The sequence below is a fragment of the Actinomadura sp. NPDC048021 genome, assembly GCF_040653135.1.
Taxonomy (GTDB): domain Bacteria; phylum Actinomycetota; class Actinomycetes; order Streptosporangiales; family Streptosporangiaceae; genus Spirillospora; species Spirillospora verrucosospora.
This window is the reverse complement of the sequence record NZ_JBEZJQ010000028.1, coordinates 1-95,780: the sequence shown is the minus strand read 5'-3', so window position 1 is coordinate 95,780 and position 95,780 is coordinate 1. Positions and strand designations below refer to the sequence as shown.

The 95,780-nt window shown below is 73.7% G+C and carries 93 protein-coding genes; 29 read left to right on the top strand and 64 right to left on the bottom strand.

The window, feature by feature from the left end; all coding sequences use genetic code 11:
• Window positions 1–73: 73 nt before the first annotated feature.
• The 18 genes from AB0C87_RS34860 to pgsA all read right to left on the bottom strand — a co-directional run bounded on the left by AB0C87_RS34860 (window position 74) and on the right by pgsA (window position 18,401).
• Window positions 74–2,557: a bifunctional (p)ppGpp synthetase/guanosine-3',5'-bis(diphosphate) 3'-pyrophosphohydrolase gene (locus tag AB0C87_RS34860; protein ID WP_360581355.1), complete on the bottom strand. Its 2,484-nt coding sequence runs from the start codon at window positions 2,555–2,557 to the stop codon at window positions 74–76.
• Between the two features lie 104 nt (window positions 2,558–2,661).
• Window positions 2,662–3,186 (bottom strand): adenine phosphoribosyltransferase, encoded by a 525-nt coding sequence (locus AB0C87_RS34855; protein ID WP_345179054.1) that lies wholly within the window; start codon window positions 3,184–3,186, stop codon window positions 2,662–2,664.
• 12 nt (window positions 3,187–3,198) lie between these two features.
• Window positions 3,199–4,371, bottom strand: a complete 1,173-nt coding sequence (gene secF, locus AB0C87_RS34850; protein ID WP_345179055.1) for a protein translocase subunit SecF — start codon at window positions 4,369–4,371, stop codon at window positions 3,199–3,201.
• Window positions 4,372–4,373: 2 nt separating this feature from the next.
• Window positions 4,374–6,101 (bottom strand): protein translocase subunit SecD, encoded by a 1,728-nt coding sequence (gene secD, locus AB0C87_RS34845; protein ID WP_345179058.1) that lies wholly within the window; start codon window positions 6,099–6,101, stop codon window positions 4,374–4,376.
• A 110-nt stretch (window positions 6,102–6,211) separates the two neighbouring features.
• Complete coding sequence (yajC, locus tag AB0C87_RS34840) at window positions 6,212–6,718, bottom strand: preprotein translocase subunit YajC (RefSeq protein ID WP_345179059.1); 507 nt, start codon at window positions 6,716–6,718, stop codon at window positions 6,212–6,214.
• 178 nt (window positions 6,719–6,896) lie between these two features.
• Window positions 6,897–7,970, bottom strand: coding sequence for a Holliday junction branch migration DNA helicase RuvB (ruvB, locus tag AB0C87_RS34835; RefSeq protein WP_345179060.1), 1,074 nt, complete (start codon window positions 7,968–7,970; stop codon window positions 6,897–6,899).
• A gap of 29 nt (window positions 7,971–7,999) precedes the next feature.
• Window positions 8,000–8,608: a Holliday junction branch migration protein RuvA gene (gene ruvA, locus AB0C87_RS34830; RefSeq protein WP_353834139.1), complete on the bottom strand. Its 609-nt coding sequence runs from the start codon at window positions 8,606–8,608 to the stop codon at window positions 8,000–8,002.
• A complete protein-coding gene (ruvC, locus tag AB0C87_RS34825) occupies window positions 8,605–9,180 on the bottom strand; it encodes a crossover junction endodeoxyribonuclease RuvC (RefSeq protein WP_345179216.1) in 576 nt (191 codons plus the stop codon). The genes ruvA and ruvC overlap by 4 nt, the downstream gene beginning before the upstream one ends.
• A gap of 55 nt (window positions 9,181–9,235) precedes the next feature.
• Window positions 9,236–10,387, bottom strand: a complete 1,152-nt coding sequence (locus tag AB0C87_RS34820; protein ID WP_345179063.1) for a GNAT family N-acetyltransferase — start codon at window positions 10,385–10,387, stop codon at window positions 9,236–9,238.
• 83 nt (window positions 10,388–10,470) lie between these two features.
• Window positions 10,471–11,226, bottom strand: a complete 756-nt coding sequence (locus AB0C87_RS34815; RefSeq protein ID WP_185024089.1) for a YebC/PmpR family DNA-binding transcriptional regulator — start codon at window positions 11,224–11,226, stop codon at window positions 10,471–10,473.
• 3 nt (window positions 11,227–11,229) lie between these two features.
• On the bottom strand, window positions 11,230–11,847 hold the full coding sequence (pdxT, locus tag AB0C87_RS34810; protein ID WP_360581354.1) for a pyridoxal 5'-phosphate synthase glutaminase subunit PdxT: 618 nt from the start codon (window positions 11,845–11,847) through the stop codon (window positions 11,230–11,232).
• A 265-nt stretch (window positions 11,848–12,112) separates the two neighbouring features.
• A complete protein-coding gene (locus AB0C87_RS34805; RefSeq protein WP_345179066.1) occupies window positions 12,113–12,727 on the bottom strand; it encodes a hypothetical protein in 615 nt (204 codons plus the stop codon).
• A 141-nt stretch (window positions 12,728–12,868) separates the two neighbouring features.
• Complete coding sequence (gene pdxS / locus AB0C87_RS34800; protein ID WP_345179069.1) at window positions 12,869–13,792, bottom strand: pyridoxal 5'-phosphate synthase lyase subunit PdxS; 924 nt, start codon at window positions 13,790–13,792, stop codon at window positions 12,869–12,871.
• Between the two features lie 134 nt (window positions 13,793–13,926).
• Window positions 13,927–14,967, bottom strand: a complete 1,041-nt coding sequence (locus AB0C87_RS34795) for a DUF3048 domain-containing protein (protein WP_360581353.1) — start codon at window positions 14,965–14,967, stop codon at window positions 13,927–13,929.
• Between the two features lie 124 nt (window positions 14,968–15,091).
• Window positions 15,092–15,634: a hypothetical protein gene (locus tag AB0C87_RS34790; protein WP_345179071.1), complete on the bottom strand. Its 543-nt coding sequence runs from the start codon at window positions 15,632–15,634 to the stop codon at window positions 15,092–15,094.
• Between the two features lie 7 nt (window positions 15,635–15,641).
• Window positions 15,642–16,805 carry a glycosyltransferase family 4 protein gene (locus tag AB0C87_RS34785; RefSeq protein WP_345179075.1) on the bottom strand — a complete coding sequence of 388 codons (1,164 nt, stop codon included), beginning with the start codon at window positions 16,803–16,805 and terminating at the stop codon, window positions 15,642–15,644.
• 10 nt (window positions 16,806–16,815) lie between these two features.
• Window positions 16,816–17,742: a phosphatidylinositol mannoside acyltransferase gene (locus AB0C87_RS34780; protein ID WP_360581352.1), complete on the bottom strand. Its 927-nt coding sequence runs from the start codon at window positions 17,740–17,742 to the stop codon at window positions 16,816–16,818.
• Window positions 17,739–18,401 carry a phosphatidylinositol phosphate synthase gene (gene pgsA / locus AB0C87_RS34775; RefSeq protein ID WP_345179078.1) on the bottom strand — a complete coding sequence of 221 codons (663 nt, stop codon included), beginning with the start codon at window positions 18,399–18,401 and terminating at the stop codon, window positions 17,739–17,741. Before pgsA ends, AB0C87_RS34780 begins: the two co-directional genes overlap by 4 nt.
• A 353-nt stretch (window positions 18,402–18,754) precedes the next feature.
• Here pgsA and AB0C87_RS34770 point away from each other — a divergent pair, with 353 nt between their 5' ends.
• Together AB0C87_RS34770 and AB0C87_RS34765 are read left to right on the top strand one after the other, a co-directional pair.
• The gene (locus AB0C87_RS34770) at window positions 18,755–20,920 is read left to right on the top strand and encodes an elongation factor G-like protein EF-G2 (protein ID WP_360581351.1); all 2,166 of its coding nucleotides are present in this window, start codon (window positions 18,755–18,757) and stop codon (window positions 20,918–20,920) included.
• A 190-nt stretch (window positions 20,921–21,110) separates the two neighbouring features.
• Window positions 21,111–21,968 (top strand): polysaccharide deacetylase family protein, encoded by an 858-nt coding sequence (locus AB0C87_RS34765; protein WP_345179081.1) that lies wholly within the window; start codon window positions 21,111–21,113, stop codon window positions 21,966–21,968.
• 27 nt (window positions 21,969–21,995) lie between these two features.
• Here the strand turns inward: AB0C87_RS34765 and AB0C87_RS34760 are convergent, their stop codons facing one another.
• A complete protein-coding gene (locus AB0C87_RS34760) occupies window positions 21,996–22,487 on the bottom strand; it encodes an HIT domain-containing protein (RefSeq protein ID WP_345179218.1) in 492 nt (163 codons plus the stop codon).
• Between the two features lie 323 nt (window positions 22,488–22,810).
• Here AB0C87_RS34760 and AB0C87_RS34755 point away from each other — a divergent pair, with 323 nt between their 5' ends.
• Window positions 22,811–23,497 (top strand): Asp23/Gls24 family envelope stress response protein, encoded by a 687-nt coding sequence (locus tag AB0C87_RS34755; protein ID WP_360581350.1) that lies wholly within the window; start codon window positions 22,811–22,813, stop codon window positions 23,495–23,497.
• On the opposite strand, the gene AB0C87_RS34750 is transcribed toward AB0C87_RS34755, so the two are convergent.
• The 5 genes from AB0C87_RS34750 to AB0C87_RS34730 all read right to left on the bottom strand — a co-directional run bounded on the left by AB0C87_RS34750 (window position 23,479) and on the right by AB0C87_RS34730 (window position 29,110).
• Window positions 23,479–24,084 carry a hypothetical protein gene (locus tag AB0C87_RS34750; RefSeq protein ID WP_360581349.1) on the bottom strand — a complete coding sequence of 202 codons (606 nt, stop codon included), beginning with the start codon at window positions 24,082–24,084 and terminating at the stop codon, window positions 23,479–23,481. The two genes, AB0C87_RS34755 and AB0C87_RS34750, sit on opposite strands and share 19 nt — an antisense overlap.
• Before the next feature lie 47 nt (window positions 24,085–24,131).
• Window positions 24,132–26,117: a threonine--tRNA ligase gene (gene thrS / locus AB0C87_RS34745; protein WP_345179084.1), complete on the bottom strand. Its 1,986-nt coding sequence runs from the start codon at window positions 26,115–26,117 to the stop codon at window positions 24,132–24,134.
• Between the two features lie 283 nt (window positions 26,118–26,400).
• Entirely contained in the window at window positions 26,401–27,864 is a 1,464-nt protein-coding gene (locus tag AB0C87_RS34740) for a sugar porter family MFS transporter (protein ID WP_353834144.1), read from the bottom strand.
• Window positions 27,865–27,912: 48 nt separating this feature from the next.
• Window positions 27,913–28,545, bottom strand: coding sequence for a methyltransferase domain-containing protein (locus AB0C87_RS34735; RefSeq protein ID WP_353834145.1), 633 nt, complete (start codon window positions 28,543–28,545; stop codon window positions 27,913–27,915).
• Window positions 28,546–28,606: 61 nt separating this feature from the next.
• The gene (locus AB0C87_RS34730; RefSeq protein WP_345179088.1) at window positions 28,607–29,110 is read right to left on the bottom strand and encodes a cysteine dioxygenase family protein; all 504 of its coding nucleotides are present in this window, start codon (window positions 29,108–29,110) and stop codon (window positions 28,607–28,609) included.
• 297 nt (window positions 29,111–29,407) lie between these two features.
• Between AB0C87_RS34730 and AB0C87_RS34725 the strand changes: the two genes are divergently transcribed.
• Window positions 29,408–30,661, top strand: coding sequence for a sensor histidine kinase (locus tag AB0C87_RS34725; protein WP_345179089.1), 1,254 nt, complete (start codon window positions 29,408–29,410; stop codon window positions 30,659–30,661).
• A 39-nt stretch (window positions 30,662–30,700) separates the two neighbouring features.
• Complete coding sequence (locus AB0C87_RS34720) at window positions 30,701–31,375, top strand: response regulator transcription factor (protein WP_179834470.1); 675 nt, start codon at window positions 30,701–30,703, stop codon at window positions 31,373–31,375.
• Window positions 31,376–31,388: 13 nt separating this feature from the next.
• Here the strand turns inward: AB0C87_RS34720 and AB0C87_RS34715 are convergent, their stop codons facing one another.
• Window positions 31,389–32,345 (bottom strand): NADPH:quinone oxidoreductase family protein, encoded by a 957-nt coding sequence (locus tag AB0C87_RS34715; protein WP_345179090.1) that lies wholly within the window; start codon window positions 32,343–32,345, stop codon window positions 31,389–31,391.
• 26 nt (window positions 32,346–32,371) lie between these two features.
• Complete coding sequence (locus AB0C87_RS34710; protein WP_345179092.1) at window positions 32,372–33,118, bottom strand: SDR family NAD(P)-dependent oxidoreductase; 747 nt, start codon at window positions 33,116–33,118, stop codon at window positions 32,372–32,374.
• A gap of 46 nt (window positions 33,119–33,164) precedes the next feature.
• On the opposite strand from AB0C87_RS34710, the gene AB0C87_RS34705 reads away from it, so the two are divergent.
• Both AB0C87_RS34705 and AB0C87_RS34700 read left to right on the top strand, forming a co-directional pair.
• Window positions 33,165–34,388: an acyl-CoA dehydrogenase family protein gene (locus AB0C87_RS34705; RefSeq protein WP_345179093.1), complete on the top strand. Its 1,224-nt coding sequence runs from the start codon at window positions 33,165–33,167 to the stop codon at window positions 34,386–34,388.
• The gene (locus AB0C87_RS34700; RefSeq protein ID WP_345179095.1) at window positions 34,385–35,050 is read left to right on the top strand and encodes a helix-turn-helix domain-containing protein; all 666 of its coding nucleotides are present in this window, start codon (window positions 34,385–34,387) and stop codon (window positions 35,048–35,050) included. The genes AB0C87_RS34705 and AB0C87_RS34700 overlap by 4 nt, the downstream gene beginning before the upstream one ends.
• Window positions 35,051–35,081: 31 nt before the next feature.
• On the opposite strand, the gene AB0C87_RS34695 is transcribed toward AB0C87_RS34700, so the two are convergent.
• A complete protein-coding gene (locus AB0C87_RS34695) occupies window positions 35,082–36,101 on the bottom strand; it encodes an ROK family transcriptional regulator (RefSeq protein ID WP_360581348.1) in 1,020 nt (339 codons plus the stop codon).
• 76 nt (window positions 36,102–36,177) lie between these two features.
• On the opposite strand from AB0C87_RS34695, the gene AB0C87_RS34690 reads away from it, so the two are divergent.
• Window positions 36,178–37,365, top strand: a complete 1,188-nt coding sequence (locus AB0C87_RS34690) for an MFS transporter (RefSeq protein WP_345179099.1) — start codon at window positions 36,178–36,180, stop codon at window positions 37,363–37,365.
• Window positions 37,366–37,444: 79 nt separating this feature from the next.
• Here AB0C87_RS34690 and AB0C87_RS34685 read toward each other — a convergent pair whose 3' ends face one another.
• The 8 genes from AB0C87_RS34685 to AB0C87_RS34650 form a co-directional block, all read right to left on the bottom strand.
• Window positions 37,445–37,648 (bottom strand): cold-shock protein, encoded by a 204-nt coding sequence (locus AB0C87_RS34685; protein ID WP_067639228.1) that lies wholly within the window; start codon window positions 37,646–37,648, stop codon window positions 37,445–37,447.
• A 193-nt stretch (window positions 37,649–37,841) separates the two neighbouring features.
• Window positions 37,842–39,092: a kynureninase gene (gene kynU / locus AB0C87_RS34680; RefSeq protein WP_360581347.1), complete on the bottom strand. Its 1,251-nt coding sequence runs from the start codon at window positions 39,090–39,092 to the stop codon at window positions 37,842–37,844.
• Entirely contained in the window at window positions 39,089–40,135 is a 1,047-nt protein-coding gene (locus AB0C87_RS34675) for an amidohydrolase family protein (protein ID WP_345179101.1), read from the bottom strand. Before AB0C87_RS34675 ends, kynU begins: the two co-directional genes overlap by 4 nt.
• Window positions 40,128–40,700: a 3-hydroxyanthranilate 3,4-dioxygenase gene (locus AB0C87_RS34670; protein WP_360581346.1), complete on the bottom strand. Its 573-nt coding sequence runs from the start codon at window positions 40,698–40,700 to the stop codon at window positions 40,128–40,130. Before AB0C87_RS34670 ends, AB0C87_RS34675 begins: the two co-directional genes overlap by 8 nt.
• Window positions 40,697–41,140 carry a RidA family protein gene (locus AB0C87_RS34665; RefSeq protein WP_179848452.1) on the bottom strand — a complete coding sequence of 148 codons (444 nt, stop codon included), beginning with the start codon at window positions 41,138–41,140 and terminating at the stop codon, window positions 40,697–40,699. The genes AB0C87_RS34670 and AB0C87_RS34665 overlap by 4 nt, the downstream gene beginning before the upstream one ends.
• Window positions 41,140–41,883, bottom strand: a complete 744-nt coding sequence (locus AB0C87_RS34660; protein WP_360581345.1) for a fumarylacetoacetate hydrolase family protein — start codon at window positions 41,881–41,883, stop codon at window positions 41,140–41,142. Before AB0C87_RS34660 ends, AB0C87_RS34665 begins: the two co-directional genes overlap by 1 nt.
• Complete coding sequence (locus tag AB0C87_RS34655; protein ID WP_345179108.1) at window positions 41,883–42,668, bottom strand: fumarylacetoacetate hydrolase family protein; 786 nt, start codon at window positions 42,666–42,668, stop codon at window positions 41,883–41,885. Before AB0C87_RS34655 ends, AB0C87_RS34660 begins: the two co-directional genes overlap by 1 nt.
• Before the next feature lie 11 nt (window positions 42,669–42,679).
• On the bottom strand, window positions 42,680–44,116 hold the full coding sequence (locus AB0C87_RS34650) for a 2-hydroxymuconic semialdehyde dehydrogenase (protein WP_360581344.1): 1,437 nt from the start codon (window positions 44,114–44,116) through the stop codon (window positions 42,680–42,682).
• A gap of 211 nt (window positions 44,117–44,327) precedes the next feature.
• On the opposite strand from AB0C87_RS34650, the gene AB0C87_RS34645 reads away from it, so the two are divergent.
• The 5 genes from AB0C87_RS34645 to AB0C87_RS34625 all read left to right on the top strand — a co-directional run bounded on the left by AB0C87_RS34645 (window position 44,328) and on the right by AB0C87_RS34625 (window position 48,885).
• The gene (locus tag AB0C87_RS34645; RefSeq protein ID WP_345179112.1) at window positions 44,328–44,615 is read left to right on the top strand and encodes a hypothetical protein; all 288 of its coding nucleotides are present in this window, start codon (window positions 44,328–44,330) and stop codon (window positions 44,613–44,615) included.
• A 112-nt stretch (window positions 44,616–44,727) separates the two neighbouring features.
• Window positions 44,728–45,048, top strand: a complete 321-nt coding sequence (locus AB0C87_RS34640) for a hypothetical protein (protein ID WP_345179113.1) — start codon at window positions 44,728–44,730, stop codon at window positions 45,046–45,048.
• Complete coding sequence (locus AB0C87_RS34635) at window positions 45,039–46,076, top strand: MvdC/MvdD family ATP grasp protein (protein ID WP_360581343.1); 1,038 nt, start codon at window positions 45,039–45,041, stop codon at window positions 46,074–46,076. Before AB0C87_RS34640 ends, AB0C87_RS34635 begins: the two co-directional genes overlap by 10 nt.
• The gene (locus tag AB0C87_RS34630) at window positions 46,076–47,911 is read left to right on the top strand and encodes an ABC transporter ATP-binding protein (protein ID WP_360581342.1); all 1,836 of its coding nucleotides are present in this window, start codon (window positions 46,076–46,078) and stop codon (window positions 47,909–47,911) included. Before AB0C87_RS34635 ends, AB0C87_RS34630 begins: the two co-directional genes overlap by 1 nt.
• A gap of 44 nt (window positions 47,912–47,955) precedes the next feature.
• Complete coding sequence (locus tag AB0C87_RS34625) at window positions 47,956–48,885, top strand: LysR substrate-binding domain-containing protein (protein ID WP_345179119.1); 930 nt, start codon at window positions 47,956–47,958, stop codon at window positions 48,883–48,885.
• On the opposite strand, the gene AB0C87_RS34620 is transcribed toward AB0C87_RS34625, so the two are convergent.
• The 6 genes from AB0C87_RS34620 to AB0C87_RS34595 form a co-directional block, all read right to left on the bottom strand.
• A complete protein-coding gene (locus AB0C87_RS34620) occupies window positions 48,886–49,755 on the bottom strand; it encodes an alpha/beta hydrolase (protein ID WP_360581341.1) in 870 nt (289 codons plus the stop codon).
• Window positions 49,756–49,888: 133 nt separating this feature from the next.
• Complete coding sequence (locus AB0C87_RS34615) at window positions 49,889–50,641, bottom strand: ATP-binding cassette domain-containing protein (RefSeq protein WP_353835132.1); 753 nt, start codon at window positions 50,639–50,641, stop codon at window positions 49,889–49,891.
• 38 nt (window positions 50,642–50,679) lie between these two features.
• On the bottom strand, window positions 50,680–51,612 hold the full coding sequence (locus AB0C87_RS34610) for an amino acid ABC transporter permease (RefSeq protein WP_345179221.1): 933 nt from the start codon (window positions 51,610–51,612) through the stop codon (window positions 50,680–50,682).
• A gap of 12 nt (window positions 51,613–51,624) precedes the next feature.
• Entirely contained in the window at window positions 51,625–52,566 is a 942-nt protein-coding gene (locus tag AB0C87_RS34605; protein WP_360581340.1) for an ABC transporter substrate-binding protein, read from the bottom strand.
• Window positions 52,563–53,372, bottom strand: coding sequence for a deaminated glutathione amidase (locus AB0C87_RS34600; protein WP_360581339.1), 810 nt, complete (start codon window positions 53,370–53,372; stop codon window positions 52,563–52,565). Before AB0C87_RS34600 ends, AB0C87_RS34605 begins: the two co-directional genes overlap by 4 nt.
• Window positions 53,369–54,307, bottom strand: a complete 939-nt coding sequence (locus tag AB0C87_RS34595) for a hypothetical protein (RefSeq protein ID WP_353835129.1) — start codon at window positions 54,305–54,307, stop codon at window positions 53,369–53,371. Before AB0C87_RS34595 ends, AB0C87_RS34600 begins: the two co-directional genes overlap by 4 nt.
• Window positions 54,308–54,437: 130 nt before the next feature.
• Between AB0C87_RS34595 and AB0C87_RS34590 the strand changes: the two genes are divergently transcribed.
• Window positions 54,438–55,772: an aminotransferase class I/II-fold pyridoxal phosphate-dependent enzyme gene (locus AB0C87_RS34590; RefSeq protein ID WP_345179127.1), complete on the top strand. Its 1,335-nt coding sequence runs from the start codon at window positions 54,438–54,440 to the stop codon at window positions 55,770–55,772.
• Here AB0C87_RS34590 and AB0C87_RS34585 read toward each other — a convergent pair.
• From AB0C87_RS34585 to AB0C87_RS34575, 3 genes are read right to left on the bottom strand one after another with little or no spacing between them, the layout of a single operon-like run.
• Window positions 55,769–56,212 (bottom strand): NUDIX domain-containing protein, encoded by a 444-nt coding sequence (locus tag AB0C87_RS34585; protein WP_353835127.1) that lies wholly within the window; start codon window positions 56,210–56,212, stop codon window positions 55,769–55,771. The two genes, AB0C87_RS34590 and AB0C87_RS34585, sit on opposite strands and share 4 nt — an antisense overlap.
• Complete coding sequence (locus tag AB0C87_RS34580) at window positions 56,209–56,847, bottom strand: response regulator transcription factor (RefSeq protein WP_345179131.1); 639 nt, start codon at window positions 56,845–56,847, stop codon at window positions 56,209–56,211. The genes AB0C87_RS34585 and AB0C87_RS34580 overlap by 4 nt, the downstream gene beginning before the upstream one ends.
• Window positions 56,835–58,055 (bottom strand): sensor domain-containing protein, encoded by a 1,221-nt coding sequence (locus AB0C87_RS34575; protein ID WP_345179133.1) that lies wholly within the window; start codon window positions 58,053–58,055, stop codon window positions 56,835–56,837. The genes AB0C87_RS34580 and AB0C87_RS34575 overlap by 13 nt, the downstream gene beginning before the upstream one ends.
• 173 nt (window positions 58,056–58,228) lie before the next feature.
• Here AB0C87_RS34575 and AB0C87_RS34570 point away from each other — a divergent pair, with 173 nt between their 5' ends.
• The 5 genes from AB0C87_RS34570 to AB0C87_RS34550 all read left to right on the top strand — a co-directional run bounded on the left by AB0C87_RS34570 (window position 58,229) and on the right by AB0C87_RS34550 (window position 63,698).
• Window positions 58,229–58,960: an ABC transporter ATP-binding protein gene (locus AB0C87_RS34570; RefSeq protein ID WP_345179135.1), complete on the top strand. Its 732-nt coding sequence runs from the start codon at window positions 58,229–58,231 to the stop codon at window positions 58,958–58,960.
• Window positions 58,957–61,398 carry an ABC transporter permease gene (locus AB0C87_RS34565; RefSeq protein WP_360581338.1) on the top strand — a complete coding sequence of 814 codons (2,442 nt, stop codon included), beginning with the start codon at window positions 58,957–58,959 and terminating at the stop codon, window positions 61,396–61,398. The genes AB0C87_RS34570 and AB0C87_RS34565 overlap by 4 nt, the downstream gene beginning before the upstream one ends.
• Window positions 61,399–61,409: 11 nt before the next feature.
• Window positions 61,410–61,580, top strand: a complete 171-nt coding sequence (locus AB0C87_RS34560) for a hypothetical protein (RefSeq protein WP_345179141.1) — start codon at window positions 61,410–61,412, stop codon at window positions 61,578–61,580.
• Window positions 61,581–61,690: 110 nt separating this feature from the next.
• A complete protein-coding gene (locus AB0C87_RS34555; protein WP_345179142.1) occupies window positions 61,691–62,530 on the top strand; it encodes a DUF4253 domain-containing protein in 840 nt (279 codons plus the stop codon).
• 28 nt (window positions 62,531–62,558) lie between these two features.
• Window positions 62,559–63,698, top strand: coding sequence for a hypothetical protein (locus AB0C87_RS34550; RefSeq protein WP_360581337.1), 1,140 nt, complete (start codon window positions 62,559–62,561; stop codon window positions 63,696–63,698).
• Between the two features lie 7 nt (window positions 63,699–63,705).
• Here the strand turns inward: AB0C87_RS34550 and AB0C87_RS34545 are convergent, their stop codons facing one another.
• The 7 genes from AB0C87_RS34545 to AB0C87_RS34515 form a co-directional block, all read right to left on the bottom strand.
• Window positions 63,706–65,706, bottom strand: coding sequence for an ATP-binding SpoIIE family protein phosphatase (locus tag AB0C87_RS34545; RefSeq protein WP_360581336.1), 2,001 nt, complete (start codon window positions 65,704–65,706; stop codon window positions 63,706–63,708).
• 174 nt (window positions 65,707–65,880) lie between these two features.
• Window positions 65,881–66,741 (bottom strand): fused MFS/spermidine synthase, encoded by an 861-nt coding sequence (locus tag AB0C87_RS34540; RefSeq protein ID WP_360581335.1) that lies wholly within the window; start codon window positions 66,739–66,741, stop codon window positions 65,881–65,883.
• 42 nt (window positions 66,742–66,783) lie between these two features.
• Window positions 66,784–67,812: a dipeptide ABC transporter ATP-binding protein gene (locus tag AB0C87_RS34535; RefSeq protein ID WP_360581334.1), complete on the bottom strand. Its 1,029-nt coding sequence runs from the start codon at window positions 67,810–67,812 to the stop codon at window positions 66,784–66,786.
• Window positions 67,796–68,830 (bottom strand): ABC transporter ATP-binding protein, encoded by a 1,035-nt coding sequence (locus AB0C87_RS34530; RefSeq protein ID WP_345179154.1) that lies wholly within the window; start codon window positions 68,828–68,830, stop codon window positions 67,796–67,798. The genes AB0C87_RS34535 and AB0C87_RS34530 overlap by 17 nt, the downstream gene beginning before the upstream one ends.
• Before the next feature lie 8 nt (window positions 68,831–68,838).
• Window positions 68,839–69,795, bottom strand: a complete 957-nt coding sequence (locus AB0C87_RS34525) for an ABC transporter permease subunit (RefSeq protein ID WP_353835255.1) — start codon at window positions 69,793–69,795, stop codon at window positions 68,839–68,841.
• Window positions 69,796–69,802: 7 nt separating this feature from the next.
• Window positions 69,803–70,729, bottom strand: a complete 927-nt coding sequence (locus AB0C87_RS34520) for an ABC transporter permease (protein WP_345179157.1) — start codon at window positions 70,727–70,729, stop codon at window positions 69,803–69,805.
• Window positions 70,730–70,735: 6 nt separating this feature from the next.
• Entirely contained in the window at window positions 70,736–72,319 is a 1,584-nt protein-coding gene (locus AB0C87_RS34515; RefSeq protein WP_360581333.1) for an ABC transporter substrate-binding protein, read from the bottom strand.
• A 205-nt stretch (window positions 72,320–72,524) separates the two neighbouring features.
• Between AB0C87_RS34515 and AB0C87_RS34510 the strand changes: the two genes are divergently transcribed.
• The gene (locus AB0C87_RS34510) at window positions 72,525–73,928 is read left to right on the top strand and encodes a M20/M25/M40 family metallo-hydrolase (RefSeq protein WP_360581332.1); all 1,404 of its coding nucleotides are present in this window, start codon (window positions 72,525–72,527) and stop codon (window positions 73,926–73,928) included.
• A 57-nt stretch (window positions 73,929–73,985) separates the two neighbouring features.
• Here AB0C87_RS34510 and AB0C87_RS34505 read toward each other — a convergent pair whose 3' ends face one another.
• The 3 genes from AB0C87_RS34505 to AB0C87_RS34495 form a co-directional block, all read right to left on the bottom strand.
• Window positions 73,986–74,762 (bottom strand): ABC transporter permease, encoded by a 777-nt coding sequence (locus tag AB0C87_RS34505; RefSeq protein ID WP_360581331.1) that lies wholly within the window; start codon window positions 74,760–74,762, stop codon window positions 73,986–73,988.
• Window positions 74,759–75,751, bottom strand: coding sequence for an ATP-binding cassette domain-containing protein (locus AB0C87_RS34500; protein ID WP_360581330.1), 993 nt, complete (start codon window positions 75,749–75,751; stop codon window positions 74,759–74,761). Before AB0C87_RS34500 ends, AB0C87_RS34505 begins: the two co-directional genes overlap by 4 nt.
• A 151-nt stretch (window positions 75,752–75,902) precedes the next feature.
• Window positions 75,903–76,547, bottom strand: a complete 645-nt coding sequence (locus tag AB0C87_RS34495) for a PadR family transcriptional regulator (protein ID WP_345179167.1) — start codon at window positions 76,545–76,547, stop codon at window positions 75,903–75,905.
• A 102-nt stretch (window positions 76,548–76,649) separates the two neighbouring features.
• On the opposite strand from AB0C87_RS34495, the gene AB0C87_RS34490 reads away from it, so the two are divergent.
• The 3 genes from AB0C87_RS34490 to AB0C87_RS34480 all read left to right on the top strand — a co-directional run bounded on the left by AB0C87_RS34490 (window position 76,650) and on the right by AB0C87_RS34480 (window position 79,416).
• A complete protein-coding gene (locus AB0C87_RS34490) occupies window positions 76,650–77,606 on the top strand; it encodes a hypothetical protein (RefSeq protein ID WP_360581329.1) in 957 nt (318 codons plus the stop codon).
• A gap of 63 nt (window positions 77,607–77,669) precedes the next feature.
• A complete protein-coding gene (locus tag AB0C87_RS34485) occupies window positions 77,670–78,707 on the top strand; it encodes an MBL fold metallo-hydrolase (protein ID WP_360581328.1) in 1,038 nt (345 codons plus the stop codon).
• Window positions 78,708–78,777: 70 nt separating this feature from the next.
• Window positions 78,778–79,416, top strand: coding sequence for a pyridoxamine 5'-phosphate oxidase family protein (locus tag AB0C87_RS34480; protein ID WP_345179174.1), 639 nt, complete (start codon window positions 78,778–78,780; stop codon window positions 79,414–79,416).
• Window positions 79,417–79,491: 75 nt separating this feature from the next.
• Here AB0C87_RS34480 and AB0C87_RS34475 read toward each other — a convergent pair whose 3' ends face one another.
• Window positions 79,492–79,680 (bottom strand): DUF5302 domain-containing protein, encoded by a 189-nt coding sequence (locus tag AB0C87_RS34475; protein WP_345179176.1) that lies wholly within the window; start codon window positions 79,678–79,680, stop codon window positions 79,492–79,494.
• A gap of 142 nt (window positions 79,681–79,822) precedes the next feature.
• On the opposite strand from AB0C87_RS34475, the gene AB0C87_RS34470 reads away from it, so the two are divergent.
• Window positions 79,823–81,223, top strand: a complete 1,401-nt coding sequence (locus tag AB0C87_RS34470; RefSeq protein ID WP_360581327.1) for a cytochrome P450 — start codon at window positions 79,823–79,825, stop codon at window positions 81,221–81,223.
• A 30-nt stretch (window positions 81,224–81,253) separates the two neighbouring features.
• Here AB0C87_RS34470 and AB0C87_RS34465 read toward each other — a convergent pair whose 3' ends face one another.
• Window positions 81,254–81,613 carry a hypothetical protein gene (locus AB0C87_RS34465; protein ID WP_345179179.1) on the bottom strand — a complete coding sequence of 120 codons (360 nt, stop codon included), beginning with the start codon at window positions 81,611–81,613 and terminating at the stop codon, window positions 81,254–81,256.
• A 97-nt stretch (window positions 81,614–81,710) separates the two neighbouring features.
• On the opposite strand from AB0C87_RS34465, the gene AB0C87_RS34460 reads away from it, so the two are divergent.
• Window positions 81,711–82,118, top strand: coding sequence for a DUF2795 domain-containing protein (locus AB0C87_RS34460; protein ID WP_345179180.1), 408 nt, complete (start codon window positions 81,711–81,713; stop codon window positions 82,116–82,118).
• Window positions 82,119–82,133: 15 nt separating this feature from the next.
• Here the strand turns inward: AB0C87_RS34460 and AB0C87_RS34455 are convergent, their stop codons facing one another.
• The 4 genes from AB0C87_RS34455 to AB0C87_RS34440 all read right to left on the bottom strand — a co-directional run bounded on the left by AB0C87_RS34455 (window position 82,134) and on the right by AB0C87_RS34440 (window position 87,499).
• Entirely contained in the window at window positions 82,134–83,648 is a 1,515-nt protein-coding gene (locus AB0C87_RS34455; protein ID WP_360581326.1) for an FAD-dependent monooxygenase, read from the bottom strand.
• A 105-nt stretch (window positions 83,649–83,753) separates the two neighbouring features.
• A complete protein-coding gene (locus AB0C87_RS34450) occupies window positions 83,754–85,355 on the bottom strand; it encodes an acyl--CoA ligase family protein (protein ID WP_345179184.1) in 1,602 nt (533 codons plus the stop codon).
• Window positions 85,356–85,431: 76 nt separating this feature from the next.
• Complete coding sequence (locus tag AB0C87_RS34445; RefSeq protein WP_345179185.1) at window positions 85,432–86,295, bottom strand: hypothetical protein; 864 nt, start codon at window positions 86,293–86,295, stop codon at window positions 85,432–85,434.
• Window positions 86,296–86,344: 49 nt separating this feature from the next.
• Window positions 86,345–87,499 (bottom strand): cytochrome P450, encoded by a 1,155-nt coding sequence (locus tag AB0C87_RS34440; protein ID WP_360581325.1) that lies wholly within the window; start codon window positions 87,497–87,499, stop codon window positions 86,345–86,347.
• Window positions 87,500–87,577: 78 nt separating this feature from the next.
• Here AB0C87_RS34440 and AB0C87_RS34435 point away from each other — a divergent pair, with 78 nt between their 5' ends.
• Window positions 87,578–88,120 (top strand): hypothetical protein, encoded by a 543-nt coding sequence (locus AB0C87_RS34435; RefSeq protein ID WP_360581324.1) that lies wholly within the window; start codon window positions 87,578–87,580, stop codon window positions 88,118–88,120.
• Here the strand turns inward: AB0C87_RS34435 and murA are convergent.
• The 4 genes from murA to AB0C87_RS34415 all read right to left on the bottom strand — a co-directional run bounded on the left by murA (window position 88,117) and on the right by AB0C87_RS34415 (window position 91,962).
• Window positions 88,117–89,418, bottom strand: a complete 1,302-nt coding sequence (murA, locus tag AB0C87_RS34430) for a UDP-N-acetylglucosamine 1-carboxyvinyltransferase (protein WP_345179191.1) — start codon at window positions 89,416–89,418, stop codon at window positions 88,117–88,119. The two genes, AB0C87_RS34435 and murA, sit on opposite strands and share 4 nt — an antisense overlap.
• A gap of 84 nt (window positions 89,419–89,502) precedes the next feature.
• Entirely contained in the window at window positions 89,503–90,126 is a 624-nt protein-coding gene (locus AB0C87_RS34425; protein WP_353835496.1) for a LysE family transporter, read from the bottom strand.
• Window positions 90,127–90,180: 54 nt separating this feature from the next.
• Window positions 90,181–91,206 carry a M4 family metallopeptidase gene (locus AB0C87_RS34420; protein ID WP_353835497.1) on the bottom strand — a complete coding sequence of 342 codons (1,026 nt, stop codon included), beginning with the start codon at window positions 91,204–91,206 and terminating at the stop codon, window positions 90,181–90,183.
• A 162-nt stretch (window positions 91,207–91,368) separates the two neighbouring features.
• Window positions 91,369–91,962, bottom strand: coding sequence for a TetR/AcrR family transcriptional regulator (locus AB0C87_RS34415; RefSeq protein ID WP_360581323.1), 594 nt, complete (start codon window positions 91,960–91,962; stop codon window positions 91,369–91,371).
• Between the two features lie 63 nt (window positions 91,963–92,025).
• Here AB0C87_RS34415 and AB0C87_RS34410 point away from each other — a divergent pair, with 63 nt between their 5' ends.
• The 3 genes from AB0C87_RS34410 (at window position 92,026) to AB0C87_RS34400 (ending at window position 95,269) form a co-directional block, all read left to right on the top strand.
• Entirely contained in the window at window positions 92,026–93,258 is a 1,233-nt protein-coding gene (locus AB0C87_RS34410) for an MFS transporter (protein WP_360581322.1), read from the top strand.
• 232 nt (window positions 93,259–93,490) lie between these two features.
• On the top strand, window positions 93,491–94,747 hold the full coding sequence (locus AB0C87_RS34405; RefSeq protein ID WP_360581321.1) for a cytochrome P450: 1,257 nt from the start codon (window positions 93,491–93,493) through the stop codon (window positions 94,745–94,747).
• A gap of 15 nt (window positions 94,748–94,762) precedes the next feature.
• Window positions 94,763–95,269, top strand: coding sequence for a tetratricopeptide repeat protein (locus tag AB0C87_RS34400; protein ID WP_360581320.1), 507 nt, complete (start codon window positions 94,763–94,765; stop codon window positions 95,267–95,269).
• Window positions 95,270–95,780: the final 511 nt, after the last annotated feature.

Sequence of the window (95,780 nt, the reverse complement as noted above, 5' to 3'; positions counted from 1 at the left end):
CGTCCCCCGCCGATACCGCCCCCCCCCGCCAACGGGCGGCCGCGTCCGCGGCCGCCCTTTCGCGTGCGTGCTCCTACTTGGTGGCACCGCTGGTCACCCGGTAGACGTCGTAGACGCCGTCGATGGAGCGGACGGCCTTCAGGACGTGGCCGAGGTGCTTCGGGTCGCCCATCTCGAAGGTGAACCGGCTGACGGCGACGCGGTCGCGGGTCGTGGTGACCGACGCCGACAGGATGTTGACGTGCTGGTCGGACAGGACGCGGGTCACGTCCGACAGCAGGCGGGGGCGGTCGAGCGCCTCCACCTGGATCGCGACGAGGAAGACCGAGTCCTCGCCCGGGGACCACTTGACGTCGATCAGGCGGTCCGGCTGCGACCTCAGGCTCTCGACGTTGGCGCAGTCGGAGCGGTGGACGGAGACGCCGTGGCCGCGGGTCACGAAACCGACGATGTCGTCGCCGGGGACCGGGGTGCAGCAGCGCGACAGCCGGATCCACACGTCCGGGTCGTCGGCGACGACGACGCCCGGGTCGCCGGCGGGGCGGCTGCGCTTGCGGCGCGTCGGCAGCGCGATCTCGGCGAGGTCCTCCTCAGCGCTCTCCACACCGCCGAGGGCGTCCACGAGGCGCTGCACGACGTGCTGCGCGGAGACCTGGCTCTCGCCCACGGCCGCGTACAGGGACGACACGTCCGGGTAGCGCATGTCCCGGGCGAGGGCGAGGAGGGCCTCGCCGGACATCATCCGCTGGAGCGGCATGTTCTGCTTGCGCATGGCGCGGGCGATGGCGTCCTTGCCGGACTCGATCGCGGTGTCGCGGCGCTCCTTGGAGAACCAGTGCTTGATCTTGTTGCGGGCGCGGGCGCTCTTGACGAAGCCGAGCCAGTCGCGGCTCGGGCCCGCGTCCGGCGACTTGGAGGTGAAGACCTCGACGGTGTCGCCGTTGTCGAGGGTCGATTCGAGGGGGACGAGGCGGCCGTTGACGCGGGCGCCGATACATCGGTGCCCGACCTCGGTGTGGATCGCGTAGGCGAAGTCGACGGGGGTGGCGCCCTGCGGCAGCGCGATCACGTCGCCCTTCGGCGTGAACACGAACACCTCGGAGACCGACAGGTCGAAGCGCAGCGACTCCAGGAACTCGGCCGGGTCGGCGGTCTCCTTCTGCCAGTCGAGGAGCTGGCGCAGCCACTGCATGTCGCCGGCCTTGCGGCCGCCGACCGTCTCCTCCTTGTACTTCCAGTGCGCGGCGACGCCGTACTCGGCGCGGCGGTGCATGCCCCAGGTGCGGATCTGCAGCTCGACGGGCTTGCCCTCCGGGCCGATCACCGTCGTGTGCAGCGACTGGTACATGTTGAACTTCGGCATCGCGATGTAGTCCTTGAACCGGCCGGGGACCGGGTTCCACCGCGCGTGGATCGAGCCGAGGGCGGCGTAGCAGTCGCGGACGCTGTCGACGAGGACCCGGATGCCGACCAGGTCGTAGATGTCGTCGAAGCTGACGTCCCGCGCGATCATCTTCTGGTAGATCGAGTAGTAGTGCTTGGGCCGGCCGGTCACGGTGGCCTTGATCCGGGCCTCGCGCAGGTCGGTGGAGACGTTCTCGATCACTTCCTGCAGGTAGACGTCGCGGCGCGGGGCGCGCTCGGACACCAGGCGGGCGATCTCGTCGAACCGCTTGGGGTACAGCGTGGCGAACGCGAGGTCCTCCAGCTCCCACTTCAGCGTGTTCATCCCGAGGCGGTGCGCGAGCGGCGCGAACACCTCCAGGGTCTCGCGGGCCTTCTTCTCCTGCTTGTGCCGCGGCATGTAGCGCAGCGTGCGCATGTTGTGCAGCCGGTCGCCGAGCTTGATCACCAGGACGCGGATGTCGCGGGACATCGCCACGACCATCTTGCGGACGGTCTCGGCCTCCGCGGCCTCCCCGTACTTGACCTTGTCGAGCTTGGTGACCCCGTCGACCAGGGCGGCGATCTCGTCGCCGAACTCGGCGCTCAGCTGGTCGAGGGTGTAGGGGGTGTCCTCGACGGTGTCGTGCAGCAGCGCGGCGCAGAGCGTCTCGGTGTTCATGCCGAGCTCGGCGAGGATCGTGGCGACCGCGAGCGGATGGGTGATGTACGGGTCACCGCTCTTGCGCTTCTGGTGCCGGTGGTAGTGCGCGGCCACGTCGTAGGCGCGCTCGATGAGCCGGAGGTCCGCCTTCGGATGCGTGTTGCGGACCGTCTTGATCAGTGGTTCCAGTACCGGGTTCATAGCGGGACCGCGCTGGGCGCCCAACCTGGCGAGCCTGCGGCGCACCCGGGCGGCGGACGGCGGAATCGTGGCCTGCGTGGGCCTGGACGGGACGGCGGCCCCGGACGCGTCATCGTCGTCCGGGGCGGCGCCAGGGCCTGGAGCTGGGGGAACATCGGATCCCGACGAGGGCTGGGCGGGCGGGGCGGACGCGGGCGTCCGCGCGGCGGGCTCGTCGGGCTCGGGCGGCCGGACGTCGGGCGGTGGGGGCGCGCGCCGTTCCTCGGCGGCGGTGTTCACCGCGTCGGTCGATACCACCTCACCTGGCACCCAGCCTCCCTAGTCCACCCGGGCACTGCACCGCGCGTTCCGTGCGGGCCGCGCCCGTTCCCGCCGGACCCTGATGGCGTCAGTGTATCCGGCCCTATTTCGTACTAGACCGTAACCAGGGAATGAACGTCCAGATTCCCCAGCTTGTCGCGTCCGTGCAGGAACGACAGCTCAAGGAGGACCGACAGCCCGACGACTTCTCCGCCGCCCCGCCGGACGAGTTCGGCGGCGGCCCTGGCCGTGCCCCCGGTGGCCAGGACGTCGTCGACGATCAGTACCCGGTCACCGGGTTCGAAGGCGTCGAGATGGATCTCGATCGTCTCGCTCCCGTACTCGAGATCATAAGTCTCCGCGTCCGTCGCCGAGGGCAGTTTCCCCTTCTTGCGCACCGGGACGAAGCCCGCCCCGAAGTGGTAGGCGACGGGGGCGGCGAGGATGAACCCGCGGGCCTCGATACCGACGATCTTGTCGATGGTGCCGCGGCCGTGGTGGTTCACCACGGCGTCGACCACCCCGGCGAACGCCACGTGGTCGGCCAGCAGCGGGGTGATGTCCTTGAACATCACCCCCTGCTTGGGATAGTCGGGGATGTCGCGGATCCGCTCCTGGATCAGCTTGCCGAGGTCCACTCCGTCCCCGCCCTACTTGCCGCCGCGGCGCTGCTGCCGCGACCCGCGCTTCGGCTGCTGCCGCGACCCGCTCTGCACGACCTTCCGCACGGTGACCGTGCTGCGGATGTCGGGCGTGTCCTGCCGGTCGTCCTCACCGGCGTCGGCGGCGTCGTCGGAGAGGTCGTCCTCCGTCGCGGCGGAGGCGCCGGCCCCGGCCTTGACCCTGGCCTTCGACGACCGCTTCGAGCTCTGCTCGCGCCGGGCGATGTTCTGCCGGATCTGCTTGTACTTCGGCTCGCGCTCCTTGAACTGGACGAGCAGCGGCGTCGCCACGCAGATCGAGGAGTACGTGCCGACGATCATTCCCACGAACAGGGCGAGCGACAGGTCCTTCAGCGTGCCGGCGCCGAACAGGGTCGTCCCGATGAACAGGATCGCGCCGACGGGCAGGATCGCCACCAGGGAGGTGTTCAGCGAGCGGACCAGGGTGCTGCTGAGCGCCTGGTTGGCCGCCTCGCTGTAGGTCGTCCGGGAGGTCGGGCCGAGCGGCTTGGTGACCTCCTTGATCATGTCGAAGACGACGACCGCGTCGTACAGCGAGTAACCGAGGATCGTCAGGAAGCCGAGCAGCGTGGCCGGGGTCACCTCGAAGCCGGACCAGGCGTAGATGCCCGCCGTGATCACCAGGTCGTGGACGAGCGCCACCACCGCGGCCACGGCCATCCGCCACTCGAACGCCACCGACAGGTAGGCGATGATCAAGACCATGAAGACCAGCAGCGCCTGCCAGGCCTTCTTCTGGATCTCACCGCCCCACGAGGCGCCGACGACCTGCGTGCTGACCTTGTCGGCGGGGACGGTCAGCTCCTTGGAGACGCTCGTCTTGACCTCGGTGACCTGGTCGGAGGACAGGCTCTCGGTCGTGACCCGCCAGTCGCCGCCCGCCTTCTGCACGATCACCTGGTGGGGGCCGCCGTCGGCGACGGCGCCGCGCACCTGCTCGATCGAGGCGCTCGGCGCCTTGAAGGTGAAGACGGAGCCGCCCTTGAACTCCACGCCGAAGTTCAGGCCCTGCACCAGCAGGCCCGCGATCGACAGCGCCAGCAGCAGCCCGGAGATCGTGTACCAGATCTTCGGCCGGCCGACGATGTCCGCGCTGATCTCGCCCCGGTAGATCCGGGAGATGGCCGCACGCGTTCCCATGCTCAGGCCTCCTGGCTCGTCGTGCGGGCGGCTGGGGCGGAGGTGTCCTGCGCCTTGTGCAGGCGCCTCGGATCGAGTCCGGACATCGGATGCCCGCGTCCGAAGAAGTTCGTGCGCGCCAGCAGCGCGACCATCGGCTTGGTGAAGAAGAACACCACGATGACGTCGATGAGCGTCGTGAGGCCCATCGCGAACGCGAACCCGGCCACGCCGCCGACCGCGAGGAAGTACAGCACCAGGGCCGCGAGGAAGGTGACGGCGTCGGCGACGAGGATGGTGCGCCGCGCCCGCTTCCAGGCGTTCTCCACCGACGAGCGCAGCTTGCGCCCCGCCCTCAGCTCGTCCCTCAGCCGCTCGAAGTAGACGATGAACGAGTCGGCGGTGATGCCGATGGAGACGATCAGGCCGATGATGTGCGGCAGGGAGAGCCGGAAGCCCATCCCCTCACCGAGGATCACCACCGCCTCGTAGGTGATGGCCGACGCCACGACCAGGCTGGTCACGGCCACCAGGCCGAGGCCCCGGTAGTAGAACAGGCAGTAGAGCACCACCAGGCCGAGCCCGATCGCGCCGGCGACCAGCCCGCCGGTCAGCTGGTCGGAGCCCAGCGTGGACGACACCTCGTCGATGGAGCTCTGCTTGAACTCCAGCGGCAGCGCCCCGTACTTGAGCACGTTGGCGAGGTCGGTGGCGTACTGCTGGTTGAAGCTGTCGGGCGGACCGTCGATGCTGGCGGTGCCGCCGGTGATGGCGCCCTCGCGGATGCTGGGCGCGGACACGACCTGGCCGTCCAGCACGATCGCGACCTGCGCCTGCGGCGAGGACGGGTTCTGCTGGTAGGCCTGGGACGCGGCGGTGGTGACCTCTCCGAACTGGCGGGCGCCCGTGCCGTTGAACTTCAGCGAGACCGACCAGCTGGCCTGGCCCTGCTGGGCGTTCGGCGGCATCGCGCTCGCCGAGGAGACGCTCTCGCCCAGCACCCGGACCGGGCCGAGGATGTACTTGGCGACCTGGCCGCTCTCCTGGTCCTGGTCACAGGCGGCGACGAACTTGCGGTTCGGGTCGTTGGACCCGGGGGCCCGCCGGTCGCCGCTGTAGCAGTTCAGCGCCTCGAACTGGCTGATCACGGCCTTGTCGGTGACGCCCGGGTACTCCTGCGCGGGAGCCGTGGGCTGCGCCGACGGCTGGCCCAGCGGCGACGACGGCGACGGCGCGGCGGACCCGGACGGCTTGGGCGTCGGGGCGGTCATCGCCCCCGACAGCGCCCGGCCCCTCGGGGTGGACGACGCCGACGGCGACGCGCTCCCCGAGGGGGAGGCCGACGCGGACGGCGACGGGCTCTTGCCCCCGTCCTTCTTCGCCCCCGCGCTCTTGGAGGGGCTGGGGGACGGGGTGGGCGCCGCCCCGGTCGACGGCTTCCCGTCGGCCACCGCGAACACCTGGCGGAACTGCAGCTTGGCCGTCGTCCCGATCAGGTTGACGACGCGGCCCTGCCCCTCACCGGGGACGTTCACCACGATGTTGTTGCTGCCCTGCTTGGCGACCTCGGCGTCGGACACACCCAGACCATTGACGCGCTTCGTCATGATCTTGACGGCCTGGTCCATCTGGTTCGCCGGGGGATTCTTGCCGTTCGCGGTCTTGGCCGTGAGCGTCACGGTCGTGCCGCCGGCGAGGTCGAGGCCCAGCTTGGGCTTCGTCTGCCCCTGCCAGACCGCCAGACCGGCCATGACCACCATGATCGCGAAGAGCGCGAGGAGCGTGCGCCCGGGCTTGGGCGCATTCTTGGGCGGAGCCACTTGTCGTCGTACTTCCCGTCGTATCGTCGCCGTGAGAGGGGTCAGGCGGGCTTGTCGCCCGCCTCGACCTTCGCCTTCCCCTTCGGCTTGGACTCCGGCTCGCCGTCCTCGCCCGCGGTGTCCGCGGCCTCGTCGTCCCCGTCCTTGGACAGGTCGACCTCGGAGCCGTCCTTGGACAGGTCGACGCGGTCGCCGTCCTCGTCCTCGCCCTCGGCGTCCTCGTCGTGCTCGTCGTCGAGCTCCTCGGGCTCGTCGTCCTTGAGGACCTGCATGACGGCCTGCTTGACGAACCGGACCTCGACGCCGTCGGCGATCTCCAGCACGATGCCGTCGTCGTCGACCGCCACGACGGTCGCGCGGATGCCGCTGGTCGTTAGGACGCGAGCGCCCGGTTCCATGGCGTTCTGCATCTGCATCTGCTCTTTGCGGCGCTTGCTCTGCGGCCGGATGAGCAGGAAGTAGAAGACCAGTGGCACGGCGAGAAGCAGGAGCAGATTGAAGGACCCGCTACCACCCGAGCCCGCCGCGAGAATAATGTCGCTGCCCATTACTGGGGCATCCTTCCGATGTCGTTTGCCCAGCCTGTGACCAGACCGGTCACGTGCAACGGGACCGCCGGCTGGAGACGGTGAACCAAGTCCCGGAGTCTAGAGAGTACGCGAGACCCCGGCAACGAGGCGACGATCGGCGACGCCGGGAAGTTCCCAACCCGTTATCAGATGATCACTATTCCGCCCCGCCGGCATCCCTGTCCAGGTCGAACAGCGTGCCCGCCATCGGCGCCGTCGGCGGCTGAGGAAGCCCCAGGTGCGCCCACGCCGCGGCGGTGGCGACCCTTCCCCGCGGGGTCCTGGCGAGCAGGCCCTGCCGGACGAGGAACGGCTCCGCGACGACCTCGACGGTCTCGGGCTCCTCCCCCACCGACACGGCCAGCGTCGACAGACCCACGGGTCCGCCGCCGAACTTGCGCATCAGCGATTCCAGGACGGAACGGTCGAGCCGGTCAAGGCCCCGTTCGTCCACCTCGTACAACGCCAGGGCGGCGCGGGCCGATTCCCGCGTGATCACGCCGTCGGCGCGCACCTCGGCGTAGTCGCGGACGCGGCGCAGCAGCCGGTTGGCGATGCGGGGCGTGCCGCGCGAGCGCCCGGCGACCTCGGCGGCGGCGTCATCGGAGATCTCCACGTCCAGCAGCCGGGCGGACCGGCGGACGATGATCTCCAGCTCGGCGGGCTCGTAGAAGTCCATGTGCGCGACGAAGCCGAACCGGTCGCGCAGCGGGCCGGGCAGCATGCCCGCCCGCGTCGTGGCCCCCACCAGCGTGAAGGGGGCGATGTCCAGCGGGATGGCCGTCGCCCCGGGGCCCTTGCCCACGACGACGTCGACGCGGAAGTCCTCCATCGCCATGTAGAGCATCTCCTCGGCGGGCCGCGCCAGCCGGTGGATCTCGTCCAGGAACAGCACCTCGCCCTCGGCGAGGGTCGACAGCACGGCCGCGAGGTCGCCGGCCCGCTCGATCGCCGGACCCGAGGAGATCCGCAGCGGCTGCCCCAGCTCGGCGGCGATGATCATGGCGAGGGTGGTCTTGCCGAGGCCGGGCCCGCCCGACAGCAGCACGTGGTCGGGGGTCCGGCCGCGCCCGAGCGCGCCGTGCAGCACCAGCGAGAGCTGCTCGCGGACCCGCTCCTGGCCGACGAAGTCGGCCAGCTTCTTCGGCCGCAGCGCGGCCTCGATCTGCTGCTCGTCGACCCCGCCGGCGTCGGCCGACACCAGCCGCTCGGTCTCGTCGGTCCCGCTCATCCCCGCTCCCCGCGCCTCCCCTGGCTCCCTCACTGCCTGCTCAGCTTCTTCAGGGCCGACCTCAGCAGCGCCGCGACCGGGGGCGTCTCGCCGCCGTCGAGCTCGGCGGCGACGGCGTCCACGGCGGCGTCGGCGTCCTTGGCCGACCAGCCGAGGTTGACCAGGCCCATCTGCACCTGCTGGCGCCACGGCTCGGCGCGGGCGGGCGCACGCAGGTCGCCGCCGTCGTCGCCGACCGGGCCGCCGAGGCGGTCCCGCAGTTCCAGGACGATGCGCTGCGCGCCCTTCTTGCCGATGCCGGGCACCTTGGTGAGCGCCGTCACGTCCTCGGTGGACACGGCGCGGCGCAGCGCGTTCGGCGAGTGGACCGCCAGCATCGCCAGGGCGAGGCGGGGCCCGACGCCGCTGGCGGTCTGGAGCAGCTCGAAGACGGTGCGCTCGTCGTCGTCGGCGAACCCGAACAGGGTGAGGGAGTCCTCCCGGACGACGAGGGAGGTCGGCACCCGCGCCTCCTCCCCGACCCGCAGGCCCGCCAGCGTGGCGGGGCTGCACTGCACCGAGAGGCCGACGCCGTGCACGTCGATCACCGCCCCGTCGGGCCCGGCGGCGGCCACCCGGCCGCTGACGAAGGCGATCACTTGACGCTTCCTCCTCTGCTCCGGGCGGCGAGCCGGTCCCGTTCGGCCCGGGCCGCCTCCTCGATCCGCGACCGCTGGGCGTGCGCGAGCCGCCGCTGCGCTCCCCCGCGCCACACGTGGCAGATGGCCAGGGCGAGCGCGTCCGCGGCGTCCGCCGGCTTCGGCGCCGTCTCCAGGGACAGCAGCCGGGTCACCATCCTGGTCACCTGCGCCTTGTCGGCGCGGCCGTTCCCGGTGACGGCGGCCTTGGCCTCGCTGGGGGTGTGCAGCGCGACGGGCAGGCCCCGCCGGGCGGCCAGCAGCATCGCGATCCCGGCGGCCTGGGCCGTGCCCATCACCGTCCGCACGTTGTGCTGGGAGAACACGCGCTCGACGGCGACGGCGTCGGGGCGCAGCTCGTCCATGACGGCCGCGATGCCCGTCTCGACGCCCAGCAGGCGCAGGGCGTGGTCCTCGTCGGGGGCGGTCCGCACGACCGACACGTGCACCAGCCGCAGCCGCTTGCCCGGGGCGCCCTCGACGACCCCGACCCCGCACCGGGTGAGGCCGGGGTCCACCCCCATCACCCGCACGGCCGCTCCTTCGATCATCTGTTCGGCCGCCAACGCTATCAATCCGCGTGGCCGGTCAGAAGTAGTCCAGCGAGAACGGCGTGGCCGCGAACGCGGCCCCGAGCGCCTCCGCGTCCCCGCCCTGGAGCAGTCCGGCGCGGCGGAGGGTCGGCACCGGTATCCCGCAGTAGAGGGCCGACAGGCCGCGCGGCCCGAGGCGCACGGCGCCGGAGCCGGCGGCGGAGCGTTCCAGCCGCCCCTCGCCGCCCTCGATCTCCAGGCGCCAGTGGCCCGCGTTCGCCGGACGCAGCGGATCGTCGATCTCCAGCGGGACGCCCGCGGCGACCCCGGCCGGGTAGCCGCGCGCCGCGATCGCCGCGGGCGCGTCGACCACCCGCAGCATCCACTGGGAGCGGTGGACGGTCTCCTGCTCGCGCTCGCGCGGCAGCCACAGCACCGGGTCCATCGGCGACACGCAGGCCCGCACCGACTCGGCCGTGGACGAACCGGACCCGACGATCGCCCACAGCGCCCTCAGCGTCCGCTCGGACGAGGCGACGAGCCGCTCGACCTCCAGCCCGGCGTTGCCCTCCGCCCAGCGGTAGGAGAGGAACCCGTCCTCGGCCAGGTAGTGGTAGGCGTCCGGGCCACCGAGGTGCTCGCGCCACCTCGCCTCCGGCCAGCCGACCGGACCGCAGTCGCGCGCGGCCCGGTGCACGCGGCCGACCACGGCGGCCACCTCGGCGGCGTCGCCGGGCCCGGCCCTGCGGACGGGGACCCGCTCGGCCGCGATCGTGCGCAGGGCCTCGGTGGACAGGTCGACGTGGTGCCAGCCCCCCGCGTGCTCCCAGCCGAGCGACCGGTAGAGCCGCGTCGTGGCCGGATACAGCATGGCGAGCGGGTGACCGAGATCGGCGCACCGCCCCAGCAGGTCGGACACCAGGCGGCGGCCGAGCCCCCGCCCGCGCTCCTCGGGCGCGACCGTGATCGCGCTGACGCCGGCCGTGGACACCGCCCGCCCGTGCCACCACTGCGTCATGTCGAGCAGCGCCCCCGTGGCGACGACCGCGCCGCCGTCGAGGCCGGCGAACTGCCTCCCCGCCTCCGCCGCCTGCCGGACCAGCCGGGACCGACGCGCCCACACCTCGTCGGACAACGGCCCGAAGGCGCGGGCGCGGATGTCGCGGACGGCGTCCGCCTCGTCTGGTGCCAGAGCGCGAATCTCCATGATCCAGACCGTATGCGACGGCGCCGACGGGAACGCCGCCGCACCCGGGCGGGCGGCGGCGGCGTTCGCGGGACGACGGGGCGTCAGGCGTCGATGGAGGCCATGACCTCGTCGCTCACGTCGAAGTTGGCGTAGACCTCCTGGACGTCGTCGGAGTCCTCCAGGGCGTCCAGGAGCCGGAACACCTTCTTGGCGTTGTCCTCGTCGAGCGGGACGGTGACGCTCGGCAGGAACTTGCTCTCCGCCGACTCGTAGTCGATCCCGGCGTCCACCAGCGCCGAGCGGACCGCGACCAGGTCGCCGGCCTCGCTCACGACCTCGAAGTTCTCCTCGTCGAGGTCGTTGACCTCCTCGGCCCCGGCGTCCAGGACGGCCATCATGACGTCGTCCTCGCTGGTGCCGGCCTTGGGGACGATCACGACGCCCTTGCGGTTGAACATGTACGAGACCGAGCCCGGGTCGGCGAGGGAGCCGCCGTTGCGGGTCAGGGCGACGCGGACCTCGGAGGCGGCCCGGTTGCGGTTGTCGGTCAGGCACTCGATGAGCACGGCGACACCGCCGGGGGCGTAGCCCTCGTAGGTGATGTTCTGCCAGTCGGCGCCCCCGGCCTCCTCACCGGCGCCCCGCTTGCGGGCGCGCTCGATGTTGTCGTTCGGGACCGAGTTCTTCTTCGCCTTGTAGATGGCGTCGTAGAGGGTGGGGTTCGCGTCGGGGTCGCCGCCGCCCGTCCGGGCCGCCACCTCGATGTTCTTGATCAGCTTGGCGAAGAGCTTGCCCCGCTTGGCGTCGAGGGCCGCCTTCTTGTGCTTGGTCGTCGCCCATTTGGAATGGCCGGACATCTGTCAATCCTCCTCTGTCGTCCGGCGCACCAGATCGGCGAAGTAGTGGTGCACGCGGAAATCGCCTGTCAACTCCGGATGGAACGCGGTCGCCATGAGGCGCCCCTGGCGGACGGCGACGATCCTACCGGCGTTCGGCCCGCTCTCCGCGCGTCCGAGGATCTCGACGGCGTCGCCGACGGACTCCACCCAGGGTGCGCGGATGAAAACGGCGTGGTACGGCGTGTCACCCATACCGGTCAGCGGGACGGCGGCCTCGAACGAGTCGACCTGCCGGCCGAACGCGTTGCGCCGCACGGTCATGTCGATCCCGCCGACGGTCTCCTGGCCCGCCACGCCGCCCCGGATCCGGTCCGCCAGCATGATCATGCCGGCGCAGGAGCCGTAGGCGGGCATGCCCGCCTCGATCCGCTTGCGCAGCGGCTCCAGCAGCTCGAACGAGCGCGCCAGCCGCCACATGGTGGTGGACTCCCCGCCGGGCAGGACCAGCCCGTCGACCCGTTCCAGCTCGTCGGGGCGGCGCACCTTCACGGCGCGCGCCCCGGCCTCCTCCAACGCGCGCGCATGCTCGCGCACGTCGCCCTGCAGGGCGAGGACACCGATCGTGGGCACAGCAGTCACGTGGAAACCTTCCGGGGGCACAGGAGACGTCTCAACCCTAGACGTTCCTTACAACGCCCCACGACCTGGCTGATCTTCCCAGGCGTCGGACGCTTCACTGTGGGGAGAACCCCACACACCCCCAAGAACAGGGCCTGACCGACGCCTTCCGCTCCGCAGGCTCCGCTCCAGACGTCGGACACTTCACTGTGGGGAAAACCCCACACCCCCAAGAACAGGGCCTGACCGACGCCTTCCGCTCCGCAGGCTCCGCTCCAGGCGTCGGTCAGGCGTGCCGGAAGCGGCGGACCGGAAGTTCCAGGGGGAGGAAGCCGTCCTTGCCGCGGTCGGCGATGCCGCGGCCGAACATGTGCTCCTCGGCGAGGGCGAGGCCGAACTCCTCGGGGTCGAAGGGGAGCGGGACGTCCGGGGCGCCCGCGTCGACGGCGCGCCAGAAGGGGCGCTCGACGGGCAGCCGCTCGCCCTGGTCGACGACCACGCCGTCCTCGGCGGTGACGTAGACGTCGCGGAGCAGCACGCCCGACTCGTACCAGCGGAACCAGCAGCTGCGGATCACGTTGTGCAGGACGAGGACGCCGCAGCGGGAGCCGGGGAGCGCCGCCGCGGCGGTGTCGGCGATGCGGCGGGCGTCGTCGTCGAGGCAGAACAGCCGCCGGTCGCACAGCAGCAGCGCCCGCTCGAAGGCGCCGACGAACAGCTCGTCCTCGTACGGCCAGAGCGCGAAGTCCAGGACCGTGTCGCCGGTCTCGGTGAGGGAGGCCGCCGGATACAGGCGGCGCGCGATCTTCGCGGCGGCGTCCGGATCGGGCACCAGGCCCGGCCGGAACACCTCGGCGGGTTCACCCGCGCTCGCGCACGCCAGCGCGACCGACCAAGCCATGCTCCATCCCTCCCGCGGCCGGGCGCCGGCCAGGGCTCGCCCCTCCGGCCGCGCCGTCAGCGTAAACCCTCTCGGCGGCCCGTGTGGAGGGGGTACCCACCGATCCGCCCGGCCACCCGGGCCGGGCGGACGCACCCCGCGCTACCAGCCGCGGCCGGCGAACTTCTGGTCCTCGCCGAGGGAGGCGGCGTTGATGCCGACCATGGCCTCGCCGAGACCGCGGGACACCTTGGCGATCACGTCGGGGTCGTCGTGGAAGGTGGTGGCCTTCACGATCGCCTCGGCGCGCTGGGCCGGGTTGCCGGACTTGAAGATCCCGGAGCCGACGAAGACGCCCTCGGCGCCGAGCTGCATCATCATCGCGGCGTCGGCGGGGGTCGCGATGCCGCCGGCGGTGAACAGCACGACGGGCAGCTTGCCCGCCTGCGCGACCTCCTTGACCAGCTCGTAGGGGGCCTGGAGCTCCTTGGCCGCGACAAAGAGCTCGTCCTCGGGCAGGTTCTGCAGGCGGCGGATCTCCTGCCGGATCTTGCGCATGTGCGTGGTGGCGTTGGAGACGTCGCCGGTGCCCGCCTCACCCTTGGAGCGGATCATCGCCGCGCCCTCGGTGATGCGGCGCAGCGCCTCGCCCAGGCTGGTGGCCCCGCAGACGAAGGGGACGGTGAACGCCCACTTGTCGATGTGGTTGTCGTAGTCGGCGGGCGTGAGCACCTCGGACTCGTCGATGTAGTCGACGCCGAGGGCCTGCAGCACCTGCGCCTCGACGAAGTGGCCGATGCGGGCCTTGGCCATGACGGGGATGGAGACCGCGGCGATGATCCCGTCGATCATGTCGGGGTCGCTCATCCGGGAGATGCCGCCCTCGGCGCGGATGTCGGCGGGGACCCGCTCCAGGGCCATGACGGCGACCGCGCCCGCGTCTTCGGCGATCTTCGCCTGCTCGGGCGTGACGACGTCCATGATCACGCCGCCCTTGAGCATCTCCGCCATGCCGCGCTTGACGCGGGCGGTCCCGGTCTCGGGCGCGGCGTTGTCAGGGGCGGGAGTGGAAGTGGACACGGGCATTCCTCACGTGGACGGACGACAAGTCTTTTTCCCATGTTATTGCCTGCTCGCATGACCTCTCGACCCGGCAGAGTGTCAGCGGAGGGCGTCGGCCGCTTACGGAGTGACGGGCGGGGGCCGCCAGGCGCGGCGGGCTAGGGGATGTAGGGCTTTCCGTCGTTGACGAGCACGACCCAGACCTGGCCGCGGGCGAAGTTCATCGGCTTGCCGTCGGCGGTGGTGTAGGTGGTGCCCTTGTCCTCGGAGGGACGCGACCACTTGGCGCCGTAGGCCTTGCCGTCGCGCAGGACGACCGCGCGCCCGGTGCCGGTGGTGTGGATCAGCGGCGTGTAGCTGCCGAGGAAGTCGTGGAACTTCGAGCGGGTCGTCTTGGCGTACTGGACGACGACGGTCTTCCCGCCGAGCACCCCGCCCTCGGCGGCACGGTCGGGGGTGCCGCCCCAGCTGGCGAGCCACCGCTTCTGCTTGGCCGACCACGTGAAGCCCATCGTGGCGGTGGGCCACCGGGCGGTGAACGACCGGGTGGGCTTGCCGCCCTCGGGGGCGTCCCCGAAGGTGAAGCCGATGTCGCGCGGCTTCGCGGCCTTCGGCGCCTGCTTCAGCAGGTTCCTCGGATCGGCGTAGAGGTTGTACGGGATGCGCCTGTCGCCGGAGCGGAAGTACGCGCCGCCCGCGTTCTCCTGGGAGATGTCGTACACGGGCGCCTTGCGGATGTACTTCTTCATCTTGCTCTGGACGCCGGAGAACGCGAAGGCGGGACGGCCGAACTGCGGAAGGATGTGCAGGTCGGAGATGCGGGCGCTGCGGACGGGCCCGACCTTCTTCGGCAGCTTGGAGGAGTAGACCGCCATCAGCCGGGTCTCGCCGCCCTCGACCTGCTCGACGTAGACGATGTCGGCGGCCGAGACGCCGCTCTGCGGGAGCGCGGGCCGGGTGTTCTCGATCTTGACCGCGAGGACGGGGTTGCCCAGCCCCTTGGCGCCGCCGGTGAACGGATGCGTCGCGGGGGTCGGCGTCCCGCCGGCCTGGGGCGCGTCCGTGGCGCTCGGCGTCGGCGGCGGCGCCGGCTTCGCGCCGTCCGAGCCCGAGCAGGCCGACAGCCCGGCGCCGAGGACGAGGACGCCCATTGCCGCGGCCGCGCGTCCCCGGACGGTGGTGTCCCAGACAGATCGCACGATCTACCCCTCCTTTGGACGATCTGCCAGAGGGTAGCGAACGTGATCCCGTGCGCTCGCCCGTCCGGTGGTACGGCCGCGCGGGGCTCTCCCGATCAATGCGGCTCCGGCGGATCGCGGGCCGTCAGATCCCGGGCGGGTCGTCGTCGATCTCGAAGAAGTCCGGGAGCGGGGCCCTCCCGGCGAGCGGGAGCACGCGGATGAGCAGCTTGCGGCGCGCGATCCGGGCCTGGGAGACGGCGTCGTTGTAGAAGCGGCGGGCGTAGGCGACCTTCGCGGCGGCGGACGACAGCTCCTCCAGGACCGCCCTGCCGTCGCCGCCGCCCCGGGCGTCGAGCGCGTCGACGAACCCGGGCTGGTCGACGGCGGCGCGCAGGGCCCGCGACAGGTCGCTCTCGGCGAACTCGCGGCCCTCGGCGTCTGCGGTGCGGGCCTCGTGGGCGGCGGTGGCCAGCACCAGGCTGGTGGCGGGGTCCAGGAGCCGGGACGCGGCCAGCTCCAGCGTGGCGGCGGCCCGCCTGACGAGCGCGGCGTCGAGCGCGGCGCGGGCGGTCTCGACCCGCACGTGCAGCCGGTCGAGACGGGTGGCGCGCCACGACACGTACACCGCGATCAGGAAGACGACGGCGATCCAGAACAGGACGTCGATGACCCAGTCGTAGGACATGCCGCCCCTACGCCCCGAGCCCGGACTCGACCACGCGGACGCGGCCGCCGGTGACGGTCTCGTACACCCGCACCACGTCGCGGGCCACCGACGACCAGTCGTAGGTCCGCACGGCCGCGCGCGCCTCGGCCGACAGCTGCTTGCGGCGGGCCGGGTCGTCGAGCAGCGCCCCGGCCGCCGCGGCGAGCGCCTCGTGGTCGCCGACCGGGAACAGCACCCCGGCCCGGCCGCCGCGCAGGACGCGGTCGAACGCCTCGATGTCGCTGGCGATGATGGGCGCGCCCGCCGCCATGGCCTCGGCGAGGACGATGCCGAAGCTCTCGCCGCCGAGGTTGGGCGCGACGAACACGTCCACCGAGTGGTAGGCGCGGACCTTGTCGGCCTCGCTCACCAAGCCGAGCACGACGACGCGGTCGCGGAGGTCGGCCGGGACCCGGGCCAGCACGTCGCCGGCGTCGCCGGGGCCGGCGAGCAGCAGCCGCAGCCCGGGCCGCGCCCGGGCGAGGACCTCGAAGGCGCGCAGCAGCACCTGCAGGCCCTTGCGCGGCTCGTCCATCCGGCCGAGGAAGCCGAGCGCTCCCCCGTCGCCGCCCCCGGGCGGCGTGCCGGTGCGGCCGCGCCAGCCGGCCAGCGGCTCCGCCATCGCGTAGCGCTCGGTCGCGACGCCGTTCGGGATCAGCACGGCGTCGCCGCCGAGATGCTCGACGAGGGTGGTGCGGGCGGCCTCCGACACCGCGATCCGGCCGGTGATCTTCTCCAGGGCGCTCTGCAGGATCGGCGCGGTGACCGACAGCGCCCGCGACCTCTCGTAGGACGCGTGGAACGTGCCGACGATGGGCCCGTCGGCCGCCCAGCAGGCGAGCAGCCCGAGCGAGGGCGCGGCGGGCTCGTGGACGTGCAGGACGTCGAACCCGCCCTCGCGGATCCAGCGCCGGACCCGCCCGGCCGACAGGAATCCGAACGCCAGCCGCGCGACCGAACCGTTGTACGGGACGGGGACGGCGCGTCCGGCGGACGCGACGTAGGGCGGCAGGTCCGCGTCGTCGTCGGCGGGCGTGATGACCGACACCTCGTGACCGAGCGCGATCAGCGCCTCGGTGAGGTCGCCGATGTGCTGCTGGACACCGCCCGGCACGTCCCAGGTGTAGGGGCAGACGAGTCCCACCTTCATCGGCCGGCCCTCATCTTCGGCCGTCCGCGAGGTCGTCCACCCAGACCTTCTGCAGCATGTGCCAGTCCTCGGGGTGGGCGGCGATGCCCTCCTCGAAGGCGCGCGCGAGGTCCTGGGTCATGGCCTGGATCTTCTCCTGTCTGCCGCCCTCGTCCGGCACGGGGACCTCCTCGTGGACCCGCGCCGCCCAGTACTCGCCCTCATACCAGAGTGTCACGGGAATGAGGGCGGCGCCCGTCTGGAGGGCCAGCGCGGCCGACACGGCGGGCATCCGGGCGGTGGCGCCGAAGAACTCCACGTCGATGCCGCTCTCGGTCAGGTCGCGGTCGACGACCAGGCACACCGGCCGCCCGGCGCGCAGCCGCTGCGCCATCCGCCCGTAGGCGGAGGCGCCCTTGTGCGCGAGCACCTCCATCCCGAGGCCCTCGCGGAACTCGACGAACCGGTCGAACAGCGACGCGGGTTCGAGCCGCTCGGCGACGGTGGTGAAGGGGTAGCCGTTGTGCACCAGCCACGCGCCCGCGTGCTCGTAGTTGCCCATGTGGGGCAGCGCCAGGATGACCCCGCGCCCGGAGTCGAGGTTGGTGAAGATCTTCTTCTCGCCGGTGACCCGCATCCGGCCGAGGATCCGCGCCCGGTCGTACTCGGGCAGGCGGAAGACCTCCAGCCAGTAGCGGAAGTAGGAGCGCAGGACCTTCTTGCTGAGGACGCGGACCTCGTCGTCGACGGCGTCCTTGCCGAGCACGCGGCACAGGTTCTTCTCCAGCTGCCGCACGCCGCCGCCGTTGCGGTGCCAGGTGCGGTCGGCGAGCGCGGCGAACAGCAGGCGCGCCGCGCTCTCCGGCATCTTGCGGACGACCGTCCAGCCCAGGGCGTAGACGGCGTCGGTCACCTCGTCCCGAAGGGACGGCGCCTCCGCGCGGCGGGGCGTGGTCATGGACGCGGCTCCGGCGTCTTCTCGGCTCCGTTCTGCGCGCCGTTCCCGGCCCCCGCGCCCGCGCCGGGCCTCGCCTGGGCGTACACCGCCGCGAACCGCTGCCCGACGGTGATGGTGCTGAGCACGGCGAGGCCCCAGAGGGCGACGGCGAGGATGTAGGGGACGCCGAGCCCGTCGAACCCGGCCGCGACCAGGACGACGATGAGGCGCTCGGCGCGCTCGGCGATGCCGACGTTGCAGGTGTAGCCGAGGCCCTCGGCGCGGGCCTTGGCGTAGGAGACCACGACCCCGGCGACCAGGCAGTACAGGGCGACCCCGGCGAGGGGCTCCTGCCCGGCCCGGTACAGCCCGATCATCAGCCCGGCGAAGATCGCGGCGTCGGCGACGCGGTCCATGGTGGAGTCCAGGAACGCGCCGAACGCGGAGATCTTCCCGGTGACCCGGGCGACCGCGCCGTCGAGCATGTCGAACAGCACGAACGCGGTGATGACCATCGTCCCCCAGAAGAACTCCCCGCGGGGGAACAGCACGAGCGCGCCGGCGGCGACGCCGATCGTCCCGATGACGGTGATGGCGTTCGGCGAGACCCCGGTCCGCGCGACCGCCTGTCCGACGGGGGTGAGGACTCGCCCCAGCGCGGGCCTGATCTTGTTGAGCATCGACGTCCGTTCTCGTGATCATCGGGAGTCGCGGCCACCGGGAGTCGTGCTCACCGGAGCGGCCCCGCCGCGGGCGACCGGCGCTCGCGCGGCGCGCCCATCGTAGTGCGCACGCCGCGGACGCGCGGCCGGTCGCCCGGGCCGCCGCCCCGCGGCCCGGACCGATCGCGGTTGTTTGCCGTTCACCCCTTGTGATCCCGGCCCTCACGGGAAAGGCTGTTGACACGGGTGTGACGTCGGTCACGCGCGATGGACGAGGTCGGACGCCGCACTCGGACGTCAGGGCCGGGCCCGCGGGGCCGGGCCCCAGCCGCACGCGGGCCTCCGCGAGAGGCCCGTCCGAGGAGGTAGTCATGGCGGACAAGGGAGGCCACCCGGGAGCCCCCGGCAGGGCACCGGAGGCCGACGGGTGCGACAGGGTGCGCAATGTCGCGCTGGTCGGCCATTCGGGGGCCGGCAAGACCACGCTCGTCGAGGCGCTGCTCGCCGCCACGGGCACGCTGCAGCGGGCGGGGAAGGTCGAGGACGGCACCACCGTCAGCGACTTCGACGAGGTCGAGGTGCGCCAGCAGCGCTCGGTCAACCTCGCGCTCGCGCCGCTGACGCACGGCGACATCAAGGTCAATCTCATCGACACCCCCGGCTACGCCGACTTCGTCGGCGACCTGCGGGCCGGGCTGCGCGCCGCAGACGCGGCCCTGTTCGTGATCTCGGCGGTGGACGGCATCGACGGGCTCACCCGGATGATCTGGGAGGAGTGCGCGGCGGTGCGGATGCCCCGCGCGGTCGTCATCACCAAGATCGACCAGCAGCGCGGCGACTACGACGACGTGGTCATGACCTGCCAGGACGTCTTCGGCGAGGGCGTCGCGCCGCTGTACTTCCCGGCCCAGGGCGACGACGGCCTCAAGGGCCTGATCGGGCTGCTGTCGCAGCGCTGCCTCGACTACTCGACCGGGAAGCGCACCGAGTGCGACCCCGATCCCCGGTACCTGGACCAGATCTCCGAGCAGCGCGCCTCGCTCATCGAGGGGATCATCCAGGAGAGCGAGGACGAGACCCTCATGGACCGCTACCTGTCCGGTGAGGAGATCGACGTCAAGGCGCTCATCGAGGACCTGGAGACTGCGGTGGCGCGCGGCAGCTTCTACCCCGTCCTCGCGACGTCGGTGCCGCACGGCGACCACCCCGGCCCGGTCGTCGGCATGCTGGAGCTCCTGGAGGTCATCACCCAGGCGTTCCCCTCCCCCCTCGAACACGGCATCCCGCCGGTGACCCCCGTGGCGGGCGGGCCCCCGAAGGAGATCTCCTGCGATCCGGACGGGCCGCTGGTCGCCGAGGTCGTCAAGACCACGTCCGACCCCTACGTCGGGCGGATCTCGCTGGTCCGCGTCTTCTCCGGGACGCTGCGCCCCGACACGACCGTCCACGTCTCCGGGCACGGCATGGAGGACCGCGGCCACGAGGACCACGACGTCGACGAGCGCGTCGGCGCGCTCACCTCGCCGCTGGGCAAGACGCAGCGCACCGTGGCGTCGTGCGGGGCGGGCGACATCTGCGCGGTGGCGAAGCTCGGGCGCGCCGAGACCGGCGACACGCTGTCGGATCCGGGCACTCCCCTGGTGATGGCTCCCTGGTCCATGCCGGACCCGCTGCTGCCGGTCGCGATCCGCGCGAAGTCCAAGGCCGACGAGGACAAGCTGAGCCAGGCGCTCGGCCGGCTCGTCGCCGAGGACCCGACGCTGCGGCTGGAGAACAACGCCGAGACGCGGCAGCTGGTGCTGTGGTGCATGGGGGAGGCCCACGCCGACGTGCTCATCGAACGGCTGCGGGCCCGGTACGGCGTCGAGGTCGAGCGGGTGGACCTGCGCGTCCCGCTGCGGGAGACGTTCGGCGGGGCGGCGAAGGGCCTCGGCCGGCACGTCAAGCAGAGCGGCGGGCACGGCCAGTACGGCATCTGCCACATCGACGTCGAGCCGCTGCCCTCCGGCGAGGGCTTCGAGTTCGTCGACAAGATCGTCGGCGGGGTCGTCCCGCGCCAGTTCATCCCGTCGGTCGAGAAGGGCGTCCGGCAGCAGATGGAGCGCGGCGTGTCCGCCGGGTACCCGATGGTCGACATCAGGGTCACGCTGCACGACGGCAAGGCCCACTCGGTCGACTCCTCGGACATGGCGTTCCAGGCCGCCGGGGCGCTCGCGCTGAAGGACGCGGCGGGCCGGGTGCCGATCCTGCTGCTGGAGCCGGTCGACGAGGTCGAGGTGCTGATCGCCGACGAGTACGTGGGACAGATCATGTCCGACCTCACCTCGCGGCGCGGCCGGGTGCTCGGCTCCCAGGCGGTGCCCGGCGGACGCACGATGATCAAGGCGGAGGTGCCGCAGCTGGAGATCGTCCGGTACGCGATCGACCTGCGGTCGATGTCGCAGGGCACCGGCACGTTCACCCGCGGCTTCCTGCGGTACGAGCCGCTCCCGTCGCATCTCGCCGACAAGGTCGCCGCCGACGGCAGGGACGGCTGACCGCACGCCCGCGGACGGGGTCCGGCGCGGGCCGGGCCCCGCCCGTCCCCTCCGCCGCGGTGACGCGCGGCGCCCGCGGACGCGACCTCGGGGGGAGCCGGGCTCATCCCGCAGGGTGACCCGCGATTCGGCCGCAGGACCGATGATCAGGGCCGGTCCGCGGTGGCATCGTGGTCGCACAATGGAAAACGTGGACGACCCCCGAGTCCCGGCCGCCCCCGGTCGCCGGGCGTTCATCAAGGGGTTCGGCCTGGCGGCCGCCGGAGCGGTCACGCTGGGCGCGGGGGCGGAGGCGGTCGGCGCCGTGGTCGGGTCCGGGAACCCGCCGTCGTCGGCGATGGCGGTGCCCATCGCCGGCCCGTGGCGGCCCGGGAGCGCGCATGTCGACGTGGTCTGGGGCGTCGACACCGCCCAGAAGCTCGTCGCCCTCACCTTCGACGACGGGCCGATGCCCAACTGGACGCCCATGGTGCACGACATCCTGGACGCCGAGCGGGTCAAGGCCACGTTCTTCCTCGTCGGGGAGCGGCTCGTCCGGCACGCGCGGCTCGTGCACGGGCGGATGGACCGGCACGAGGCCGGCAACCACACCTGGCAGCACCAGGACCTGTCGCGCCTCTCCGACGAGCGGGCCCTGGAGCAGCTGCGGCGCGCCCACAACGCCATCGGGCGGATCGTCGGGAAGGAGCCGCGGTTCCTGCGGCCCCCGTTCGGCCACCTGGGCGGGACCACGCTGAGCGCCGCGTGCCGGTTCGACTACGACATCGCGCTGTGGTCGATCAAGATGCTGGAGAAGACCTACGAGGACGACCCGCCGGCACTGGTGGACTACATCGTCGGCAACACCGGGCCCGGCACGATCCTGCTCGCCCACGACACCGGCAACCACGACCGCCTGGTCGCGCTGCGCAACCTCGTCCCCATGATCCGCGGCCTGCGCGCCAAGGGCTTCGAGTTCGTCACGGTCTCGGAGCTGATGAGCGTCTCGCAGGCCCCCTCCCGCGCGCCGGGCGACGGGGGCCTGCGGCGCGCCGTGCCCCCCGCCTAGGACGGCCGGCGCGCGGACGCCGGAAGGTCAGTCGTGCGGCCAGGCGTCGGCCAGCATCTGCCGGGTGTCGCGCAGGAGCTGCGGGAGCACCTTGGTGTGCCCGACGACCGGCATGAAGTTGGTGTCGCCGCCCCAGCGCGGGACGACGTGCTGATGCAGGTGGGCCGCGATGCCGGCGCCGGCGACGAGACCGAGGTTCATGCCGACGTTGAAGCCCTGCGCGCCGCTGGCCTTGCGCAGCGCCGTCAGGGACCGCTGCGTGAACGTCGCCAGCTCCACGTACTCCGGCTCTTCGAGGTCGGCGTAGTCGGCGACGTGCCGGTACGGGACCACCATCAGGTGCCCGGAGTTGTAGGGGTAGAGGTTCAGCACCGTGAACACCGACGTCCCGCGCGCGACGATGAGCCCGTCCTCGTCGCTCATCTTCGGGATCTCGCAGAACGGGCAGCCGTCGCCCGAGCCCGCGCCCGTGGGCTTGTTCTCGCCCTTGATGTAGGCCATCCGGTGCGGGGTCCACAGCCGCTGGAAGTTGTCGGGCGTGCCGGCGCCGCCCCTCTCCTCCTCGAAGCGGGGCGTGCGCTCGTTCCCGGCGCCTGCCCCGGGCGCGTCCTCGCGCCCCTGCTGCACCACGGACTCCTCCGGCTCTGCGCTCAAGGCGGCGGTCTCCTTTTGTTCACGGCCTGACCAGCAGCATAGAGAGAGACGCCCTCGGGCCTGTAGCCGGGATCCCCTAGCATGGCCCGTCGGCGGGTCTTCGGACGCGCCCGCGATCCGGTGCCTGCGTGACGTTCCGCGCGTCGCTCCGACACCATGGTCACCCGACCGAACCGCAGGGAGCGATCATGACCGGGCTCGACAAGCGCCAGACCGGGAACGCCGAGCAGGGGCCGGGGGCCGGGCCCGGACCGCGGTTCCCCGGGGCGCCCGCCGGCCGCCCGGAGACCGATCCTCCCCCCGTCACGCCGTCGCAGGGCCCTGGTTCCCCGGCCGCACCTTCCCCTGGCGTGCCGTCCTCTGGCATGCCGTCCCAGAGCGTGCCCTCCCCGAACATCTCGTCCCCGGGTGCGCCGCTTCCGGGGATGCCGCAGGGGGCGCCGCTGTCCGCGCCTCCCGCGACCGCGACGCAGCAGCCGGTGCCGCCCCCGCGGAGCGTGCTGTCGTCGGGGCCGAACGCGGTGCCGATGACCATGCACGGCTCGTCCGGCGACCTCAGCGCGCCGGTGGACGGCCGCATCACGATCGGCAACGCGGTGATCGGGAAGATCGCCGCGTTCGCCGCGCTGGAGGTGGAGGGCGTCGCCGGCCTCAGCGTCCGGGAGGAGCCCGCCGCCACGGGCGTTCGCGTCGTCCAGAACGACGACGAGGTCACGCTGGACGTCGCCATCGCCGTCGAGTACGGCCTCGTGATCAAGGACGTGGCGACGAAGGTGAAGGCGAACGTGGCGCGGGTGGCGGGCATGATGCTCGGGACGCGGGTCGCCGCCGTCAACGTGTCGGTCGAGGACGTCCGTCAGGCGGGACGGGCGTAGCAGTTCTCCATCCCGCCCCCCACCGAGATCGTGGTGACCTTGACGCGCTCGACCAGCTGCGGCGCGACGCCCGTGAAGTGGAACGTCTGCGGCCCGCCGGTGCGCACGGTCCTCTGCTGGGCGGTGGGCTCCCGTCCGCGCAGTGACAGCTCCGCCCGGATCGCGCCGCTGGCGGAGACCGCGATGACGACGTCCACGCCCGTGGGAGTGGCCCGGTAGGACGCCGTCCCCTTCGGGCAGGCGCCGACGCCGCTCGATCCGTTCTGGGAAGGGATCTGCGGTCCGCCGCCCGGGCCGCCGGACCCGCCGGACCCGCCGCCGGGATAGGGCCGGTCGCCTCCGGTCTGCTGCGGTGCGGGACCGGTCGGGGTGACGGGCAGGCCCTCGCCTCCGGGGAGGCCCGTCCCCGCCTCCGGCGCGGACGGGTCCGCCGGCCCCCCGGAGCCGGCGACCCCCTTCGTGCCCTCGTCCATCAGGGGCATGAGGAGCACGATGACGGCGGCCGCGACGAGCGCCAGGGTGCCGGTGTAACCGGCGATCCGGAGCCAGAGCGACCGCCCCCGCCGCCCCGGCCTCCTGGACTTCATCTCCGCTGACTCCCCGGTCCTCGAACGTGAGCGATGAGGCTACCGGCTCAGACCTGCACGCGGGTCCGCACGGCCTCGACGATCTCCTCGACCGCCTCGTCGATCGGGACGCCGTTCTTCTGCTCGCCGTTGCGGTACCGGAACGACACCGCGTCCTTGGCGACGTCGTCGTCGCCCGCCAGCAGCATGTACGGCACCTTCTGCTTCTGGGCGTTGCGGATCTTCTTCTGCATCCGGTCGGAGGAGGCGTCCACCTCGACGCGCAGGCCGTGCTCGCGCAGCCGCGCGGCGACCTTGTCCAGGTGCGGGACGTGGGCGTCGCCGATCGGGATGCCGACCGCCTGCACCGGCGCCAGCCACGGCGGCATCGCGCCCGCGTAGTGCTCCAGCAGGACGCCGAAGAACCGCTCGATCGACCCGAACAGCGCCCGGTGCAGCATCATGGGCCGCTGCCGGGTGCCGTCGGCCGCCTGGTACTCCAGGCCGAAGCGCTCGGGCTGGTTGGGGTCGACCTGGATGGTCGACAGCTGCCAGGTGCGCCCGATCGCGTCCTTGGCCTGCACGGAGATCTTGGGGCCGTAGAACGCCGCGCCGCCCGGGTCGGGGACGAGGTCGAGCCCGGTGGACTCGGCGGCGCCGCGCAGGGCGGCGGTGGCCTTCTCCCACATCTCGTCCGAGCCGATGAACTTGTCGGACTCGTCGCGGGTGGACAGCTCCAGGTAGAACTCGTTCAGCCCGTAGTCGCGCAGCAGGCCGAGGACGAAGTCGAGGAGGCGCTTGATCTCCTCGCCCATCTGGTCCTCGGTGCAGTAGATGTGCGCGTCGTCCTGGGTCATGCCCCGGACGCGGGTGAGGCCGTGCACGACGCCCGACTTCTCGTACCGGTACACCGACCCGAACTCGAACAGCCGCAGCGGCAGCTCCCGGTAGGACCGGCCGCGCGCCCGGAAGATCAGGTTGTGCATCGGGCAGTTCATCGGCTTGAGGTAGTAGTCGCCGCCGTCGACCTCCATGGCGGGGAACATGTCGTCCTTGTACCAGCCGAGGTGCCCGGAGGTCTCGAACAGGTGGCCCTTGGTGATGTGCGGGGTGTTGACGAACTCGTACCCCTCCTCCTCGTGCCGGCGGCGCGAGTAGTCCTCCATCACCTTGCGGACGGCGCCGCCCTTCGGGTGGAAGACGGCGAGGCCGCTGCCGATCTCGTTCGGGAAGGAGAACAGGTCGAGCTCGGCGCCGAGGCGGCGGTGGTCGCGCTTCTCGGCCTCCTCCAGGAACTTCAGGTACTCGTCCTGCTTGTCGCGGGACTCCCAGGCGGTGCCGTAGATCCGCTGGAGCTGCGGGTTCTTCTCGCTGCCGCGCCAGTAGGCGCCGCCCGAGCGCATCAGCTTGAACGCGGGGATGACCCGGGTGGACGGCAGGTGCGGGCCGCGGCACAGGTCCTTCCAGCGCAGCTCGCCGGACTTGGCGTCCAGGTTGTCGTAGATGGTCAGCTCGCCGCCGCCCACCTCGACCTCGGCGCCGTCGGCGGCGTCCGCGACCGGGCCGGACCCCTTCAGCCCGATCAGCTCCAGCTTGTAGGGCTCGGCGGCCAGCTCGGCGCGCGCGTCCTCCTCGGAGACGGGGCGGCGGGCGAACCGCTGCCCCTGCTTGACGATCTCGCGCATCCGCTTCTCGATGCGCTTGAGGTCGTCGGGGGTGAACGGCTCGGGGACGTCGAAGTCGTAGTAGAAGCCGTTCTCCACCGGCGGGCCGATGCCCAGCTTCGCCTCGGGGAACAGCTCCTGGACGGCCTGCGCCATCACGTGGGCGGCGGAGTGGCGCATGATCGCCCGGCCGTCGTCCGAGCCGATCCGCACCGGCTCGACGGCGTCGCCGTCGCGCAGCTCGCCCGCGAGGTCGCGCAGCTCGCCGTTGACGCGGGCGGCGATCACGGTGCGGCCGTCGGCCTCCAGCGCCTGGCCCGCGGTGGTGCCCGCCGGCACCGCCCGCTCGCTGCCGTCGAGGGTGATGCGCAGCTCAGACACGGTGGACACGGGTACTCCTCGCGATGATGGGTCGGGGTCAACGGGGTTCGATGCTATCGACTCGGGGGGTCCCCCGGACGCGTGCGGTTCCATCGGCCGCTCCTCTCGGTCGGCGGAGGGCCCGCGGCGTCCCCGGACGGCGGAAGGGCCCCGGGGATCGCTCCCGGGGCCCTTCCGCGTGCAATGTCAGGACATGCCGCCGTCGCGCCGGGAGGAACCCGGCGTCGTCGTCTCTGCGGACACGTACGGCATGGAGCCACTCTAACCGATGGGCGGGCGGGCGGCCCGGCCTTTACGCGCGGGCCCGCGGGGCGGCGAGGTCGTCCATGTCCTCCAGTTCGCGCCCCTTGGTCTCGGGGACCGCGCGGAACACGAACAGGAACGCCAGGATCGAGAACAGGGTGTAGAGGCCGTAGGCGAGGCCCAGGGAGAAGCCGGAGATGCCGGGGAACGTCGTGGTGACCACCCAGTTGGCCAGCCACTGCGAGGCGGCGGCGACGGCCAGGGCGGAGGCCCGGATGAAGTTGTTGAACATCTCGCCGAGCATCACCCACACGACCGGCCCCCACGTCGCCGCGAAGGAGGCGACGAACACGTTGGCCGCGACGAGCGCCACGGGACCGGCGACGCCGCGGAGGTCGGGCGCGCCGTCCACCACGGGGGCGGTCGCGAAGCAGAGCGTGAGGGTGCCGAGGGAGACCGCCATGCCGGCGGCTCCGGCCAGCAGCAGCGGGCGCCGCCCGATCCGGTCGACGAGCGCGATCGCGACCAGCGTGAACGCGACGTTGACGACCGAGTTGATCACCGAGGTGAGCATCGCGTCGTTCTCGGAGAACCCGACGGCCTGCCACAGCGAGGAGGAGTAGTAGAAGATCACGTTGATGCCGACGAACTGCTGGAACACCGACAGCAGGATCCCGGCCCACACGATCGGCATCAGGCCGAACCGGCCGCCGCGCAGGTCGCCGAGCCGGACGGGCCGGTCCGCGGCGATGGAGCGGACGATCTCGCTGATCTTCACGTCCACGTCGCCGCGGCCCATCACGCGCCGCAGCACCTGCCGCGCGCGGGCCGTCTCGTGCTTCTTGACCAGGTAGCGGGGCGACTCGGGGATCGTGGTGGCGATCACGCCGTACATCACGGCCGGGACGATGGCGCTGGCGAACATCCACCGCCACGCGCCGCCGCCCCAGGGGAACGTTCCGGTGGCGCCGCCGTCGGACACCCGCGCGATGACGTAGTCGACCACGAGGGCGGCGAAAATGCCGAGCACGATCGCCATCTGCTGCAGCGAGCCGAGCCGGCCGCGCAGCGCGGCCGGGGCGATCTCGGCGATGTAGGCGGGCGCGATCACCGACGCGGCGCCGATGGCGAGGCCGCCGACCAGCCGCCAGGCGGTGAGGTCCACGGCGCTGAAGGCCAGCGCGGAGCCGAGCGAGCTGACCACGAACAGCCCGGCGGCGATGAGCATCACCCGCACCCGGCCGATCCGGTCGCTCAGCGGCCCCGCGAACCAGGCCCCGGCGGCGCAGCCGAGCAGCGCGGCGGAGACCACGAAGCCGACCGCGAAGCCGCCGAGGCCGAACTCCTTCTTGAGCGCGTCGACCGTCCCGTTGATCACTGAGGAGTCGTAGCCGAACAGGAATCCGCCGAGGGCCGCCGCTCCCGCCAGCAGCGCCGCCACCGCCGCGGAGTGCGAGGTCCCGTCCTCGCGGTGCTCGTCCGCCTGCCTCGGTCCGCTGCCCGCTGCCGTCATGGAGCCCGATCTTCCCCGGGAGCCGGACCTTATGCGGGCGGCGTCCGGTCAGTCGCGCACGGCGATTCCGAGCACGTGCGGCGAGGCCGGGTTGGCCCGGCTCGGCTCGGGGAACTCGAACCGCCGCTCGGCGCGCACGGTGAAGCCGCTGCCGGCGATCCACTCGCCCGTCGGGCGCGTGACGTGGCAGCCGGCGGCGAAGAACGGCCACAGCAGGTCGGCGTAGCGCTGGAACCGCACCTTGCCGGGCGTGCCGCCCCGCACGTGCTCGTAGTAGCGCAGCTCGCCGCCCGGCTTGAGGACGCGCCGCAGCTCGGCCAGCGCCCGGATGGGGTCCCGGACCGAGCACAGCACGAGCGACGCCACCGCCACGTCGAACGACGCGTCGTCGAGGTCGAGGTCCTCGGCGAGGCCGGGGCGCACCGTGATCGGGACCGGCGCGCGGCCGGCCGCGTGGGCGGCCTTCGCGCGCAGCCGCGGCTCGGGCTCGACGGCGACGACCTCGGTGACCTCGGGCGGGTAGTGCGGGAAGTTGGCCCCGTATCCGGCGCCCACCTCCACCACGCGGCCGGACGCCCCGGCCAGCAGCTCCGCGCGGCACGCGTCGCCGCCCGCCTTGGCGCAGCCGGCGTCCAGCCGCGGATAGAGGCGGGCGAAGATCGGATGGCTCAGGTCGGTCATTCCCGCAGTCTCCGCCGCCCCGGCGATCACCGCAAGATCGGCGGCCCCGGGCTCGCCGGCCTCACCAGTCGGCGGCGGACTCGTCGGCGAGCCGGACCAGGCCGCCGCCCGAGTCGACGTCGTACCGGCGCATCGCGCTGAGCGGCGGCGAGTAGACGTGGACGCTGACGGCGGGCGCGTCCGAGGTGTTGCGCACGTCGTGGACGTAGCCCGGCCCGAAGGAGTGGGCCTGCCCGGCTCCGACGCCGCGGGCGGTCCCGATCCGCCGCGCGGCGGTGACGCGCTGCTCCTCCAGGGTCCCGAGGGCGACCGCGAACGCGCCCGCGGAGTCGCCGTGGTCGTGGAAGCCGGTCGACTGGCCGGGCAGCCAGCTGATCAGCCAGATCTCGTGGTCGGCGTCCTGGTGGACGCGCTCGTACCAGCGCCCTCTCGGGTCGAGCCGGACCCGGAGCAGCCACTCCCCCGGGTCGGCGGCGAGCCCGCGCGCCCGTTCGGCGAGGCTCCGGGGCGTGAAGGGGGCGCCCTCGGGCGCGGGCACGGTGAGGCCGGTCGTGGTGACGGTCATGCGGTCGCTCTCCTAGCGGTGTGCTGCCATTCCTCGTCGCGCTGGGCGGGACGGGCGGCGACACAGCGCGCTGGCCTGGCGGCGCAGGTCGACATGGAGGCGCTCGTGGCGGAGTCCGGTGATCGGCACGGGCACCAGCGTGGCCCAGATTCCATATAAAGTCAATCGGAAATAGCTGTTTACCGTCCCTCCCCGCCGCCGCGGGCGCCGCCCGGGCCTGATACCCAGGGGCTGGATCGGATCTCCCTCCACCGGGTCAGGCCTCCGGGGAGCCGGGCGTTCTAGGCTCGCAGCCAAATGAACGATCCAGACCGCCCCGCGACCGCGGGCCGCACCCGGCTGGCCGCCGGCGTCCGCGCCGCCCTCGTGCCCGGCCACGACGAACCGGCCGTCACGCTGCTGCCCGCCCACCCGGCGCTGCGCATCCCGATCCTGATCGTCCTGACGCTGCTGGCCGTCGGCTTCACCGCCGGGGACATCGCCATCTCCATCACGCAGTACCACGTCAACGCCCAGCTGGCCTGGCCCCTCGGCGCGCTGCAGGCGTTGCCCCTGCTGTTCGCGGCCCGCTGGCCCCTGGCCGCCTGGCGGGTCGCGGCGACCGGGCTGCTGCTGACGGTCTTCGTCCGGCACGGCGAGGGCTTCATGCCGTGGCCGGTGACGGCGATCCTCGCCCTCATCATCATCCTGTTCTTCGTCGGCGTCGGCGCCGCCCGGCAGACCACCGTCGGCGTCGGCGCGGTGACCATCGCCGGAGTGCTGGCGCCCGCCGTGCTGATCGGGATGCCCGGCTGGTTCGGCATGATCCTCGCCGGCATCGCGGCGGTCACGCTGACCTTCGGCGACGCGGTCGGCGGGCGGCACTCGGCCGTGGAGGAGCTGCGGTGGCGCGAGGAGCAGCACCGGCGCGACCTCGCCCGGCAGGCGGTGCTGGAGGAGCGGGCCCGCATCGCCCGCGAGCTGCACGACGTCGTCGCCCACCACATGTCGGTGATCGCGATGCAGGCGGAGGCCGCCCCCTACAAGATCCCCGAGCTGCCGGACGCGGCGCGGCAGACCTTCGAGGTCGTCCGGGACGCGGCCCGCGAGGCGCTGACCGAGACGCGCCGGGTCGTCGGGCTTCTGCGCGCCGACGACGAGGGCGCCGAGCGCGCCCCCCAGCCCGGCCTGGAACGGCTGGACGACCTGATCGGCGCGGCCCGCCGCTCGGGACTGTCGGTCGCGAGCACCGTCGTCGGGATGCCGCGCCCCCTGCACGCCGGGGTCGACCTGTCGGCGTACCGGATCGTCCAGGAGTCGCTGAGCAACGCCTCCCGGTACGCGCCGGGCTCCCGGGTCCACGTCGAGGTGCGGTACGGCAACGACACCCTGACGGTGACGGTCACCGACGACGGCGCCCGCAGCACGCCGGAGGAGTCGCACGGCGGCGGCCACGGGCTGGTCGGCATGCGCGAGCGCGCCACGATGCTCGGCGGCAGCCTCGACGCCGGGCCGCGCGAGGACGCCGGCTGGTCGGTCGTCGCCGAGCTCCCCTATGGCGATCCGGACTAGCCGGGGCGGGCCGGAGCATCCCGGCCGTAGGGTTGTGCCGTGACGATTCGGGTGCTGATCGCCGACGACCAGGTGATGATCCGCGACGGGCTCGCGGCGCTGCTGTCCTCCGATCCCGGGATCGAGGTGATCGGGCAGGCGGGCAACGGCCGCGAGGCGGTGGAGATGGCCCGCCGGCTCGACCCGGACGTGGTCGTCATGGACATCCGGATGCCCGAGATGGACGGCCTGGCCGCCACCGCCGAGCTGGCCGGCTCCCCCGACCCGGACGCGGACCCGGCCGGCGCCCGGCCGAAGGTGCTCATGCTGACCACCTTCGACCTCGACGAGTACGTCTACGAGGCGCTCGGCGCGGGGGCCAGCGGCTTCCTGCTGAAGGACGCCTCGGCGGCGGACCTGGTGAACGGCGTGCGGGTGGTGGCGGCGGGCGACGCGCTGCTCGCCCCGTCCATCACCCGCCGGCTGATCGGCGACTTCGCGCGCCGGCGCCGCCACCAGCGGCCGAGCCCGAAGGCGACCGCGGGCCTGACGCCGCGCGAGCTGGACGTGCTGCGGCTCATGGCCCGCGGCCTGTCCAACGCCGAGATCGCCGCCGAGCTGGTGCTGGCCGAGCAGACGGTGAAGACGCACGTCGGGCACGTGCTGACCAAGCTCGGGCTGCGCGACCGCACCCAGGCCGTCGTCTACGCCTACGAGAACGGGCTCGTCGGCTAGCGGCGGGCGCGGCTCAGCGCGACGGGTCGAGGACGAGCTTGCCGGTGGTGCGGCGGGCGCGCAGGTCCTCGTGGGCCTGCCGCGCCCCGGTCAGCCCGTACTCGCCGCCGGCGACGACGCGGACCACGCCGTCCGCGGCGAGGGCGAACAGCTCGTCCAGCGCCTGGCGCATCACGTTGCCGGGGAGCTGGAAGACGTGCGCCAGCCACATTCCGGAGATCGTGGTGGAGTGCGACATGAGCGTTGCGGGCCGGACGGGCGAGGGCTCCGTGCGCGACGCCATGCCGTAGAAGGCGAGGCGGCCGAACGGGGCCAGGGCGCGCAGGCTCTGGTCGGTCACCGTCCCGCCGGTCATCTCCAGGACGGTGTCGACGCGCCTGCCCTCGTTGGCCTCGATCAGCGCCCGGGTGAGGTCGGGCACGCCCGCGTCGATCGCGACGTCGGCTCCGAGGTCGAGGGCGAGCTGCCGCTTGCGCTCCGACGAGGCGGTCGCGATGACCCGCCCGGCGCCCCACGCCTTGGCGAGCTGCACGGCGATCGTCCCGACCCCGCCCGCGGCGGCGTGCACGACGACGGACTCGCCGGGCTCCAGGTGGACGCTGCGGCGCAGCAGCACCCACGCCGACGCCCCCTGGACGATCATGCCGAGGGCGGTGACGTCGTCGATCTCGTCCGGGACGTCCCAGGCCAGCGCCTCGGGGGCGACGGCCTTCTCCGCGTAGCCGCCGCTGCCGACGAGCGCGACGACGCGGCGGCCGTCGGGCGTGGCGCCCACGACCTCGCCGCCCGGCACCATCGGCAGCGTGGACTCCGAGAGGTAGCTGTTCTCGGCCTGGTGGGTGTCGGCGTAGTTGACGCCGGCCCGGGAGACGTCGATGAGCAGGTGCCCCGGCCCGGCGGCCGGCTCGGGAAGCTCGGCGACGGTCAGGACCTCGGGACCGCCGAACTCGGTGATCTGTATCGCGCGCATGACTCTCCTCGGAAGCTCTCGGATGCTCAGCGGGGGCCGGGGACGCCGCGGAAGCGGAACGGCTCGGACGGGCGGCCCGGCACCACGTACCACGCCTCGCCGGCGCCGCCGGCGTCCAGGATCCGCATGAACGCCTCGACCACGTCCCCCACCTCCAGGATCGGGAAGCCCGTCTTCTGGAGGTGCCCCTTCATCGGGGTCAGGATGTCCGTGTCGGCGAAGGAGGGGCACAGCGCGTTCACGCGGACGCCCTCCTCGGCGAACGCGGGGCCGAGGGCGCGGACCAGTCCGACCACGGCCGCCTTGTTCGCGCCGTATACCGGGTCGAACGGCGTCGCCGTGAGCGCGGCCATGCTCGCGGTGGCCACGATGTCGCCGCCGCCCCGGGCGCGCAGCGCGGGCAGCGCGGCGTGCGCGCCGAACACGACGCCGTCGAGGTTGATCCCCATGGCCCGCCGGTACGCCGCGAGGTCGAAGTCGTCGCCGACGCCCCCGCCGCCCGCCACCCCGGCGTTGAGGAACGCCACGTCCAGGCCCCCGAAGCGGTCGACGGCGGTCGCGACGGCAGCCTCGCTGTCGGCGGGGTCGCGCACGTCGCAGCGGACGAACGCGCCGTCCAGCTCCTCCGCGAGCGCGTCCCCGGCCTCCACGTCGACGTCGGCGAGCACGACCCGCGCGCCCTCGCGGGCGAGGCGGCGCGCCACCGCGGCCCCGATTCCGTTGGACCCGCCCGTGACCAGTGCGACCTTGCCGGTGCCGTCGAAGGGTGCCATGGGGGACTCCTCCCGAAGTAACTGACTCGTCAGTTACTCTAGCGGAATGGACTTCGGTTTGAGCGAGCGGGCCCGGGACCACCTCGGCCGCCTCCAGGACTTCATGGACTCCCACGTCTACCCGGCCGAGCCGGTCTACGCGGCCCAGCGGGCGGAGCTGCGCGCGGCGGGCCGCGAGCACCACGTCCCGCAGGTCGTCGAGGACCTCAAGGCCGAGGCGCGCGGGCGCGGCCTCTGGAACCTGTTCCTTCCCGACAGCGAGGACCCCGCGCACGGCCTCTCGGTCACCGACTACGCCTCGCTCGCCGAGCTGACGGGCCGCTCCCCCAGCCTGGCGCCGGAGGCCATCAACTGCGCGGCGCCCGACACCGGCAACATGGAGGTCCTGCACCTGTTCGGCACGCCCGAGCAGAAGGAGCGCTGGCTCGCGCCGCTGCTGAGGGGCGAGATCCGCAGCGCGTTCGCGATGACGGAGCCGGACGTGGCGAGCTCGGACGCCACCAACATCTCCACCCGCATCGAGCGCGACGGCGACCACTACGTCGTCAACGGCCGCAAGTGGTGGATCAGCGGCTCCGCCGACCCGCGCTGCAAGATCATGATCGTGATGGGCAAGACGGACCCCGAGGGCCACCCCTACCGGCAGCAGTCGATGGTGCTCGTGCCGCTCGACGCGCCCGGGGTGGAGGTCGTCCGGCCGCTGCCCGTGTTCGGCTACCAGGACCAGCACGGCCACTGCGAGATCACCTTCACCGACGTCCGCGTCCCGGTGGAGAACCTGGTCGGCGAGGAGGGCGGCGGCTTCGCCATCGCGCAGGCCCGCCTCGGCCCCGGCCGCATCCACCACTGCATGCGCGCGATCGGGATGGCCGAGCGGGCGCTGGAGCTGATGTGCGAGCGCGCGGTGTCGCGCGTCGCCTTCGGCGGGCCGCTGGCCAAGCAGGGCGTGGTGCGCCAGCAGATCGCCGAGTCGCGGATGGCGATCGAGCAGGCCCGGCTGCTCACCCTCAAGACCGCCTGGCTGATCGACGAGCACGGCGTGCAGGCCGCCCGGTCCGAGGTCGCCGCGATCAAGGTGATCGCCCCGCGCGTCGCGCTGGACGTGGTGGACCGGGCGATCCAGGTGCACGGCGGCGCCGGCGTCAGCGACGACACCCCGCTCGCCGCGATGTGGGCCGGGCTGCGCACGCTGCGCCTCGCGGACGGCCCGGACGAGGTCCACGTGCGGAGCGTGGCCCGCGCCGAGCTCGGACGGTACCTCGGCACATGACGGACGGCACGGGGGAGGCGGCGCCGGGCGCGCGGCGGCGCATGCCGCACGCCCGGCGGCGCGAGCAGCTGCTCCAGGCGGCGCTGGCGGAGTTCGGACGGCGCGGCTACCACCTGACCCAGATGGAGCACGTGGCGTCGGAGGCGCAGGTGTCCAAGGCGCTGCTGTACCAGCACTTCACCTCCAAGGAGGAGCTGTTCGCCGAGGTCACCGAGGCGATCGTGGCCGAGCTCACCGGCCGGCTGAACCGGGCCGTGCTCGCCGCGCACGGTTCGGCGGACGGCATCCGGGCGATGATCCGGGTGCTGTTCGACTACGCCACCGAGGAGCCGGACGCGTGGGCCCTCGTGGTCCGGCACCTCGACAAGCCCGAGGTGGGCCTGGAGCTGCGGGAGCTGCGGGACCGGCTCGGCACCGCGTTCGCCGACCTGCTGCTGCGCCGCCGCCGCGCCGACCCGGCGCTGTCGCCGGCGGCGCTCGCGGTGAACGAGCGGCGGGCGCGGCTGCTCGTCCCGCTGATGTACGGGTCGATGCTGTCGATGGTGTCGTGGTGGCTGGAGCATCCCGACACGCCGCGCGAGCGCGCCGAGCAGATGGCCGTGGAGTTCATCTGGCTCGGCCTGGACCGGCTCCGGGCGGGCGAGCGCCTGCCGAAGGAGTGAGCGGCCCGCGGCCCGGCGGCGTCCGGCCGGCCTAGCCGAAGACGTCGTCGCGGACGAGGTCGAGGGCGGTGAGCACCGCGCCGCGCAGCACGGCGTCGCCCTCGACGCGGCTCGGCCGCACGTCGGTGGCGGCCGGGCTGAGGAGGCCCAGGTGCGCGGCGACCAGGCCCGCGAGCCGGTCGCCGCCCGCTCGGCCGAGCGCCCCGCCGAGCACCACGAGCCCCGGGTCCAGGACGGCGACGAGCACGAACACCGCCTCGGCGATGCGCCCGGCGATGGCCTCGTCGCCGAGACCCGCGACGGCCTTCTCGTCGAGCAGAGCACAGAAGTCGGTGCCGCCGACCTTCAGCAGGCCCACCTCGCCTGCGCCGCCCGACGCGCCGCGCCGCAGCCGCCCGTCGAGGAAGAGCGCCCCGCCGACGCCGTCGTCCAGCCAGAGCAGCGCGAAGTCGTCGCGGCCGGCCGCCGCGCCCTCCCGGTGTTCGGCGATGGCGCCGAGGTTGACCTCGTTCTCCACCAGCACCGGGGCGCCCAGCCGGTCGCGCAGGGCCGCGCCGAGGTCGGGCCGGCCGCCGGGGACGCCGCTGTCGGTGGCGCGCCCGGTGCGCGGGTCGATCAGCCCGGGGGTCCCCAGCACGACCGTGTGCAGGGCGCGGCCGCCGGCCGCCTCGGTCACCGCGCCGGCGACGAGGGCGCACAGGTCGGGGGACGGGGGCAGCGGCCGCGAGGCCGATCCCGCCGGGTTGCCCGCGATGTCGGAGACGCTGACGTGCACGGCGTCGCGGCGCAGGTCGACCCCGGCGACGTGGGCGCGGTCGGCGACCAGCCCGTAGAGGCGGGCGTTCGGGCCGCGCCGGTCGGCGCCGGTCTCCCCCGCCGCCTCGATCAGCCCGCCGGCCCGCAGCCGCTCGATCAGGTCGGACACCGTCGGCCGCGACAGCCCGGTGAGGGTCCGCAGCTGCGGCGCGGTCAGCGGCCCGCGCTCCAGCAGCAGGTCGAGGGCCAGCCGGTCGTTGATCGCGCGGGCCATCGTCGGGTCGGCGGTCTTCACGGCCCCCATGCTAGTAGGCAGGGAACCTGCCCGATCCGCTTTTCATCAGGAAGGCTGCCTGTTAGTTTTTGAGATCATGAACTCCCCCCACCGCGCCATCGCGGTCGTGTTCGCCCTGCACGGCGCCGTCGCCGGCACCCTCGCCACCCGCATCCCCTGGATCCAGGACCGGCTCGACCTGTCCCCCACCCTGCTCGGCGCGGCGCTGCTCTGCCCGTCCGTGGGCGCGTTCATCGGCATGCCGACCGCGAGCCGCATCGCGCACCGGATCGGCGAGCGCCGCGCCACCCGCCTGCTGATCGCGGCTTGGTGCGCCGCCGGGGCGCTGCCCGCGCTCGCTCCCGCCCCCGCCTTCCTGTTCGCGGCGATGCTGCTGTTCGGGGCCACCGCCGGCATGTCCGACGTGGTGATGAACGCGCACGCGGTGTCGGTGGAGCGGCACCTGGGGCGGCCGGTCATGTCCGGGCTGCACGGCCTGTGGTGCGTCGGCAGCCTCGTCGCGGGCGGCATCGGGATCCTGGCCGCGCACGCGGGCGTCGACGCCCGGCTGCACCTCGGCCTGGTCGCGGCCGTGCTGCTGGCGGTGGGCGCGCCGGCGGGCCGCGGGCTGCTGCACGTCCGGCCCTCCCCCGGCGCCCCGGCGCCGCGCCGCTTCGCGCTGCCGACCCGGGCCGTTCTGGCCATCGGCGTCGTCGGCTTCTGCGCCACGTTCGCCGAGGGCGCCAGCGCCGACTGGACGGCCGTCTACCTGACCGAGGTGGCGGACGCGGGCCCCGGACTGGCCGCCGCCGCGTACACGGTCTTCATGTCGTGCATGGCGGGGACGCGGCTTCTCGGCGACCGGCTGGTGCGGCGCCTCGGCCCGGCCCGGGTCGTCCGGTGCGGAGGCGTGGTGGCCGTCCTCGGCGGCGCGCTCGTGGTGGCGTCCCGCGAGCCCTGGCCGGCCATCGCGGGGTTCGCCCTGCTCGGCGTCGGCGTGGCGACCGTGGTGCCGCTGGTGTTCGCGGCGGCGGGCGCCGCCGGCGCCACCCCGGGCGAGGGCGTCGCGGGCGTCGCGACGATCACCTACCTGTCGGGGCTGACCGCGCCCGCCATCACCGGCTGGACGGCCGGGGCGCTGTCCTACCCGGCCGCGTTCGCGCTCATCACCTGCGTGGTCGCGGTGATGACCGTGACGGCCGGGGCCCTGAACCCGCCCGGCGGCGGTGCGGCCGGGCGACCCGCGGCCGCGGCCTCCGGCCGCGCCGAGAAGGCGGTGCCCTAGGCGGGCGCACGGCCGGTGGACGTGCGAAAGGCCGGGAACGCGCGAGCGCTCCCGGCCTCAGCTGAGATCCGGCGGGACCTTAGAGCGGGTAGACGCCCTCGGCCTGCGGGCCCTTCTGGCCCTGGGTGATCTCGAACCCGACGCGCTGGTTCTCGTCGAGGCTGCGGTAGCCGTTGGTCGTGATCGCCGAGTAGTGGACGAACACGTCGGGGCCGCCGCCGTCGGGCGCGATGAACCCGAAGCCCTTCTCAGCGTTGAACCACTTCACGGTGCCTTCGGCCATGGTCTTTCCCTTCCGGGTAAAACGTCTCCGGCCCGCCGGTCGACGGGGCCGGGCTGCAAGCGGACTCACTCACGCCCGCCGGTCACCCGGAGAAAACGCTTCGAGACTGCTTGGCGCCGGCCGGCCGGGCCGACGCCATCGTGCAACGCAGACGAACTTACCCGATGCGGGGCGAGCCCATGCACCGACACACCTAAAGAAGATCCGCGAGGGCCGCGGCGGCGCGGTGGCAGTCGTGGAACGTGCAGTACAGCGGGACGGGCGCGAGGCGGACGACATCGGGCTCGCGCGCGTCGGCGACGACGCCGTGGGCTTCGGCGAGCCGCCGGACGAGCCCGCCCGCGTCCGCCACCCGCACCGACAGCTGCGCGCCGCGCGCCGACGGGTCGGACGGCGTGACGACCTCGGCGCCGATCCCGGCGAGCCGGTCGGCCAGGTAGCCGGTCAGGCGCCCGCTCTTGGCGCGCAGCGCGTCCATCCCCACCCGGTCGAAGATCTCCAGGGAGGCCAGCACCGGCGCCAGCGCCATGATCGGCGGGTTGGACAGCTGCCAGGCGTCGGCGGAGGCGGGCGGCGCGATGTCGGGGTCCATCCGGAACCGGACGGCGGGGTCGGTGCCCCACCAGCCCGCCAGCTTCGGCACGGAGGCGTCCCGCACGTGCCGCTCGTGGACGAAGCATCCCGCGACGGCGCCGGGTCCGCCGTTGAGGTACTTGTAGGTGCACCAGGCGGCGAAGTCCACGTCCCAGTCGTGCAGCCGCAGGGGGACGTTCCCGGCGGCGTGGGCGAGGTCCCAGCCGACGACGGCGCCGGCGGCCCGGCCCGCCTTGGTGATCGCCGCCATGTCCATGAGCTGGCCGGTCAGGTAGTTGACCCCGCCGAGCAGGACGAGCGCGACCGTGTCGCCCTCGTGGTCGAGGAACGCGAGGACGTCCTCGGTGCGCAGCGCGTCCTCGCCGTCGCGGGGCCTGAGCCGCACGACCGTCGCGGCCGGGTCGAGCCCGTGGTGGACGGCCTGGCTCGCCACCGCGTAGGAGTCGGACGGGAACGCCGCGTCCTCGATGACGATGCGGGTGCGCGTCCCGGCGGGCCGGTAGAAGCTCGCCATCATCAGGTGCAGGTTGACCGTCAGCGAGTTCATCGCGACGACCTCGTGCGGAAGCGCGCCCACGAGGCGGGCGGCGGGCTCGCGGAGCAGCTCGTGGTACGCCACCCAGGGGCGGTGGCCCTGCGTGTGGGCCTCGACGGCGAGCCGCGCCCAGTCGTCCAGCTCCTCGCGGAGCAGCCCGGCCGCGCTCTTCGGCTGGAGCCCGAGCGAGTTGCCCGCGAAGTAGGCGGCCTCCGCGTGCGGCCCGCCCGGCGCGGGCGGGATGAGGAACTCCCCGCGCAGCGTGGGCAGCGGATCGGTCTCGTCGAGGCGCCGCGCCTCGTCCTCCAGGGTCACTGCGCCATTCCTTCGGTGGTCACCAGGTCGAGGGCGGGCGCGAAGAACGCCTCTGCGTTGCCGCCGAGCAGCAGGGCGCGCTCGGCGTCGTCCAGACCGGGGCACGCGCGGATCGTCGCGCCGGGGTCCTTCTCGCCGAGCGGGAACGGGTAGTCGGTGCCGAGCATGACCCGTTCGGGGCCCATCACGTCCACCAGCAGGCGGAGCGCGCGAGGGTCGAACACGGCCGAGTCGACGTGGAACCGGCCGACGTACTCCGACGGGGGGCGCGGCGAGTCGGCGCGTACGATGTCGCGGCGGTGCCAGGCGTTGTCGGCCCGCCCGAGCAGGAACGCGAAGCTGCCGCCGCCATGGCAGAAGCACAGCCGCAGGGACTCGGGGAGCCGTTCGAACGCGCCCGACAGCATCAGCCCGAGGATGCTCAGCTGCGTCTCGGCGGGCATGCCCGCCAGCCACGGCAGCATGTGGCCGCGCATCCGGTCGGCGCCGAGCATGTCCCACGGGTGCGCGAGGACGGGCAGGCCGAGTTCCGCGCAGTACGCGAGGAACGCCGTGATCCCCTCGTCGTCGAGGTTGCGGTCGCCGACATGGTTGCCGATGTGGACGCCGCGGTGCCCGGCGGCGGCCGCCCGCTCGGCGACCGCGCAGGCGAGCTCAGGATCCTGGAGCGGCACCTGGCACAGCGGCAGGAGCCGGTCGGGGGCGTCCGAGCAGAACGCCAGGATGCGGTCGTTCACGAAGTCGCACCAGTCGGCGGCGCGGGACGGCTCGGCCGCGTACCCGAACATCAGCGGCGTGGACGAGACGGCCTGCCGGTCGACGCCCGCGGCGTCCATGTCGGCCACGCGGCGCGCGGCGTCCCAGAGCGCCTCCCCGACGGGGCGGTACTCCGCGTCGCCGCACATCATCATGCCGGCGCCTCCGCCGTCGACCCGCAGCCACGGCTGGCCCTCGTCGGCGAGCATCCGCCCCTCGTCGCGGCCGATCACCGGGAAGACGTGCGTGTGGACGTCGAAGACCGTCACCGAGGCCCCGTCAGACACGGGGCGCCGTCGTCGGAGTCATGGACCGCGGCCACTGGCGGCCCGGGTGCACCGCGCCGCAGTTCGGGCACTTGCGGTCGCCGCCGTAGAAGCGCTCGAAGGCGGGCGGCAGGTCGTCCACGATCGAGCGGACCTGGAGCTCGGCGCGGTGGACGAGGTGGTGGCACTCGGTGCAGTACCACTCGAACGCCTCCGTGTGGCCCTCCGGGCGCGGGATCTCCACGACCAGGCCGATCGACCCGGGCTCGGGCCGCTGCGGCGAGTGCCGGACGTGCGGGGGCAGCAGGAAGACGTCGCCCTCGTTGATCTGCAGGTCGGTGGGCGGACGGCCCTCCTCCTCCATGACCCGCAGCACCATGTTGCCCTTGAGCTGGTAGAAGAACTCCTCGGTCGGGTCGTCGTGGAAGTCGGTGCGCTGGTTGGGCCCGCCGACCACCATGATGATCAGCCCGGCGTCGTCGAAGACCTGGACGTTGCCGACCGGCGGCTTCAGCAGGTCCCGGTGCTCCTCGATCCAGGCGTCGAAGTTGAACGGCCGTCCGAACGACAGCTGGGGCAGGGTCATGCTCCGCCCTCCTTTCCGGTCCGCGTCGCCTGCGGGATGTGCGCGACGCACGAGATCTCGATGAGCAGGTGCGGGTGCGGGAGCTGGTGGACGGCGACGGTCGTGCGGGCGGGCCCGGTCTCGTCGAAGTACTCGCCGTAGACCTCGTTGTAGCCGCCGAAGTCGTTCATGCTCACCAGGTAGGTGGTGACGCTGACGACGTCGGACAGGCCGCCGCCGGCCGCCTCCAGCAGGTCGCGGATGTTCTCGATGACGGCGCGGGTCTGCTCCCGGACGTCGAGGTCGGTGACGCCCATCGCGTCGGCGCTCGCCCCGGCGAACGTCCCGTCCGGGCGGCGCGAGCTCGTCCCGGACACGAAGACCAGGTCGCCGGCCCGACGCAGGTGCGGGAACCGGCCGCGCGGCGGGGCCTTGCCCTCGACGAGGATCGCGTCGTCCATCAGGTCGTCACCTCCACGGCGCCGAGGCCCGCGCCGACGACCCGGACGTGGGCGTCCTTCGGCAGCGGGACCGCGGCCGTCGCGGCGCCGGCGAGGACGATCCAGCCCGGCTCCAGCGTCATTCCGGCGCCGAGCGCGAGCCGGGCCGCCGCCCGCAGCGACCGCGCCGGGTCCCCGAGGATCGCGGCGGACGAGCCCGTCTGCACCGGCCGGCCGTCGATCTCCAGCAGCAGCCCGGCGTTCGACAGGTCGCGGGGCGCGTGCCAGGCGCCGACGCCGAACCGCGCCGCCGAGGCGTTGTCGGCGATGACGTCCGGGAGCGTGAACGCGAAGTCCTCGTAGCGGGAGTCGAGCACCTCGAACCCGACGGCGACGCCCGCCACGGCGGACTCGACCTCGGCCGCGGAGCGGACCTCCCGGCCGATCAGATAGGCGATCTCGGGCTCGATCCGCGGGTGGATGAGGCGGGACACGTCTACCGAGGACTCGGCCGCCATGCCGTCGGTCAGCAGGCCCCAGATGACGTCGTCCACGCCCATCTGGACCATCTTGGCGCGGCTGGTGAACCCCATCTTCACCCCGGCGAGCCGCTCGCCCCGGCGGCGCCGCCGCTCGATCCCGGCGCGCTGCACCGCGTACGCCGTCGCCACGTCCAGCGGCGTCCGGGCGGTCAGCTTCGGGATCGCCCGGACGTCCCGGGCGGCCCCGTCGAGCGCCGCCGCGAGCGCGTGCACGTCCGCCATCAGGACTCCTCCTTGCCGAAGGCGACGCGGACGTCGCCGAGTCCGTCGATGCGCGCCTCGAACACGTCGCCCGGACCGGCCGGGACCACGGGGCCGAGCGCGCCGGTCAGGACGGTGTCGCCGGCGCGCAGGGGGCGGCCGACGCGGACGAGGGTGTCGGCGAGCCAGAGCGCGGCGTTCAGCGGGTGCCCGAGGCAGGCGGCGCCGTTGCCGGTCGAGACCTGCTCGCCGCGCCGCTCCATCACCATCCCGCACAGTCGCAGGTCGACGTCCGCGAGCGGGACGGGGCGGTTGCCGAGCGCGTACATGCCGGAGGAGGCGTTGTCGGCGACCGTGTCGGCGAGCGTGATGTCCCAGTCGCGGACGCGGCTGCCGACCACCTCGATGGCGGGCAGCGCGAACGCCGTCGCGCGGATGACGTCGGCGGCGGTGTGCCGCTCGTGGGTCAGGTCGCGCTCCAGCACGAGGGCGACCTCCGCCTCGGCGCGCGGCTGCAGCACGGCGCCGGCGGGGATCTCCTCCCCGTCCGGGACGGCCATGTCGGCGAACAGCATCCCGAAGTCGGGGCTGTCCACTCCGATCTGCGCCTGGACGGCGCGCGACGTCAGGCCGATCTTGCGGCCGACGAGGCGGCGCCCCTCCCCCAGCCAGCGGTCGGTCAGCCGGTCCTGGACGGCGTAGGCGTCGTCCGCCGTGGTGATCAGGTCGCGGACGGGCGCGCACGGCGTGCCGCCGGCGTGGGCGCCGAGGAGCCGCTCGGCGGCGGCCTCGATGTTCGTGGTCACTGGGCTCGCTCTCAGATCTGGACGCAGACGTTGACGGGTTCGGAGAAGAAGTCCAGGGAGTACTCTCCCCCCTCCCTGCCGATCCCGGAGGCCTTCACGCCGCCGAACGGGGTGCGCAGGTCGCGCAGGTTCCAGCAGTTCACCCAGACGATCCCGGTCTCGACGCGCGGCGCGACCCGGTGCGCGCGCGACAGGTCCCGCGTCCACACCGTGGCGGCGAGCCCGTAGGGGCTGTCGTTGGCGAGCGCGAGGGCCTCGTCCTCGGTGTCGAACGGCGCGACGTGGCAGACCGGCCCGAAGATCTCCTCCCGCACCGCCCGGGCGGTCTCGGGGAGCCCGGTGAGGACGGTCGGCTCGACGTGGAAGCCGCCGTCCCGGGCGTCCCCGAACCGCGGGGCGCCGCCGCCGGCGACGACCGTGGCGCCCTCCTCGCGGGCGAGCCGGAGGTACGACAGGACCTTGTCGCGGTGCCCGGCCGAGATCATCGGGCCGTAGCCGTCCAGCGCGCGGGCCCGCTCGCCGAGCCTCGCGACGAACTCCTCGAAGACGGGGCGCTCCACGTAGACGCGCTCGGTGCACAGGCAGATCTGCCCGGAGTGGGTGAAGGAGGAGCGGACCGTCCCGTCGACGGCGGCGGCCAGGTCGGCGTCGGCGAAGACGAGCGCGGGGTTCTTGCCGCCCAGCTCGAACGAGACGGGGGTGACGTGGTCGGCGGCGTTCCGCATGATCGCGGCGCCGGTGGCCGACTCGCCGGTGAACGCGATCGCGTCCACCCCGGGGTGCCCGGTGAGGAACTCACCGGCCGCGCCGGGGCCGTGCCCGTGCACCAGGTTGAACACCCCGCCGGGCAGGCCCGCCTCGTCGATCACCCGGGCGAGCAGCGTCGCGGTCGAGGGCGTCTCCTCCGAGGGCTTGGCCACCACGGCGTTCCCGCACGCGAGCGCGGGCGCGATCTTCCAGGTCGACAGCAGCAGCGGCAGGTTCCACGGCGAGACGACCGCCACGACCCCGAGCGGCCGCCGCACCGTGTAGTTGAGCGCCTCGCCCGTCCCGGAGCTCCACCCCGGGACGCGCGTGGTGTAGGCGCGCTCCGGGCGCCCGTACAGCAGGTCGGCGTAGGCGCGGAAGTTGCCGACGGCGCGGGGCACGTCGACGGTCTCGGCGAACGCGCGGGGCCGGCCGGTGTCGGCGACCTCGGCGTCCACGAACTCCTCGAACCGCGCCTGGATGCCGTCGGCGACGCGCCGCAGCGCCGCGGCCCGCTCCTCGGCGGCCATCGCGCCCCAGGGGCCCTTCAGCGCGGAACGGGCCGCGGCCACGGCGTCGTCGACGACCTCCCGCGTGGCCTCGGGGACGGAGCCGAGCTCGGTGCCGTCCGCGGGCGCGATGAGGGGGAAGGCCGGACCGTCCGAACGGAACACCCCGCCGACGTAGTGCTCAGCCTTCATCCGTCCCCTCCCGCGTGGCTCGACTCCCCGATACTCGCCCGCGAAGCTATGCCTGGCAAATACCAAATCCCCCTGCGGCTATGACCGAACGGCTATGCCCGGCCCTCCCCGTCCGCTGGCCGGATACGGACATGACCGCGCCTTGCCGAGGCCGGTGATCCATGTCACTTTGATCTTGTGATCGCCGGTGATCTCCGGGAGGCCCGCTGTCATGACCCGCGGCACCGGCCCGCTGGACCCGCCCCCCTTCCTCCGTCTCGACCCGCCCGAGCTCGACGGCGGTGACCTGGTCGTCCGCGCCAGGCCGACCGAGTCCCGGGCCCGAACCCGCACCAGCCCCCGCGCCCCGCTGGCCTACCTCTACGAGCGCCCCGACGAGCACGAACCGGAGCGGACGACGAGACTCGCGGCGGGCCACTACGACCGCACCAGCCTGACCTGGACCTTCTCCGGCGACATCCCGGGGATCATCGGGATCACCGAGCCGACCTCCCCCTAGCGGCGCCCACGGGTCCTCCCCCGCCCTCCTCGCTCCCCCTCGCGCGCTCCCGCGTCGCCCCCGCACGCCCGAATGTCGGACCCGCATGTCCGCCCAGCAGAAAGGCACGCCCATGCCCGGAACACTGACCAGGCCCGCGCTCCGCACCACGCGCGCCTTCATCTCCCCCGACCACGCCGGGTTCGACCCGGCGGCGGTCCCCACCCCGGACGGTGACGAGCGGCCGTTCGGCTACGCCTACTCCACCCCGTGGGGCACGCCCGACGACGGCGCCCCGGCGGCCGACCCGCAGGCGGGCCACTACGACCCCGTGACCCAGACCTGGGTCGGCCCGGACGGCGAGGACGTCACCGCCGGCTACAGCTCCTACACGACCACGGGATCGGGCGTGCCGCCCTGGGGCGACAAGATCCTCGACGACGTGTGCGCCTGACGGTGGGCGGCCAGGCCGAGGTCCTCGTCCTCACGCAGGACTTCGACCCCACGGTCGACCCGGTCGTCCGGAGCCTCACGGCGAAGGGCGCCCGGGTCGTCCGGGTGGACACCAGCTACTTCCCGCGCAGCCTGAGCTTCACCACGTCCGACTTCGACGGCGCCGACCGGGCGGTGATGCGCCACCACGACGGCGAGATCGACCGGGAGATCGACCTTCGCGCCCTGGCGGGCGTCTGGTACCGGCGGCCCACCGCCTTCGACTTCGGCGAGGAGATGGGCGAGGCCGAACGCGAGTTCGCCCGCCACGAGGCCCTGCACGGCATCGGCGGCATCCTGCGCTCGACCGACTGCCTCTGGATGAACCGCCCCGACCTGGACGCGGTCGCCGACCTCAAGCCGTACCAGCTCAAGCTCGCGAAGGAGGCCGGGCTCCGCGTCCCGCGGACGCTGCTGACCAACGACCCCGACGAGGTCGCCCGGCTGGTGAAGCAGGAGGGCGAGGGGTCGCTCGTCTACAAGTCGCTCAGCGGCGGGGTGGTCCACTATCCCGGCGCGTTCCCCTCCGGCCTCTACACCGCCGTGCTCGGCGAGGAGATCCACGACCACCTCCCCCGCGTGCGGCACACCCTCTGCCAGTTCCAGGAGTACATCGAGAAGGCCTACGAGGTCCGGCTCACGATCATCGGCGACGCCTACTTCCCCGTCGTGATCGACTCGCAGGGCGCGGAGCGGACGCGGATCGACTGGCGCGCCGACACCGAGCTGCGCTACGGCGACTACCGGCCGCTGCCGGAGGACGTCGTGCGGCGCACGCAGGCGCTGATGGACCGGCTCGGGCTCGTCTACGCCGCGGTCGACTTCATCGTCACCCCGGACGGTGAGCACGTCTTCCTGGAGTCCAATCCGAACGGCCAGTTCATGTGGATGCAGAACGACCTCGGCCTGCCGCTCGGCGACCGCATCGCGGACCTGCTGATGCGGGGCGGTCCGTTCCGGCGCGGTGAGGTGGAGCAGGTCGGCTACTGATGGACGATCCGCCGCCCGTCACCGCGGCCGAGTGGACGGAGCCGCCGCAGGCCGGCCTGCGGCGGCTCCCGGGCCTGGTCCTCGGCGCCGTCCGCCTCGCGGTGGCGGCGGCGCCCCGGGAGTTCGCGCTCGTCACCGCGCTGCAGGCGGCCGGAGGCCTCGGCCTGGTGCTGCCCGTCCTCGGCGGGCGGCGGCTGCTCGACCGGGCGCTCGGCGGCGCCGACCTGGCGGCCGTCCTGGCGCAGGGCGCGGTCGTGCTCGCCCTGACCGCCCTCGTCGCCGTGGCGGTCTCGGTCGCCTCGTCCCGCGACGAGGTGCTGAGCGAGCAGCTCAACCGGTACGCGATGGGCCGGATCCTGGACGTCGCCTGCGCCGTCGACCTCGAGGAGTTCGAACGGCCCGCGTTCCACAACCGGCTGGAGCGGGCCTCGATGAGCGCGCGGATCCGCCCGCACCAGGTCGTCCAGGGCCTCGGGGCCCTCACCGGCGCGCTGATGGCCACGGCCGGGGTGGCGCTCGCCCTCGCCGCGATCGAGCCGCTGCTCGTCCCGGCGACCGTGGCGGCGGGGGCGCCGCTGTGGCTGGCGGGGCTGAAGAGCGGGCAGGTGCTGTACGGCGCGCTGTTCCGGCTGACGCCCGCGGAACGCGAGCGCAGCTACCTGCTGGACGTGCTGACCAGCCGCCGCGCGGCCGCGGAGGTCCGCGCCTTCGGGCTGGCCCCGCACCTGCGGGCCCGCTGGGAGACCCGCACCCGCGAGCGGCTCGGCGAGATCCGCCGGACCGTCCGCCGCCGGCTGCGCATCACGCTGCTGGCGCGGGCGGTCAGCGGCCTCGCGCTCGCGGCGGTGCTCGGACCGCTGCTGGCGCGCGCGGCCACCGGCGCCATGCCGGCGGCCGACGCGGGCGCCGCCGCCACGGCCGTCCTGCTGCTGGCCTCCCGCCTCCGCGCCGCCGCCGCGGGCACCGACCAGCTCTTCGAGGCGGCGCCGTTCGTCCGCGACCTCAGGTCGTTCCTCAGCCCGCCGGAGCGCGCGCACGCCGAGCCCGCGCCGCCGCCCTTCCAGGTGCTGACGGCCGAGAACCTCGGATTCGGCTACCCCGCGGCGTCCCGCCCCGCGCTGGACGGCGTCGACCTCACGATCAGGGCGGGCCAGGTCGTCGCGCTGGTGGGCGAGAACGGCTCCGGCAAGACGACCCTGGCGAAGCTGCTGTCGCACCTGTACCGGCCGGGGTCGGGGCGGATCCTCTACGACGGGGTCGACGTCGCGGGCGCCGACCCGGAGGAGCTGCGCGCCTCCGTCGCCGTGCTCTTCCAGGACTTCGAGCGCTACCTGCTGCCGGCGTCCGACAACATCGCCCTCGGCAGGCCCGAGCGCGCCGGCGACCGGCGGGCCGTCGAGCGGGCCGCGCTCGCCGCCGGGGCGGACCGGTTCCTGCGCGGGCTGCCGGACGGCTACGGGACGCTGCTCGGACCGCAGTTCGCCGGAGGCGTCGACCTGTCCGGCGGCCAGTGGCAGCGGGTGGCGCTCGCCCGGGCGTTCTTCCGCGACGCGCCGTTCGTCATCCTGGACGAACCGACCGCCACCCTCGACGCCCGCGCCGAGCACGACCTGTTCGAGCGCCTCAGGGGCCTGCTCGCCGGACGCACCGTGCTGCTCATCTCGCACCGCTTCTCGACCGTCCGGACGGCCGACCACATCTACGTGCTCGCCGGCGGCCGGATCGCCGAGCACGGCACCCACGCCTCGCTGATGGCGGCCGGCGGGCGCTACGCCGAGCTCTTCGCCCTCCAGGCCGAGGGATACCTCGACCCCGCCGCCATACCCGGGCGGTGACCCCGGAGCCACCGGATATGACAGAACTGTGATAACAAGTCGGCATGCGCGCGATCGACCTGCTCAACGGACGGCTCAAGCTGCGGCACCTGGTGCTCGTCGTCGCCGTCGCCGACCAGGGCAGCGTCCTGCGGGCCGCCGAGCACCTGCGGCTCGCGCAGCCCGCCGTGACGCGCAGCCTGCGCGAGGTGGAGGGCATCCTCGGCGTCGAGCTGTTCACCCGTGGCCCGCGCGGCATGACCCCGACGATGTTCGGCGACGCGTTCGTCGAGCACGCCCGCGCCGTCCTGGCCGAGCTCCGCCGCGCCGGCGAGCGCATCAGCGGCCTGGCCGACGGCGAGGTCGGCACGGTCACGATCGGCACGCTGCTCGCGGGCTCCAGCGTCCTGCTCCCCCGCGCGATCGCCGCGCTGAAGCGGGACCGTCCCGGCGTCACCGTGATCGTCCAGGAGGCCACCTTCGACGCGCAGGTCCCCCGCCTGCTGGACGGCGAGATCGACCTGATCCTCGGCCGCCTCAACCCGATCGGGGACCTGCGCGGCCTGCGCCAGATCACCCTCTACGGCGAACCCGTCCGCCTCGTCGCCCGCCGGGGCCATCCCGCGCGCTCCGTCGCGGGCCTCGGCCTGGCCGACCTGCTCGCCTACCCCTGGGTGCTGCCCCTGGAGCAGACGGCGCTGCGGTCGGAGCTGGAACAGGTCTTCCGCGCCGAAGGCCTGGACCCGCCCGGCAACCTGGTCGAGTGCACGTCGGTGCTGACCGTCCGCACCCTCGTCCGCGACACCGACATGATCGCCGCCCTTCCCGAGCTGGTCGCGCGGACCGACGCCGACATCGCGCCGCTGCCCGTGCCGCTGGAGACCGTCCGCCGCCAGGTGGGCGTCACGCTGCCCGCGCACCGCGCCCCGACTCCGTCGGCCCGGCTGATGCTCGACCATCTCCGCCGCGCCGCCGCCGAGATCACCGCAGGCTGATCACACCGCGCGGACCAGGTCGACGAGCGCCCGGCCCACCGGGGAGTCCGCATCCGCCAGGTCGAGGACCACGTCGAAGTGGTCGCGGCCCGGCACGACCATCAGGTCTCCGGCGTCCCAGTGCGGATGGAACAGCCGGGACTGCGCGAGGAAGCCCTCCCCGTCGTCCTGGGCGACGACGAGGACGGCCGGGCAGCGGTACGGCGCCGGCAGCAGCGCCGGGCTCAGCGCCGCGGCCCGCGGCAGGTCCAGCCGCACGGCCTCGTTGACGTAGACGCGGGTGATCGGGCGGATGTCGAACAGCCCGCTGAACGGCATCGCGGCCTTGACGACGTCGGCGGGCAGCCCGAGCGGCTCCTGCCAGCCGCCGACCATCGTCATCCCGGTCAGGTGCCCGCCCGCCGAGCTGCCGCCCACCACGATGCGGTCGGGGTCGAGTCCGTGCTCGCGCCCGTGCCGGTGCACCCAGGCCACGGCCGCCCGCACCTGCCGGACGATCTCCTCCAGCGTCGCCTTCGGCGCCAGCGTGTAGTCGGGCACCACGGTCGCGACGCCCTGCTCGTGCAGCATCCTCGCCATGAACGACGACACGTCCCGCGACAGGGCCATCCAGTAGCCGCCGTGCAGGAACACGAACACCGGCCGCAGCCCTTCGCCGGCGCCCCAGACGTCGAGCCGCTCCCCGCTCGCCTCGTCGTAGACGATCCCCGGGCGCCCGGGCAGCCCCTCGACCGCCGCCTCCGACATGGCCCGGTACCGGGCCATGTGCCGGTCGAACAGCTCGGGACCGGCCTTCCTGCGCACGTTGTAGGCGACGTCCAGTTCCTCGTCGCTCAGCTGACTGCCCGGCCAGTCGCCCAGATCGTCCACGAACGCACCTCCGCTCCAGGACCAGCCTCCCGTCCGCCCGGGAGACGATCAAATACCCTTCCCGGCCTCGCGGTATCACGCCTTCGCCATACCCGGCCGGCGGCCCCCGCCGCGCCGGCCGGGCGGCGGCCGGTCAGAGCACCTTGCTGAGGAAGGCCTTCGTGCGCTCGTTGCGCGGGTGGTCCAGGACCTCCGAGGGGCTGCCGGACTCCACGATGACACCGCCGTCCATGAAGACGACGCGATCGGCGACCTCGCGCGCGAAGCCGATCTCGTGCGTGACGACGATCATGGTGAGGCCCTCCTCGGCGAGGGTCTTCATGGTGTCCAGCACGTCCCCGACCAGCTCGGGGTCCAGTGCGGAGGTCGGCTCGTCGAACAGCATCAGCTTCGGCCGCATCGCCAGCGCGCGGGCGATCGCGACGCGCTGCTGCTGCCCGCCGGACAGATGGCGGGGGTAGCCGCCCGCCTTGTCGGCGAGGCCGACCTTGGCCAGCAGCTCGCCGGCGCGCGCCCGGGCCTCGGCGCGGGAGTCGCCGCGCACGCCGGTCGGCGCCTCCATGACGTTCTGCAGGACGGTGAGGTGCGGGAACAGGTTGAACTGCTGGAACACCATGCCGATCTCGCGGCGCTGCCGCGTGACCTCGCGCTTGCGCAGGTGCCGGGGCTTCCCGCCGGACACGCTGAACCCGATCAGCTCGCCGTCCACGTGGACCGAGCCGCCGTCGATGGTCTCCAGGTGGTTCACGCACCGCAGGAACGTCGACTTGCCCGAACCGGACGGCCCGAGGATCACGACGACCTCGCCGGGGCCCACGTCCAGGTCGACGCCCTTCAGTACCTCCAGGTGTCCGAACCTCTTGCGAACGCCCCGCGCCCGCACCATCGGGACGACGGCCGTCGGCGGGTCCTTCTCCAGCGCGGTCACGGCGACACCTCCGGGGCGGGACGGCGGCGCCGCATGAGGACGAAGTCCCAGAAGCCCTGCCGGGCGTCGCGGGTGGCGCCGCGCGAGTAGTGGTGCTCGATGAACGACTGCCCGACGTACAGGATCGAGGTGATCACCAGGTACCAGAGGCAGGCGACGAGCAGCAGCGGGATGGTCTGGAACGTCCGGTTGTAGATGGACTGGACGGTGTAGAGCAGGTCGGCGAGGGCGATCACGCTGACCAGCGAGGTGGCCTTGAGCATGTTGATCACCTGGCTGCCGGTCGGCGGGACGATGAACCGCATCGCCTGCGGCAGCACGATCCGCCGGAAGGTGCGGGCGCCGCCCATGCCGAGCGCCTGGGCGGCCTCGGTCTGGCCGGGGTCCACGGCGAGCAGCCCGCCGCGGATGATCTCCGCCATGTAGGCCGCCTCGTTGAGGCCGAGCCCGAGGATGGCGGCGATCAGCGGGGTGATGAGGTGGTTGGTGTCGCCGTGCAGGAACTCCGGCCCGAACGGGACGCCGACCGACAGCCGCGGCAGCAGCGCCGACAGGTTGTACCAGAGCACGAGCTGCACCAGCACGGGCACGCCGCGGAAGAACCACACGTACAGGCCGCACGCGGCGCGCAGCAGCGGGTTGTCCGAGAGCCGCCCCACCGCGAGCATGACACCGCCAGCGATGCCGACCGCCATCGCGATGACGGTCAGTTCGAGCGTGATGGCGATGCCGTCTCCGATGATGGAGGCGTTCATGTAGCGGCCGACGACGTCCCACTGGAAGTTGTCGTTGGTCCACAGCAGGTGGGCGAACTGGGCGGCCAGCACGAGCACGACGAGCGAGGCGAGCCACCGCAGCGGGTGCCGCACATGCGCCGCGCCCGTCACGTCGACGTCGCCGACGGTGCCGCGCGGATGCTCCTTGGTCATGGTCACCTCGGCTCACCCCTTCCTCGGCGCCAGGTTCACGCCCGGCTTGTCGAGCATGTTGGCGGTCAGGCCCCACTTGGTCATGACCTTCTTGTACGTGCCGTTCTCGATGAGCTTGCGGAACCCTTCGAGCAGAACGTCCCGCAGCGGCGAGTCCTTGGCGACGACCGAGCCCTGGTAGAGGTCGTCGAACCCGTTGGCCTTGCCCGTCCCGGCGAGCTCCAGGTCGTCGCCCGACTGCTTCACGAAGTAGCTGAGCGGCGCCTGCGAGGAGAAGAAGCCGTCGGCCCGGTGGGACCTGACGGCGAGAATCGCGGTCGGCTGGTCCTTGTAGGACTGCACCTGCACCGCGGGCTTGCCCTGCTGGACGCACGTGGCCGACTGGGACTTGACGACGTCCTCGGCGGACCCGCCCGCCATCACCGAGATCTTCATCCCGCACGTGTCGGCGATGGACCCGATGTGCCTGGGGTTGCCCTTCGGGACGGCGAAGACGACGAACTCGCGGACCCAGTCGACGAAGTCGTTGGCGCTCTCGCGCTCGGGGAAGTCGCCGACCGGGCCCATCGCGAAGTCGTACCGGTCGGCCTTGATGCCGGTGAGCAGGCTGGGCAGCCCGTCCACGGTCACGTGCTCGATCTTGACGCCGAGCAGCTGGCTGAGCGCGGTGGACAGGTCGGCGGAGGCGCCGCTCAGCGACCGGCCGTCCGAGCCCGCGATCTCGTAGGGCGGGAACGAGCCGTTGTTGGCCGAGATCAGCGTTCCGGACGCCTTGTTCTTGGCGGGGAGCCGGTCGTGCAGCCCGTGGTCGAGCGTCTGGCGCAGGTCGGCGGCGCCGACGCCCTGCGAGGACTCGCCGTTGAGGATCCCCTCGGCCTCGGGCGGGTTCGCCCCGCACGCGGCGGTCCCCGCGAGCAGGGCCGCCGCCGCCAGGGCGGCGATGGCGCGTCTCATGCGGTCTCCTTCAGGGGGCGGATGGACGGGTCGACGCGGAAGCGGCGGTTGGCGAGCACGGGCAGCGCGCGGCGGGCCTCGGCCAGTTCCTCCTGGTCGGCGATGGCCCACACGAGGCCGGGCCGGTCGCCCAGCCGGTCGCGGACGGTGCCGAGCGGGTCGACGACCATGCTCGATCCGATGTTGCGGCGGCCGCACTCCCCCGACGCCGCGACGTAGCAGGTGTTCTCCAGCGCCCGGGCGGTCACCATGACCTCCCAGTGCCGCTCCTTCGCGGGGCCGCGCACCCAGGCGGCCGGCAGCGCGAGCACGTCGGCGCCCGCGTCGACCAGCAGCCTGGCCATTTCCGGGAATCTTACGTCGTAGCAGGTCATGAGGCCCACCTTCCAGCCGTCGCAGTCGACGACCACGGGCTCTCCGTCGCCGGGCGCCACCCGGTCGGACTCCCGCGCGCCGAACGCGTCGTACAGGTGGACCTTGCGGTAGGCGGCGACGAGCTCGCCGTCGCGGACGGCGACGAGGGTGTTGTGGACCTTGCCGTCCCCGGCCGGTTCGTGGACGCCCGCGACGATCGTGGTGCGCGAGCCTTCGCTGTGGGCGCGCAGGCCGGTGACGAAGGGGCCGTCCAGCGGCTGCGCCGCGCCGGTGATGCGGGCGGGCTCGTCGATGAACAGGGCGAGGGAGTCCTCGGGCAGCACCAGCAGGCCGGCGCCGCCCTGGACGGCCTCGTCGATCAGCGTCATGCAGGTCTTGAGGTTGGTCTGCCAGTCCTCGGTGGAGGCGAACTGGCCCACGGCGATCCTCATCCGAAGAGCTCCTCGGCCTTGATCGGGCGGGGCGCGATGCCCTGCTCGTACAGTTCCGCGCAGAACGCGGCGGTCATGGCGGCGTTGGCCTCGGTCCCGTAGGGCATCCAGTCGGGTCCGAAGATCCGCGCCTGCGCCTCCAGCTCGTCCAGCAGCCAGGGCGTGGTGTCGGCGAGCAGCCGGCGGCGCTCCAGCCAGAGGCGCTTGGACGCCGCGAAGGCCTCCTGGACGGCCTCGGGGAGCCAGGGGTGGGCGTCCACGACCTCGCGCTTGAGGGCGAGGAGGTGGATGCCGGGGACGAAACCGGTCCCGGCGTAGTAGGCCGTCTCGGCGGCGCGGTAGTCGCCGTAGAGGTGGCGGAAGCGGCCGCCGGCGGTGAACATCTCCGGGGGCATGAACGGGGTGAAGATCGCGTCGAGGCTCCCGTCGGCGAGCCCCTCGACGAGGGGCGTGCCCGTGACCCGCACGTTGCCGGGCAGCGGGCGGGGGCCGACGCGGTCCTTGCCGGTCTCGCCGGCCGCGAGCGACCCGACGCGCCACTGGATGCCGGACAGGTCGACGCCCTCGGCCCGCAGCAGCGCCCGCGTCCAGGTGTTGCCGGAGTCGGGCCAGCCGGTGAGCCCGATCGTGGCGCCCGCCAGGTCCCGCGGGGAGGAGAGGCCGCTGCTCCAGCGGACGAGCACGCAGCGGTGCCGGAAGCCTCGCATGAGGAACACCGGCAGGCCCACGAGCCGGTCGTCGCCGGCCGCGCGCGCGAGGGCGTAGCGGCTGAAGGACGTCTCGCCGCCGTCCAGGCCCGGCTCGGCGAGGACGTCGGGGGTGGCGTCGCGGGTCTCGACCTCCAGGGCCGCCCCCCGGGCGCCGGTCCGGCCGGTCAGCAGCGGGACCAGATGGTCCCAGTCCCGCACCGCCAGACGTATCCGTGGAATCGGCACAGCACTCCATCTCTGCACGTAGAAGGGGGTTTGCCCGCACATCGGGGCGCGATGGGATCCGACTTTAGGGTCTGTTTGTAGCCAGTACAATGGGCGTTTTGTTACTGCACATAACTTGTCCGGAGGTAGCGTGACCGACGCGGCGTGGCTGGCCGAGCGCATCGGCGACCGCACGGCCCGGGGCATCGCCGCGGCGATGACCGGCCTGATCCGCGGCGGTGAGATCCCGGCGGGCACCCGGCTGCCGACCGTCCGCGGCCTCGCGGCGGAGCTCGGGGTGAGCCCCGGCACCGTCGCCGACGCCTGGGCGACGCTGCGCCGGCACCGCGTCGTCAGCGCCCAGCGGCGGCGCGGCACCGTGGTGATCGGCCCGCCGAACGTCCCGCACCCCGCGCGGTACGAGCGAATCGGGGAGTTCGGCACCCGGCTCGCGATCGACCTCGCCGTCGCCGCGCCCGACCCGGCGCTGCTGCCGCCCCTGGACGCGGCGCTCGCGGTCGGCGCCCGGACCCCGCACCTGAACGACTACACCCGCGAGACGATCACTCCCGCGCTGCGCGCCGCCGTCGAGCCGGGCTGGCCCTTCCCCGCCGCCGCCATGCTCACGGCGGGCGGCGGCTACGAGGGCGTCCAGCTCGTCTGCCAGACCGTCGCCGTCCCCGGCGACCGGATCGCCGTGGAGGACCCGACCGGCGCCCGGCTGCTGGACATCCTGGAGGCGCAGGGGGCTGAGGTCGTCCCGGTGGCCTGCGACGCCGAGGGCCCGGAGCCGGAGTCCCTCGCCGAGGCCCTGGCGGAGGCGCCGGCCGCGTTCGTGTACCAGCCGCGCGCCCACACGCCCCGGGGCCACGCGCTCACCCCCGCGCGGGCCGCCGCGCTCGCCGCGCTCCTCGCGCCCGTCAGCACCCTCGTGATCGAGGACGACGGCACCGGCGAGGCGTCCGCCTCACCGGCCGTCAGCGTCGGGGCCCACCTGCCGGACCGCACCGTCCTCGTGCGCTCCTACTCCAAGTCGCACGGCCCCGACCTGCGCATCGCCGTGATCGGCGGCGCGGCCGAACCGGTGGAGCGGGTCCGGGTCCTGCGCAGCTTCGGCACCGGCTGGACGAGCCGCGTCCTCCAGGACGCCCTGGCGCACCTGCTGACCGACCCCGCCGCCGACGAGATCGTGGCACGGGCGCGCCTGGCCTACGCCGAGCGCCGCGACGGGCTGGCCGCCGCGCTCGCCGAGCGGGGCGTGCCGACGGGCAACCGCGACGGCCTGATGCTGTGGGTCCCGGTCGCCGACGAGTCCGGCGCCCTGGTCACGCTGGCCGCGCACGGCGTCGCCGCGGCGCCCGGCAGCCGCTACCAGATCGTCCCGTCCGGCCCGCACCTGCGGATCGCGACGAGCCGCCTGCACGACACGCCGTTCCCGCTCCCGGAGCTGGCCGACCTGATCGCGCTGGCCGCCCGGCCCCGCTAGGGAACGAGCCCGGGGAGGTCGCCGGCGTGGTGGCGCAGGTAGGCGGTGAGCACCTCGGGGACGAGGTTCAGGTGCCCGAGGACGGCGGGAGTGCACGGGACGAGGTCGACGTCGTAGCGGCCCTTCGAGGGGTCGTCGAACTCGGGGCCGTGCCGGCGCGAGAGGTCCATCGTCACCAGGCGGCAGACGTAGAAGGCGGTGAGGCGGTGCAGCTCGGGGGCCTGCTCCGCGCACGCGAAGACCTGCCGGACGGGTCCGGCGGTCGCGCCGAGTTCCTCGTCCAGCTCGCGGCGCAGGGCGGCCTCGGGCGAGGCGTCGGCCGGCTCGATCCCGCCGCCCGGGGTCGTCCAGTAGACGGGGCGGCCGGGCACGGTGCGGCGCAGCAGGACGAGCGCGTCGCCGTCCAGCAGGAGGGCGCGGGCGGCCCGGCGCAGCCTCACGAGTTCAGGTAGGCCAGGACGGCGAGCACGCGGCGGTGCCCGCCGTCGGTGGGCGGCAGGCCGAGCTTGGCGAACACGGCGCCGATGTGCTTGCTCACCGACCGCTCGGTGATGACGAGGGTCGCGGCGATCGTGGCGTTGTCGAGGCCCTGCGCCATCAGCCCGAGAACCTCGCGCTCGCGCGGTGTGAGCTCCTGGAGGGGGTCGTGCCGGGACGTCATCAGCTGGGACACGACCTCGGGGTCGAGGGCGGTGCCGCCGGCGGCGACGCGGTCGAGGGCGTCGAGGAACTCGTCGACGCGGCCGACCCGGTCCTTGAGCAGGTAGCCGACGCCCCCGGCGCCGCCGGCGAGCAGCTCGGCGGCGTAGGTCTGCTCGACGTACTGCGACAGCACCAGCACCGGCAGGCCCGGCAGCCGCCTGCGCGCCTCGATCGCCGCGCGCAGCCCCTCGTCGCGGAACCCCGGCGGCAGCCGCACGTCCAGGACGGCGGCGTCTGGGCGGTGCTCCAGCAGGGCGGGCAGCACGTCGGGGCCGCTGCCCGCGGCGGCGACCACCTCGTGGCCGCCCGCGTCCAGCAGCATGGCCAGGCCCTCGCGGAGCAGGACGCTGTCCTCCGCGATCACGATCCGCACGGCAGCTCCACCTGAAGCGTCGTCCCTCCCCCGTCGGGGCTGTCGAGGCGGGTCGTCCCGTCGAGCGCCGCCACCCGGCGGCGGACGCCCGCGAGCCCGCTGCCCCGGTCCGGGTCGGCCCCGCCCTTGCCATCATCCCGCACGGTGATCGTGAGGCGGGCGGGTTCGCGCCGGAGCGCGACCCATCCGTGCCGGGCGCCGCTGTGCCTGGCGATGTTGGTGAGCGCCTCGGCCACGACGAAGTAGGCGGCGGCCTCGACGGCGGCGGGCGCCCTGCCGTCCTCGACGTCCAGCTCGACGGGGATCGGCTGCCCGGCGGCGAGGGCCAGCAGCGCCCCGGCCAGGCCGCGGTCGGACAGGATCGGCGGGTAGATGCCGCGGATCACCGTCCGCAGCTGCGCGAGCGCCTCCTCGACGCCCTCCCGGGCCTCCAGGAACAGCGTCCGGGCCGCGTCGGGATCGGCGTCGAAGCGGCGGTCGGCGAGGCCGAGCCGCAGGGCGGCGGCGACGAGCTGGGCCTGCGTCCCGTCGTGCAGGTCGCGCTCGATGCGGCGCAGCTCGGCGCCGTGCGCTTCCAGGGCCTCGGCGCGGGTCTCGGCCAGCTCCTCGACCCGCTCGGCGAGGCTGGTGCGCCGGGTGGGCGACAGCAGCACCTCGGCGAGCCTGGCCTGCCACCAACGGATCCGCGGCACCAGCCACAGCAGGATGCCCAGGTCGAAGGCGCCCTGCAGGAACGGCATCGTCAGCGCCTTGGGCCAGCTGTCCAAGGTGATGAACGCCGCCTGGGAGCCCTCGGGCGCCGCCCACCACCACAGCGGCAGCGAGAGCGTGAACGGGATCGCCGGCCACACCGCGACCGCGACCGCGGCGGCGGCCAGAGCGGTGAGCCCGTGCGCCGCCATCCAGGCCGCGTCCCGCCACGTGGAGGGCGATCGCAGCAGGCGCCCCGCCCCGCCGAGCCCCTCGCCGGAGGGCGGCCGGTACGGCTCGGGGATCTCGCGGCCGAGGACGCGCCCGGCCCGTCGCCGTTCGGCGTTCGCGAGCGCACGCAGGGGCTTGACGGCCGTCGGGAGCCACGGCAGCACGAGGAACGACAGGGCCAGCGCCGCCACGAGCGGGACGAGCCCGGCCATCGCGGGCAGGCCGGTGCGCAGGGCGCCGACCAGCTCGCCGGTCGCCTCCGCGCTGCGTCTCAGGGCTCGGTTCATGTCACCTCGCAGCACACCGTAGGCGACGCCGGCGACCCCCGCACCCAGGTCTGCCCCCAGGCCGATGGTGTAGCCCGCTACACCACCGTTTCGGGAGTGCGCGCCCATGTGCCCGGACCCCCGCGAAACCTAGGTTCGTCCAGGTGAGAGGCGGCAATCCACGGAGAGGCACCATGACCACGATGACGGCCGAGGCGACCGCGGAGGCGGTGCGCCTGGACACGGTCACCAAGACCTACGGGGACGTGCGGGCCCTGGACGGCGTCACCTGGACGTTCCGCCGCGGCGGGTTCACCGCGGTGATGGGGCCGTCCGGGTCCGGCAAGAGCACGTTCCTGCACTGCGCGTCCGGGCTCGACCGCCCGAGCGGCGGCACGGTCCGGATCGGCGGCGTGGACATCGGCGGGCTCAGCGAGGCGAAGCGGACGCGGCTGCGCCGGGAGCGGATCGGGTTCGTGTTCCAGGCGTTCAACCTGGTCCCGGCCATGGACGTCGAGCAGAACATCACGCTCCCCCTGCGGCTGGGCGGCACGGAGCCCGACCCGGCCCGGCTGGAGGAGATCGTCCGGCGGGTGGGCCTCGCGGACCGGCTGCGGCACCGCCCCGCCGAGCTGTCGGGCGGGCAGCAGCAGCGCGCCGCCCTCGCCCGCGCCCTGATCACCCGCCCCGAGGTCGTCTTCGCCGACGAGCCGACCGGCGCCCTCGACCCGCGCACGGCCCGCGACGTCCTGCGGATGCTGCGCGAGGCCGTCGACCTGACCGGCCAGACGGTCGTCCTGGTCACCCACGACCCGGCGGCCGCCGCGTGGGCCGACTCGGTGCTGTTCCTCAGCCGCGGCCGCATCGTCGACGAGCTGGCGTCCCCGACCCCGTCGGCCGTCCTGTCCCGCTGGGAGACGCTGTGAAGCGCGGAGCCGTGAAGGGCAGGGGGGCGTTCGCCGGGGTCTTCGTCGCGCTGGCGTTCGCGGCGACGCTCGTGGGGGCGTGCGGGGTGCTGCTGGAGTCGGCGCTGCGGGCGCACGCGCCGGTCGAGCGATTCGGCGCCGCCGCCGCGGTCGTGACCGGCCCGCGGAGCGTCACGGACCGGATGGGGAGGTTCGCGGACGAGCCGGAGGAGCAGAGCCGGCCGCTGACCGAGCCCGCCCCCGTCCCGGTCTCGGCCGCGGCCCGGCTGCGGGCCGTTCCGGGCGTGCGGGCCGTGGTCGCGGACGTGTCCTTCCCCGCCGTGCTCTCCTCGGGGCGGCCGGTGACCGGACACGGCTGGGAGTCGGCCGCGCTGCGGCCCTACCGGCTGAGCGCGGGCCGGGCACCGCGGGCGCCGGACGAGGTCGTGCTGAGCCGGTCCTCGGGCCTGGCGCCAGGGGCCGTGGTCCGGATCCAGGTAAACGGACCGCCCCGCCCCTACCGGGTGTCCGGGCTCGTCGCCGAGGGCCCCGCGGCGGCGTTCTTCACCGCGGCGACGGCCGCGGCCCTCGACGGGCGCCCGGGCCTCGCCGACGCCCTCGCGGTGCTCGGCGACCCCGACGAGGACGCCCTCCGCGGGGCCGCTCCCGGGCTCGCCGTCTCCTTCGGCGCGGCGCGCGGCGACGCCGAGGACCCGGCCGTCGCCTCCGCGCGCCCCGACATCGTGGAGCTGTCCGCCTCGCTCGGCGGGGTCGGCGTGATGACCGCCCTCGTGGTCGTCGGCGGCCTGATCGTGCTGTCGGTGCGGGAGCGGGCACGCGAGTTCGCGCTGCTGCGGGCGGTCGGGGCGACGCCGGGCCAGGTGCGGGGACGGCTCCTGCGCGAGACGCTGCGGGTGGGGGCGCCGGCCGTGCTGACCGGCGGCGCGCTGTCCCTCGCGGCGGGCGCCGCGCTGCACGCGGCGATGGTCCGCGAGGGCGTCCTGCCGGACGGCTTCGGCCTGGCGCTCGGCCCGCTGCCCGTCCTCGCGGCGGTCGCGATCACACTGCTCGCCGCCACCGCGACCGCGTTCCTCGCCTCGCTGCGGCCGTCGCGGATCCGGCCCGTGGAGGCGCTGGGCGAGGCCGCCGCCGAGAACCCGCGCCTGCCCCGCTGGCGCGTCGTCACGGGCGCCGCCTTCCTCGTCGCCGGCCTGAACGCCCTCGGTTTCTCGGCGGGCGCCACGGGGGCCGCCGCGAACGCCTCGATCGGCGGCCTGGTCGTCTCGCTGATCATCGCCACGGCCTTCCTCGGGCCGCTGGTGGCGCGAGCCGGGAACCGGGTGCTGGGCCGCGCCGCCCGGGCCGCCTCGCCGGTGGCCGGGCGGATGGCCCAGCAGGCGGCCGGCGCCGCCGCCCTGCGCGCCGGGTCGCTGATCACCCCGGTCGCCCTGGCGGTCGCGTTCGCGGGCGTCCAGCTCTTCGCGCAGTCCACCGTCGCCCACGCGACGCGGACCCAGGCGGAGGACGGGAACCGCGCCGACCGGATCGTCGTGGCGGCGGGCCCCGGGCTCCCGTCCGGCGCCGCCGGGTCGGTGCGCCGCGTCCCGGGCGTGACGGCCGCGACGCCGGTCAGGGACACCACCGTCGTCATGGCGGTCAAGGAGCTGGGCGAGAAGAACCTGCGCTCGCTCAACGGCAGCGGCGTCGGCGCGGACGCGGCCGCCACGCTGGACCCGGGGGTGTCGTCCGGCCGCCTGGACGATCTGCGGGGCGACACCGTCGCGCTCAGCCGGGACGTCGCCGGCGGCCTGCGCGTCGGCTCGACGGCACCGCTGTGGCTCGCGGACGGGACGCGGATCCGGGCACGCGTCGTGGCGGTCTACGACCGCGGCCTCGGCTTCGGCGACGTGCTGCTCCCCCACGGCGTCGTGGCCGCGCACTCCGCCTCGCCGCTCGACGACCGCGTCCTCGTCCGCGGACGGGCCGACCTGAGCGCGGCCACCGCCGCCTATACCGGGGCACGGGTGCTCAGCCCGGAGGCCTACCAGGCGGGCCTCTCGCAGGAGATGAGGCTCCAGGGCTTCGTCAGCCTGCTGGTGGTCGCCGCGATCACGGGGTTCATCCTCATCGGCCTCGTCACGACGCTGGCGCTGGCGACGGCGGCGCGCCGCCGCGAGTTCGCGCTGCTGCGGCTGGTGGGCGCCACCCGCCGCCAGGTCCTCCGGATGCTCCGCTTCGAGGCCGCGATCGTGCTCGGCACCGGCATCGCGGTGGGCGCCCTCATCGCGGCGGTGACCCTGACGGCGTTCGCGGCCCGCGTGACCGGCCTTCCCCTTCCCTCCATCCCGCCCCTGGCATGCGCCGCGATCCTCCTGGGCGTGGCCGGATCCGGCGCCGCCGCGATCCTCCTCCCGGCGCGCGCCGTGCTGCGCCGGCGCACCCCTCCCTCCCTCTCCTGAAAGGCACCGCCATGAGCAACTCCACCCGCTGGACCCTGATCTGCATCCTCATCGGGGTGAACGTCCTGTCGAACGCGGTCCTCGGAGACGGCCTGATCCAGATCGCCGTCAGCGCCGTCACCGGCCTCGCCGCCGCGGCCGTCCTGATCGACCTGCTGCTCCGCGGCCGCCGCGAGCCCTGAGCCCGACCGGGCCGCCCGGCCGGACGACCGAACCGCACGGCTCGTCCCCCGGGCGGCCCCCACCGCCGTTACGATCGCCACTGGCATGCTCTGTACCGGAACGGCGTGAAATGGATGATGTGGAGGTCCGGCACCTGCCGGGCGACCTGCCGCAGCTGTTCGACGGCGGCGCCGGGGACGGCGCGCCCGCCCGGACGCTGTCGGTTCCGCTGCCCGACGGGGACCTGGTCTGGCCCGATCCCGGGTACCCGCAACGGCAGCTCCTCCTGCGGCCCGCGTTCTGGCTGAGCGACGAGCCCGCCGGCGGCGACCTGTGGGCCCGGTTCCGCGCCGAGCACGCCCGCTCGGGCCTGTGGCCGCTGCTCATGGACGAGTCCGACCAGCCGTGGGCGGCCGGCCAGATCGCCCCCGAGCCGGTCGCCGAGGTCGGCAACTACCACCCCCACGCGTTCATGTACGAGGTGTGGGCGGACTGGGCCGAGCAGGCCGCCGACGACGACCACGACGACCTCGCCCCCTACGGGCGGCAGTGCCCCGGCCCGGCGCCCGCCGGCGTGCCGCTCGACGACCCGGACGCCATGGCCGACCGGCACGCCCGCGCCCTGGCCTCACGCGGCATGTCGCTCGGCCTGGTCGCGGTGGACCGCGGCGCCGACGCGCTCGCCGCCGTCGGCTGGCAGGGCGCGCTGAACCACAACGAGTGGACGGCGCCGCTCTCGGCCGTCCTGCGAAGCTGGGAGGACCGCTTCGGCGCCCGCGTCGTCGCGCTCGGCTTCAACACCCTGGAGCTCAGCGTGGCCGCGCCTCCCGTGAGCACCCGGCACGCCGTGCACGTCGCGGCCGAGCACTGGGCGTTCTGCCCCGACATCCTCTTCCAGGGGCCCGGCACCCTCGCCGGGTACGCCGAGGAGATCCGCGGCAAGACCAACTGGTCGTTCTGGTGGGACTGACCGGCGACGGAGACGGGGGCGGGAACGGATGCGACGCAGTGGCAGGGCGCTCTCCGCGGTCATCGCGGCCGGGATCGCGCTCACCCTCGCGGCCGACGTCACCGTGCTCGCGCGGGACCGGACGGGCGGCGGGCCCCGCCGGCCCGGGAACCTGGTGTCGGTCACCGAAGCGCCGCGGACGCCGGCCGTCGCGCCGCTGACCCGCCGCTACACGCCGCACCTGCTGGTCGCCGGGACGGCCACGCTGCCGCCCCAGGCCGTCGAGCGGGCGAAGCGGCTCGACGGCGTCGCCGGGGTCGCGGTCGTGGACGCCGCGCGGGCCATGGTCGGCGACCGCCGCATGGGCCTGCTCGGCGTCGACCCGTCGGTCTTCCGCGCGTTCGCGCCCGAGCCCACCGCCGGATCCGACCAGCTGTGGCAGACCGTCGCGTCCGGCGGCCTGGCGGTGTCGTTCGAGCAGAGCCGCGACGGGGCGCTGCCCCTCGGCGCGGTGGTCCCGGCGGGCCGCAGCACCGCCCCGGCGCGGGTCCGCGTCGGCGCCTACGCCTCGATGGGCATCGGCGACGTCGGCGCCGTGGTGTCCCGCGACCAGGCCCGCGCGCTGGGACTGCCGGACGGGAACGGCCTCGTCATCAGCGCACCGAAGGCCGACACCGCGGCGCTGGTGAAACGCCTGAAGAAGGTGCTCCCGCGCGGCACGAAGGTGGCGACGCTGGCCGCGCCGAAGAGCACCGGCCGCACGCGGCCCAAGAGCCCCCCGCGGGTGACCGGGCGGCCCGATGGGGCGTCCGGCGGCCGCTCCCCCATCACCGGCAACGCGATGACGCCCACGATGCGGACCGTCCTGCTGGAGATCGCCGGGATGTTCGGCCCCTTCCCCGTGATCGGCTGCCACCGCTCCACCGGCGATCCGCAGGACCACGGCGACGGCCGCGCCTGCGACTTCATGGAGAGCACCGGCGGCCGGCCGCCGACCGCCGGCGCCCAGCGGCACGGCGACGAGGTCGCCCGGTACGCCGTCGCGAACGCGCGGCGGCTCGGCATCTCCTACGTCATCTGGAGGCAGCACATTTGGAACGTGCGCGGCGGCGGATGGCGGCCGATGGAGGACCGGGGGAGCATCACCCAGAACCACTACGACCACGTCCACATCTCGGTGCTGCGCTAGCCGCCCTTCAGGGAAGCGGCTGCTCGCACCACACCACCTTGCCGTCCCGGGTGCGGCGCACGCCCCAGCGCTGCGCCAGCCGCCCCACCACGTGCAGGCCCCGGCCCGACTCGCTCGCCTCGTCGTCCTCGTCGTGGTGGCGGATCCGGGGGTGCCCGTCGGAGGAGTCGAACACCTCGCAGACCAGCCCGCCCTCCCGCACCAGCCGCAGCCCGATGCGGCCGCCCGCGTGCCGGATCGCGTTGGTGACCAGCTCCGAGGCCAGCAGGGTGGTGGTGTAGGCCATGTCCTCCAGGCCCCAGCGAGCGAGCCGGTCGCGGATGAGGCCGCGCGCCCGGCGCACGGCGGCCGGCTCGGCGGGCAGCTCCCAGGAGGCGTGCCGGTCGGCCGGGATCCGCGCCAAACGCGCCACCAGCATGGCGATGTCGTCGCGGTGCTGGTCGTCGTAGACGCCGTCGAGGGCCGCCTGGCACAGGTCCTCCAGAGGGCGGGCGGCGGCGCCCGGCCCGAACGTGGCGCGCAGCCGGGCCAGGCCGTCGTCGATGTCGCGCGCCCGGTTCTCCACCAGGCCGTCGGTGTACAGGAACAGCAGCGTCCCGTCCTCGACGGTGAACTCGCGGCTGACGATGGGCCCCTCGCCGCCCACGCCGAGCGGCGGCGCGGGCGGGACCGGCAGGTACTCCGAGGCCCTGCCGGGCGGGACCAGCAGCGGCGGCAGGTGCCCGGCGCTGGCCACCTCGCACTGGCCGCTGACCGCGTCGTACACGACGTAGGCGCAGGTGGCGAAGTGGGGTTCGCGCTCGCCGAGCGTCCGCATCAGGGAGTCGAGCCGCTCCAGCGCCTCGGCGGGCGGCAGCTCCAGCCCGGCGAGGGTGTGGATCGCGGTGCGGAGCCGCCCCATGGTGACGGCGGCCTTCACGCCGTGCCCGGCCACGTCCCCCACCACCAGCGCGACCCGCGCGCCCGGCAGCGCGATCGACTCGTACCAGTCGCCGCCGACCTCGATCAGCCGGCTGCCCGGCAGGTACCGGTGGTGCACCTCCACCGGCGACGGCGCCGACAGCCCGGTCGGCAGGAGGCTGCGCTGCAGGGTCAGCGCGGTCGCCCGCTCCCGCGAGTACTGCCGGGCGCTCTCGACGAAGATGGCCGCCCGGGTGGCGAACTCCATCCCGATCTCGACGTCGTAGGCGTCGAAGGGCCGGTGCGCGACGTTGCGCGTGCAGACGAAGAAGCCGAGCACGCCCGCCGCCGAAGTGATCGGCAGAAGCAGCATCGACGCGCCCTTGAGCAGTTCGGCGACAGGCGGGCGGCGCCAGGAGGAGGCGAGGCTCGCCGCGCCCTCCCCGCCGAGCACGCGCAGCACCGGCTCGCCGGACGCCAGGCACAGCGCGTGCGGCGTCCCCTCCGGGTAGGCGAGGGACTCCCCGGTCGGGAACGTCGCGTCCCAGACCGGGTCCTGGTCGTCGAACCCGATCGCCATCCGGCGCAGCTGCGGGCCGTCGGGGCCCTGCGGCCCCTCGTCGGCGTCGATATGGCTCTCCAGCAGCAGCAGCGCGCCGGAATTGCAGAAGTGCGGGACGAGCACGTCCATGAGTCCGCGCGCCAGCAATTCGAGGTCGAGCGTGGAGCCGATCCGCGGGAGCGCGTCGTCCAGCAGGGCGCGGCGGATGACGGCCGGGTCGACGAACCGGTCCGCGAGCGGCACCGGCACCTTCACCACGGCCAGCGCCGCGATCTCGGGCGCGCCGCCGCTCATCGGGTGGACGGTGACGACGGCGTCGAGCATGCCGCCGACCGGGGACTCCACGGCGAGCATGGCCGTGCGCTCCCGCCCGGCCCTCAGCGCCTCCAGCAGCGGCCTGCGCGCGCCGGGAATGACCTCGTCCAGCCGGGAACCCAGGAGGGCGTCCCCATTCGGGCACAGAACCGCAGCGGCGTTGCGGTCGAACTGGAGAATTATCCCCGACGAATCCATGCCGAGAATGAGAATTCGGGTGGACGACTCCATCGCTCGATTATGGGACATGGCGGGGCTCGATGAGGCCGATACGCGCGGGGAGTCCGTCCCTTACCGAAGCGCATGGGTCTCGGGCGGGAACTGATACCGGGTCCGCTTCCGCGCGGGGCCGTGCGGCGGGCCCGGTTCCCCGATCGGGGTCCGCGCGGCAGACGGGTCCCGCGGTCAGGACTTCCCGAAGACCTGCGGCGGCGGGACGGGCGCGACGATCTCCTCGCCGTCGAGCAGCGGCGCCGCGCCCGCGCAGAACGCCGCGAGGTCGCCGCCCTCCAGCAGGCGGGCGCGCGCGACGCCGCCCGCGGCGCGGCGCGTCAGCTCCGCCACGGGCAGCGGCTCCCGGGACGCGGCCACGATCAGGTTCCCGAAGCGGCGGCCCCGCAGCACGCCCGGGTCGCCCATCAGCAGCGCGTGCCGGAACACCGACCGGACCGTCGCGGTCACCCGGCGGGCGAACGGCAGCCGGAAACCGTCGGCGACGTTGGCCAGGTAGACGCCCCCGGGGCGCAGCACGCGCGCGGCGTCCAGGACGAACTCGCGGGTCGCGAGTTCCGGCGGCATCGACGCCCCGGCGAAGGCGTCCATCACGACCAGGTCGTCGGCCTCGTCGGCCAGGGCCGCGATCCCCGAGCGCCCGTCGGTGATCCGGATCCGCAGGCCGGGGACGCCCTTGACCGGCAGCTGCTCCCGGACGACCTGCACCAGCTCCGCGTCCGGTTCCAGCACCACCTGCCGAGAGCCCGGCCGGGTCGCGGCGATGTAGCGGGGCAGCGTGCACCCGGCGCCGCCGACGTGGACCGCGTCGAACGCCTCCCCGGAGAGGCCGAGCGCGTCGACCACGTCGCCCATCAGGCGCATGTACTCGAAGTCGAGGTAGGTGGGGTCGGACAGGTCCACGTACGACTGGGGGACGCCGTCGACGAGCAGCATCCAGCCGCCGTCGCGGTCGGCGTCGCGCAGCAGCTCCGCCTCCCCGCCGGCGATCTCGTAGGTTCGCGGACGGGGGGCGTGCCTGCCCTTGCGTGCCATGCCCCCACCCTACGGACCGCGGCCCGCGCGGCCCGCCACACCTCAGGTCTGCTCCGTCAGGTCGGTCAGGGCGGTCTCCGCCGCGAAGTGGCAGGCGCTGGGGTGGGCGGAGCCGTCCCGCTCCTCCAGGGCCGGCACCTGCTCCGCGCAGATGTCGCGCGCCTTCCAGCAGCGGGTGCGGAACCGGCAGCCGGACGGCGGGTCCAGCGGCGACGGCGGCTCGCCCTCCAGCCGGATCTGCTCCGTCCAGCCGGGCGCGTCCGGGTCGGGCACCGGGACGGCCGACAGCAGCGCCTGCGTGTACGGGTGGGTGGGGTGCTCGTAGATCTGGGCCTCGTCGCCGGTCTCGACGACCTTGCCCAGGTACATCACGGCGATCCGGTCGGAGATGTGGCGGACGGCGGCCAGGTCGTGCGCGATGAACACGTACGCCAGCCCGAGCTCGCGCTGCAGCTCGGCGAGCAGGTTCATCACCTGGGCCTGGACGGACACGTCCAGCGCCGACACCGGCTCGTCGCACACGATGACGTCGGGCCGCAGCGCCAGGGCGCGGGCGATGCCGACGCGCTGGCGCTGCCCGCCGGAGAACTGGTGCGGGTAGCGGCTGACGTGCCCGGGGTCGAGGCCGACGAGCTCCAGCAGCTCCTGCACGCGCCCGCGCCGCTCGCCCTTCGGCGCGGCCTCCGGATGGACGGCGAACGGCTCCCCCACGATGTCGCCGACCGTCATCCGCGGGTTCAGCGAGGAGTAGGGGTCCTGCATGACCATCTGCACGCGGCGGCGCAGCGCCCGCAGCTCCGCCTTCGGCAGCGCGAAGATGTCGCGGCCGTCGAAGCGGACCGTCCCCGCGGTGGGGCGCTCGGCGGCGAGCAGCAGTTTGGCCAGCGTCGACTTCCCGCATCCGGACTCGCCGACGACGCCGAGGGTCTCGCCGCGCCGCAGCTCCAGGTCGACCCCGTCCACGGCCTTGATCTGGCCGACCGCGCGCTTGACCACGACGCCACGGGTCACGGGGTAGTGCTTGACGAGTCCCTCGACCCGCAGGATCGGGTCCTCACTCGGCTCCGGCACGGTGCACCTCCTCGGCGAAGTGGCAGGCGGCCTCGTGCCCGGGGGCGACGGTGACGAGCGGCGGCCGCTCCGCCGCGCAGAGCGCCTCGGCGCGGGGGCAGCGCGGCTGGAACGGGCAGCCCGGCGGGAGCGCGGCCGGGTTCGGCGGCGCCCCCTTGATCGGGACGAGCGGGCCGCCGCGCCGGTCGAGCCGCGGCACCGAGGCCAGCAGGCCCCTCGTGTAGGGGTGGGCGGGCCGCGCGTACAGCTCCCGGGCGGGCGCCTGCTCGGCGACCGACCCCGCGTACATGACGACGATCCGGTCGGCGACGCCGGCGACGACGCCGAGGTCGTGGGTGATCAGCACCATGCCCATGCGCAGCTCGTCCTGCAGCCCGGCCAGCAGCCGCATGATCTGCGCCTGCACGGTGACGTCGAGCGCGGTGGTCGGCTCGTCGGCGATCAGCACGTCCGGCTCCAGCGCCAGCGCCATCGCGATCATGATGCGCTGCCGCATGCCGCCGGAGAACTGGTGCGGGTAGTCGCCGAGCCGCCTGGCGGCCGAGGGGATCCGCACCCGCTCCATCAGCTCCACGGCCTTGGCCGTGGACTCCCGGCGGCCGAGCCCCCGGTGCACCCGGAACATCTCGCGGAGCTGGTCGCCGACCGTGAAGACCGGGTTCAGCGCGGTCAGCGCGTCCTGGAAGATCATCGAGATGCGGTCGCCGCGGTAGGCGCGGCGCCGCCGCTCGGGCAGCCCGAGCAGCTCCTCGCCGCGCAGCCGGACCGAGCCGCGCTCGACGCGGGCGGGCGGGACGTCCAGGATGCCCATCACGGCCTGCGCCGCGACGCTCTTGCCCGATCCCGACTCGCCGAGGATCGCGAGCGTCTCCCCCTCGGCGAGGGTGTACGACAGCCCGTTCACCGCGTGCACGTCCTGGTCCCGCACGCGGAACCGGACGTGCAGGTCCTCGACGCTCAGGAGCGGCGCCACCGGCTCCGGGGCGGGAACCGGGTCGTCCTTCAGGTCCGTGGTCATGTCTCGGCTCACCGCAGCTTGGGGTCGAGGGCGTCGCGGACGGCGTCGCCGAGCATCAGGAAGCTCAGCACCGTCGCCGACAGGAACAGCGCGGGGAAGATCAGCAGGTGCGGGTGGTCGACGAAGGAGTCCTTCGCCTGGTTGAGCTGGAGGCCCCAGGAGACCTCGGGGTACTGCAGGCCGACGCCGAGGAAGTCCAGCGTCGCCTCGCCGACGATCACGTGCCCCACGTTGAGGGTGGCCACCACGATCACCGGGGCGATCGCGTTCGGCAGGATGTGCCGGAGCATGATCCGCCGGTCGGACGCGCCGAGCAGCCGCGCCGCCTGCACGTAGTCGGCGTCGCGGACGGAGATGACCTGCCCCCGCATGATGCGGATCATCGTCGTCCAGCCGAGCAGGACCAGCACCAGCGTCATCGCCCACACGCCGTGCGAGGGGAACGCCACCAGGATCACGGTGGCGCCGAGCACGAACGGCAGCCCGAAGAAGACGTCGGTCAGCCGGGCGATCAGCGCGTCGACGATGCCGCCGTAGTACCCGGCGAGCAGCCCGAACAGCAGCGCGATCAGCAGCGCGAAGACGGTGACGGCGACGCCGATCAGCAGCGTCGGGCGGGCCCCGTGCACGACGTGCGCGTAGTAGTCGCAGCCCGCGAGGTCGGTGCCGAACCAGTGGTCGCCGGACGGCCCGAGCTTGGCGTCGTTGGCGTCGCAGCCCTCGTTGACGCCCGTGGAGGTGAACAGCCGCGGCGCCACGGCCATGACCGTCACGAGCGCGAGGACCGCCGCCGATCCCCAGAAGAGCCAGCGGCGCCGCAGCTCGTGCCACGCGTCGTCCCACAGCGAGGCCCGGCCGATGGCCCCGCCGGCGACGGCGACCGCGGCGGCGCTCGTCCCCGGGGCCCCAGGACCGGGCGCCGGCTCCGCGCCCGGCGGCCCCGCGTCCGGCTGCTTGATGGTCATGCGCCCCTCACTCGTACCTGATCCGCGGGTCGAGCACCCCGTACAGCAGGTCCACGACCAGGTTGACCAGCAGGAAGATCAGCACCAGCAGGGTGACCGCGCCGACCACGACGGGCCCCTCCTTCAGCTGGATCGACTCGAACACCTGCCCGCCGATGCCCGGCAGGTTGAAGATGCCCTCGGTCACGACCGCGCCGGCCATCATGTTCCCGAAGTCGACGCCGAGATAGGTCACCACCGGGATCAGCGAGTTGCGCAGGGCGTGCCGGCCGACCACCCGCGCCCGCGACAGCCCCTTGGCGTTCGCCGTCCGCACGTAGTCGGCCCGCAGGTTCTCCGACAGGCTCGTGCGGGTCAGCCGCGCCACGTACGACAGGCCGAGGGAGCCGAGCACCATCCCGGGCAGCAGGTAGGACATCGGCCAGCCGTCGTCCGTCCCCGCCGTGGGGAAGATCTGCCAGTGCAGCCCGAACAGGAGCTGCGCGACGTAGCCGAGCACGAACACCGGCACCGCGATCACCAGCGTGGTCCCGCTGAGGACGAGGGTGTCGGCGAACCGGCCGCGGCGCAGCCCAGCCCAGATGCCGAGCAGGATCCCGACGACCAGCTCGAAGACCCAGGCGGTGAGGGCGAGCTGCGCCGTCACCGCCCAGCGCCCGCTGAGCATCTCCGACACGCTCTGGCCGGTGTAGTTCTCGCCCAGGTCGCCCTGGACGAGACCCCACATGTACTTCGCGTACTGCACCAGCAGCGGGTCGTTCAGGTTGTAGCGGTCCCGGAGGACCTCCAGGACGTTCTCCGGGACCGGCTTGTCCCCGGCGAGCGCCTGGATCGGATCTCCCGGCAGCGCGAACACCATCGCGTAGATGAGCAGCGTGGTGCCGATGAAGACGGGGATCGCCTGCAGGAGCCGCCGGAGGACGTAGCGCCACATCGTCGGCTACTTCACCGTCACTTCGGTGGCGATCAGACCCGTCGAGAACGGGGTGATCGTGACGTTGTCCACCCGCTTGGAGCGGCCGCCCTCGCCCGCCCACGTCCACAGCGGGATCATCGGCATCTCGCGGATGGCGACGTCCTCGGCCTGGTTGTAGAGCGCGTTGGCCTGCTGCGGGTCCGGCGCCTTGTTGGCCTTGGCGATGAGGTCGTCGAACTCCGTGCTCTTCCAGCCCATGCGGTTGCCCGCCGAGCCCCACATGTTCTCCAGGTAGTTCTGCGGGCTCGGGTAGTCGGCCTCCCAGTTCTGCCGGTAGGGGCCCTTCTCCTTGCGGTCGCTCAGCAGGGAGAAGTAGTCGGACGCGGGGACCTGCCGGAACTGGATGTCCTTGATACCGAGGTTGTCGCGCAGGGAGTTGGCGACGATCCGCATCCACTGGGCGTAGGTCGGCTGCGCGTTGGAGAAGTACAGCTCCAGCGTCCCGGAGAATCCGCCGGCCTTGTCGAACAGCTGCCGGGCCTTGGCCGGGTCATAGGTGCACAGCTCGCCGCAGGCGTTGGCGCGGTGCCCGGGAATGATCGACGGGATCAGCGAGTCGGCCGGGAAGTAGCTGCCGTTGAAGACCGCCTTGTTGACGCCCTGGCGGTCGATGGCCATCGAGATGGCCTTGCGCAGGTCGGGGTTGGCGAACCGCTTGTCGAACACCGGGAGGCCGAGGTAGTCGGTGGTGCTCATCTTCCGGGCCAGGAACCGGTCGCCGAGGAGCCGCTTGGCCTCGGGGACCTTGGCCGACGGGATGGTCTGCAGCACGTCGATCCGGCCCGCCCGCAGGTCGGTGTAGGCGGTGTCCGCGCTGGAGTAGCTCTTCCAGGTCACGCCCTTGTTCTTCGGCTTGCGCGTCCCGGTGTAGCCGGGGAACGCGACGAGCTTGACCTGCTTGTTGCGCTCCCAGTTCCCGTCCATCATGTACGGGCCGTTGCCGACCGGGTGGTCGTCGAACGCCTTGGGGTCCTTGAGTCCGGCCTTCGGCATCGGCGCGTACGCCGGGTAGGTCAGCAGCAGGGGGAACTGGCTGAACGGGTCGTTCAGCGTGACCTTGAGCGTGTTCTGGTCGACGACCTCGATGCCGGAGAGCTTGTCGGCCTTCGGCTTCGCGTTCTCGTCCTCGGGGTTCAGGTCCGCGTACCCCTTGATGTACGAGAAGTAGTCGTTGGCGCCCATCGCGTTCGGCCCGTAGGCGGCGTGGTTCCACGCGTCGGCGAAGCTCTGCGCCGTCACCGGCTCGCCGTTGTGGAACTTCTGGCCCGCCCTGACCTTGATCGTCCAGACCTTCTGGTCGGCGGAGGTGACCGACTCGGCCGCCAGCGGGACGGCCTTACCGTCCCGGGTCAGGTCCATCAGGTTGTCGAACAGCTCGGTGATCACGTCGAAGGCGTAGCTGCCGGTCGTGTTGGCGGGCATCAGGTGGTCCGGCTCGGAGTGGCCCACGGTGAACGTACCGTCGCTCGCCTTGGCGTCGTCCCCGCCGCAGGCCGACAGGCCGAGCGACGCGGCCAGCGCCACCGCCGCGAGACCCGCGACGTTCAAGCGGAGACCCCTTCCGGCACCCCTCAGGCTGGTCATGCTCCTCCTCGGCCGTGTCGTTCGGCGCACGGGCGCTTGGCCGCCCGCGGTCCTTGGAACGCTCGCAGCGTCGTACTCAGCCTGGCAGTTCGGATACGGCGCTGACGGAGTCGAAACCGGATCGAGACGAACTTGATCATTCGTTGACACGGGTCGGCGAGGGAGCAGAATGAAGCCTCGTCGCGGGAAGGAATCGGGGGCAGCGGTGGGCTTCGAGCAGGCGGGCGGGACGGCCGGCGGCACGGTGGACGGCGGCACGGCGGACGGCACCGGAGGCGATCGGGGCGGCGCCGAGGCGGCCGCGATCTGCGCCGACCTCATCAGGTTCGCCACCGTGAACCGGGGCGAGGGGGTGGCCGAGCCGGAGCGCCCGGCCGCCGAGCACGTGGCCGGGCTGCTGGACGAGGCGGGCGTCGAGACGACGATCGTGGAGTCGGCGCCGGGCCGCGCGAGCGTGCTCGCCCGCGTCCCGGGCACCGACCCGTCCCATCCGGCGTTCCTGATCCACGGGCACCTGGACGTGGTCCCCGCCGATCCGGCCGACTGGACCGTTCCGCCGTTCTCGGGCGAGGTGCGCGACGGATGCGTGTGGGGGCGCGGCGCCGTCGACATGAAGGGCAGCCTCGCGATGACGCTCGCGACCGTGCGGGCGCGGCTGCGCGAGGGGCGGCGCACGCGCGGCGACCTGGTCCTGGCCTTCCTGGCCGACGAGGAGTGCACCGGCGAGCACGGGTCCCGGTACGTGGCGCGCGAGCACCGCGGGTTCTTCGAGGGCTGCACGGAGGCGATCAGCGAGTCCGGCGGGTTCAGCGTGGACGCCGGCGGGGCGCGGATCTACCCGATCGCGACCGGCGAGCGCGGCACGACCTGGATGCGGCTGACGGCGCGCGGGACCGCCGGGCACGGGTCCAAGCCCGCGCCCGACAACCCGGTCGCCGAGATCGCGCACGCGGTCTCCCGGCTGGCCTCCCACCAGTGGCCGGTCCGGCTGACGCCGGGCGTGCGGGCGCTGCTGGACGGGCTCGCGGACGCCCTCGGCACGTCCATCGACCACGACCGCCTCGACGCGGAGGCGGCCCGGCTCGGCCGCGCCGGGCACCTGTTCGCCGGGACGATCCGCAACTCGGCGAACCCGACCCGGCTCGACGCCGGCTACAAGGTCAACGTCGTGCCGGGCACGGCGACCGCGCAGGTCGACGGCCGCTACCTGCCCGGCACGGGCGAGGAGTTCCTCGCCACGGTCGACCGGCTGCTCGGCCCGAAGGTGACCCGCGAGTTCATCAACTACGAGGAGGCCCCCGCCGCCGACCCGGCGGGCCCGACGTTCGCCGCGCTCGCGGGCGCGCTCCGCGCCGAGGACCCGCTCGCGCGTCCCGTCCCGTACGTGATGGCCGGGGGGACCGACGCGAAGTCGTTCCACCGCATCGGCATCACGAGCTTCGGCTTCGCGCCCCTGCTGCTCGGCCCCGAGCTCGACTACTTCGGGATGTTCCACGGCGTGGACGAGCGGGTCCCGCTGGACGGCCTCGCCTTCGGAACCCGCGTCCTGGACCGCTTCCTCGACACCCGTTAGAGGAGGCAGGGGGTCCCGGCGCGCGCGGCCACCGGAACCCCTCGGGCCTCTCCCCCGTCACCGGGACTTCTGATAGCTCCGGAGCGAGTGGACCGCGAGCCCGACCGCGGCTGCGGTCAGCACGAGCAGCCATCCGCCGTGCGCCGCGACGGCGGACCAGTCGGGATCCTCGGCGAGCGCACCGCGCGACGCGTCCAGGGCCCAGCTCACCGGGTTGCCCGCCGCGACGTGCCGCATCCAGGCCGGCATCAGGCTCTTCGCCATGAACGCCGACGACAGGAACGTCAGCGGGAGCAGCAGCATCACGTTCAGGCCGATGATCGTGTTGCGGTCGCGCACGAGCAGCGCGAGCGTGTTGGACAGCGCGGCGAGGACCACGCCGATCAGCACCGCCGCCGCGACCAGCACGGCGACGCCGCCGGGACCGCCGGGGTAGTGCGCGCCCGCCGCCCGGCCCAGCGCGATGATCACGAGCGACTGGAACGCCGTGCTGAGAGCCTGCTCGATGACGCCGGCGTTCGCGATCGCGCCGCGCCGCACCGGCGCGACGAGGAACCGGTCGAGGGTGCCGCGCTCGATCTCGTCCATGGTCGCCATCCCGGCGAACGAGTTCAGCGAGACCGCGTTCATGACCACCACGCCGGGGACGATGTAGTCGAGGTAGGACTGCGCGCCGAACCCGGGCAGCTCCGCCACCTTCCTGAACAGCTGGCCGAAGAGGAACAGCCAGATCATCGGCTGCGCCAGCGTCATGACGAGGACGGCGGGACTGCGCACCAGCGCGGTCAGCCGGCGGTGCGTCATCCACCAGGTCCCGGTCGCGAGCGCGGTCATCGGACGCCTCCGGCAGCGGTCTCGGCGGGGTCGGGTGCGTCGGCCCGCGCGAACCGCCGTCCGGCGTAGCGCAGGTACACGTCGTCCAGCGAGGGCCGCGCGACGGTCGCCGCCGCCGCGGGGACGCCCGCCTGGTCGAGGGCGGCGAGGACGGCGGGCACGGTCGACGCGCCGTCGTCGGCGCGGGCGCTCAGGCGCGGCCCGTCCAGGACGATCTCGCGCACGCCGGGCAGGCGGCCGAGGGCCTCCCGCACCGGCGGCTCGGGCGGCGCCTCCCGCCACTCCACGTGGACGGCGTCGCCGCGCAGCTCGCCCTTGAGGGAGTCGGGGGTGCCCTCCACCACGACGCGGCCGCGGTCGACGATCGCCAGCCGCCGCGCGAGCCGGTCGGCCTCCTCCAGGTAGTGGGTGGTCAGCAGGATCGCGAGCGCGTCGTCGCCCGCCAGCCGCGCGATCTCGGCCCACAGCGACGCGCGGGCCTCCGGGTCGAGGCCGGTGGTGGGCTCGTCCAGGAACAGCACCCGCGGGCGGTGGACGAGGCCGAGCGCGACGTCGAGGCGCCGCCGCATCCCGCCGGAGTAGGTCTTCACCGGCCTGTCCGCCGCGTCGTCCAGCCCGAACCGGGCGAGGAGCTCGGCCGCGCGGCCGCGCACCCGCGCCCCGCCCATCCCGTGGAGGCGGCCCTGCAGGACGAGGTTGTCGCGGCCGCTGGCATCGGGGTCGGCGCCGGACCGCTGGGACACCACGCCGATGACGTGGCGGACCCTGTCGGGCCTGCGCAGCACGTCGTGCCCGGCCACGGCCGCGGAACCCGCGTCCGGCCGGACCAGCGTGGTGAGGATCTTGACGGTGGTGGACTTGCCCGCCCCGTTGGGGCCGAGCAGCCCGAGGATCTCGCCCGGCCCGACCGTGATCGACAGGCCGTCCAGGGCCCGGACGTCGCCGGGGTAGTTCTTCACGAGGCCCTCGGCCTCGATGGCATGCGCCATGTTCTCCTCCGTGCCAGGAAACGTGCCGCACGAAGGGCCCCGGATAGGCTGGTGTCGCGTCACGCCGCCAGGGCCCGCCTCGCGCGGGTTCTCGGTGGTGGGTCCGGGCCCGGCGGCGGTGTTGCAGCACCGCCGCCGGGCCTTCCGCTCGCTAGTCCTCGGGGGCTCCCCTCTCCGCCAGCTCGGCGATCTCGGGCGGCATCTCGCCGGTCGCGTGGAAGGAGCGCCACAGGTCGAGGTGCGGCAGCGTGCCGTCCTCGATCTCGGCGAGGAAGCCGCGCACCCACGCGGCCTCGGCGCGCCGCATCGCCAGGTCGTACTCGGTTTCCAGCAGGAAGAGGCGCGGCACCTCCTTCTCGCCGTCCAGGGCGGCCTGGTCGGCGGCGATCTCCCGCTCCATGGCGTCGAGGCGGCCGCGCAGCAGCGCCGCCACCTCGTCCGGGCCGAGCGCGCCGAGGACCGAGAGCCCCGCCTCGAACCGCGGCCGCTCGCGCTCGGGCACGCCGATCAGCTCCCGGACCCAGTCGGCCAGCTCGTCGCGTCCCGCGTCGGTGATGCCGTAGACGGTGCGCTCGGGCCTCGCGCCTTCCCTGGCGCTGCCCTCGACGGCCAGGAACCCGTGCTTCTCCAGGTTGCCGACCACGGTGTAGAGCGAGCCCCACTTGATGTCCATGTCGCGGTCCTTGCCGCGGGCGCGCATCAGGGACGCCATCTCGTACGGGTGCATCGGCCTGGCGGAGACGGTCGACAGCACGGCGAGCCCCAGCAGGTTGCTCACCTTGCGCCGCTTGGCCATCCTCGCCTCCTCGTGAACGAGTATTCGTACACGAGTATTGCATCCGCGGCCGCCTCCGTCCACCCCCGATGCGCGCGCACCCGGCGCGGGTAGAGATCGGACGTGGACTTCTCCAGTGCGGCCGACGACCTGTACGGCGTCCTGCCCGCCGACTTCGTGGAGACCCGGAAGCGCCTGGCGCAGGAGGCCAGGAAGGAGGGCGACGCCGCGCTCGCCAAGCGGATCGGGGCACTGCGGCGCCCCACGCTCTCGGCATGGGCGGTGAACCTCCTCGCGCGCTCGGCCGCGGACGAGATCGCCGGGTTGCTGGACGTCGGCGAGGAGATGCGGGCGGCCTGGGGCTCGGGCCGCGGCCTCGGGGACCTGGAGCGGCGGCGTGCCGGGCTCGTCGCGGCGCTCGTGCGGACCGCCGGCCGGCTCGCCGCGGACGCGGGCAACGCGCTGCGCGAGCAGGCGGTCCGCGAGGTGGAGGACACGCTCCAGGCGGCCACCGTGGACGCCGCCGTCGCCGAGGAGGTCCGCGAGGGACGGCTGTCGCAGCCCCGCAGCCACTCCGGGTTCGTCCCCGCAGGGTTCTCCACGGCGCCCGCGGACCGGCAGGAGGGCGCGAAGGCGAAGCCCGCGGACAGGCCCGCCCGGCAGAAGCCGCCGCCCGAGAAGAAGGCCGAGCCGGAGAGCAAGGCCGAACCGCAGAAGAAGGCCGAGCCGGAGAGGTCGAACGTCACGCGCACGAGCGCCGCCCGCGCCAAGCGGGCAGAAACGCTGCGCAAGCGCGCCGAGCAGGCCGAGGACAAGCTGGCCGAACGTGAGGAGCGCGCCGACGCCGCCCGGCGCGAGGCGCGGGAGGCGTCCGCCAGGGTGGGGCATCTCCGGCACGAGCTGGAACGGGCGATCGCCGAGCGGGACGCCGCGTCCAGGAGGGCGGATCGCGCCGAGGAGAACCGCGCCCGCGCGGAGGAGGCCGCGCGCGAGGCCCGCGAGGCCGCCGCCGAGGCGCGCCGCGCCGCCGACCGCGACCCCCACTCCGCACGCCCCGCCTCGAAGGCGGGGCGAGGATAAAAGGGATCTCCGGGATGAAGTAGGTTCTTCCCGAACGCGATTCGACAATAGAGGGGGCACGCGGTGGCGGCACCGGTCGTGGAGCAGCCGACTGACTGGACCGAGCCGGGCGCTCATCCGGTGGCGCCGGGGGTGCACCGGATCCCCCTGGGCCTGCCGATCCCGTCGCTGCACGCCGTCAACGTGTACGTCATCGAGGACCCCGAAGGCCTCGTGGTCGTGGACTCCGGCTGGGCCATGCCCGACACGGAGGCCTCGCTCGAAGGCGCCCTCGCCACCCTCGGGCACCGGCTGGACGACGTGGCGCAGTTCCTCGTCACCCACGCCCACTGGGACCACTACTCGCAGGCGCTGGCGCTGCGCGAGTCGTTCGGGACGCGCGTGCGGATCGGGCGGGGCGAGCGGCCGTCGATCGAGGCGTTCGACGCTCGCCGGGGGCTGCACCCCCGGCAGGTCGAGCTGCTGCGCCGGTGCGGCGCGGACGAGGTGGCCGACGAGATCGCCGGCAGGCCTGTGGAGCGTTCCGAACGGGACGTCCCGCACACCATGCCGGACGCGTGGCTGGACGACGGGGAGCGCGTCGCCCTGACCGGACGGGGCCTGGACGTGTTCGCCACCCCCGGGCACACGCGCGGCCACGTCGTCCTGCGCGACGCGGCGGCCGGGCTGCTGTTCGCGGGCGACCACATCCTGCCGCACATCACGCCGTCGATCGGGCTGGAGACCGAGCCGGAGCCGAAGCCGCTGCGCAGCTACCTGGAGTCGCTGCGGCTGGTCCGGGACATGCCCGACACCGTGCTGCTGCCCGCGCACGGCCCCGTGCGGCCGAGCGTGCACACCCGGATCGACGAGCTGCTGGAGCACCACGCCGAGCGGCTGGACGCCGCAGCCGCGCAGGTGCGCGCCGGGCGCGCCACGGCCTTCGAGGTGGCGACCGCGATGCCGTGGACGCGCCGCAGGCGCAGCCTCGGCGACCTGGACGCGTTCAGCCGGATGCTGGCCGTGCTGGAGATCGAGGCGCATCTGGACGTCCTCGCCGACCGGGGCGTTCTGGACGCCCACGAGGAGGGCGGCGTCCGCCGCTACGCCGCGCGGCGCTGACTCCCCGGGCCGGGCGCCCGGAGAGGCCCGGGTTAGGCTGATCTTCGATTCCCCGGCGGAAGGAGCGGCGATGACGGTCGCCCCCGAGTTCACTGCGATCACCTCCGCGGCGGAGCTGCGCGAGCTTCTCGGCGCGCCGATGCGGCGGGCGGTCGACAAGGAGCGGGTCGCGCTGCACGAATGGGACCGCCGGTGGCTCGCCCGGTCCCCGCTCTGCCTGATCGCCACCAGCGACGCCGCGGGGAACTGCGACGTCTCCCCCAAGGGCGACCCTCCGGGCTTCGTGCACGTGATCGACGACACGACGATCGCCATCCCGGACCGCCCCGGCAACCGCCGCGCGGACGGGTTCATGAACGTGCTGAGCAACCCCCACGTCGGCCTGATCTTCCTCGTGCCGGGGCGCGGCGAGACGCTGCGGATCAACGGCCGGGCCACGCTCGTCAGGGACGCGCCGTTCTTCGGCGAGATGGTCGTCAAGGGGCACCGGCCGGCGCTCGCGCTCGTCGTGGACATCGAGCAGATCTTCTTCCACTGCGCGAAGGCGCTCATGCGCTCCCGGCTGTGGAAGGCGGAGTCGTGGGATCCGGAGGCGCTGCCGCCGCACGCCCGGATCGTCAAGGACGTCCAGTACACCGAGGAGAGCGTCGAGGAGCTCCGGGAGTACTACAGCGAGGCGAACTACAGCAAGAAGCTCTACCAGGCCTGACACGGCCGGGGCGGCTGAGGAGACGGAACGACCCCCGCGCGTTCCGCGCGGGGGTCCTTCGGCGGTGCGGCCCGGTCAGCCGCTCTTGCGGCGGAACTGCCGCTGGTGGTCGGCGCGCTCGTGGGTGCCGCGCACCTTCGAGCCGCTCCGGCCGCCGGAGCCGGCGTTCTTGCTCTCCGCGCCGCGCTTGCGCTCCAGCGCCTCCCGGAACCTGCGCTTCACCTCGTCCTCGCCGTCTTCGGGCGCTCCTTCGGAGTCGGCCATGCGGACCTCCAGCTCTTGTATGGGCACCCCTAGCGTCACACACCCCGCGGTGGACGCGGGCCCGTGCACGCCGAAAGATCGCCGTGGGAGATTCCAGCATAAACCGGCCATCGGCAAACGTTCTCTCCTAGGGTTTGTGCACGTGGAGCCCCAGACGCCGCAGGCCGAGCCCGTCCCCGCCCATCCGCCGCTGGAGGCGCTCGCCGTCCAGCCGCTGCTGAACCCCGACTACGAGTCCCGGCCCGCGGCGTTCTACGAGCGGCTGCGGGCGGAGTACGGTCCCGTCGCTCCGGTCGACGTCCTCGGGGTGCCGGTCTGGCTCGTGGTCGGCTACAGCCAGACGCTCGACATCCTGCGCGACCACCGCGGGAACTGGAGCCGGCGGGTCGGCGCCTGGCGCGCGTACCGGGAGGGCGCGGTCCCGGCCGACTGGCCGATGCTGCCGGTGGTCGAGTCCGACAACTGCGGGTTCCGCGACGGTGCCGACTCCACCCGGCTGCGCGGCGCCTGGAGCGAGGGGCTGCGGCCCTTCCAGGACCGGAGCCGGCCGGAGGCGAAGGCGCTGGAGCTGGCGGTCCGCCGGTACGCCGACGAGCTGCTCACCGTGATCTCCGAGAGCGGCGGCCGGTCCGGTTCGGCGGACCTGTCGGCGCAGTACGCGCGGCCGCTGCCGCTGATGGTGATCGGCCGGCTGCTCGGCTCGGAGGCCGACGACGGCGACGAGCTGATCCTCGACCTGTGGCGGGTGATGGACGCGGGCCCGGACGCCCAGGAGGCGTCGGCCCGGCTGATCGCACGGGTCGCGGACCTGTGCGCGGCCCGGGTCGCCGCCCCCGCCGAGGACCTGCCGTCCTTCATGCTCGCCGCCGTGCCCGACCTGACCGCCGAGGAGCTGACCGGCGAGATGGCGATGATGACCGGCCTCGTCGGCGACGTGACGGGAACGCTCATCTGCAACACCATCACCGAGGTGCTGATCGGCGAGACCGGCGCCCGCGACAGCCTGTCGGCCGGGATGCTCCAGGAGGCGATCAACCGGGCCGCGGCCGCCAACCCGCCGATGGCGAACCTGGCGTTCCGGTGGGCCAAGGCCGACGTGCGGCTCGGCCGGTTCCAGATCGCGGCGGGCGACCCGGTCATGGTCTCGCCCGCCGCCGCGCACCAGGACCCGGCGTTCGCGGAGGGCGGCGCGCCCGACTCGATCTACAGTTCGCGCGCCCATCTGGCGTGGAGCGCCGGCCCGCACGCCTGCCTCGGCCGCGACCTCGCCACCACCATCACCACGATCGCGGTGGAGCGGCTGTTCGAGCGGTTCTCCGGGCTGCGGCTCGCGCTGCCCGCCGACCAGCTCGCGTGGCGCTCCTCCCCGCTGATGCGCGGCCTGCGGTCGCTGCCGGTCACCTACGAGCTGGCCGGAAACCCGCCCGAGCCGCGGCCCGCCCCCGCCGCCGAGGAGGCGGCCGAGCAGGAGGCGCCGGACGAGGGAGGGCAGGCCTCGCTGGTGCGGCGCGTCCTGCGGATGATGCGGCTGTCGCAGTCCTGACCGGCCTCGTCCACCGCGGAACGCGCCGGGTCACCCGGCGGCGGGCTCCCCGATGCCGTCCACCTCGACGGTCCACACGCCGTCCATGACCTCGGTCAGGGTGAGCCGCAGCACCAGCGCGGAGCGTCCCTCCGCCGCGGTCCACAGCGGGAGCGCCACGCGGTAGGCGCGCTCCCCGCCCGACACCTGCTCGACCCCGGTCACCTCCAGGTCCGCGAAGGCGTCGTCGGGCGGGCTGATCAGTTCGCGCCCGGACGCGGTCACCGCGTCGGCCATCTGCGCGGCGCTCAGCCTGCGCCCCTCGGTGAGGGTCTCAAGCTCCTCGTAGTCGCCGCGGACCAGCAGCCCGACCACGACCCGGACCGCGTTCACGCCCTCTTCCGCCAGCATGCGCCACACCGTACCGCGCCGCCGCCGCGAGACCGCCCGCATGTTTGGACACGCGCGCCCGGGAACGTTCCGTCCGGTAGACGGCAGGGAGGAAGAGATGCCAGACAAGAGTGACAAGCACGGCGCGAAGCTCGACGAGGAGATCGGCCGCGAGACCCAGGGAATGGTCAGGGGCGGCCACCCCACGCACGCCGAGGAGTTCAAGGAGACCGAGCCGTTCTCGAACGACTACCCCGCCGACCCGGCCGCGGCCACCGCCGGGGACCGCGAAGGCTCCCCGCCCGGGATGAGCGCCCAGGACGTGGAGGGCCGCAGCGCCCTGGCCCGGATGCTCAGCGGCGTCCGCTACCCGGCCCGCCCGAACGAGCTGGTCCGGCACGCGGCCGAGGGCGGAGCTCCGGACGGGGCCCTCGACCAGCTGCGGACGCTGCCGAAACGCGAGTACGAGAACATCGCCGACGTGGCGGAGCAGCTCGGCTACGGCCGCGAGGAGCGGCGCTACTGACCGGACTGACCGGCACTACTGAGCGGCACTGCTGATCTCGGCGCCGCGCCCGCACCACCGGCCCAGCGCGTCCCGGATCGCCGCGGCGCGGCGGTCCGGGGCCGTCTCGTCGGTCGCCCAGGCGATGTAGCCGTCCGGGCGCACCAGTGCGGTCGTGCGCGTGGCGCCGCCGGCGACGGCGCAGTGCACGCGCCCGGCCCACCGCTTCGTCGCCAGGTAGGTCACCGCGGGGTCGTTGGCGGCGACGACCAGGACGAACCGCCCGTCCCCCAGCAGCCGGAACAGGCTGTCGGCGCCGCCCGCGAGCGGGACGTCCGGGGCCCGCCTCCCGGTCAGGGGATGCGAGCCGCGCGGCGCCGGGTAGGCGATGTCGATGCCGGAGACCGCGGCGGCGACCCGCCGCGCGGCGGGCGGGACGCGGGTCGCCGCGAACGCCGCCGCGGCGCGGGCGGCCCTCGCCCAGCGAGGCTCGGCGAGCGTGAACCGCAGCAGCGCGCCGCTTCTGCGCAGGACGACCCTCCCGACGGGATGCCGCTCCTCGTGGTAGCTGTCGAGCAGCCATGACGGCGCCCATCCGTGCAGTTCGGCGGCCAGTTTCCACCCGAGGTTCGCCGCGTCCTGCATCCCGGTGTTCATGCCCTGGCCTCCCGCCGGCGAGTGGACGTGCGCGGCGTCCCCGGCGAGGAACACCCGTCCCACGCGGTAGCGCGGGACCTGCCGCTCGTCGCTGTGGAACCGGGACGTCCAGCGCGCGTCCCGCATGCCGTGGTCGGTGCCGAGGGCGCGCCGGACCACCGCGCGGAGCTCCTCCATGTCGACCGGTTCGGAGTCGGGCGCCTGGTGGCGGCGGTTCCACGCGATCACCCGGTACCAGCCCTCCCCGAAGGGGGCGACGAACGCGAACGCGTCGCCGACGGCTCCCGCGGTGAGCGCGTCCGCGGGCGCCTCGTCCAGCCGGACGTCGGCGAGCATCACCGACCGCACCACCGCGCGGCCCGGGAACGGCAGCCCGAGCGCCCGCCGGACGGTGCTGCGGACGCCGTCGGCGCCGACGGCGTAGGACGCGCGGAACGTCCGCGTCGCGCCGTCGGCGGTCCGCGCGTCGACGTCCACGCCCGCCGCGTCCTGGCGGAGCCCGACGGCCTCGGCGCCGTGCACGATCTCCGCGCCGGCGGCCACGGCCCGCTCCTTCAGGACGCGCTCGGTCTCGTACTGCGGCGTGACGAGGACGTAGGGGAAGCGGCCCGGCAGCCGGGACATGTCGAGGTCGGTGGAGCCGAGCAGCCGCAGCCGCCCGGCGCGCGTCCCCGTCGCGACCAACTCGTCGGCGATGCCGCGCACGTCCAGCATCTCCAGGGTGCGGGCGTGCACGGCGAACGCCCGCGTCAGACCGGTCGTCTCCTCGGCGCGGCACTCCAGCACCGTGCAGCCGATCCCGGCCGCGGCCAGGTCTCCCGCCAGCAGGAGGCCCGTGGGGCCCGCCCCCACGATCAGCACGTTCCCGGTCGAACCGTCGGTGGGCGGCATCATGCTCCCCTCTCGCTCGCACCCGGCGGCCCGGATGCCCGGCGCACAGGACACTTCCCGCGAACCGCCGCGCCTCACATGGCGGCAGCCCTTGCGGCGGCGGGGTTCTCAGCCCTGGACGCGGCGGTCGCGCCCCGCCCACTCCCGCTCGCGGAGCTGGAACTTCTGGATCTTCCCGGTGGACGTCTTGGGCAGCTCGGCGACGAACTCCACCGTGTCCGGCGCCTTGTAGCGGGCGAGGCTCCCCCGGACGTGCTCGACGAGTTCGGCCTCGGTGGCGGTGCGCCCGTCGCGCAGGACCACGAACGCCTTGGGGCGCTCTCCCCACCTGTCGTCCGGGACCGCGACGACGGCGACCTCCAGCACGGCCGGATGCGAGTCGATCGCCCGCTCGACCTCGACCGTGGAGATGTTCTCCCCGCCGGAGACGATGATGTCCTTGGACCGGTCGCGCAGTTCGACGTAGCCGTCGGGGTGCCGGACGCCGAGGTCGCCGGAGTGGAACCAGCCGCCGCGGAACGCGTGCGCGGTGGCCCGCTCGTCCCGGTGGTAGCCCTTCATGACGTTGTTGCCGCGCATGACGATCTCGCCGAGCGTCGTCCCGTCGGCCGGGACGTCGTTCATGTCGTCGTCGACGACGCGCAGCCCGTCGGTCTGGATCATGCCGACGCCCTGCCTGGCCAGCAGCCGGGCCCGGTCCCCGGCGGCAAGCCCCGCCCAGCCGGGCTGCGGCTCGCACACCGAGTAGGGCCCGTAGGTCTCGGTCAGCCCGTACACGTGCACGATGTCGGCCCCGAGCCCCTCCATCTGCCCGATGATCGTCGGGCTGGGCGGCGCGCCCGCCGTCGTGACGGTCAGCGGCCGCTCCAGCGGGTGCGCCTGCGCCGCGTTCGCGATCGTCACGAGGACGGTCGGGGCGCCGTTGAGATGGGTGACGCCCTCGGTGTCGATGAGCCGCCAGATCTCCTCGGCGACGACGGCGCGCAGGCACACCTGCGTCCCGCCGATCGCGGCGAGCGCCCAGGGCGTGCACCAGCCGTTGCAGTGGAACATCGGCAGCGTCCACAGGTAGACGCTCTCGGGCGTGTGCCGCGAGTGCACGACCTCGCCGAGCGCGTTGAGGTAGGCGCCGCGGTGCGTGTAGACGACGCCCTTGGGCCGTCCCGTGGTGCCGGACGTGTAGTTGATCGAGATGGCGGCGTTCTCGTCCCGGACGGCCCAGGGCAGCGGATCGTCCGAGCCGCGCGCCGTCAGCTCCTCGTAGCCGATGCCTCCGACCGCCGGGTCGGGGTCGGCGCCGGCCGCGGGGATGGTGACCGTCAGGGGCAGGCCGCCCGCGAGCGGCGCCACCGACGGATGCAGCCCCGCGTCCACGACCAGCGCCTTCGCCCCGGAATGGTCGAGGATGTAGCGGATCTCGTCCGGCGCGAGCCGCGTGTTGATCGCGACGAGCACGGCCCCGGCGAGCGGCACGGCGAAGTGCGCGACGAGGAGCTCGGGGATGTTGGGCGCCAGGTAGGCGACCCGGTCCCCGGGCCCGACCCCCGAGGCGCGCAGCGCGTTCGCCAGCCGGGTCGTCTCGGCGGCGAACTCCGCGTAGGTGGCGCGCCGGCCCCCGTGGGCGTAGGCGGTCTTGCCGGGGAACACCTGCGCCGACCGTTCGAGGAACGCGAGCGGGGTAAGCGCCGTGTGACCCGGGCCGTTGTCCATCGGAAGCCTCCGGTGCCGTCGGATTGGCCTGCGCCTCCAGGATCCCACGCGCACCCGTCCCGCACCCGGACGGCGGCTAGCGCTCGGCGTTGCGGGTCAGGACGGAGACCGCCCTGACGGTGGTGTACCCGCGCCACTCCAGTTCGGCGGCGGGCGAGTAGGACGCGAAGTCGACGCGCCATCCGCCGTCGTCCTCCTGCATGCCGTCGAGCCGTCGAAGCTCGGCGGCCACGACGTCCGGCTTGAACAGGGACCGGGCGGGGCGTCCCGGGAAGGGCGCGAAGTCGAGCGGGCGCAGCGTCTCGTCCTCAAGGCCGCCCTCCACGTGGACGAGGCCGTCGTCCGGGATGTGCTCGCCGAGCAGGGCGACGGCCTCGGTGTCCTCGACGGCGTCGGCCAGCCACATGGCGAACTCCGCCTCCAGGGCGTGCAACGTGTCCTTGGCGCGGACGGTGTCGAGGCAGTAGCGGGTGGCGCGGTCGAGCCAGGGGTGCCCTGCCACCGCCGAGTCGTGGACGGCGACGCGCTGCGCCATGGCCGCGACCACGGAGGTGATCTGCAGGGAGGAGGTCCCGGGGTCCGCCTCCACCCAGAACGGCGCACACCCAGCGGGGTCGGGGATGTGCAGAGCGAACGGCAGGCCGCCGTCGGGCAGCGTCACGGATTCCAGCCAGTCGCAGAGCGCGGCCGCCTCCGGCGCCGTCACCGGCGCGAGCTCCTCGAAGACCTCGAACGCGTGCAGCGCGGGGCCCGGCTGGCTCGTCCGCGACCGCAGGTCCGGCTCGAGGCCGTGGCCGTATCCACCGTCGGGGTTCCGGTAGGTGTTGAGCGCGGCGAGCAGCGCGTCCCGGTCGCCCTCCCCGGTCAGCAGGTCGAAGCGGCGGCGGTCCAGGGGACGCGCGTGCATGGCCATGAAGTCGGACGCCTTGGTCAGATCCATGCCTCAAGCCTGGCCGCCGCAGGCTCGCCCGTCTTGTAGGTTTCGGCCATCACCAGGTAAGGAACAGCTCCTTGGGCGAGCGGTGGATCAGGCTCGGCAGCATCTCCACCGGCTCCTCCACACGCAGGCCCGGCAGCCGGGCGGTCAGCTCCTCCAGCGTGACGCGGACCTGCTCGCGGGCCAGCTGCGAGCCCGGGCAGGCATGGACTCCGTGCCCGAACGCCAGGTGCCGCGCCGGCTCGCGGGCGATGTCGAACTCGTCGGGGCGGTCGTGGGCCCCGGCGTCGCGTCCGGCGGCCGCGAACGCGACGAAGACCTCGGCGCCCGCGGGCAGGTCGGTGCCCGCCACCCGCACCGGCCGGGTCGTGACCCGGCGGAACCCCTGGATGGCGGTGTCGTAGCGCGCGGCCTCCTCGACGGCCGCGGGGATCAGCTCGGGCCGGGCGCACAGCAGCTCCCACTGCTCCCGGTTCCGCAGCAGGTGCAGCACCGCCGTCCCGATGAGCGCCGTCGTCGTCAGGTGCCCGGCCAGCAGGATGTTCTGCAGGTTGGAGACGAGCGTGCCGTGCGGCTCGATCGCGCGCACCATCTCGCCGCACAGGTCGTCGCCCGGCTCCCGGCCCTTCACGTGCGCGTCCAGCACCCGCTTCATATCCGCGACCCGTTCAGCGGCGGCGACCTGCTCGTCCGTGCTCATCGGCCGGAAGATCAGGTCCTCCGCCCGGTAGCTGCCCTCGATGAGAGCCGGCATCTCGTCCGGGTCGATGCCGAGCATGTGCCCGATCACCTCGCCCGGCAGGACGCGCGCGTACCGTCCCATCAGTTCGACGCGGCGGTCCCCGGCGAAGGAGGCGACGAGTTCCCGGGCCCGGCGGGTGATGAACGGGAGCGCCGCGGCGACGCGCTTCGGCGACAGCCCGCGCGTCAGAGGCTCGCGCACCCGGCGGTGGTCGGCGCCGTCCGCCGTGAGCACGACGGGGCGGCCCTGCGGCAGCGACCGCAGCACGGCGACCGCTTCGGGTCCCGGCACCACGTCCGGCCGCAGCGCGTTCGCCGAGGAGAACGTCTCCGGGTCGCGCAGCACCGCCCGCGCATCGGCGTGCCGGGCGACGAGCCAGGCGTCCAGCTCGGGCACGAAGGTCAGCCCCTCGGTCTCGCGAGCCCGGGCGTAGAACGGGTACGGATCGGTCCGGTCGAACTCCACGGCGCCCCCTCCAGCGTCTGATCACCACCGTAGGAAAAGGAAATGCGGCGCGGGAAGGCTCCGGCCTAGCCTGGCCGGATGGACGTGAGTTTCGAGCGGACGGGTGAACGCCGGTACGCCACCGTCGTCAGGCCCCCCGGCCGGCACCCGCGCCGGATGGATCCCGCCCCCGGCTACGACGACCAGATCCCGCACGACCTCGTCCACTACCTGGTGGAGGCGGAGCTGGGCCTCACGTCCGGCGTGTTCGGACGCGCCGCGGCGGGCGGCGGCGAGGGCTTCAACGAGACGGTCGAGGCGTCCGGTGACGCGCGGCGGCGGGCCAGGGAGCAGCGGCGGCTGAAGAAGCGGGAGGCCTTCCTCAACCGGTCCGACCCCGGCGACATGGGAAGGTCGGAGCACCTGGCGGGCCTGTGCGACCTCGCCTGGCGCCGCCGCGCCGGCGCCCGGACCCCCGCGTGGGCCGAGCGCCGGCCGATCCCGCCCGAGGACAGGCCCGCGGTCGACCGCGTGCTGGCCCGGCTGGACGAGCTGTCGCCGCTCTGGCGCGACCTGCCCGTCGGCGGGTCGCTCACCTTCGCCTGGCCCCGGACGACCCCGTCCACCGGCCTTCCGTCCTAGCCCGCCCGCAGCGACAGGCCCAGCGTCTTGAACTGCTCGACCGGACGGTGGTAGCCGCGCTCGATGTGGTGCACGCCGCGGAGCGTGGACGGCCCCTCCGCGACCGCCGCCGCCAGGACCGCCGAGAACCCGGCCCGGATGTCGGGCATGGTCACGTCGCCGCCGCGGAGCTTGGTCACCCCGCGCACCACCGCCGAGTGCAGCGCCGCCGTGTCGTGGTACCGGCAGGCGGGTCCGCCCAGGCACGTGTCGTAGACCTCGATCTCCGCGCCCATGCTCTGCAGCGCCGGGACGTAGGCGAGCCGGTTCTCGTACACGGTCTCGTGCAGCACCGACATGCCGTCGGCCTGGGTGAACAGCACCATCAGCGGCGTCTGCCAGTCCGTCGCGAACCCGGGGTGGGTGTCGGTCTGCACCGCCGCGGGACGCAGGCCGCCGGGAGCCGACGCCATGATCCATTCGTCGGTGATCTCGAACTCGGCGCCCATCCTGGTCAGCGTCGTGATGGCGGTGACGAGCCGGTCCTGCTGGCACCCGTGCACCCGCACCTCGCCCCCCGTCACCAGGCCCGCGACCAGGTAGGAGAACGCCTCGATCCGGTCGCCGCCCAGCCGCGTCTGCGCGCCGCTCAGCCGCTCGACGCCCTCCACGACGATGCGCCGGTCGGGGGCGAAGGAGATCCGCGCGCCCATGCGCTGCAGGAACAGCGCCAGCTCGGTGATCTCCGGCTCGGTCGCCGCGTTGCGGATGACGGTCTTGCCCTCGGCCCGCACCGCCGCCAGCAGCACCGTCTCGGTGGCGCCGACGCTCGGGTACGGCAGTTCGATGCGCGTCCCGACGAGGCGCGTGGCGTGCGCGTGGATCCCGTCGGAGGCGTGCGACACCTCGGCCCCGAACGCCCGCAGCGCCTCCACGTGGAAGTCGACCGGCCGCCGCCCGATGGGGTCGCCCCCGACCAGCGGCACGAACGCCTCTCCGGCCAGGTGCAGCAGCGGGCCCAGCATCAGGATCGGGATACGGTTCAGCCCGGTGAACGCCTTGCCGACGCTCGGGTCCGACACCGGCCCCGGCACGACGGTCACGTCGCCGCCGGACCTCTCCACGGTCATCCCGACGTGCTCCAGCATCCCCGCGGTGATGCCGACCTCGCCGACGTCCGGCGCGTTGCCGATCGTGCTCGGCCCGTCCCCGAGCATCGCGGCGACCATGTGCTTGCTGACCGCGTTCTTCGCCCCGCGCACGGTGACGTCCCCGCGAAGCGGCCCCGACGGCTCGATGTGCCACACCTTCTCAGTCACCCGAGCAGCCTACGGCGTCCAGGGCGGCCGCCCACCGATTTCGTCGCAACCCCGGCGGTCCGCCGGGTGACGCGGATCACCGGGTCAGGGCCGGTCGACCAGCAGGTCGGCGGCGAAGCCGAGGAAGGCCGCCCCGCTGAGCCGCTCCAACCGCCGCCGCAGCGACGGGCGCCGCAGCCGCTCCCCCAGCGCCGCGGCCGCGCCCGACACGAGCCAGAACCAGACCGCCAGCTCGGCCACGTCGATCGCGGTGAACAGGACCGTCATGCCGAACACCGGCGCCCCGTCCGGCATGAACTGCGGGACGAGGCTCATGTAGAAGACGCCCGCCTTGGGGTTCAGCAGGTTGGTCCCGATCCCTGCGCGGAAGGCCGCACGCCGTCCTGCGGCCACGACGGGCTCCGGAGCCTCGTCCTCGCCCCTCCGCCTGACACCCCAGAGCGCCCTCGCTCCGAGCCAGACCAGGTAGGCGGCGCCGCAGACCCGCACCGCGGTGTAGGCGACATGCGAGGCGGTCAGCAAAGCGGTCAATCCGGCCGCGGTCGCGAGCCCCCACACCGCGCAGCCGGTCATGATGCCGAGCGCCGCGGCCAGCCCGCAGCCGCGTCCATGCGCGGCGGAGGTCCGCAGCACCAGGAACGTGTCGAGCCCCGGCACCACGTTGACGATCACCGCTGCGACGGCGAAGGCGAGTGCGGCCGTGATCATGAGCGAATGCTACGACGCCCCTGACGGCCGCACCACGCCCCCGGACTCACGGGGTCACAGGATGCCCCGCGCGGCGAACGCCTCCCGCGCGGACCGCGCGGCCGCCGCGCCGTAGAGGCGCTGGGCCGCCGCGACGGTCGCCTCGGCGGCGGCCTTGAACGAGGTGTCCGGCGCGAACGCGAACTGCGCCTCGACGATCAGCGTGCTCGCCTTGGTGTCGCCGAGCGACCGGCGGATGTCCCAGAGGGCGCGCGACCAGATCTCACCGTCGGCGTGGACCTCACCGCGAACGTCCTCGGGGTAGTGCTTCGTCCCGTCCAGCCTCCGCAGGCAGTGCGTGGGCCCGGACGTGTAGGAGACCGAGTCCCAGTCGGCGACGCACGGCTCCGGGGTTCTGGTCGGTGTGCCGGTCGCCCAGCTGGTGACCGCCACCGCAAGGTAGTCGCCGAACGCCTCCCCGATCGCGCCCGACTCCAGGTTCGTGCCGAACCCGGTGACCTGGCCGTCCTGCACGGAGTGGCCGTACTCGTGGACGATCACCTCGGCGTCCTCGGCGTCGTCCACCCCGCCCTTGCCGAGCGTGATGTTCGCCTTGTCGGGGCGGAAGAAGGAGTTGTCGCCGCCGTACTGGTTGATCCGCATCTCGATCTGCCGCTGGTTCACCGGGCGCAGACCGGACCCGAACCCGAGGTGCTGCAGGTAGCGCTGCGCGGTCGTCACCCAGTAATAGCCCATCACCTGCTCGAACTGGTCGGAGTCGCGGTGGTAGGCGGGCAGCGCGCCGCCGTCGATCCGGGCGGCGCTGCCGGTCTCGCTCTTGACGCGCACGTACCGGCCGGTGAGCGAGCCGGACCCGTCGAGGTCGGTGAGGGTCACCTGCCGGTAGGCGGGCGCGAGGGCGGCGTAGTCGGCGTCCTTCGCGTCGGTGAGGGACTGGTCGCCGAGCTGCTGGACGGGGTTGGGGGAGAAGGCGGTCCCGGTGGCGGTCGCACCGAAGTCCGCGGCGGACGCCGCCGGCAGCGCGGCCACGAGGGGAAACGCGGCCACGGCCGCCAGGGCGAAACGTCGTGTGTTACGCATGGGCGGACGGTACGGCCAGGCCCCGCAGGGGGACAGGTCCAATCCGCGTCGGGTCCAAGTCTGTCTGGCATCGCCCGTTGGCGGTCCCGAACACTGGCGACGTTTGTGCTGGTGCCCGCACCGAGGGCGGGAGTAGCACGGCGTTCCAGGCACGACGGCGGGTCAGGACGTCGAGGCGGCGCTCTCCGTCCAGGAGTCGGCGAGCGCGCACAGCTCCTCGAGCGCCGCCTCCACGCGCTCCCGGTCGCCGGTGGTGAGGAAGTCGGTCTGCAGGCCGGAGTAGGCACCGTTGAGGAACGTCGCCTTGACGCGGGCGGGACCAGGGGCGAGGCCGCGGGCGGCCAGAGCCCCGGCGACGAAATCGGCGCGTTCCGCCAGGAACGCCGGAACCCTGTCGCCGAGCCGGCCGGCCGCCGCGAGCCCTTCGATCTCGAGCACGAGCCGGGTCCGCGCGATGTTCTCCGGGGCCAGGTGGCGGTCCCAGGAGTCACGGACGATGGCGCCGATTCCGCGCGCGGTGTCGTCCCAGCCCTCGGTCGCGTGGAGCTGCTCGTGCTGGACCTCGTCCAGGCGCTTCAGCAGGCCGGCGAGGAGCGCGTCCTTGTCGGCGAAGTGGTGGGTCAGGACGCGCGTGCTCTGCCCGAGCGCCTGGGCGATCGGACGCATCGACAGGCCGGACATCCCGTGCTCGGCGAAGTGGTCGAGCACCGCGTCGAGGATCTCGGTGCGCCGGTGGGGGTCGCGCGGCCTCGGCACTGGCGGGTTCCCTTCCGTGGTCGGGCGTCCAGCCTATAGGGTAACGACTGTTACCTTAACTGCATGCCCCTCATCCGACGCCCCGGCGGCCGGCTCCCGATCGCCGCGCTCGCGCTGACCGCCTTCGCCCTCCAGACCGACGACTTCGTGATCGTCGGCGTGCTGTCGTCCATCGCGCACGGCCTGTCGGTCGGCGAGGCCTCGGCCGGGCAGCTCGTGACCGTCTTCTCCGTCATCTGCGCGGTGATCGCGCCGGTGGCGGCCGTGGCCACGGCGTCCTGGTCGCGGCGGCGCCTGCTGACCGGCGGAATGCTGGTGTTCTGCGCCGCCAACCTCGCCGTCCCGCTCGCCGCGTCGTATCCGGCGCTGATGGCGCTGCGGGTGCTGGCCGCGCTCGCCGCCGCGGTCGTCCTGCCCGCCGTCTTCGCGGTCACCGCCGCTCTCTCCGCACCGGAACGCCGGGGCCGCGACCTGGCCACCGTCATGGCCGGGCTGACCGGCGCGGTCGTCGCCGGCGTCCCGCTCGGAACGTGGGTCGGCGCGGCGCTCGGCTGGCGGGCCACGTTCGTGACGGGCGGGCTCCTCGGCCTCGCCGCCCTGGCCTTCCTGCGCGCCGCCGTGCCGGAGACGGCACCGCCGCCCGCGGCGGGCCTGGGCGAACGACTGCGGCCCCTGGCCCGCCCCGCGATCCTGTACGTGCTGCTCGCCGCCGTCGCCGCGGTGCTCGGCAACCTGATGCTCCAGACGTACCTGGCGCCGTTCCTGGACGACGTCGCGGGCGTGACCCCGTCCGGCCTCGGCGGTCTCCTGGTGCTCACCGGCGTCGCGGGCATCGCGGGCGGTCGTCTCAGCGGCGCCCTGGTCGACCGCTTCGGCCCGGTGAGGACGTTCGCCATCGCCGTCGCCGCCTTCACCGCGGCGATGGCGGGACTGGCGCTGGCCTGGTCGCTGCGCCCGGCGCACCTGGCATTCGTCCTCGTCCCGCTCCTGGTGTGGTCGGCGGCGGCCTGGGCGGTGCCCCCGCCCGTCCAGACGCGCCTTCTGGCGCTGGCCGGTGCGAAGACCGGCCCGCAAGTGCTGGCGCTCAGCAGCAGCGCCGTCTACGCGGGCGCCTCGCTCGGCGCGGGCCTCGGCGGCTGGCTGCTCGGCACTCTGGGGTCGGGCTCGCTGCCGCTCGCCGCGGCGGCCTGCTCGCTGGGAGCGTTGGGCCTTTTCGGACTGGCTCAGCGCGGCGCATCCGAACCCGTCCCGGACGGCGGGCTCGGCGCCGCCGAGGGCCGCGGGGCGAACGTCTGACCTGCGGGGCGGCCGCGCCGGTGCGAGTGTGTGGGTTGGCACCGGCGCGACCATGATCCCGACCGCGGTCGAGTGGTCCAATTCTGCCGCATCCCAGGTTGCACAGGGGTTGCGCCGCCACCAGGTGTCGCCGACGCCACAGGAACCTCGCCGCGGGGTTGACGGGCCTGCGCATGTCGCGGAGTTTCGAGGCGGACAGGCGACCATCTCAGCGACAACCGCGAGGAGCCACGTGACGTCGACCGATCACCCGCGCTACCCGTTCCCGTGCCAGGACGTCCCGGTCGACGGTCGTCGCCCCGACGATCCGATGGGGCTGTCCCCTCTCTACGAAGGGCTCGCGCCCGTCACGCGGGTCCGCCTTCCGGAGGGGCACGAGGCGTTCCTGGCCACGGGGCACAGGGAGTGCGTGCGCGTTCTGCGCGAGCAGGACACGTTCCGCCGCGCGGGCGCCGACGCGATCCCGCCTTACCCGCCCACCTCCCCGACGATGCTGGCACGGGACGGTCGGGAGCATCGCGTGCACCGGGACCTGGTCGGCAACGCCTTCGCACCCGCCCGGATCGACCGGTACCGGCCGATCGGCGACCGGCTCATCACCGGGCTGCTCGACTCGCTCGCCCGCGCGGGCGGCCCGATCGAGGTCAACGAGCAACTCGCCCTGCCCCTCACTCTCGGCGTCATCGGCAGCGTGATGGACCTGCCGGACGACGACCTGCCGCTGTTCAGGAGGTGGGGCGACATGTTCCTGTCCACGGGCGAGAACCGCGCCGCCGAGAACGAGCGCGCGGTGCTGGAGATGAGCGGCTACATGGCCGAGCGCCTCGGCGGACTCATGGCGGACGCGGAACCCGGCTCCGAGGAGGGCGGCCTCCTCTCCGTGATCGCCGCCAACGCAGTCCGCCGGCGCACGAGCTTGGAGGAGGCAGCGCTCCTGGCCGCGAGCCTCGTTGTCGCGGGCTGGGAGACCACGGCCGCCGCGATCGCGGGCTTCCTGTTCCGGCTGCTCACCACCCGGCAGGACGGTGGCGAGACCCTCTACCGCCTCCTCGCGGCCCATCCCGATCGCATCCCCGGCGCGGTCGAGGAACTGCTGCGCACCACCCCCGGCACCGCGTTCGAATCCGCGCAGCCGCGTCGGGCCGTCCGCGAGGTGGAACTCGGGGGCGTCCGGCTGCGCGAGGGCGACCTGGTGATTCCGGCGACCGACCGCGCCAACCGCGATCCGGCCGTGTTCGAAGACCCCGAGCGCATCGACCTTGGGCGCGCCCGGAACCCCCACCTCGCCTTCGGAGCCGGGCCCCACGTGTGCCTGGGCGCGCCGCTGGCCCGCCTGGAGCTCACCACCGTCCTGCGCGAACTGACCCGCCGCTTCCCGGATGCCCGGCTGCATCACGCACCGGACGAGGTCGTCTGGAACACCGTCACGTTGATCCGCCATCCGGCGGAGCTCTGGCTCGACCTGGAGCCGCCGGAACGGGACGGGTGACCTATCCTGGCCACCATGATCGATCCAGCGCCCGATTGGGAACAGCGCATGGCCGGCCTCTGGGGCGCCTTCGACGACCACGAGCCCGCCGACTTCCTCCGGAAGGTCCAGGCCCTGACCGCCGAGCTTCCGCCCGGGGACGCCGTCGGCGAGTACGAGCTGGCGTCCGCGCACGACTCGACCGGCAACGAGACGGAGGCCGCCGACCACTACCAGCGGGCCTTCGCCGCCGGCCTCCCCGAAGCGCGGCGCAGGCAGGCCGTGATCCAGTACGCCAGCACGCTCCGCAATCTCGGCCGGGCCGAGGAGAGCGTCGCCCTCCTGACCGCGGAGCGCGAGGCCGGCTCGGACGAGCTCGACGACGCCGTCACCGCGTTCCTCGCACTCGCGCTCACCGACGTCGGCCGCGAACGCGAGGCGGCGGGCCTGGCGTTGGGCGCCCTGTCCCGCCACCTCCCCCGCTACAACCGCTCCCTCTCCAACTACGCGAAGGCCCTGACCCAGGACGACCCCACCAGCTAGGCGTCGCATCCCGCAGTTCTGTCGACGCGGACGCCGGTCGATTGGCCGCTCTAGGCGGTGCGCCCGCGATGGTGGCTGCAACCACGCAGAAAGCCAGGTCCGCGGCGCGTCGGTGTCGCTGGTCTAGAAGCGGACGTAGGCCCATCCCAGTGCGGTTTGCTGTCCTACCCCCAGACCACAGGACTGGCCCGGCCCAGGGCTAGCCAAACGGCTCGGCATCACAACGCGACCCGTGCAGCAGAGGGCCCGTGCGACAGGACATGGTTCGCAACTCGCTCCAGCGCCGCCGGGCCCGGACGGCGCGACAGCCGGCGAGCCGCCCGTGCGCGCGGCCGTCTCCTCGCGACTGCGGCATCGCGCGCACGCGCGCCGGTCGATGACAGCACCGCAAAAAGGGTCCGAGTGTAATCATCTGCCGAAATGAGAAAGGCCCCGCCGGTAACGGCGGGGCCTTTCTACAATATGTGTCCGGCGGCGTCCTACTCTCCCACACGGTCTCCCATGCAGTACC

Excerpts from the sequence above, each read along its gene's own strand:
- AB0C87_RS34785 (WP_345179075.1), bottom strand. The coding sequence starts at position 16,805 with ATGAAGGTGGGACTCGTCTGCCCCTACACCTGGGACGTGCCGGGCGGT.
- AB0C87_RS34710 (WP_345179092.1), bottom strand. The coding sequence starts at position 33,118 with ATGGCACCCTTCGACGGCACCGGCAAGGTCGCACTGGTCACGGGCGGG.
- AB0C87_RS34625 (WP_345179119.1), top strand. The coding sequence starts at position 47,956 with ATGCGCGCGATCGACCTGCTCAACGGACGGCTCAAGCTGCGGCACCTG.
- AB0C87_RS34480 (WP_345179174.1), top strand. The coding sequence starts at position 78,778 with ATGACGGTCGCCCCCGAGTTCACTGCGATCACCTCCGCGGCGGAGCTG.
- AB0C87_RS34570 (WP_345179135.1), top strand. The coding sequence starts at position 58,229 with ATGACCACGATGACGGCCGAGGCGACCGCGGAGGCGGTGCGCCTGGAC.
- AB0C87_RS34645 (WP_345179112.1), top strand. The coding sequence starts at position 44,328 with ATGACCCGCGGCACCGGCCCGCTGGACCCGCCCCCCTTCCTCCGTCTC.
- AB0C87_RS34690 (WP_345179099.1), top strand. The coding sequence starts at position 36,178 with ATGAACTCCCCCCACCGCGCCATCGCGGTCGTGTTCGCCCTGCACGGC.
- AB0C87_RS34435 (WP_360581324.1), top strand. The coding sequence starts at position 87,578 with ATGGACGTGAGTTTCGAGCGGACGGGTGAACGCCGGTACGCCACCGTC.
- AB0C87_RS34460 (WP_345179180.1), top strand. The coding sequence starts at position 81,711 with ATGCCAGACAAGAGTGACAAGCACGGCGCGAAGCTCGACGAGGAGATC.
- AB0C87_RS34475 (WP_345179176.1), bottom strand. The coding sequence starts at position 79,680 with ATGGCCGACTCCGAAGGAGCGCCCGAAGACGGCGAGGACGAGGTGAAG.
- AB0C87_RS34550 (WP_360581337.1), top strand. The coding sequence starts at position 62,559 with ATGCGACGCAGTGGCAGGGCGCTCTCCGCGGTCATCGCGGCCGGGATC.
- AB0C87_RS34660 (WP_360581345.1), bottom strand. The coding sequence starts at position 41,883 with ATGGCGGACGTGCACGCGCTCGCGGCGGCGCTCGACGGGGCCGCCCGG.
- AB0C87_RS34500 (WP_360581330.1), bottom strand. The coding sequence starts at position 75,751 with ATGGCGCATGCCATCGAGGCCGAGGGCCTCGTGAAGAACTACCCCGGC.
- AB0C87_RS34575 (WP_345179133.1), bottom strand. The coding sequence starts at position 58,055 with ATGAACCGAGCCCTGAGACGCAGCGCGGAGGCGACCGGCGAGCTGGTC.
- AB0C87_RS34615 (WP_353835132.1), bottom strand. The coding sequence starts at position 50,641 with ATGGTGCGGGCGCGGGGCGTTCGCAAGAGGTTCGGACACCTGGAGGTA.
- AB0C87_RS34530 (WP_345179154.1), bottom strand. The coding sequence starts at position 68,830 with ATGACCACGGACCTGAAGGACGACCCGGTTCCCGCCCCGGAGCCGGTG.
- AB0C87_RS34600 (WP_360581339.1), bottom strand. The coding sequence starts at position 53,372 with ATGAGGATCGCCGTGGGCCAGTTCGCCTCCACCGAGGACTGGCAGACC.
- ruvB (WP_345179060.1), bottom strand. The coding sequence starts at position 7,970 with ATGAGCGGGACCGACGAGACCGAGCGGCTGGTGTCGGCCGACGCCGGC.
- AB0C87_RS34730 (WP_345179088.1), bottom strand. The coding sequence starts at position 29,110 with ATGACCGTCACCACGACCGGCCTCACCGTGCCCGCGCCCGAGGGCGCC.
- AB0C87_RS34805 (WP_345179066.1), bottom strand. The coding sequence starts at position 12,727 with ATGGCTTGGTCGGTCGCGCTGGCGTGCGCGAGCGCGGGTGAACCCGCC.
- AB0C87_RS34555 (WP_345179142.1), top strand. The coding sequence starts at position 61,691 with ATGGATGATGTGGAGGTCCGGCACCTGCCGGGCGACCTGCCGCAGCTG.
- AB0C87_RS34670 (WP_360581346.1), bottom strand. The coding sequence starts at position 40,700 with ATGACCCTGCCCCAGCTGTCGTTCGGACGGCCGTTCAACTTCGACGCC.
- AB0C87_RS34630 (WP_360581342.1), top strand. The coding sequence starts at position 46,076 with ATGGACGATCCGCCGCCCGTCACCGCGGCCGAGTGGACGGAGCCGCCG.
- AB0C87_RS34640 (WP_345179113.1), top strand. The coding sequence starts at position 44,728 with ATGCCCGGAACACTGACCAGGCCCGCGCTCCGCACCACGCGCGCCTTC.
- AB0C87_RS34705 (WP_345179093.1), top strand. The coding sequence starts at position 33,165 with ATGGACTTCGGTTTGAGCGAGCGGGCCCGGGACCACCTCGGCCGCCTC.
- AB0C87_RS34400 (WP_360581320.1), top strand. The coding sequence starts at position 94,763 with ATGATCGATCCAGCGCCCGATTGGGAACAGCGCATGGCCGGCCTCTGG.
- AB0C87_RS34410 (WP_360581322.1), top strand. The coding sequence starts at position 92,026 with ATGCCCCTCATCCGACGCCCCGGCGGCCGGCTCCCGATCGCCGCGCTC.
- AB0C87_RS34420 (WP_353835497.1), bottom strand. The coding sequence starts at position 91,206 with ATGCGTAACACACGACGTTTCGCCCTGGCGGCCGTGGCCGCGTTTCCC.
- AB0C87_RS34685 (WP_067639228.1), bottom strand. The coding sequence starts at position 37,648 with ATGGCCGAAGGCACCGTGAAGTGGTTCAACGCTGAGAAGGGCTTCGGG.
- AB0C87_RS34770 (WP_360581351.1), top strand. The coding sequence starts at position 18,755 with ATGGCGGACAAGGGAGGCCACCCGGGAGCCCCCGGCAGGGCACCGGAG.
- pgsA (WP_345179078.1), bottom strand. The coding sequence starts at position 18,401 with ATGCTCAACAAGATCAGGCCCGCGCTGGGGCGAGTCCTCACCCCCGTC.
- AB0C87_RS34780 (WP_360581352.1), bottom strand. The coding sequence starts at position 17,742 with ATGACCACGCCCCGCCGCGCGGAGGCGCCGTCCCTTCGGGACGAGGTG.
- AB0C87_RS34755 (WP_360581350.1), top strand. The coding sequence starts at position 22,811 with ATGACCGGGCTCGACAAGCGCCAGACCGGGAACGCCGAGCAGGGGCCG.
- AB0C87_RS34445 (WP_345179185.1), bottom strand. The coding sequence starts at position 86,295 with ATGGATCTGACCAAGGCGTCCGACTTCATGGCCATGCACGCGCGTCCC.
- AB0C87_RS34740 (WP_353834144.1), bottom strand. The coding sequence starts at position 27,864 with ATGACGGCAGCGGGCAGCGGACCGAGGCAGGCGGACGAGCACCGCGAG.
- secD (WP_345179058.1), bottom strand. The coding sequence starts at position 6,101 with ATGGCCGGTCTGGCGGTCTGGCAGGGGCAGACGAAGCCCAAGCTGGGC.
- AB0C87_RS34505 (WP_360581331.1), bottom strand. The coding sequence starts at position 74,762 with ATGACCGCGCTCGCGACCGGGACCTGGTGGATGACGCACCGCCGGCTG.
- AB0C87_RS34820 (WP_345179063.1), bottom strand. The coding sequence starts at position 10,387 with ATGGAGATTCGCGCTCTGGCACCAGACGAGGCGGACGCCGTCCGCGAC.
- AB0C87_RS34465 (WP_345179179.1), bottom strand. The coding sequence starts at position 81,613 with ATGCTGGCGGAAGAGGGCGTGAACGCGGTCCGGGTCGTGGTCGGGCTG.
- AB0C87_RS34715 (WP_345179090.1), bottom strand. The coding sequence starts at position 32,345 with ATGCGCGCGATACAGATCACCGAGTTCGGCGGTCCCGAGGTCCTGACC.
- AB0C87_RS34815 (WP_185024089.1), bottom strand. The coding sequence starts at position 11,226 with ATGTCCGGCCATTCCAAATGGGCGACGACCAAGCACAAGAAGGCGGCC.
- AB0C87_RS34495 (WP_345179167.1), bottom strand. The coding sequence starts at position 76,547 with ATGGCCAAGCGGCGCAAGGTGAGCAACCTGCTGGGGCTCGCCGTGCTG.
- AB0C87_RS34605 (WP_360581340.1), bottom strand. The coding sequence starts at position 52,566 with ATGAGACGCGCCATCGCCGCCCTGGCGGCGGCGGCCCTGCTCGCGGGG.
- AB0C87_RS34455 (WP_360581326.1), bottom strand. The coding sequence starts at position 83,648 with ATGATGCCGCCCACCGACGGTTCGACCGGGAACGTGCTGATCGTGGGG.
- secF (WP_345179055.1), bottom strand. The coding sequence starts at position 4,371 with ATGGGAACGCGTGCGGCCATCTCCCGGATCTACCGGGGCGAGATCAGC.
- AB0C87_RS34560 (WP_345179141.1), top strand. The coding sequence starts at position 61,410 with ATGAGCAACTCCACCCGCTGGACCCTGATCTGCATCCTCATCGGGGTG.
- AB0C87_RS34525 (WP_353835255.1), bottom strand. The coding sequence starts at position 69,795 with ATGACCATCAAGCAGCCGGACGCGGGGCCGCCGGGCGCGGAGCCGGCG.
- yajC (WP_345179059.1), bottom strand. The coding sequence starts at position 6,718 with ATGGGCAGCGACATTATTCTCGCGGCGGGCTCGGGTGGTAGCGGGTCC.
- AB0C87_RS34665 (WP_179848452.1), bottom strand. The coding sequence starts at position 41,140 with ATGGACGACGCGATCCTCGTCGAGGGCAAGGCCCCGCCGCGCGGCCGG.
- pdxS (WP_345179069.1), bottom strand. The coding sequence starts at position 13,792 with ATGCCCGTGTCCACTTCCACTCCCGCCCCTGACAACGCCGCGCCCGAG.
- AB0C87_RS34735 (WP_353834145.1), bottom strand. The coding sequence starts at position 28,545 with ATGACCGACCTGAGCCATCCGATCTTCGCCCGCCTCTATCCGCGGCTG.
- AB0C87_RS34750 (WP_360581349.1), bottom strand. The coding sequence starts at position 24,084 with ATGAAGTCCAGGAGGCCGGGGCGGCGGGGGCGGTCGCTCTGGCTCCGG.
- AB0C87_RS34540 (WP_360581335.1), bottom strand. The coding sequence starts at position 66,741 with ATGGCACGCAAGGGCAGGCACGCCCCCCGTCCGCGAACCTACGAGATC.
- AB0C87_RS34650 (WP_360581344.1), bottom strand. The coding sequence starts at position 44,116 with ATGAAGGCTGAGCACTACGTCGGCGGGGTGTTCCGTTCGGACGGTCCG.
- AB0C87_RS34610 (WP_345179221.1), bottom strand. The coding sequence starts at position 51,612 with ATGACCAAGGAGCATCCGCGCGGCACCGTCGGCGACGTCGACGTGACG.
- AB0C87_RS34510 (WP_360581332.1), top strand. The coding sequence starts at position 72,525 with ATGAAGCCTCGTCGCGGGAAGGAATCGGGGGCAGCGGTGGGCTTCGAG.
- AB0C87_RS34545 (WP_360581336.1), bottom strand. The coding sequence starts at position 65,706 with ATGGAGTCGTCCACCCGAATTCTCATTCTCGGCATGGATTCGTCGGGG.
- AB0C87_RS34790 (WP_345179071.1), bottom strand. The coding sequence starts at position 15,634 with ATGTCCTACGACTGGGTCATCGACGTCCTGTTCTGGATCGCCGTCGTC.
- AB0C87_RS34725 (WP_345179089.1), top strand. The coding sequence starts at position 29,408 with ATGAACGATCCAGACCGCCCCGCGACCGCGGGCCGCACCCGGCTGGCC.
- AB0C87_RS34520 (WP_345179157.1), bottom strand. The coding sequence starts at position 70,729 with ATGTGGCGCTACGTCCTCCGGCGGCTCCTGCAGGCGATCCCCGTCTTC.
- AB0C87_RS34425 (WP_353835496.1), bottom strand. The coding sequence starts at position 90,126 with ATGATCACGGCCGCACTCGCCTTCGCCGTCGCAGCGGTGATCGTCAAC.
- AB0C87_RS34700 (WP_345179095.1), top strand. The coding sequence starts at position 34,385 with ATGACGGACGGCACGGGGGAGGCGGCGCCGGGCGCGCGGCGGCGCATG.
- AB0C87_RS34450 (WP_345179184.1), bottom strand. The coding sequence starts at position 85,355 with ATGGACAACGGCCCGGGTCACACGGCGCTTACCCCGCTCGCGTTCCTC.